99 protein-coding genes and 2 other RNA genes are annotated in these 114067 nt (G+C 64.0%); 58 read left to right on the top strand and 43 right to left on the bottom strand.

Annotated elements, in window-relative coordinates; genetic code table 11:
* Positions 1–14: 14 nt before the first annotated feature.
* From HV823_RS14590 to HV823_RS14575, 4 genes are all read right to left on the bottom strand, one after another.
* The gene (locus HV823_RS14590) at positions 15–791 is read right to left on the bottom strand and encodes a glycoside hydrolase family 25 protein (protein WP_176950456.1); all 777 of its coding nucleotides are present in this window, start codon (positions 789–791) and stop codon (positions 15–17) included.
* A gap of 191 nt (positions 792–982) precedes the next feature.
* Complete coding sequence (locus tag HV823_RS14585; RefSeq protein ID WP_176950455.1) at positions 983–1642, bottom strand: outer membrane protein; 660 nt, start codon at positions 1640–1642, stop codon at positions 983–985.
* A gap of 133 nt (positions 1643–1775) precedes the next feature.
* Positions 1776–2456: a class I SAM-dependent methyltransferase gene (locus tag HV823_RS14580; RefSeq protein ID WP_176950454.1), complete on the bottom strand. Its 681-nt coding sequence runs from the start codon at positions 2454–2456 to the stop codon at positions 1776–1778.
* Positions 2457–3704: a BtaA family protein gene (locus HV823_RS14575; RefSeq protein ID WP_176950453.1), complete on the bottom strand. Its 1248-nt coding sequence runs from the start codon at positions 3702–3704 to the stop codon at positions 2457–2459.
* A 231-nt stretch (positions 3705–3935) separates the two neighbouring features.
* On the opposite strand from HV823_RS14575, the gene HV823_RS14570 reads away from it, so the two are divergent.
* Complete coding sequence (locus HV823_RS14570) at positions 3936–5279, top strand: serine hydrolase domain-containing protein (RefSeq protein ID WP_246301441.1); 1344 nt, start codon at positions 3936–3938, stop codon at positions 5277–5279.
* Between the two features lie 3 nt (positions 5280–5282).
* On the opposite strand, the gene HV823_RS14565 is transcribed toward HV823_RS14570, so the two are convergent.
* From HV823_RS14565 to HV823_RS14550, 4 genes are all read right to left on the bottom strand, one after another.
* A complete protein-coding gene (locus tag HV823_RS14565) occupies positions 5283–6209 on the bottom strand; it encodes a transglycosylase SLT domain-containing protein (protein WP_425487667.1) in 927 nt (308 codons plus the stop codon).
* Positions 6210–6340: 131 nt separating this feature from the next.
* Entirely contained in the window at positions 6341–6976 is a 636-nt protein-coding gene (locus HV823_RS14560) for a LysE family translocator (RefSeq protein WP_176950450.1), read from the bottom strand.
* A gap of 84 nt (positions 6977–7060) precedes the next feature.
* Positions 7061–8275 carry a pyrophosphate--fructose-6-phosphate 1-phosphotransferase gene (locus HV823_RS14555; RefSeq protein WP_176950449.1) on the bottom strand — a complete coding sequence of 405 codons (1215 nt, stop codon included), beginning with the start codon at positions 8273–8275 and terminating at the stop codon, positions 7061–7063.
* Positions 8276–8389: 114 nt separating this feature from the next.
* Positions 8390–9289: a DMT family transporter gene (locus HV823_RS14550; RefSeq protein ID WP_343051865.1), complete on the bottom strand. Its 900-nt coding sequence runs from the start codon at positions 9287–9289 to the stop codon at positions 8390–8392.
* A 225-nt stretch (positions 9290–9514) separates the two neighbouring features.
* On the opposite strand from HV823_RS14550, the gene HV823_RS14545 reads away from it, so the two are divergent.
* The 17 genes from HV823_RS14545 (at position 9515) to murB (ending at position 28193) form a co-directional block, all read left to right on the top strand.
* Positions 9515–10228 (top strand): J domain-containing protein, encoded by a 714-nt coding sequence (locus HV823_RS14545; RefSeq protein ID WP_176950583.1) that lies wholly within the window; start codon positions 9515–9517, stop codon positions 10226–10228.
* Positions 10225–11001 carry an N-acetylmuramoyl-L-alanine amidase gene (locus tag HV823_RS14540; protein WP_176950448.1) on the top strand — a complete coding sequence of 259 codons (777 nt, stop codon included), beginning with the start codon at positions 10225–10227 and terminating at the stop codon, positions 10999–11001. The genes HV823_RS14545 and HV823_RS14540 overlap by 4 nt, the downstream gene beginning before the upstream one ends.
* A gap of 307 nt (positions 11002–11308) precedes the next feature.
* Positions 11309–11833 carry a lytic transglycosylase domain-containing protein gene (locus HV823_RS14535; protein WP_176950447.1) on the top strand — a complete coding sequence of 175 codons (525 nt, stop codon included), beginning with the start codon at positions 11309–11311 and terminating at the stop codon, positions 11831–11833.
* 212 nt (positions 11834–12045) lie between these two features.
* Entirely contained in the window at positions 12046–13239 is a 1194-nt protein-coding gene (locus tag HV823_RS14530; RefSeq protein WP_176950582.1) for an NAD(P)/FAD-dependent oxidoreductase, read from the top strand.
* Positions 13240–13334: 95 nt separating this feature from the next.
* Positions 13335–13732: RNase P RNA component class A (gene rnpB, locus HV823_RS14525), an RNA gene on the top strand.
* Positions 13733–14212: 480 nt separating this feature from the next.
* Complete coding sequence (gene mraZ, locus HV823_RS14520; protein ID WP_176950446.1) at positions 14213–14653, top strand: division/cell wall cluster transcriptional repressor MraZ; 441 nt, start codon at positions 14213–14215, stop codon at positions 14651–14653.
* 14 nt (positions 14654–14667) lie between these two features.
* Positions 14668–15693, top strand: coding sequence for a 16S rRNA (cytosine(1402)-N(4))-methyltransferase RsmH (gene rsmH, locus HV823_RS14515; protein WP_176950445.1), 1026 nt, complete (start codon positions 14668–14670; stop codon positions 15691–15693).
* 3 nt (positions 15694–15696) lie between these two features.
* Complete coding sequence (ftsL, locus tag HV823_RS14510) at positions 15697–16092, top strand: cell division protein FtsL (protein WP_176950444.1); 396 nt, start codon at positions 15697–15699, stop codon at positions 16090–16092.
* Positions 16092–17843 carry a peptidoglycan D,D-transpeptidase FtsI family protein gene (locus HV823_RS14505; protein WP_176950443.1) on the top strand — a complete coding sequence of 584 codons (1752 nt, stop codon included), beginning with the start codon at positions 16092–16094 and terminating at the stop codon, positions 17841–17843. Before ftsL ends, HV823_RS14505 begins: the two co-directional genes overlap by 1 nt.
* Positions 17844–17914: 71 nt before the next feature.
* Positions 17915–19369 carry a UDP-N-acetylmuramoyl-L-alanyl-D-glutamate--2,6-diaminopimelate ligase gene (locus tag HV823_RS14500; RefSeq protein WP_176950442.1) on the top strand — a complete coding sequence of 485 codons (1455 nt, stop codon included), beginning with the start codon at positions 17915–17917 and terminating at the stop codon, positions 19367–19369.
* Positions 19366–20799 carry a UDP-N-acetylmuramoylalanyl-D-glutamyl-2,6-diaminopimelate--D-alanyl-D-alanine ligase gene (locus tag HV823_RS14495; RefSeq protein ID WP_176950441.1) on the top strand — a complete coding sequence of 478 codons (1434 nt, stop codon included), beginning with the start codon at positions 19366–19368 and terminating at the stop codon, positions 20797–20799. The genes HV823_RS14500 and HV823_RS14495 overlap by 4 nt, the downstream gene beginning before the upstream one ends.
* 207 nt (positions 20800–21006) lie before the next feature.
* On the top strand, positions 21007–22107 hold the full coding sequence (gene mraY, locus HV823_RS14490) for a phospho-N-acetylmuramoyl-pentapeptide-transferase (RefSeq protein ID WP_097139654.1): 1101 nt from the start codon (positions 21007–21009) through the stop codon (positions 22105–22107).
* 4 nt (positions 22108–22111) lie between these two features.
* Positions 22112–23515, top strand: coding sequence for a UDP-N-acetylmuramoyl-L-alanine--D-glutamate ligase (gene murD, locus HV823_RS14485; RefSeq protein WP_176950440.1), 1404 nt, complete (start codon positions 22112–22114; stop codon positions 23513–23515).
* An 11-nt stretch (positions 23516–23526) separates the two neighbouring features.
* Positions 23527–24681: a putative lipid II flippase FtsW gene (gene ftsW / locus HV823_RS14480; RefSeq protein WP_176950439.1), complete on the top strand. Its 1155-nt coding sequence runs from the start codon at positions 23527–23529 to the stop codon at positions 24679–24681.
* A gap of 4 nt (positions 24682–24685) precedes the next feature.
* On the top strand, positions 24686–25810 hold the full coding sequence (gene murG / locus HV823_RS14475; protein WP_176950438.1) for an undecaprenyldiphospho-muramoylpentapeptide beta-N-acetylglucosaminyltransferase: 1125 nt from the start codon (positions 24686–24688) through the stop codon (positions 25808–25810).
* A complete protein-coding gene (gene murC, locus HV823_RS14470; protein WP_176950437.1) occupies positions 25807–27222 on the top strand; it encodes a UDP-N-acetylmuramate--L-alanine ligase in 1416 nt (471 codons plus the stop codon). The genes murG and murC overlap by 4 nt, the downstream gene beginning before the upstream one ends.
* Positions 27219–28193: a UDP-N-acetylmuramate dehydrogenase gene (gene murB / locus HV823_RS14465; protein WP_176950436.1), complete on the top strand. Its 975-nt coding sequence runs from the start codon at positions 27219–27221 to the stop codon at positions 28191–28193. Before murC ends, murB begins: the two co-directional genes overlap by 4 nt.
* Positions 28194–28269: 76 nt before the next feature.
* Here the strand turns inward: murB and HV823_RS14460 are convergent, their stop codons facing one another.
* Positions 28270–29574, bottom strand: coding sequence for an MFS transporter (locus HV823_RS14460; protein ID WP_176950435.1), 1305 nt, complete (start codon positions 29572–29574; stop codon positions 28270–28272).
* A gap of 266 nt (positions 29575–29840) precedes the next feature.
* Here HV823_RS14460 and HV823_RS14455 point away from each other — a divergent pair, with 266 nt between their 5' ends.
* The 9 genes from HV823_RS14455 to recN all read left to right on the top strand — a co-directional run bounded on the left by HV823_RS14455 (position 29841) and on the right by recN (position 40966).
* On the top strand, positions 29841–30701 hold the full coding sequence (locus HV823_RS14455; RefSeq protein WP_176950434.1) for a GGDEF domain-containing protein: 861 nt from the start codon (positions 29841–29843) through the stop codon (positions 30699–30701).
* A gap of 203 nt (positions 30702–30904) precedes the next feature.
* Positions 30905–31591 carry an aquaporin Z gene (gene aqpZ / locus HV823_RS14450; protein WP_176950433.1) on the top strand — a complete coding sequence of 229 codons (687 nt, stop codon included), beginning with the start codon at positions 30905–30907 and terminating at the stop codon, positions 31589–31591.
* Positions 31592–31934: 343 nt separating this feature from the next.
* The gene (locus tag HV823_RS14445; RefSeq protein WP_176950432.1) at positions 31935–32858 is read left to right on the top strand and encodes a D-alanine--D-alanine ligase; all 924 of its coding nucleotides are present in this window, start codon (positions 31935–31937) and stop codon (positions 32856–32858) included.
* Entirely contained in the window at positions 32846–33778 is a 933-nt protein-coding gene (locus HV823_RS14440; RefSeq protein WP_176950431.1) for a cell division protein FtsQ/DivIB, read from the top strand. Before HV823_RS14445 ends, HV823_RS14440 begins: the two co-directional genes overlap by 13 nt.
* Positions 33775–35106 (top strand): cell division protein FtsA, encoded by a 1332-nt coding sequence (gene ftsA, locus HV823_RS14435; protein ID WP_176950430.1) that lies wholly within the window; start codon positions 33775–33777, stop codon positions 35104–35106. Before HV823_RS14440 ends, ftsA begins: the two co-directional genes overlap by 4 nt.
* 96 nt (positions 35107–35202) lie before the next feature.
* Positions 35203–36975 (top strand): cell division protein FtsZ, encoded by a 1773-nt coding sequence (ftsZ, locus tag HV823_RS14430; RefSeq protein ID WP_176950429.1) that lies wholly within the window; start codon positions 35203–35205, stop codon positions 36973–36975.
* Between the two features lie 314 nt (positions 36976–37289).
* Positions 37290–38243 (top strand): UDP-3-O-acyl-N-acetylglucosamine deacetylase, encoded by a 954-nt coding sequence (gene lpxC / locus HV823_RS14425; protein WP_176950428.1) that lies wholly within the window; start codon positions 37290–37292, stop codon positions 38241–38243.
* A 167-nt stretch (positions 38244–38410) separates the two neighbouring features.
* The gene (locus HV823_RS14420) at positions 38411–39274 is read left to right on the top strand and encodes an outer membrane protein assembly factor BamD (protein ID WP_176950427.1); all 864 of its coding nucleotides are present in this window, start codon (positions 38411–38413) and stop codon (positions 39272–39274) included.
* 21 nt (positions 39275–39295) lie between these two features.
* The gene (recN, locus tag HV823_RS14415) at positions 39296–40966 is read left to right on the top strand and encodes a DNA repair protein RecN (protein WP_176950426.1); all 1671 of its coding nucleotides are present in this window, start codon (positions 39296–39298) and stop codon (positions 40964–40966) included.
* A gap of 56 nt (positions 40967–41022) precedes the next feature.
* Here the strand turns inward: recN and HV823_RS14410 are convergent, their stop codons facing one another.
* The gene (locus HV823_RS14410) at positions 41023–41748 is read right to left on the bottom strand and encodes a hypothetical protein (protein ID WP_176950425.1); all 726 of its coding nucleotides are present in this window, start codon (positions 41746–41748) and stop codon (positions 41023–41025) included.
* A gap of 197 nt (positions 41749–41945) precedes the next feature.
* Between HV823_RS14410 and ligA the strand changes: the two genes are divergently transcribed.
* On the top strand, positions 41946–44099 hold the full coding sequence (ligA, locus tag HV823_RS14405; protein ID WP_176950424.1) for an NAD-dependent DNA ligase LigA: 2154 nt from the start codon (positions 41946–41948) through the stop codon (positions 44097–44099).
* 127 nt (positions 44100–44226) lie between these two features.
* Here ligA and HV823_RS14400 read toward each other — a convergent pair whose 3' ends face one another.
* A complete protein-coding gene (locus HV823_RS14400; protein WP_176950423.1) occupies positions 44227–44967 on the bottom strand; it encodes a PAS domain-containing protein in 741 nt (246 codons plus the stop codon).
* Positions 44968–45177: 210 nt separating this feature from the next.
* On the bottom strand, positions 45178–47181 hold the full coding sequence (locus HV823_RS14395) for a DEAD/DEAH box helicase (protein ID WP_176950422.1): 2004 nt from the start codon (positions 47179–47181) through the stop codon (positions 45178–45180).
* Between the two features lie 386 nt (positions 47182–47567).
* Between HV823_RS14395 and panC the strand changes: the two genes are divergently transcribed.
* The 4 genes from panC (at position 47568) to HV823_RS14375 (ending at position 50538) form a co-directional block, all read left to right on the top strand.
* Positions 47568–48443, top strand: a complete 876-nt coding sequence (gene panC, locus HV823_RS14390) for a pantoate--beta-alanine ligase (RefSeq protein ID WP_176950421.1) — start codon at positions 47568–47570, stop codon at positions 48441–48443.
* A 2-nt stretch (positions 48444–48445) separates the two neighbouring features.
* The gene (panB, locus tag HV823_RS14385; RefSeq protein ID WP_176950420.1) at positions 48446–49276 is read left to right on the top strand and encodes a 3-methyl-2-oxobutanoate hydroxymethyltransferase; all 831 of its coding nucleotides are present in this window, start codon (positions 48446–48448) and stop codon (positions 49274–49276) included.
* Positions 49277–49508: 232 nt separating this feature from the next.
* Positions 49509–50222 (top strand): AzlC family ABC transporter permease, encoded by a 714-nt coding sequence (locus HV823_RS14380; protein ID WP_176950419.1) that lies wholly within the window; start codon positions 49509–49511, stop codon positions 50220–50222.
* 1 nt (position 50223) lies between these two features.
* Complete coding sequence (locus HV823_RS14375; protein WP_176950418.1) at positions 50224–50538, top strand: AzlD family protein; 315 nt, start codon at positions 50224–50226, stop codon at positions 50536–50538.
* 61 nt (positions 50539–50599) lie between these two features.
* On the opposite strand, the gene HV823_RS14370 is transcribed toward HV823_RS14375, so the two are convergent.
* Positions 50600–52438, bottom strand: a complete 1839-nt coding sequence (locus HV823_RS14370) for an aminopeptidase P family protein (RefSeq protein WP_176950417.1) — start codon at positions 52436–52438, stop codon at positions 50600–50602.
* Positions 52439–52683: 245 nt separating this feature from the next.
* On the opposite strand from HV823_RS14370, the gene HV823_RS26710 reads away from it, so the two are divergent.
* A complete protein-coding gene (locus HV823_RS26710) occupies positions 52684–53748 on the top strand; it encodes a D-alanyl-D-alanine carboxypeptidase family protein (protein WP_246301432.1) in 1065 nt (354 codons plus the stop codon).
* 424 nt (positions 53749–54172) lie between these two features.
* Here the strand turns inward: HV823_RS26710 and HV823_RS14360 are convergent, their stop codons facing one another.
* The 4 genes from HV823_RS14360 to HV823_RS14345 all read right to left on the bottom strand — a co-directional run bounded on the left by HV823_RS14360 (position 54173) and on the right by HV823_RS14345 (position 57216).
* Positions 54173–55051 (bottom strand): 50S ribosomal protein L11 methyltransferase, encoded by an 879-nt coding sequence (locus HV823_RS14360; RefSeq protein ID WP_176950416.1) that lies wholly within the window; start codon positions 55049–55051, stop codon positions 54173–54175.
* A gap of 126 nt (positions 55052–55177) precedes the next feature.
* Positions 55178–56305: an FAD-dependent oxidoreductase gene (locus HV823_RS14355; RefSeq protein ID WP_176950415.1), complete on the bottom strand. Its 1128-nt coding sequence runs from the start codon at positions 56303–56305 to the stop codon at positions 55178–55180.
* 12 nt (positions 56306–56317) lie between these two features.
* Entirely contained in the window at positions 56318–56917 is a 600-nt protein-coding gene (locus HV823_RS14350) for an SCO family protein (RefSeq protein ID WP_176950414.1), read from the bottom strand.
* A gap of 140 nt (positions 56918–57057) precedes the next feature.
* On the bottom strand, positions 57058–57216 hold the full coding sequence (locus tag HV823_RS14345) for a hypothetical protein (protein ID WP_176950413.1): 159 nt from the start codon (positions 57214–57216) through the stop codon (positions 57058–57060).
* A gap of 252 nt (positions 57217–57468) precedes the next feature.
* On the opposite strand from HV823_RS14345, the gene HV823_RS14340 reads away from it, so the two are divergent.
* The 3 genes from HV823_RS14340 (at position 57469) to HV823_RS14330 (ending at position 59365) form a co-directional block, all read left to right on the top strand.
* Positions 57469–57933, top strand: coding sequence for a chemotaxis protein CheW (locus HV823_RS14340; protein WP_176950412.1), 465 nt, complete (start codon positions 57469–57471; stop codon positions 57931–57933).
* 222 nt (positions 57934–58155) lie between these two features.
* Positions 58156–58794 carry a bifunctional nicotinamidase/pyrazinamidase gene (pncA, locus tag HV823_RS14335; RefSeq protein ID WP_176950411.1) on the top strand — a complete coding sequence of 213 codons (639 nt, stop codon included), beginning with the start codon at positions 58156–58158 and terminating at the stop codon, positions 58792–58794.
* Positions 58795–58876: 82 nt separating this feature from the next.
* On the top strand, positions 58877–59365 hold the full coding sequence (locus HV823_RS14330) for a hypothetical protein (protein WP_176950410.1): 489 nt from the start codon (positions 58877–58879) through the stop codon (positions 59363–59365).
* A 75-nt stretch (positions 59366–59440) separates the two neighbouring features.
* Here HV823_RS14330 and HV823_RS14325 read toward each other — a convergent pair whose 3' ends face one another.
* Entirely contained in the window at positions 59441–59932 is a 492-nt protein-coding gene (locus tag HV823_RS14325) for a CreA family protein (protein ID WP_176950409.1), read from the bottom strand.
* Between the two features lie 121 nt (positions 59933–60053).
* Positions 60054–60803, bottom strand: a complete 750-nt coding sequence (locus HV823_RS14320; protein WP_176950408.1) for a copper homeostasis protein CutC — start codon at positions 60801–60803, stop codon at positions 60054–60056.
* A 313-nt stretch (positions 60804–61116) separates the two neighbouring features.
* On the opposite strand from HV823_RS14320, the gene HV823_RS14315 reads away from it, so the two are divergent.
* The 3 genes from HV823_RS14315 to HV823_RS14305 all read left to right on the top strand — a co-directional run bounded on the left by HV823_RS14315 (position 61117) and on the right by HV823_RS14305 (position 64461).
* Positions 61117–62538: an amidase gene (locus tag HV823_RS14315; RefSeq protein WP_176950407.1), complete on the top strand. Its 1422-nt coding sequence runs from the start codon at positions 61117–61119 to the stop codon at positions 62536–62538.
* Between the two features lie 95 nt (positions 62539–62633).
* Positions 62634–62837, top strand: coding sequence for a DUF1059 domain-containing protein (locus HV823_RS14310; protein ID WP_176950406.1), 204 nt, complete (start codon positions 62634–62636; stop codon positions 62835–62837).
* A 433-nt stretch (positions 62838–63270) separates the two neighbouring features.
* Positions 63271–64461: a DUF2778 domain-containing protein gene (locus tag HV823_RS14305; protein ID WP_176950405.1), complete on the top strand. Its 1191-nt coding sequence runs from the start codon at positions 63271–63273 to the stop codon at positions 64459–64461.
* A gap of 220 nt (positions 64462–64681) precedes the next feature.
* On the opposite strand, the gene HV823_RS14300 is transcribed toward HV823_RS14305, so the two are convergent.
* The 5 genes from HV823_RS14300 to HV823_RS14280 all read right to left on the bottom strand — a co-directional run bounded on the left by HV823_RS14300 (position 64682) and on the right by HV823_RS14280 (position 70467).
* Positions 64682–65116 carry a hypothetical protein gene (locus HV823_RS14300; protein ID WP_097139585.1) on the bottom strand — a complete coding sequence of 145 codons (435 nt, stop codon included), beginning with the start codon at positions 65114–65116 and terminating at the stop codon, positions 64682–64684.
* Positions 65117–65506: 390 nt separating this feature from the next.
* The gene (locus tag HV823_RS14295; protein ID WP_176950404.1) at positions 65507–68113 is read right to left on the bottom strand and encodes an ATP-dependent helicase; all 2607 of its coding nucleotides are present in this window, start codon (positions 68111–68113) and stop codon (positions 65507–65509) included.
* A 144-nt stretch (positions 68114–68257) separates the two neighbouring features.
* Positions 68258–68956, bottom strand: a complete 699-nt coding sequence (locus tag HV823_RS14290) for a L,D-transpeptidase (protein WP_176950403.1) — start codon at positions 68954–68956, stop codon at positions 68258–68260.
* Positions 68957–69146: 190 nt separating this feature from the next.
* Positions 69147–69554, bottom strand: coding sequence for a carboxymuconolactone decarboxylase family protein (locus HV823_RS14285; RefSeq protein WP_176950402.1), 408 nt, complete (start codon positions 69552–69554; stop codon positions 69147–69149).
* Between the two features lie 94 nt (positions 69555–69648).
* Positions 69649–70467 (bottom strand): cyclase family protein, encoded by an 819-nt coding sequence (locus tag HV823_RS14280; RefSeq protein ID WP_176950401.1) that lies wholly within the window; start codon positions 70465–70467, stop codon positions 69649–69651.
* Between the two features lie 268 nt (positions 70468–70735).
* Here HV823_RS14280 and HV823_RS14275 point away from each other — a divergent pair, with 268 nt between their 5' ends.
* The 3 genes from HV823_RS14275 (at position 70736) to HV823_RS26705 (ending at position 76978) form a co-directional block, all read left to right on the top strand.
* Positions 70736–71911, top strand: coding sequence for an efflux RND transporter periplasmic adaptor subunit (locus HV823_RS14275; protein ID WP_176950400.1), 1176 nt, complete (start codon positions 70736–70738; stop codon positions 71909–71911).
* Positions 71911–75096 (top strand): efflux RND transporter permease subunit, encoded by a 3186-nt coding sequence (locus tag HV823_RS14270; RefSeq protein ID WP_176950399.1) that lies wholly within the window; start codon positions 71911–71913, stop codon positions 75094–75096. The genes HV823_RS14275 and HV823_RS14270 overlap by 1 nt, the downstream gene beginning before the upstream one ends.
* Positions 75097–75355: 259 nt before the next feature.
* Entirely contained in the window at positions 75356–76978 is a 1623-nt protein-coding gene (locus tag HV823_RS26705) for an MJ1477/TM1410 family putative glycoside hydrolase (protein WP_281374088.1), read from the top strand.
* An 85-nt stretch (positions 76979–77063) separates the two neighbouring features.
* On the opposite strand, the gene HV823_RS14255 is transcribed toward HV823_RS26705, so the two are convergent.
* On the bottom strand, positions 77064–77291 hold the full coding sequence (locus HV823_RS14255; protein WP_176950398.1) for a hypothetical protein: 228 nt from the start codon (positions 77289–77291) through the stop codon (positions 77064–77066).
* Positions 77292–77464: 173 nt separating this feature from the next.
* On the opposite strand from HV823_RS14255, the gene HV823_RS14250 reads away from it, so the two are divergent.
* Together HV823_RS14250 and HV823_RS14245 are read left to right on the top strand one after the other, a co-directional pair.
* A complete protein-coding gene (locus HV823_RS14250; RefSeq protein ID WP_176950397.1) occupies positions 77465–78877 on the top strand; it encodes an FAD-linked oxidase C-terminal domain-containing protein in 1413 nt (470 codons plus the stop codon).
* 148 nt (positions 78878–79025) lie between these two features.
* Positions 79026–82727 carry an AsmA family protein gene (locus tag HV823_RS14245; RefSeq protein WP_425487665.1) on the top strand — a complete coding sequence of 1234 codons (3702 nt, stop codon included), beginning with the start codon at positions 79026–79028 and terminating at the stop codon, positions 82725–82727.
* A 127-nt stretch (positions 82728–82854) separates the two neighbouring features.
* Here HV823_RS14245 and HV823_RS14240 read toward each other — a convergent pair whose 3' ends face one another.
* From HV823_RS14240 to ssrA, 4 genes are all read right to left on the bottom strand, one after another.
* Entirely contained in the window at positions 82855–83085 is a 231-nt protein-coding gene (locus HV823_RS14240; protein ID WP_176950579.1) for a ribbon-helix-helix domain-containing protein, read from the bottom strand.
* Between the two features lie 88 nt (positions 83086–83173).
* A complete protein-coding gene (locus HV823_RS14235; protein WP_176950395.1) occupies positions 83174–83359 on the bottom strand; it encodes a DUF4169 family protein in 186 nt (61 codons plus the stop codon).
* Positions 83360–83373: 14 nt separating this feature from the next.
* Positions 83374–83883, bottom strand: a complete 510-nt coding sequence (locus HV823_RS14230) for an SspB family protein (RefSeq protein WP_176950394.1) — start codon at positions 83881–83883, stop codon at positions 83374–83376.
* A 175-nt stretch (positions 83884–84058) separates the two neighbouring features.
* Positions 84059–84415: a transfer-messenger RNA gene (ssrA, locus tag HV823_RS14225) on the bottom strand.
* 160 nt (positions 84416–84575) lie between these two features.
* Between ssrA and HV823_RS14220 the strand changes: the two genes are divergently transcribed.
* The 8 genes from HV823_RS14220 to HV823_RS14185 all read left to right on the top strand — a co-directional run bounded on the left by HV823_RS14220 (position 84576) and on the right by HV823_RS14185 (position 91318).
* The gene (locus HV823_RS14220; protein WP_176950393.1) at positions 84576–84887 is read left to right on the top strand and encodes a DUF2853 family protein; all 312 of its coding nucleotides are present in this window, start codon (positions 84576–84578) and stop codon (positions 84885–84887) included.
* Between the two features lie 128 nt (positions 84888–85015).
* Positions 85016–85810 carry a thymidylate synthase gene (locus tag HV823_RS14215; protein WP_176950392.1) on the top strand — a complete coding sequence of 265 codons (795 nt, stop codon included), beginning with the start codon at positions 85016–85018 and terminating at the stop codon, positions 85808–85810.
* A 29-nt stretch (positions 85811–85839) separates the two neighbouring features.
* Entirely contained in the window at positions 85840–86427 is a 588-nt protein-coding gene (locus tag HV823_RS14210) for a glutathione S-transferase family protein (RefSeq protein ID WP_176950391.1), read from the top strand.
* 33 nt (positions 86428–86460) lie between these two features.
* Positions 86461–86982, top strand: a complete 522-nt coding sequence (locus HV823_RS14205; protein ID WP_176950390.1) for a dihydrofolate reductase — start codon at positions 86461–86463, stop codon at positions 86980–86982.
* Between the two features lie 167 nt (positions 86983–87149).
* Positions 87150–88271 carry an FtsH protease activity modulator HflK gene (hflK, locus tag HV823_RS14200; RefSeq protein WP_176950389.1) on the top strand — a complete coding sequence of 374 codons (1122 nt, stop codon included), beginning with the start codon at positions 87150–87152 and terminating at the stop codon, positions 88269–88271.
* Positions 88271–89206, top strand: a complete 936-nt coding sequence (gene hflC / locus HV823_RS14195; RefSeq protein WP_176950388.1) for a protease modulator HflC — start codon at positions 88271–88273, stop codon at positions 89204–89206. Before hflK ends, hflC begins: the two co-directional genes overlap by 1 nt.
* Positions 89207–89216: 10 nt before the next feature.
* Positions 89217–89402 (top strand): DUF2065 domain-containing protein, encoded by a 186-nt coding sequence (locus HV823_RS14190; RefSeq protein WP_176950387.1) that lies wholly within the window; start codon positions 89217–89219, stop codon positions 89400–89402.
* Between the two features lie 311 nt (positions 89403–89713).
* On the top strand, positions 89714–91318 hold the full coding sequence (locus tag HV823_RS14185; protein ID WP_176950386.1) for a DegQ family serine endoprotease: 1605 nt from the start codon (positions 89714–89716) through the stop codon (positions 91316–91318).
* An 85-nt stretch (positions 91319–91403) separates the two neighbouring features.
* On the opposite strand, the gene HV823_RS14180 is transcribed toward HV823_RS14185, so the two are convergent.
* Together HV823_RS14180 and serB are read right to left on the bottom strand one after the other, a co-directional pair.
* A complete protein-coding gene (locus HV823_RS14180; RefSeq protein ID WP_176950385.1) occupies positions 91404–92000 on the bottom strand; it encodes a GNAT family N-acetyltransferase in 597 nt (198 codons plus the stop codon).
* Positions 91997–92896: a phosphoserine phosphatase SerB gene (serB, locus tag HV823_RS14175; RefSeq protein WP_176950384.1), complete on the bottom strand. Its 900-nt coding sequence runs from the start codon at positions 92894–92896 to the stop codon at positions 91997–91999. Before serB ends, HV823_RS14180 begins: the two co-directional genes overlap by 4 nt.
* On the opposite strand from serB, the gene miaA reads away from it, so the two are divergent.
* Complete coding sequence (gene miaA / locus HV823_RS14170) at positions 92895–93809, top strand: tRNA (adenosine(37)-N6)-dimethylallyltransferase MiaA (RefSeq protein WP_425487664.1); 915 nt, start codon at positions 92895–92897, stop codon at positions 93807–93809. The two genes, serB and miaA, sit on opposite strands and share 2 nt — an antisense overlap.
* Before the next feature lie 89 nt (positions 93810–93898).
* Here the strand turns inward: miaA and HV823_RS14165 are convergent, their stop codons facing one another.
* A complete protein-coding gene (locus HV823_RS14165; protein ID WP_176950382.1) occupies positions 93899–95980 on the bottom strand; it encodes an ATP-binding protein in 2082 nt (693 codons plus the stop codon).
* A gap of 347 nt (positions 95981–96327) precedes the next feature.
* Here HV823_RS14165 and HV823_RS14160 point away from each other — a divergent pair, with 347 nt between their 5' ends.
* Together HV823_RS14160 and ilvN are read left to right on the top strand one after the other, a co-directional pair.
* A complete protein-coding gene (locus HV823_RS14160) occupies positions 96328–98106 on the top strand; it encodes an acetolactate synthase 3 large subunit (RefSeq protein ID WP_176950381.1) in 1779 nt (592 codons plus the stop codon).
* A gap of 21 nt (positions 98107–98127) precedes the next feature.
* Positions 98128–98700: an acetolactate synthase small subunit gene (gene ilvN, locus HV823_RS14155; protein ID WP_097139528.1), complete on the top strand. Its 573-nt coding sequence runs from the start codon at positions 98128–98130 to the stop codon at positions 98698–98700.
* Between the two features lie 611 nt (positions 98701–99311).
* Here the strand turns inward: ilvN and HV823_RS14150 are convergent.
* From HV823_RS14150 to HV823_RS14135, 4 genes are all read right to left on the bottom strand, one after another.
* Positions 99312–100154, bottom strand: a complete 843-nt coding sequence (locus HV823_RS14150; protein WP_176950380.1) for an aldo/keto reductase — start codon at positions 100152–100154, stop codon at positions 99312–99314.
* A 118-nt stretch (positions 100155–100272) separates the two neighbouring features.
* Positions 100273–101055, bottom strand: coding sequence for an anti-sigma factor family protein (locus HV823_RS14145; RefSeq protein ID WP_176950379.1), 783 nt, complete (start codon positions 101053–101055; stop codon positions 100273–100275).
* Positions 101052–101594, bottom strand: coding sequence for an RNA polymerase sigma factor (locus HV823_RS14140; protein ID WP_176950378.1), 543 nt, complete (start codon positions 101592–101594; stop codon positions 101052–101054). Before HV823_RS14140 ends, HV823_RS14145 begins: the two co-directional genes overlap by 4 nt.
* On the bottom strand, positions 101578–101955 hold the full coding sequence (locus tag HV823_RS14135; RefSeq protein WP_176950377.1) for a COG4315 family predicted lipoprotein: 378 nt from the start codon (positions 101953–101955) through the stop codon (positions 101578–101580). Before HV823_RS14135 ends, HV823_RS14140 begins: the two co-directional genes overlap by 17 nt.
* Positions 101956–102177: 222 nt before the next feature.
* On the opposite strand from HV823_RS14135, the gene ku (HV823_RS14130) reads away from it, so the two are divergent.
* Positions 102178–102981 carry a non-homologous end joining protein Ku gene (gene ku, locus HV823_RS14130; protein ID WP_176950376.1) on the top strand — a complete coding sequence of 268 codons (804 nt, stop codon included), beginning with the start codon at positions 102178–102180 and terminating at the stop codon, positions 102979–102981.
* Between the two features lie 3 nt (positions 102982–102984).
* Here ku (HV823_RS14130) and ligD read toward each other — a convergent pair whose 3' ends face one another.
* The 5 genes from ligD to HV823_RS14105 all read right to left on the bottom strand — a co-directional run bounded on the left by ligD (position 102985) and on the right by HV823_RS14105 (position 109423).
* Positions 102985–105591 carry a DNA ligase D gene (ligD, locus tag HV823_RS14125; protein WP_176950375.1) on the bottom strand — a complete coding sequence of 869 codons (2607 nt, stop codon included), beginning with the start codon at positions 105589–105591 and terminating at the stop codon, positions 102985–102987.
* A gap of 3 nt (positions 105592–105594) precedes the next feature.
* Positions 105595–106458 (bottom strand): non-homologous end joining protein Ku, encoded by an 864-nt coding sequence (gene ku / locus HV823_RS14120; RefSeq protein ID WP_176950374.1) that lies wholly within the window; start codon positions 106456–106458, stop codon positions 105595–105597.
* A 119-nt stretch (positions 106459–106577) separates the two neighbouring features.
* Complete coding sequence (locus HV823_RS14115) at positions 106578–107387, bottom strand: crotonase/enoyl-CoA hydratase family protein (RefSeq protein ID WP_176950373.1); 810 nt, start codon at positions 107385–107387, stop codon at positions 106578–106580.
* Positions 107384–108259 carry a hydroxymethylglutaryl-CoA lyase gene (locus HV823_RS14110; protein WP_176950372.1) on the bottom strand — a complete coding sequence of 292 codons (876 nt, stop codon included), beginning with the start codon at positions 108257–108259 and terminating at the stop codon, positions 107384–107386. The genes HV823_RS14115 and HV823_RS14110 overlap by 4 nt, the downstream gene beginning before the upstream one ends.
* 75 nt (positions 108260–108334) lie before the next feature.
* Positions 108335–109423 (bottom strand): AbrB family transcriptional regulator, encoded by a 1089-nt coding sequence (locus HV823_RS14105; protein ID WP_425487663.1) that lies wholly within the window; start codon positions 109421–109423, stop codon positions 108335–108337.
* A gap of 201 nt (positions 109424–109624) precedes the next feature.
* Between HV823_RS14105 and HV823_RS14100 the strand changes: the two genes are divergently transcribed.
* A complete protein-coding gene (locus HV823_RS14100; protein WP_176950370.1) occupies positions 109625–110752 on the top strand; it encodes an ATP-dependent DNA helicase in 1128 nt (375 codons plus the stop codon).
* Between the two features lie 108 nt (positions 110753–110860).
* Here the strand turns inward: HV823_RS14100 and HV823_RS14095 are convergent, their stop codons facing one another.
* Complete coding sequence (locus tag HV823_RS14095) at positions 110861–111532, bottom strand: MerR family transcriptional regulator (protein ID WP_176950369.1); 672 nt, start codon at positions 111530–111532, stop codon at positions 110861–110863.
* Between the two features lie 214 nt (positions 111533–111746).
* Positions 111747–112874: a hypothetical protein gene (locus tag HV823_RS14090; RefSeq protein ID WP_176950368.1), complete on the bottom strand. Its 1128-nt coding sequence runs from the start codon at positions 112872–112874 to the stop codon at positions 111747–111749.
* 256 nt (positions 112875–113130) lie between these two features.
* On the opposite strand from HV823_RS14090, the gene HV823_RS14085 reads away from it, so the two are divergent.
* Positions 113131–113883 (top strand): pyridoxine 5'-phosphate synthase, encoded by a 753-nt coding sequence (locus HV823_RS14085; RefSeq protein ID WP_176950367.1) that lies wholly within the window; start codon positions 113131–113133, stop codon positions 113881–113883.
* Positions 113884–114067 lie beyond the last annotated feature (184 nt).

The raw sequence follows: 114067 nt of genomic DNA, 5'->3' as shown, positions 1-114067 counted from the left end.
GCAAGTGAAATCGGTCAGCGTGTGTTCTGTGCGAGCCAGGCCGACCAGTTCTTGCTGCTGCCGGCAAAGACGTTGATGTCCGTGTTGCCGTCGATGCCGGGAACGATGCCGGTGCTGGTATATTGCCAGAAGACCCATTTGCGGCCGTAGACGTTTTCGGGATGGTCTGCGACGGCGCGCAGCCACAGGTGATAGTTGCCGAAGTGGCCGGCAATGTTTTCCCGGTGGAAGTCGACCGTCGTGTAGATGATCGGCCGCTTGCCGTAATGCGCCTCGATCCGGTCGAGGAAGCGCTGCATCTGGGCGCGTACCTCCGCCGGCGGCGGCCGCTTGCGGCAGGTGGGCGAAAGCGGGTTCCACTCCGCATCGAGGACGGGCGGAAGTTGCACCGCGGCCTTCGGCACGTTCCGGATGAACCAGTCGGCCTGTTCATCCGGCGTCGAGCAGAAATAGTAGAAGTGGTAGGGGGAGTGGGCGACGCCCGCCGCATTCGCGCCGCGCCAGTATTCGTGGAAGCGCTGGTCGATCCGGTCCTTGCCCTCGGTGGCCTTGATGAACGCGAAGGAGACGCCCGACTTCTTGGCGGTCGGCCAGTCGATATCGCCGTTCCATTTGGAGATGTCGATGCCGTGCACTTCGTGCTTGTGCGGCGTGCGGTAGCCGAAATCCTGCGGATCCTTGTCGCCGAAGCGCGGCTTCAGAGGCTCGGTGGAAACGAGATCATACTCGGTCGTGGAGCACGACGTCGCAAGGAGCGCGATTGGCAGCAATGCCAGAAGGAGCCGACGCATGACTGTCCCGGGTCTGATGACGATGCGCGGATACTGCCCGACCCGCGGGATTCGGTAAAGAGGGGCGTCGCGGTTACGCCGCGAGCCCGAAAGAGCCGCGGCGCAACGAGGGCGATTGGAACCGAAAACGACGGCCTTACAAAAGGCGACTGAGGCCGGCCTGGAGGTCCGCCGGCCGGCCCTCGCAGCGGTCAGAATTTCCAGCCGACGCCGAGCATCAGCGAATTGCTGCTCAGGTCGGTTTTGACCCCGAGCAGATCCTTGTTGCCGTAGTCGGTGTAACGGTATTCAGCCCGCCCGATTAGATTGTCGGTGAAGGCGTGTTCGAGGCCCGCACCGATCGTCCAGCCGTTGAAGGTCTTGCTTTCGCTGTCGCCCGTGTCGCGGTCGCGAAGCTCGGCATTGGTGAAGGCGTAGCCGCCGGTGCCGTAGATGAGGGTGCGGTCGATGGCGTAGCCGACACGGGCGCGCAGCGAGCCGCCCCAATCGGTCTGGAGGTCCATCGGAATGCCGCCGAGATCGAACTTGTCCTCGTTCCAGTCGTACTTCACGTCGCCTTCCACGCCGAGCACCCAGGGACCGGTCTGGTAGTTGTAGCCGGTGTAGCCGCCGAGCGCCCATCCATCGAGGCCGGGGCTGGAGGAAAAGCCCGCGTCCCTGGTTTCCGCATCGGTCCAGCCGTAGCCGGTCATGGCGCCCACGTAGAAGCCGTTCCAGTCGTAGATGCCGGATACTTCCTCGATGACAGGTGCGACCGGAGGCTCTGTCGGCGCGAGGTCGGCCGCGCGTGCCGCACTGCCGGCCGCGGCGGCCGTCAGAAGTGCTGCCGCTCCGATGTAGAATGATCTCATGATTATCTTCCTTCTGCTTCGTTCGCGCCGATACGACCCCGGAGGCATCGACACGCGGTATAACCCCTCAGCGCCCAAGAGGTTTCACAGAAAGGAGAGCAAAATCGGGCCGTGTTTGGCCGAAAATACTGCGTCAGTCAGGCATTTTTGCAATTGCGAGCCAGGCGTAGCCACCATACGGGGTCTCGGCTGCGACGTGTGCTCCCCGCCGCTGTGCCGCTGCCTGCAACACCTCGAAGAGGTCGGGACGCGGGGTGACGTGGAAACGCGTAAGCCAGCCTTGCAGGAGGCGGCGGATGGGTGTGGGCAACCGCTCCTGCTGGCCGAAGTCGACGATATGCAGCGAGCCGCCGGGGGCGAGCGCGTCGAATGCACGCTCGATCGCCTCCTGCCAGGCCGGGATCATCGACAGGGCATAGGAGACGACGACACGGTTAAAACCCGCCTCGCCGAAGTCGGCCGCCGTAAATGACGTGGCGTCGGCGACCGCAAGCCGCGGCCGAGCGCCGCCACGTCTGGCGAAGCGCTTTTCCGCCGTCTCGAGCATCTCGCGGGAGATGTCGAGGCCAAAGAACCAGGCGCCCGGATAACGGTCCATCATGTGGCCGATGTTGCGCCCGGTGCCGCAGCCGACCTCGAGTACCTTCTCGCCCGGCTTGACGTCGAGACCGTCGAGCAGCCTGTCGCGACCAAAGAGATAGTACTTGCGCGTCAGGTCGTAGATGTGGCGCTGGTAGCGATACTGGCGATCCATCAGGCCGGCGTGATCGGTGTCGACCGGCGGCACGGGCAGGGGAAGCGAGGCGCGGTCCATTCAGGGCTTCTTCCGATAGATGTGGAAGGCGCCATAGATCGCCGAGCGATCCCGCATGCCCAGCGCAGACGAGCGCTCGTGCTCGTAGTGCCAGAGATCGAGCAGGTGCTGCGAGACCTTTCCTTCGACGATGCTGGCTTCGGCGGCGGTGCGGAAGATGACCCGGGCCCCCGGCGCCGCGGTGCGGCTGATCTCGGTCCAGAGTGCATTGAGCTGGTCGTCGTTCATCCAGTCCTGCGCATCGAGCAGCACGAAGCGATCGACGGAGGCGGCGGACTTCGATGCAAGCAGCTCGGTGAAGCTCGCGTGGTGGACGTTGACGCGCTCGGCATTGTCGCGGATCGCGGCGTAGTTTTGCGTCAGGAGATAGTCCGGCAGTTGCCCCTCGTACTTGGAGGGATACCGGCGCGCAAAGGCCTGCCAGGCGAAGTAGTTGTCCTTCAGCGGAAAATGGCAGGCAAGCTTTTCCAGCCGCTGTCGCAGGACCGGCGCCAGCGAGTTGTCGTCACTGACACTTGCCAGCTCGTCGAACTGCTGCGGCGGAATGCCGAGACCGTAGAGCGAAGCCTTGCGAGAGGTGATCCAGCGGATCAGCGGACGGTCGAACAGGGGAGCGATGCGGGTGTCGAAGAACTGACGCTGTTCGCGCATGGAGCCGCACTTGACGAACTCGCGCGGGTCCAGCCCGTGCAGCCTGGCAACGATGTGGCCGAGCAGGATGAAGCGGCCGAGCAGACCGGTGCGATAGATGTTGCGGTTGAAGACATCGATGCGGCGGCGGGCGGTCAGGTCGCGGCCGTTCCAATAGTCGCGGGTCTGCGCATCGAGCCGGGGCTCCAGGAAGAGCTGGTAGGCCTCGCGGTTCGAACCCATGTGGTCGCCGCCGAGGAAGCGCACGACGTCGGCATGGGAGGGCATGTGGCGGAAGGCTGCGAGCTTCAGCCGGTTCAGCGCGATGTGGTGCGGGTTGAGGTCGACGACGTCGATGCGTTCGGGGCGACAGGCGAGATAGGCGAGCATGTTGCAGCCGCCGGACCCGATCGTCACCAGGCGATGCCCGGGTGCCAGTTCCATGGCCTCGATGTCGATCGCGGGATCCTCCCAGATCTGGGGGTAGACGAGCCCGGAAAAGAGCAGGCCGAACAGGCGTTCCGACAAGCCGTCTAGCGACAATGCCCGGTGCTGCAAGAGGGCTGACTTCAGTCTTTCGTTCTGTCCGTAACCGGCATTCCTGGCAAGTTCGCTCATGACTCGTCTCGTCCTGTGGGCCTTTGGGGGCAATAGCCGCCTCGCGCTACAGTTTGATGACTGCGGCTGTGCATGGGGGCGCAGCCGAGGGCGCGATGGCCGTGCATGGACGGCTATGTTCACCCTCCCGCGCGGAAGGGGCTTTTCTTGTGCGCCAATTCCTGATTGTCTCTTGACGACAAGGGGAGACGCATGGGCCGAATTCGACGCATCGCCGCCAGAATCCTGTATATGCTATTCATTTTCCTCGCGATCATGGCCAGTTGGCTGATCGTTCGTCCGCCCGAACTTCTAAGCGTCGGCTCCTCCTATGCCGCCAAGATCGTCTGCTCCAACGTCTTCCTCGCGGGGCGCGATGCTGGGGCTGTACTCGATACGGACGTACAGGCGCCGGGCCACCCGCTTCTGCACCTCATGCGGCAGTCGGTCGACCATGGCGAGAAGACGGTGACGGCCTCGCTGCTCGGAATTTTCGCGCCGGGCTACGCGGCCTACCGGGAGGGATTCGGCTGCGCGAGCGTGCCCGACGGCGATTTCATCGCAGCGCATCAGGCAATCTCCGAAGTCGAGGTGCCGAGCGTTTCGCGGCCGGTTCCCGATGCGCCCTGGCCGGAGGGGGACGCCTTCAGCGCCGACGCCCGTCTCGACGCCATTCTCGCAGATCAGGCGCTGCTCGGGCCCGGCGTGCGCGGGGTGGTGGTGGTCCATGGCGGGCATCTGGTGGGCGAGCATTACGGCGAAGGTTTTTCGCCGGACACACCCTTGCTCGGCTGGTCGGTGACGAAGACGGTCAATGCGGCACTGGTCGGCCGGTTGATGCAGGACGGCCGTCTTGCCCCGGACCAGCGCGGCCTTTTCGCCGAATGGAACGGTGATGCGCGCGCCAGAATTTCGATCGCCGATCTGCTGGCCATGCAGAGTGGTCTGGCCTTCAACGAGGAGTATGGCGACGTTACCGACGTGACGCGGATGCTGTTCCTCGAGCCCAACATGTCCCGTTTTGCCGCCTCCTTTCCGCTTGAAGCCAATCCGGGGGAGAAGTTCAGTTATTCAAGTGGCACCGCCTTACTCCTCTCACGCCTCTTCATGAATGCGCTCGGCGACCGCTGGCGGGCGCTCACTTATCCGACGACCGGGCTTTTCGCACCGCTCGGCATGAAGAGTGCCGTGCTGGAGACGGACGAGACGGGGATCTTCGTCGGATCGTCCTATATGTACGCCACCGCGCGGGACTGGGCGCGCTTTGCGCAGTTGCTTCTGAACGACGGCGTGTGGAACGGCACGCGGCTTTTGCCGGAGGGCTTTGTCCGCGCCATGGGCACCCCGTCCTCAGCCTCGGGCGGCGAGTACGGTCAGGCGCAAACCTGGATCGACGGGCCGGGGCGCGAACCGGATTCGAAGTATGGGCTGCCGGAAGACACGTTCTGGATGCTGGGCCATGACGGCCAGTCCATCGCGGTCATTCCGTCGGCGAATATCGCCGTCGTCCGCCTCGGGTTGACGCCGGCAAAGCTCGGCTATCGACCGCAGGAACTGGTCAAGCGGGTCGTCGACGTTCTTGAAAACAAGGATTGAGGCTTACTTCAGGCCGGTCTCTTCGAGCAGGCCCTTGCGCTTTGCGGTGTAGTAATAGCCGCTGGCGTAGAGGCGCACCGCGCCGTCATGCTGGTTATCTGCGACCATCCAGGCGCCACGCAGGTATTTCGCGCCATACTTCAGGTTGGTCTCCGCATCGAACAGGCCATCCGGCGTACCAGTGTAGCCCATGCCCTTGGCGGTATTGTAGCGGATCTGCATCAGGCCGTAGTTGCCGGAATTATAGGCCTTGGGATTGTAGCGGCTTTCGCGCTTTATCACGCGGTGCAGCAGCGCTTCCGGGATCTCGTAGAGTGCGGCGTATTTGGAGATCATCGTGTCGAGCGGGGTGCCGGGCCGTTCGAATTTCTGCGAGGCCGAGGCCATCACGGTGTTGCCCGGGGCGGATGCGAGGGCGGCGGTGCTGAAGGTGGGTTTTGCGATCGGGATGATCTGGTGGGACTCGACCAACTGTTCCAGTCCCTCCGGCGCGCCGGTGTCGAAGCCCGGCTCCATCACGGCCGCCTCGAAGGATGCGGGCATGAACTTCGCCTGGGGCGTGCCCGGCGCCGGAACGGGCACGGCCGCGGCTTGCGGAGCTGCTTCGCCCTGCGGGATCGGCACTGCTTGCGGGGCGGCCGCGGCGATCGCCATCTGGGCGCTGGTGGCGCGCGTGGTCTCCACGACGGCGGACATCGTCTGCGGGGTGCCTGCCGCCACGGGTGCCGAAGGGTCCTCGATCGGAGCGGGGAGCGCGTAGGCGGTCATTTCCGTGCCCGGCTTTGCGAGCGGCATGACCGTCTGCGCCGCGGCGATCTGTTCCGACGGGGTCTCGATCACGCTGGCGCATCCGCCGATTGCGAGAAGGGCCGTTGCGCAGCTCGCAGAGAGAATATGCCTGGTGCGGATCGGAAAACTATGCGTCATCAGTCGCTCTCGTGTTGCCTGAAGGGGCCGGAAACGCGTGTTTCCGACACGGCTGCAAATCAACGGCGCTTCGACCGTGCTTCGTCCATTATCCTATCGTACCTGCTCCGGCAACCCGTCCCCCTTGCTCAAGGCTATGCGGTGGCCCGCCGCAGTCCGGCCGTCAGCACGCCTGCGCCGATGAGAAGCGACCCGCCGATGCGGTTCACGGTGCGCTGGACAGCGGGTTTGCGGATCGTTCCGCGGGCCGCAGACGCCATCAGCGCGTAGGTCGCTGCATTGGCCGTTGCGAGCACGAGGAAGGTGATCTCGAAGATCACCATCTGCGGAACGACAGGCCGCGAGAGGTCCAGGAACTGCGGCAGGAAGGCCACGAAGAAGACGATGCTCTTGGGGTTCAGCGCCGTGACCACGTAGCAGTGGCCAAAGATGCGAAACGGCCTTTCCGGCTTTGCCGCGCCATCCTCCGAACCGGCAAAGCCTGCCACCGGCGCGCGCCAGAGCTTTATCCCAAGCCAGACGAGATAGGCAGCACCAACCCATTTGAGCACGGTGAAAATCTCAGCCGAGGTAACGAGCAGGGCCCCGAGCCCGAGCATCGAGGCCGTCATGGCGGTGAAATCGCCAAGGGCTACGCCGGCGACCGTCGCCGTGGTCGTCCGGCGACCGTGGCCGAGCGCATAGGAGATGACCAGCAGGATGGTCGGACCGGGGATCGCCAACATGACGGCGGAGGCGGCGGCGAAGGCGAGCCAGTGATCGAACGACATGAAATGCTCCCCGGAAACGTTTGTTTCGGGGAGCAAGCCACCGGCGCCGGGCGCCGTCAATAGCAAACCGTCAGCCTGACGGTATCAGACCGTGGCCTTCCATTTCTGGCCGATCGTGTCCATCACCTCGCCGAACCACTTGGCGCTGGTGTCGAAGTGCTTGCCGCCCTTGATGCGCGGGAATTCGATCGTGCGCAGCTTGCCGTTTTGCGCCTCGTCATGGCCGGTCACGCCGGAGACCTTGTTGAGCGCGCTTTCGACGGCGAGGTCGACCATGCTCTGGATCAGGCGCAGGTCGTCGCCGTTGGCGGGGGCGGAGCGGGCGTAGTAGCCCGACTTCTGCACCATGGCGCGTTCGGCGCCAAGCAGCGAGGCAAACTGCTTGGAGAACCAGTTGCCGACATTGATCGTGTCGATCTTCACATGGCCGAAGGCGTCGCGCTTGACCGTTTCGCCGGCGGCCTCGCGCTCGGAGACGATTGCATCGAGGCAGGCGCCTTCCGATACGAACAGCGTCACGAAGCCGTTTGTCTCCATGACCTTCCGGAGCCGTTCGGCTTCCGCCTGCAGATCGAAGGCCAGTTCCGGAAGATAGAGACCGTCGATGCTCTTCAACGCCTTGTCCATCATCAGGCCATCGATATATTCGTTGCCGGCGGTCTTCTGGATGTAGGCGCGCGCGGTCGCAGCCGTGAGCCAGCCGCAGTGACGGCCCATCACCTCGTGAACGACGAGCGTCTTCGGAGCGGCGCTCTGTTCGTTGGAAACGTTGTCGAAGAAGCCTGCACCGACTTCGGCGGCCGTCCAGGCGCCGAGCGACTGGCGGATCGGCACGACATCGTTGTCGACCGTCTTCGGAAGGCCGACAACGGTGAGGTTGTAGCCGTTGGCGCCGAGATAGGCGGCGAGATCGGCCGCGGTCGTATTGGTGTCGTCACCGCCGATCGTGTGAAGGATGGTGATGCCGTCTGCGGCAAGGCGCTCGGCTGCAACGCGCAAGGGGTTTTCGCCTTCCTTGACGAGCCCGCGCTTCACGCAGTCGGCAGCGTTCGTCAGCTTCACGCGGCTGTTGCCGATCGGCGAGCCGCCATAGCGGTGCAGCAGGTGCGCCTTCTCGCGCATGTCCTTCGAGATCGCGATCCGGTCCGCCAGAAGCAGCCCCTGGTAGCCGGAGCGGTAGGCGACGAGTTCGATTTCCGGGGCGATGTCGGTATAGCGTTCGATCAGGCCGCCGACGGCGGATGAAAGGCAGGGCGCAAGGCCTCCTGCGGTAAGCATAGCGACTTTCTGTTTCGTCATATTACCTCCTCGCCGGCCCTTCCGGTCGGTCGGCGGATGTCTAACGCAGAATCCCCGGCAGGGGAATCACGGTTCGAAAATTATCCGCTATCGATGACGAATTGATGCAAAGGGTCAGGCGCGTCCGGCCGCCGGCGCCGCGCGTCCGATCTTCGCCTTGCGCCCGAGCCAGACGACGAAGGCGACGGCGAGCGCAAAGCCGAGCGTCTCGGGGCCGACCGCCTCTCCAAGCACAAGTGCCGAAATTGCGAGCGTGACGAATGTCTGGAAGAGCTGCACCTGTGCCACCCGGGCGATGCCGCCGAGCGCCAGCCCGGCGTTCCAGAAGATGAAGCCGCCGAACATCGACATCAGCCCGAGATAGAGCAGGGCACCGTACTGCATGGGGCCGGGGTCATGAATGCCCGAGCCGGCGGCAAGAACGGTGCCGACCAGCGTCGCCGGCAGGCAGATGACGACCGCCCAGCCGATCACCTCCCAGCCCGGCATGAGGCGGGCGAGCTTGGCGGAGAAGACATAGGAGAGGGAGGCGGACATCGCCGCGAGAAGCAGCCAGAAGTCGCCGGCGCCGAGATGGAAGCCGCTTTCGCGCAGGGAGAAGGCGATGACGAGTGCCGCGCCTGCCACGCCACACAGCCAGAACAGGGGACCGGGACGTTCGCCGTCGACGATTGCGGCGAAGACGGCCGTCAGAAGCGGCAGGATGCCGAGTACGACGCCGCCGTGGCTTGCCGGGATCGTTTGCAGCGCGATGGAGGAGAAAATGGGGAAACCGAAAACGGCGCAGAGGCCGACGCCGGCCAGCGTCGGCAGGTGCGCGCGGGGGAAGGGACGGCGAAGAAGCCAAAGGGCGGTGCCTGCGGCCGCAGCCGCGATAACCGCGCGGGCAAGCGTAATGAAGACCGGTCCGAAGCCCTCGAGCGCAAGGCGGGTCATCGGCAGGGTGCCGCCGAAGATCGTCACCCCCAGAAGGCCCAGCAGCATGCCGGCGGCCTGATTCGACAGAACACGCACCGTTTGATCTCCTCAAAATGCTCGCAGCGGTCCTCCTCTGCTCGCATTCGCGGCGCCGGGCGTCAAATTCAATGGGGTGGCCGTCTCATCAATAATTGGAATGCGTCCACTTGTTGAGGGCCATCAAAATTTCGTTATGCGGCATTTTGCGGGGCGGCTCGACTTGCTTTCGCCGCAGATGTCTGATCAAGATCACCTTATGTTCTCACCCATGGGCCGATCATGATGCCTTCCATCTGGGACCGACTTGTCAGCATGGTCGCTGCGGCCGCCAGCAACGCGCTTTCGAGCGTGGTCGAGGCCGTGCGCACGCTTCTGGAAGGCGACCCGGAGACGCGCCGTCAGGTGGCGTTCTCGGTCGCCATGATCGCGCTGTCGGCGAAGATGGCGAAGGCGGACGGCGTCGTCACCACCGCCGAGGTGGATGCATTCCGCGACGTCTTCAAGTTCCCGGCGGACCAGGCGGCCAATGTCGCCCGTCTCTACAATCTCGCGCGTCAGGACGTCGCCGGTTACGAGGCCTATGCGGAGAAGATGGCGGCCCTGTGCGTGTCCTGCGAGAACAATTGCCCGATCCTCGAAGACATCATCGACGGCCTGTTCCATATCGCCAAGGCCGATGGCCTGATTCACGATAAGGAAATGGCTTTCCTTTCGCGGGTGGCGGAAATCTTCGGCATGGCGGATGGGCGGTTCGAACAGATCACCGCGCGTCACGTACACATCGACGGCCGTGATCCCTACAAGGTGCTCGGCGTTTCCCCGGAGGACGATTTCCCGACAATCCGGAAGCGCTACCGCGTTCTCGCTTCCGAGCATCATCCGGACAGGCTGATGGCGCGGGGCGTGCCGGCCGAGTTCCAGAGGATTGCCAATGACCGCATGGCTGTGCTCAATGCGGCCTATGCGGAAATCGAGAAAGAGCGCCTCGCGGCATGACCGCCTTCACAGCTGATTTTCCCGGTGCGATGGTCACGCCGTCGCCGAACCATGGCGAGCGCGCGGACGGTTGCCGGCCGGACATGATCGTCCTCCACTACACCGGGATGCCGAGTGCGGAGGGGGCGCTCGCCTGGCTTTGCTCCGAACAGAGCGAGGTTTCCAGCCACTACTTCGTTCACGAGGACGGTCGCGTCCTTCAGCTCGTGCCAGAGGCCCGGCGCGCCTGGCACGCTGGCAAGAGCCACTGGAAGGGCGACACTGACATCAATTCGCGCTCGATCGGCATCGAGATCGTCAATGCCGGCCATCCCGGTGGGTTGCCCGATTTCCCGCAAGCGCAGATCGCGGCGGTCGTCGAACTGTGTCGCAATTGCGGCGAAAGGTGGAGGATCGTGCCCGAGAGGATCCTCGGACACAGCGATGTCGCCCCCATCCGCAAGGTCGATCCGGGAGAAAAGTTCCCCTGGGACCGGCTCTTTGCAAGTGGTGTCGGGCACTGGGTCGAGCCTGCCGCCATCGCCGGTGGGCGGTTCTTCCAGCGCGGAGATGCCGGCGCACCCGTCGAGGCCCTGCAGGCGATGCTGTCTCTCTATGGCTATGCCACTGAAATTACTGGTCATTTCGATGAAAGGACGGAAGGGGATGTCGCTGCTTTCCAGCGTCATTTTCGTCCCGCACGGGTCGACGGCATCGCCGATTTCTCGACGATCGACACGTTGCATCGGCTGTTGAAAAGCCTCCCGGATCGGGGCGAATTCGCTCAGGCGTGATCACGATATATTACACTCATTAATACAAGTTTAGTCGTTCGCCACATCCTGACCGGATTGGGAATGTCTTTTCCGCCCTGCCTCCGGTCCCGCCGGCGCAGGTTGCTCCCAAGAACCTCGCAGCGAAGACGGATCGAGGCGCCGGGCATTCGGCGGCGGCAGGTAGGGCCTCCTCCGCGACTGTCTGGGTCCGTGGCCGATGGCGCGGGCCATTCCATGACGATTTATCCCTGCGCGGGGTGCCGGTCGATGGGCCGGTTCCTCAAGGCCAAGCCGTGCGCCCATATGACTGGAGACTTTGATACACATGAGGAATTCGATCGTGGCCGCAGGGGCGGCCTGCATCCTTGCACTTCTCGCACATACCGTATCGGCGAACGCCGGTCCCTTGAAGGAAACCACCGAAAGCCGCCCCCTGAAGACCGCAACCCGCACATCCGGCTATCCGATGATGGGCGCGCCCACCGGCTACTCCACCCTGATCAAGACCTATGCCCGCCAGTACGGTGTGCCCGTCGACCTTGCACACGCCATCGTCCGCGTGGAAAGCAATTTCAATCCCCGGGCGCGCGGCAGCGCCGGTGAAATCGGCCTGATGCAGATCAAGCCGGCGACGGCCCGGATGCTCGGCTACCGCGGTGGCGCCAAGGGGCTCTACGACCCGGAAACGAACATCAAGTGGGGCATGAAGTACCTCTCCATGGCGCACGAACTCGGCGGCGGCACGACCTGCGGCACGATCCTGAAATACAACGCCGGGCATGCCGCAAAGAGAATGAACCCGGTCTCCAAGCGCTATTGCGGCAAGGTGCAGAACCTGCTCGAACTCTAAGTTACGTCGCCTGCTTCCACGCTCCTGGAGCCAAACCCCGGATTCCGCAACGTCCGGGGTTTTTCCTTTTCTGCCGCAATGGTTTCGCCTCGATGCCTTTTCCTCTTCGAGGAATTAATGTCTGCTCGAGGAATTAATGTCTGCGTGCCGGATAGGTTCCCTTTCTGGCGCCGTTGTTTTAAGGCGGAACGACAAGCGTGGGTGGAAAAAGCATGATCGGCCAGTTCGAATTCGCCGTCGTCGGCAAGGGGATGATGGGGGCAGCAGCCGCGAGGCATCTGGCTGCAGCCGGTGCGCGCGTTGCACTGATCGGCCCGGACGAGCCCCATGACCGCAAGCGGCATGGCGGCGTGTTTGCCAGCCACTACGACGAAGGGCGCATCACGCGCACCATCGATCCGGATGCGGACTGGGCGAGGCTCGCCAATCGCTCGATCGCCCGATACCGCGAGATTGAGGCGGAGAGCGGGATTTCCTTCTTCACGGAGGCGGGGTGCCTGATCACCGGACCGCATCCGCAGGGCGGGGGCGGCTACCTCGATGCCGTGGTGGCTGCGCGCGACCGGCTTGGGGCCGATGCGCCGGTGCTGGACCGTGCGGCGGTGGGGGAGCGATTTTCCTGGTGCGCCGTTCCTGAAACGTCGGCAGGCGTGTTCGAGCGCTACGGTGCCGGCTACATCAATCCGCGGGCGCTGGTGGCCGCCGAGACCGCGTGCGCGGAAAGGCGCGGCGCCTCGGTGTTTCGTTCCGAGGTCGTGGCGATCGGCGAGACCGCCGAAGGCGTCGAGATCACCCTTCGCGATGGGGGGACGGTAAAGGCGGGGCGGGTGCTTGTGGCTGTCGGCGGCTTTACGATTGCGCCGGGCCTGCTTCCTCGTGCCCTGGATCTGACGGTCAAGGCGCGCACAGTGCTCTTCGCGGAGGTGGCGGAGCGCGACCTTGAGCGGTTCGGCGACATGCCGAGCTGGATCGACGAGAGCTGGCTGCCGGAGGAGCACTTCTATCTGCTGCCGCCCATCCGCTATCCGGACGGGAAATTCTATATCAAGATCGGCGGAGACCCGAGCGACGTGGTGCTCCATACGGAGAGCGCGGTCAGGGACTGGTTCCGGACGGATGGGGGCAGCGAGGCTGCGGCCCATCTGCGCCGGGTGCTTGCGCGCGCCATTCCCGACTTCTCGCCCGTCTCCCTTTCTTCAGCACCCTGCGTGACCACCTTCACCGCGCACGGCTATCCCTATGCCGGTTTCGTCGCGGGCGAGCGCATTGCCGTGCTGACCGGCGGCTGCGGGGCTGCGGCCAAGAGCTGCGACGAAATCGGCCGGGTCGGGGCCAGTCTTGTGATGCGCGGGCACCTCGACGAGCCGGACTACCGGACCGATTTCGCCGTCCGGTTCCGAACATAGGAAAGCGTACGCGCCGGTGCCGAATGTGGTGACGGGGTATCGCTTCGGCATATTTGCTCTGGTCATAGCGAAAGGGTTTGTCTAAGGAACGCGGGCCAGTTGGCCGGGCAGCCGCCTTCCGCAAGCGCCGAAAGGCCGCGGGGGGAGGAAAGTCCGGGCTCCACGGAAACACGGTGCCGGATAACGTCCGGCGGGGGCGACCCCAGGGAAAGTGCCACAGAGAGCAGACCGCCTTCGCATGCGAGGGTAAGGGTGAAAGGGTGGGGTAAGAGCCCACCGCGGACATGGCGACATGGACGGCACGGCAAACCCCACCGGGAGCAAGACCGAATAGGGATGACGCGAGCGGCGCAAGCCGCTCAGCCCGTTTCCGGGCCGGTCATCCGGGTGGGTTGCAAGAGGCCGGGCGCAAGTCCGGTCCCAGATGAATGGCTGCCACGTTCCGGCCTCGGCCGGAGCCATACAGAACCCGGCTTACAGGCCAACTGGCGATTTCTTTCTCTTCTCTTTCAGCGGGCGATTCGCCCCCACGCGACAGGCATCTGCCAGGCTCGCCTGCAGCTTGCGTCGCTGTGCCAATTTGAAGGCGATAATTCCCCTTTGCCAGTGAACAGGGCCGTTACGGACGGCCGCTGAAAAAGCCGGGAATCCGGCAGAATTTGCAATTGAATCCAGTGGCTTGGGGTGGGGAGGGTAACCTTTCGTTAAACTTAACGGCTTATAAACAATTGATGGTCTCACTCCGGGAATCCGGCCAATTCCCATTGACGCCCATATGGTCCCATGGTATCCCATAATCATACCGCACGAGGGCGAATGATCGCCCATTCATCGCAAAGTCCAGAAGCGTCCCGATTGGGGATGGTGTGGCGTGTTCGCGCTGCGCCCGGGTCGATTTGTGCGTGTGTGTTCTGTGGGGTTTTTCCGGCATTCGGTGAGTTTTCGCCGGTCAGGGAAGCGGCTGTAAGGCGTCATGAACCGGTTCCTGTCGAATGCGACAAACAGGATCGATGCGAAGGGGCGGGTCTCCGTTCCTTCGCTGTTTCGGGCTGTTCTTGCGCAACGCGACATCCGGGAGCTCTACTGCTTCCAGGACTTCGTGTTTCCGGCGATCAGTATCGGCGGTCTCGATCTGCTCGACCGGTTCGAGCGGCAGATTGTCGGCGAGGATCCGTTTTCGCCGGAGGCGAATCAGATGTCGCTCCTCATTCACGGGGGCGGCGTCTTCATGAAGCTCGATTCCGAAGGGCGGCTGATGGTCACGGATTTCATCCGCGACTTCACCGGAATTACGACGGATGTGACCTTCGTCGGTCGGGCGGATCATTTTCAGCTTTGGGCGCCGCAAACGTTCGAGGCAGTGCAGGCGGCGGCCAGGACGGAGCGCAGAACGCGAGGTCTGGGCTCAGGATAGAGTGGAGAGACGGGATGGCGGCGGATGCAGGCGGAGGAAATTCTGAAGCCGATGGCGGATCGGTCCGTCACATCCCGGTTCTTCTTGCCGAGGTGCTCGAGGCGCTGAGGCCTGCGCCCGGCGAGGTCATCCTCGATGGGACATTCGGGGCGGGCGGTTATACGTCGGCGATCCTCGACAGGGGCGCCTCGGTGATCGCGCTGGACCGGGATCCGAACGCGATCGCAGCCGGACAGGCGCTGGTCGATGCGGCCGGCGGACGCCTGACGCTCATTCATTCGCAGTTTTCCGAGCTTGCCCGCCATGTGCCCGAAGGCGGGCTCGACGGCGTCGTGCTTGATATCGGCGTATCCTCGATGCAGCTCGACGAGGCCGAGCGCGGATTCTCTTTCCAGAAGACGGGGCCGCTGGACATGCGGATGTCGAGCGCCGGCGTTTCCGCCGCCGACGTCGTCAACCGCGCCAAGGTCTCCGACCTGATCCGCATCTTCGGCTTTCTCGGCGAGGAGAAGCAGGCCGGCCGCATCGCGCGCGCCATCGAGAAGCGCCGCGCCGATACGCCGTTCGAGACGACCCGTGACCTTGCCGGCCTGATCGAGATCGTCACACCGCGCAAGGCCAAGGACAAGATCCATCCGGCAACCCGGGTCTTCCAGGCGCTGCGCATCTTCGTCAATGACGAGCTGGGCGAGCTCGCACGCGCGCTGTTTGCTGCCGAGCGGGCGCTCAAGCCCGGCGGACGGCTCGTCGTCGTCAGCTTTCATTCGCTGGAAGACCGCATCGTCAAGAAGTTCTTTCTCGACCGATCCGGCAAGTCCTCCGGATCGCGCCATCTGCCCGAACTAATTAAGCGCGACGTAATCTTCGCACCAGTTGGAAAGTCCATGATCGCCGCCAGCGAGGAGGAATGCGCCGTCAATCCCCGCGCGCGCTCGGCCAAGCTGCGGGCCGGCGAGCGGACATCGGCGCCTCCCGGTATGGACGACCTGTCGATTTTCGAACTGCCAGAACTTGCAAGCCTTGAGAAGATTGGAGGCTGATGGATGTTCCGCACCTTTGACGCGATCCTCGTCGTCGTGATGACAACGGCCGCGACCGTGACCTACACGATCAAGCACAAGGCCGAGAACAAGCTTGACGAGGTCCGCAAGCTCGATGCCGAAATCCTGCTGGAAGAGCACACGATCGACCTCCTGCGGGCGGACTGGGCGCTGCTGACGCAGCCAGCCCGCCTCAACAGGCTCGTAAAGGTCTTCGAAAGCGACCTGAAGCTCGTACCGACGGAATCCATCCAACTCGCGCAGCCGGCCGAACTGCCGATGCCGACCGCCGAATTGCCGGCGGTCGAGGAGGATGCCAAGGACGCCGACAAGGTGGCGAAGGCCAAGGGCGCCCCGGAGAACACGGACAAGATCAAGACAGGTTCGGTGGCACGCTGATGTCGTTTCTCTCCCGCATTATGGACGTCAAGAGCAAGGCCCATTTCTCGCATGGCGGCAATGGCCGGCCGGCCGGCGCCACGGCGTCGACGGCCTTCCAGGGGCACCGCAAGCGCAGCGCCTCCCAGGCGCGCAGCCGCGTCGCGGTCATCATGGCCGTCTTCGGGATCGCCTACTGCGTGGTCGGCGGGCGTCTGGTCCAGTATGCGATCACGGCTCCGGAATCGGTGTCGAGCATCGGTCCCGCAGACCACCTGCTTGCCTCACGACCGGATATCGTCGACCGCAACGGCGAAATCCTCGCAACTGACATCCGCACGGTTTCGCTCTATGCCGAGCCGCACAAGATCGTCGATGTCGACGAGGCGCTGGAACAGTTGCGCACCGTATTGCCGGAGCTGGACTCCAAGGCCACCTACAGGAAGCTTACGTCGAAATCGCGCTTCCAGTGGCTGCAGCGCCAGCTGACCCCGAAGCAGCAGAGCCGCATCCTGGCGCTTGGCATCCCCGGCGTCGGCTTCCGTCCGGAAAAGCGCCGCTTCTATCCGAGCGGGCCTGCCTCCGCCCACATCGTCGGCTACGTCAACATCGACAACCGCGGCATTGCGGGCATGGAACGCTACATCGACAACCAGGGACTTGCCGACCTTGCCGCGATCGGCATGACGAGCGACGCGAAGCTGGAGCCGGTACGCCTTTCGATCGACATTCGCGTCCAGTCGATGCTGCACGACGTGCTGACTGAGTCCATGGCGAAGTACCAGGCCGAAGCGGCCGGCGCGGTCGTCCTCGACGTCCATACGGGCGAGGTGCTCGCGATGGGATCGGTACCGAACTACGATCCCAACAATCCGGCCGAGAGCGCGAAGGACGGCTGGCTGAACCGCATGACCGACGGCACCTTCGAAATGGGCTCGACCTTCAAGACCTTCACCACGGCGATGGCGCTCGATTCGGGCAAGGTGAAGCTGACCGACAGCTTCGATGCGCGTTACCCGATCCGCATCGGCGGTTTCACGATCAAGGACTTCCATGGCAAGCACCGCGTCCTGACCGTGCCGGAGATCTTCCAGTACTCGTCCAACATCGGTACCGCCAAGATGGCCGACATCGTCGGCATCCCCGGTCACAAGGAGTTCCTGACGCGGCTCGGCCTTCTCAGCAAGATGCAGACGGAGCTGCCGGAGGTGAAGGCGCCTACGCAGCCGCGCGAATGGAAGAAGATCAATTCGATTACGATCTCCTTCGGTCACGGCGTATCGACGACGCCTTTGCAGACGGCTGTCGCGGGTGCGGCGCTGATGAACGGCGGCAAATACCTTCCGCCGACCTTCCTGCCGCGCAGCCGCGACGAGGCCGACGCCATGGCCCAGGCCGTCGTCAAGCCCAGCACGGGCGAGGACATGAAGTTCCTGCTGCGCTGGAACGCCATGAACGGCTCGGGCAAGCGCGCGCTCGTGCCCGGCTTCAACGTCGGCGGCAAGACCGGGACGGCCGACAAGGTGGTCAACGGCCGCTACGCCAAGAACGGTCTCAATTTCAACGCCTTCCTTTCGGCGTTTCCGATCGATGATCCGCAGTATGTGGTGCTTTCCTTCATCGACGCACCGAAGACCGGCGAGGGCGGCGGACGGACGGCAGGCCTCAACGCGGCCCCCATGGTCGGCGAAATCATCCGCCGCAGCGCCCCACTTCTCGGTGTAAAGCCGAAATTCGGGGAGGACGGGTCTGCCTTGCTCGTGTCTTATTGAGCGCAGAATGAACGGTGCTAGAGCCGATTCGCGAAGAACGGTGGGGCGCCTGAAGAAGAACAGAGCTGGACATGAAGATTTCAGACCTTGCCGGAACCGAAATACCTGACCTGGACGCCGCCGTGGCGGCATTGGAGATCAGCGGCATTTCGGCGGACAGCCGCAAGGTTTGCCCGGGCGACCTCTTCGTGGCCCTGCACGGCACGAAAGCGGACGGCACGGCCTATGTGGCGGATGCGGTGGCGCGCGGCGCGGCCGCGGTCGTGACCGGGCAGGCAGGCGCTGTCGACGCGCCGGTTCCCGTTCTCACGGTCGAAAACCCCCGCCGGTTCCTCGCGCTTGCCGCTGCCCGCTTCTTCGCACGCCAGCCGGAAACCATGGTCGCCGTCACCGGTACCGCAGGCAAGACCTCGGTCGCCTCCTTCACCCGCCAGATCTGGGCCCATGCCGGCCACCCGGCCGCGATGATCGGCACGACCGGCGTGACGGCGCCTGGCCGCGAAGACTACGGTTCGCTGACGACGCCCGATCCCGTTTCCCTGCACAAGCTTCTCGCCGAACTCGCCGATGCCGGCGTCACGCATGCGGCGATGGAGGCTTCCAGCCACGGGCTGGACCAGTCGCGCCTCGACGGCGTTCGCCTTTCGGCAGCCGCCTTCACCAATCTCGGCCGCGACCACATGGACTACCATCCGACGGTCGAACACTACATGGCCGCCAAGATGCGGCTGTTCGATACGCTTCTGCCGAAGGGGGCGCCCGCCGTCATCTTCGCCGACGACGAATGGTCATCGGCCGCGATCGAGGCTGCCAGCAAGGCAGGCCTCGACGTCCGCACCGTCGGCCGCAAGGGCAGCTACCTCGCGCTCAAGCGGGTAGAGCACTTCCGCCACAAGCAGATGGCAGAAGTCCATGTCGGCGACGAGATCTTCGAGATCCATATCCCGCTTGCCGGCGATTTCCAGATCGCCAACGCGCTTGTCGCGGCAGGCCTTGCGATGTCGACCGGCGTTTCGGCAAGGGATGCCATGGCCGCACTCGGCCATCTCGTCGGCGCCTCGGGGAGGCTGGAACTGGTCGGGCATGCGAAGAACGGCGCACTCGCCTATGTCGACTATGCCCACAAGCCGGATGCGCTCGAGAACGTGCTGTCCTCCGTGCGTCCGTTCACCTCCGGCCGCGTCATCGTCGTGTTCGGATGTGGAGGCGACCGCGACAAGGGCAAGCGGCCGATCATGGGCGAGATCGCCACCCGGCTTGCGGACGTGGTCGTCGTCACCGACGACAATCCGCGTTCCGAAGTGCCGGAAGTGATCCGCTCCGAGATCATGGCGGCGGCCAAGGGCGCAACGGAAATCGGCGACCGCGCAGCCGCGATCCGGTCTGCAGTTTCGATGTTGTCAGCGGGTGACACGCTGATCGTCGCCGGCAAGGGGCATGAAGAGGGGCAAACGATCGGCGGCGTGACGCTGCCGTTCTCCGATCACGCGGAACTCCGCAAAGCCCTGGAGGAGCTCGACCGTTGACCCGTTTGTGGACACTTCCGGATCTCGTGGCGGCAACCCATGGCCGCCCTATCGGCAACCTGCCGGCCGGCATCACCGGCATTTCCATCGACAGCCGCTCGATCAGCCCGGGCGAGGCCTTCTTCGCCATCAAGGGCGACCGGGTGGACGGGCATGATTTCGCAAGCCTGGCCCATGCCAACGGGGCCGCTCTCCTCGTCGTGAGCGAGGGCAAATTGCCCGCACTCGGCCGGCTGACCGCGCCGATGCTCGTGGTGCACGACGTACTGCAGGCACTGATCGACCTCGGCTGTGCCGCGCGCGACCGCAGCGGCGCCAAGGTGATCGCCGTCACCGGTTCGGTCGGCAAGACGACCACGAAGGAGATGCTGCGGCACGCGCTTTCGGCCTGCGGGCCGGTGCATGCCTCGGTCGCCTCGTTCAACAACCACTGGGGCGTGCCGCTGACGCTGGCGCGCATGCCGGAGACCACCGCCTACGGCGTCTTCGAAATCGGCATGAACCACGCCGACGAGATCCGGCCGCTGGTGAAGATGGTGCGGCCGCATGTGGCCATCATCACGACGATCGCTGCTGCCCATCTCGGCAATTTCGCCAGCATCGACGAGATCGCGCTGGCAAAAGCGGAGATCTTCGAAGGGCTTGCGCCGGGCGGGCATGCGCTGCTCAACCTCGACAACGCCCAGTTCCCCATTCTGGAGAAAGCCGCGAAAGCAGCCGGTGTCGAGCATATCCACACGTTCGGCGCGGACCCGCAGGCGGAATTCCGCCTGATCGAGTTCGTGGCCGGCGCGCAGCACAACGTGCTTTGGGCATCCATCGGCGGGCAGACGCTGGAGATCCCGATGGGCGCTCCCGGACGTCACATCGCTGAGAATGCGGTGGCGGTCCTCGGTGCGGCGCATGTCGTGGGCGCAGATATAGAGAAGGTCATGCACGCGCTTGCGACGATGCAGCCGGAGAAGGGGCGGGGACGACGCTACCGGCTGTCGATCGGCAACAGTTATTTCACGCTCATCGACGACAGCTACAACGCCAATCCGGCGTCGATGCGGGCGGCGATCTCGCTTCTGCGCGATGCGGTCCCCGGCAAGGACGGGCGACGCATCGCCGTCCTCGGCGACATGCTGGAAATGGGCGAGTTCTCCTCCGATGTGCATGCGGAGCTGGCGGAGCCCCTGGCCGAAGCCGGTATCGAGGACGTCTGGATCGGCGGGCCGGAAATGGCAGCACTTAATGCGGCAATCGGCGACAGTGCGCGGGTGGAATATCGCAGTGACGCCGATGCGATGAGCCAATTTGCTCTTGAAGCGGTGCGTCCGGGTGACGTCCTTGTGGTCAAATCGTCGAAATCGACCGGTTTTAGCCGGATCGTCTCGGCGTTGCTTGACAAGTACGAGGCATTCTCCGACACGGAGCGCGCAGAATGATGCGCCGCGTGACCTCCGGGTGCGCGGCGTTTTGATGAATGGCATTGGCGCATGGCGGCGGGCGATTTTCTGCCCCGGTGCCTGCGCGAGGGGATAGCCAGGGCACGTCGCTCTTGCGCTTCCAATTTCGACACTTGTGCGGGGACGTTGCGATGGGCGGTATTCGTCCGGCTGCGCCCCTGCAGAACCTTTGGGGATAATTCCAGAATGCTGCTTTGGCTTGTCGAACTGGCGAAAGAAATCCAGATCTTCAACCTCTTTCGCTACATCACGTTCCGCACGGGCGCAGCGCTGTTTACTTCCGCGGCCATCGTCTTCCTGTTCGGGCCGGCCATCATCGCATCCCTGCGCGTGCGCCAGGGCAAGGGCCAGCCGATCCGCGCGGACGGGCCGCAGACGCATTTCAAGAAAGCCGGCACGCCGACCATGGGCGGGATCATGATTCTCGCCGGCATCGTCGGCAGCTCGCTTCTGTGGGCGGATCTTTCGAACATCTACGTCGTGGCGACGCTGCTCGTGACCCTCGGCTTCGGCGCCATCGGTTTCTACGACGACTACCTGAAGGTGACGAAGCAGACCGACAAGGGCTTTTCCGGAAAGGCGCGGCTCGGGCTGGAATTCATTATCGCCGGTATTGCGACCTACTTCATGATGCGGGCCGCCATCGCCGCCGGCCCTGATGGATCGACGCTCGGCTCGTCGGTCGCGTTCCCGTTCGCCAAGGACCTTCTGCTCAATCTCGGGCTGTTCTTCGTCTTCTTCGGCGGATTCGTCATCGTCGCGGCGGGCAATGCCGTGAACCTGACGGACGGCCTCGACGGGCTTGCCACGGTCCCGGTCATGATTTCGGCCGCATCGTTCGGTGTGATCGCCTACCTCGCCGGCAATGCCGTCTTTGCAAACTACCTGCAGATCCATTTCATCCCCGGTACGGGTGAACTGGCCGTCATCCTCGGTGCGGTGATTGGTGCCGGCCTCGGCTTCCTCTGGTTCAACGCGCCGCCGGCCGCAATCTTCATGGGCGATACCGGTTCGCTGGCGCTTGGCGGCCTGATCGGCACGGTCGCCGTCGCCACCAAGCATGAGATCGTCATGGCCATCATCGGCGGCCTGTTCGTGATGGAAACGCTGTCCGTCATCATCCAGGTCGGCTCGTTCAAGCTGACCGGCAAGCGCGTCTTCCTGATGGCGCCGATCCACCATCACTTCGAGAAGAAGGGCTGGACGGAGAGCCAGGTGGTGATCCGCTTCTGGATCATCGCGGTCATCCTCGCGCTCGTCGGTCTCTCGACCCTGAAACTGCGGTGATCCGATGATCCCGGTCACGACGCTCAAGGACAGAAACGTTGCGCTCTTCGGTCTCGGAGGCTCCGGCCTTGCGACGGCACAGGCGCTCGTGGAGGGCGGCGCGAAGGTCATAGCCTGGGACGACAATCCCGATAGTGTAGCCAAGGCCGCGTCGGCTGGCATCGTCACGGGGGATCTTCGCAAGCTCGACTGGAGCGGCATTGCGGCCTTCGTTCTGTCGCCCGGCGTGCCGCTGACCCATCCCAAGCCGCACTGGAGCGTCGATCTGGCGCGCGCGGCCGGCGTCGAGATCATCGGCGACGTCGAGCTGTTCGTCCGCGAGCGGCGCGCGCATGCGCCCGATTGCCCCTTCATCGCGATTACCGGCACCAACGGCAAGTCGACCACGACGGCACTGATCGCGCATATCCTCAAGGCGAGCGGCCTGGATACTCAACTGGGCGGCAATATCGGCACGGCCGTGCTGACGCTCGATCCGCCGAAGGCGGGCCGCTTCTACGTGGTCGAGTGCTCCTCCTACCAGATCGACCTGGCCCCGACGATCGATCCGACCGCCGGTATCCTGCTGAACCTGACGCCGGACCATCTCGACCGGCACGGGACGATGCAGCACTACGCCGACATCAAGGAACGCCTGGTCGCCGGCAGCGACACGGCAATCGTCGCCGTCGACGACAGCTTCACCACCATGATCGCCGATCGGGTCGAACGCGCCGGCACGAAGGTCGTGCGCATTTCACGCCGCCAGCCTGTCGCGGAAGGGCTTTATGCCGAGGGTACGCATATTCGCCTTGCGCACGGCGGCGGTACCCGCGAACTGGTCGATCTGTCGCCGATCCAGACCCTGCGTGGCAGCCACAACGCCCAGAACGCGGCAGCCGCGATTGCGGCGTGCCTGGCGGTCGGCGTCAGCGAGGAGCATATCCGCGCGGGGCTAACGTCGTTTCCCGGCCTCAAGCATCGCATGCAGCCGGTCGGCCGCAAAAACCAGGTCGTCTTCGTCAACGACAGCAAGGCGACCAATGCGGAGGCGGCCGCGCCTGCGCTTTCGAGCTACGAGCGTATCTACTGGATCGCGGGCGGACTTCCGAAGGAGGGCGGGATCGCCAGCCTTAGCGGCTTCTTTCCGAAGATCGCCAAGGCCTATCTGATCGGCGAGGCCGCCGCGGCGTTCGCCGCCACCCTCGGCGCGAGCGTACCTTACGAAATTTCCGGCACGCTGGAGCGGGCCGTGGGGCATGCCGCTTCGGATGCGGAGAGGGACGGAGCCGGTCCGGTCGCCGTTCTGCTCTCCCCGGCTTGCGCAAGCTTCGATCAGTACAAGAACTTCGAGGTCAGAGGTGATGCCTTCGTCGGCCATGTAGCAGCGCTTCCGGGCGTGACCATGCTGATAGAGACCAACGGTTAGGGGGATGTGCCATGGTTAGTCGTGCCGAGCGTGGTCCGGTAGCCGACTGGTTCTGGACAATAGACAGGTTCTTTCTCGCCGCCTTCATCCTCCTGATGGGGATCGGCTTCATGCTGTCGTTTGCGGCAAGCCCCGCGGTGGCCGAGCGCCTGAACCTCGACAGCTTCCACTTCGTCAAGCGCCATGCCTTGTTCCTGGTGCCGGCGATCGCGACGATGGTGGCGATCTCGTTCCTGTCTCCCCGGCAAGTGCGGCGAACGGCGGCTATCCTGCTGATCTTGTCGCTGGCCGCCATGGTGCTGGCGCTGTTCTTCGGCATCGAGGTCAAGGGTGCGCGGCGCTGGCTCTCGATCGGCAGCCTGTCGATCCAGCCGTCGGAGTTCATGAAGCCCGCCTTCGTCGTGATCTGCGCCTGGCTCTTCTCCGAACATGCCCGGCAGCCGGAAATCCCCGGCAACCTTTTCGCCATCCTGCTCTACGGCATCGTGGCGGCACTGCTGGTCGCCCAGCCCGACCTTGGCCAGACGATCCTCGTCACCGCCGTCTGGGGCGGGATGTTCTTCATGGCCGGCATGCCCTGGATCTGGATCATCCTGCTCGGCAGCGTGGCGCTCGGCGGATTCGCCGTCGCCTACTACATGTTCGACCACGTGGCCGGCCGTGTGGACCGCTTCCTCACCGGCGAGGGCGACACGTTCCAGGTCGATACCGCACGGGAGGCGATCATCCGCGGTGACTGGTTCGGCAAGGGGCCGGGCGAGGGCGTGGTGAAGCGCATCATCCCCGACAGCCACACCGACTTCATCTTCTCCGTCGCGGCGGAGGAATTCGGCATCATCTTCTGCATGATCATCGTGGCGGTGTTCGCATTCGTCGTCCTGCGCGGGTTGAACCACGCTTTCAAGGAACGCAACGACTTCACCCGATTCGCCGTCGCCGGACTGGTACTCCTGATCGGCACCCAGTCGATGATCAATGTCGGCGTGAACCTTGAACTGCTGCCGGCGAAGGGCATGACGCTGCCGCTGATCTCCTACGGCGGTTCGTCGATGACGGCGATCTGCGTCACGGCCGGCTTCATCCTGGCACTGACCCGACACCGGCCGGAAAAGCGCGCCACCGAGCGCAGCCTGTTCCGTTCGGGCATGGTCGCGCCTGCGGAGTAACGGAATGGCAAAAGGCATCATCCTTCTCGCCGCCGGGGGTACCGGCGGCCATCTGTTTCCGGCCGAAGCCCTTGCGCACGAGCTCAAGGCGAACGGCTGGTCCGTGCATCTCGTGACCGACAGCCGGGCGGAGCGCTTCGCCGGCAAGTTCCCGGCAGACGAAATTCACGTCGTGCCATCGGCGACGATAGGTTCGAAAAACCCGGTCAAGGTTGCCTCGTCGCTCTGGACGCTTTGGAAGGGGCTTCGCGCTGCCCGGCGGCTGATGTCGCGGCTTCACCCGAGTGCGGTCGTCGGCTTCGGCGGCTATCCGACGCTGCCGCCGCTCCTTGCTGCAACCGGCATGGGCATTCCGTCGATGATCCACGAGCAGAACGCGGTGATGGGGCGCGCCAACAAGGCGCTTGCCGCCCGCGTGCAGGCGATCGCCGGCGGCTTTCTGCCGGAGGGGCAAGGCCCCTATGCTGCAAAGACGGTGGTGACCGGAAATCCTGTGCGGCCCGCCGTCATCGCCGCCGCAACCGTGCCTTATGCCCCCCCCGAGGCGGGCGGCGAGTTCCGGCTCGTCGTGTTCGGCGGCAGCCAGGGAGCACAATTCTTCTCCAATGCCGTTCCGCAGGCGATCTGCCGCCTGCACGAAGGCAAGCGTGCCCGCCTGCACCTGACCCAGCAGGCGCGTCCGGAAGACAGGGAAGGGGTGGAGGCGATCTACGGCAAGCTCGGGATAGCTGCCGAGGTGTCGCCGTTCTTCACCGACATGGCCGATCGTCTTGCCAAGGCGCATCTCGTCGTCTGCCGCTCGGGAGCTTCGACGGTCTCGGAGATCTCCGTGATCGGCCGTCCGGCCATTCTCGTTCCCTATCCCTATGCGCTGGATCACGACCAGGCAGCCAATGCCGCAGCCCTTGCCGCCACCGGCGGCGCAAAGGTGATCGCGCAGTCCGAGCTTTCCCCGGAGAAACTCTCGACCATCATCGCGGAAGCGATGAAGAACCCCGATCGGCTGGCGGAGATGGCGTCCAGCGCCCGAAAGGCAGGAAAGCCGGACGCCGCGCGCTTGCTCGCGGGGATGGTAGAGGCTATTGCGAGCGGCAAGACGATCGAAGAATTCAAGGGAGAACGGCCATGAAGATGCCGAAGAGCATAGGGCTCGTTCATTTCATCGGGATCGGCGGGATCGGCATGAGCGGCATCGCCGAGGTGCTGCACAATCTCGGCCATCGCGTCCAGGGCTCCGACCAGTCCGATAGCGCCAACGTGCAGAGGCTGCGCGACAAGGGCATCGAGGTCTTCGTCGGCCACAAGGCGGAGAACCTTGGCGATGCCGAAGTCGTCGTCGTCTCGACCGCTATCAAGAAGAACAATCCGGAACTGATCGCCGCCCGCGAGAAGCTTCTGCCGGTCGTGCGCCGCGCGGAGATGCTGGCGGAGCTGATGCGTTTCCGCAACGCGATCGCCATTGGCGGCACCCACGGCAAGACGACGACCACATCCATGGTCGCAGCCTTGCTCGATGCCGGCGGCCTGGATCCGACCGTGATCAACGGCGGCATCATCAACGCCTACGGCACGAACGCCCGCATGGGCGAGGGCGAATGGATGGTGGTGGAGGCGGACGAGTCTGACGGAACCTTCCTGAAGCTTCCCGCCGACGTCGCCGTCGTGACGAACATCGACCCAGAGCACCTGGACCACTACGGAAGTTTCGACGCGGTTCGTGCCGCCTTCCGCCAGTTTGTCGAGAACGTTCCCTTCTACGGCTTCGGGGTGATGTGCCTCGACCATCCGGAAGTCCAGGCCATGGTCAGCCGTATCGAGGACCGGAAGGTCATCACCTACGGCGAGAACCCGCAGGCCGACGTCCGCTTCGGCAATGTGCGCATGGACGGCGCGACCTCGGTCTTCGACGTGGAGATCCGCAGGCGCCGCACCGGCCAGGTGATCGAGCTTAAGGGGCTGCGCCTGCCGATGCCCGGCCGCCACAATGTGTCGAACGCGACGGCTGCGATCGCCGTGGCGCAACGGCTCGGCATGTCGCCCGAGGACATCGCCCGCGGCCTCGCTTCCTTCGGCGGGGTGAAGCGGCGCTTCACGCTGACGGGCACCTGGAACGGGGTGAGCGTCTACGACGACTACGGCCACCATCCAGTCGAGATCAAGGCGGTGCTGCGTGCCGCTCGCGAGGCATGCCAGGGGCGAATCATCGCCGTGCATCAGCCGCATCGCTACACGCGCGTGCACAGCCTGTTCGAGGAATTTGCCGGCTGCTTCAACGACGCTGACACGATTTTGATCGCGCCGATTTATGCCGCGGGAGAAGAACCGATCGAGGGGATTTCCGCAGAAACGCTGGTTTCTCGGATCAAGTCGGGTGGTCATCGCGATGCCCGGTTCCTGGAAGGGCCGGAGAAGCTCGCCTCCACCATTGGCGCCATTGCTAATCCGGGCGACTTTGTGGTTCTCTTGGGGGCAGGCAGCATCACCTATTGGGCGGCGGCGCTGCCGAACGAATTGGACGGCATTTCAGGAAAGACGGCATGAAGCAGGTGGATGGCGGGAAATTGCTGGCGTCTCTGGGCGACGGCATCAAGGAAGTGCGCGGCAGGCTGACGCCGGATGCGCCGATGGACCGCGTCACCTGGTTCCGTGCCGGCGGGCTGGCGGAACTGATGTTCCAGCCGCACGACACGGATGATCTGGTGACCTTCCTGAAGCTCGTGCCGGAAGAGGTTCCGGTCATGGTCGTCGGCGTCGGTTCGAACCTGCTCGTGCGTGACGGGGGCATCCGCGGCGTCGTCGTGCGCCTGTCCGCCAAGGGGTTCGGCGATCTCGAACTGATGGGCGACAACAGGATCAAGGCCGGCGCGATCTGCCCGGACAAGAACATCGCCGCGATGGCGCTCGACAACAGCATCGCCGGCTTCGAGTTTTACTACGGTATCCCCGGCTCGATCGGCGGCGCGCTGCGCATGAATGCCGGCGCGAATGGCGGCGAGACGAAGGACCTTGTCGCCGAGGTGCATGCGGTCGATCGCAAGGGCAATACCTATGTGCTTTCGAACGCCGACATGGGCTATAGCTACCGCCACTCGAAGGCGCCGAACGGGCTGATCTTCACCCACGCCGTCTTCCAGGGGCATGCCGGCGACAGGGGCGAAATTCGCGAAAAGATGGACGCCGTGCGCCAGCACCGCGAAACGGTGCAGCCGATCCGCGAGAAGACCGGCGGCTCCACGTTCAAGAATCCGGACGGGCATTCGGCCTGGAAGCTGATCGACGAGGCCGGCTGCCGCGGGCTGATGATCGGCGGGGCGCAGATGTCGCCCATGCACTGCAACTTCATGATCAACACAGGGCAGGCGACGGGCTACGAGTTGGAATATCTCGGCGAGACGGTTCGCAGCCGCGTGCTGGAACATTCCGGTGTCATGCTGCAATGGGAGATCAAGCGCGTCGGCAATTTCATGCCCGGCTACGAGATCAAGGAATTCCTCGGCCGCGCCACGGCCTGAGTTGTCTCTGACTTGATCGCAAAAGAAAACGCCGCGGCAATGCCGCGGCGTTTCTCGTTGCAGGAGGCGAAGAGGGTCAGACCTCTTCCTTGCCCGAAAGCAGGATGCAGGCGAGTGTGATCACGGCGGCGATGCCGAGGTAGTAGCCGACATAGGTCATGCCGTAGTTGGCCTGCAGATAGGTCGCAATGTAGGGCGCAAGCGATGCGCCGAAAATGCCGGCGAAGTTGAACGTGATCGACGATCCCGTGTAGCGCACCTTCGTAGGGAAGGGGGCCGCCAGCGCCGTGCCGATGAGGCCGTAGGTCATGCCCATCAGCGCCATGCCGACGATCACGAAGACAAAGATGCCGCTTTCGCCACTCGTCATCAGGCCAGGCAGGAAGAACGAGAAGATGCCGATCAGGACGGTGGTCGCGATCAGGACTTCGCGGCGGCCGAGCTTTTCGGCCAGCTTACCGGCGATCGGGATGAAGATACCGAAGAGCACCGAACCGAGAAGCTGGATTTCCAGTGCCTCGACGAAGGGAATCTGCAGCACCTTGACGTTGTAGGAAAGCAGATAGGCCGAGCCGATGTAGAACAGCACGAAGGTCGCGAGCGCCACGAAGGTGCCGAGCACCAGGCTGCGCTTGTGGTTGCGGAAGAGCTCCACGACGGGAACTTCCACGCGTTCCTTCTTGTCGATGGCCTTCTGGAACGCCGGGGTCTCGGTGATCGACAGGCGAACCCAGAGGCCGACGGCGATCAGCGCGATCGAGGCGATGAACGGCACGCGCCATCCCCAGGCGAGCAGCGATTCCTGCGACATGAAATGAAGCAGGACCCAGAATACGCCGGAAGACAGGAACAGGCCGACGGGGGCGCCGAGTTGCGGGAACATGCCATACCAGCTGCGCTTGCCCGGAGGGGCATTTTCCGTGGCGAGCAACACCGCGCCGCCCCATTCGCCGCCGAGACCGAAGCCCTGGCCGAACCGGCACAGCGCCAGAAGCAGCGGTGCGAGCACGCCGATGGTTTCATAGGACGGCAGCAGGCCGATGACGACGGTGGAAATGCCCATGGTCAGGAGAGCTGCCACGAGCGTCGTCTTTCTGCCGATGCGGTCGCCATAGTGGCCGAACACGATTGCGCCGAGCGGACGGGCGAAGAAGGCAATCGAGAAGGTCGCGAAGGAGGCGAGCAGCGCCGTGGTCGGATCGTTGTTCGGGAAGAACAGCGTCGGGAAGACCAGCACGGCGGCGGTGGCGTATACGTAGAAATCAAAGAATTCGATGGTCGTACCGACCAGGCTTGCAAAAAGGACACGCGCCGGGGAATTGATGGCGGAGGTAGTCGAATGCGTAGCGGTCGGTGACACCGTCGATGAAGTGTCACTCATTGTACTCTTGCCTTGTTGTGGATGTTACGACGCCCTCTTGGGATGGGCGTTCCGGCGTGCTTTAAGGCATGCGGCTGAATTGCGAAACAACAAAAGTGCGCAAGCGGACACACCAAGATAATTTTTACGACATTCGGCAATGTGTCGCGACATTTTCAACCGGACCCTGCAATTGTTTCGATTTATGCGTGCAAGAATTCATGCGCTAAACCGCCCAAATTATTAACGACAGGCAACTAACGTGCGCCCGCCATCTGGAGGCTGAGATGAGCGAACGGGTGAAATCGTGGGTGAACCGGCAGCTGTCGCTCGGGGAGTTTTCCTCGCGCGGGCAGGTCGCGCGCCGTTCCGCCGCGATGGCGTTGCGCATCACCGTTCTGGCCTATGGCATGAACGTGTCGGCGCATCTTTTCTTGTCTGCGGCCGGACTGCTGCCTTACGATCTTTTCGATGCGCTCGTCATCGCGACGGTGCTGACGCCGTTCGTCGCGCTGACGGTTGCTTTCACCGCCTACTATGTCGTCGGGCTTGCGGTCTACGAGCTGTCGGTTTCGCATGCCGAGTTCGAGCGGTTGAGCAAGACCGACTCGCTGTCGGGCCTCCTCAACCGCCGCGCGTTTCTCAAGGCATGCGAGACGGCCGTTTCGCCCGTCGCCCTGGTCATTCTCGATGTCGATCGCTTCAAGTCGATCAACGACAGCCTGGGGCATGCAGCCGGCGACGATGTCATCGTTGCGATTGCCGCACAGCTCGAAGATCGGTCCGGCGGCGGGCATATCGTTTCGCGCATTGGCGGCGAGGAGTTTGCGGTGCTCGTCTGCGGGCTGTCGCCCGAGGAAACAATGGGTTTCGTCGAGGCGCTGCGCCAGGCCGTCGGCGACAGACCGATTGCTGCGGGTGAAGCCTCCGTCTCCGTCACGATATCCGCCGGCATTGCGGACTGGCTGCCCGGACGAAGCTTCGATGAGATCTTTTCCCATGCCGACCGGGCACTTTATCTCGCCAAGGTGGCAGGTCGCGACCGGGTTGTGCATGAGCGGGAAATTGCGAATGTGGGGCGGGTGGTCCGCTTCAACAACGATCCGACTGCGGAAGCGATCCGCAGTGCGATGGGCATTCACGCTTAGCGCACCTGATCGACGCGACCTGCGACTTGAACTCTCTCGCTCTGAACCTTGACCGGAATCGATTTCCGCGTGATTCCTAAGCGGCGGTTTTCGCGAAATGCAGAGGCCGGACCGGGGGGTATGTTTCAGGAAGGGCGTTTGCATAGCTTCAACAGCGGTTTGCTCCTACGATGTGCAGGGCTGCCGCAGGCGGGGGAATCTATATGCTCAAGAGACTTTCTGCTGAATTTCTTGGTACTTTCTGGCTTGTTTTTGGTGGTTGCGGCAGCGCCGTCCTCGCCGCTGCGTTCCCTGATGTCGGGATAGGCCTGCTGGGCGTATCTCTTGCTTTCGGTCTGACCGTGTTGACGATGGCCTATGCCGTCGGGGGCATATCAGGCGGCCATTTCAATCCTGCCGTTTCCGTCGGCCTGACGGTTGCCGGCAAGTTCCCTGCCTCCAGTCTGGTGCAATATATCATCGCGCAGGTGGCGGGCGCGATAGTCGCCGCGCTGGTGCTCTATTTCATCGCCACCGGCAAGCCCGGCTTCGAACTCGGCGGCTTTGCATCCAACGGCTACGGCGCACATTCGCCGGGCGGCTATTCCGTCACTTCGGCCTTCCTGATCGAGGTGGTGATGACGTTCATGTTCATCTTCATCATCCTCGGCGCAACACATGGGCGTGTTCCGGTCGGTTTCGCTCCGATCACCATCGGGCTGGCGCTGACGCTCATCCATCTGGTCTCCATCCCGGTGACCAACACCTCCGTCAATCCGGCGCGTTCCACCGGCGTGGCGCTGATCGTGGGGGATTGGGCGATCGCGCAGCTCTGGCTGTTCTGGCTCGCGCCGATCATCGGCGGGGCGCTAGGCGCGCTCGCATGGAAGGCGGTCGGCGAGGACGACTGAGTTCCCCGCGCGGCCTCGAAAACGGGTGCGGGTAGTCCTGCGCTTACGAACCAATGGAACATCCCGCTTCGGCCTGCCGGAGCGGGATGTTTCGTTTCATGCTTCATCCGCAAAACTTGCATTCCGGCCAACTCTCTGATTCCAAGGCAGGAATCGGATGAGCGTCTTGATTCGGCATGCCCGCGTTAACCCGTTCGCTCCATCCGGTTAACGAAAGTAAACGGTTCATTAACCATAATGTCGTTGTAGTGACACCAGAGCGGCAATTCGAGTCGCTGCGCAGGTTTGCGTCAGGCCCGCGCAAGCGACTCCAGCCACTGTGTATGAGAGTCCGGGGGTCTAGATGAGCAAGCATGTCGCGGTGCTGATGGGTGGGTTTTCCTCCGAAAGGCCTGTCAGCCTTTCGTCGGGCAATGCCTGTGCGGATGCGCTCGAGGCTCGTGGATACCGCGTGACCCGTGTCGATGTCGGCTACGACGTCGCCACCGTGCTTTCGGAGCTTAAGCCGGACGCCGCCTTCAACGCGCTTCATGGCCCGTTCGGCGAGGACGGGAAGATCCAGGGCATTCTGGAATATCTGCAGATCCCCTATACCCATTCCGGCGTTCTCGCCTCGGCGCTCGCCATGGACAAGGCGCAGGCGAAGATTGTCGCCAAGGCCGCGGGGATACCGGTTGCGGAGGCGCGACTGATGAACCGTTTCGACATCACGTCGAGCCATCCGATGAAGCCGCCCTATGTCGTCAAGCCGGTTCGTGAGGGGTCCAGCTTCGGCGTGGTGATCGTGAAGGAAGATCAGCCGCATCCCCCGCAGGTGATCACGTCCGACGAGTGGCGCTACGGCGATCAGGTCATGGTGGAGCGCTACGTCTATGGCCGCGAACTCACCTGCGGCGTGATGGGGGATGTCGCTCTCGGGGTGACTGAAGTGGTGCCGCAGGGGCACGGTTTTTACGATTATGATGCAAAATACGTTAAAGGTGGCTCGCGCCACGTTCTTCCTGCGCAAATTTCACCAAATATTTACCAAAAAATACAAACACTCGCACTCAAGGCGCATCAGGCGATCGGGTGCCGCGGCGTCAGCAGATCGGACTTTCGATATGATGACCGCTTCTCCGAAAATGGCGAGATCGTGTGGCTGGAAATCAATACGCAGCCCGGCATGACTCCGACGTCCCTGGTGCCCGAGATGGCCGATCACGCCGGCCATTCCTTTGGCGAATTCTTGAGTTGGATGGTGGAGGACGCGTCTTGTTTGCGTTGACCGGCAAAAAAAGAAGCAGGGTACGTCAGTCGGACGCTGCAGGTCTGGTCGAGGCTGAATCCGGTCGGGTGCTGCCGCGCCCGCTGCGCCGCATCGTGCGTTTTGCCGTCAGTCTCGCCGTTGGCCGCGTGGCTATTCCGCGCCACGCCGGCACGGTTGCTGCCGTATCGTTCCTGGCCGCTACCGGCTTCTACGGCATGTCGATCGGCGGCCATACGCAGGATTTCGCCCAGTCGACCACGACGGCGGCGGGATTTGCCATCGACGACGTCCAGGTTTCCGGCGCCCGCGAGACGTCCGAGATCGACATCCTCGAGCAGCTTGGCCTCGACGGCACGACCTCGCTCGTTGCCCTCGATATCGAGGAGGCGCGACAGAAGCTCGCAAAGCTGCCCTGGGTCGAGCAGGTTTCGGTTCGCAAGGTCTATCCCGGCACCATCGAGATTGCGCTGAAGGAACGCACCGCGTTTGCGATCTGGCAGCACGGCAACGATCTGTCGCTCATCGAGAAGAACGGCAGCGTGATCGCGCCGCTGCGCGACAACAAGTTCTCGGCATTGCCGCTATTCGTCGGTCGGGATGCGGAGGCCGCGGCTGCCGATTTCGAAAAGCAGTTCGACAACTGGCCGGAGATCAAGACGCGCGTCAGGGCCTATGTCCGGGTTGCCGGCCGCCGCTGGGATCTGCGCCTCGACAACGGCGTGATCGTCATGCTGCCGGAAATGAACGTGCCGCGTGCGATGGAGCAGCTCTTCCGGCTGCAGGCGGAGCAGGGGGTCCTCGAGCGCGATATCGCAGCCGTCGACCTCAGGCTCGAAGATCGCACGACGATTCGCCTGACCGAGGGCGCGCTGGAGCGCCGCAAGGTCGTCCTCGATCAGCGCAAAAAGGAACTCAAGAAGGTAACCGATCGCTCATGAGTATCTTCGGCTCCTCCCATTTCGGTCTGCCTCGTTTGAAGCCGCTCAATTCGAAGCGGTCTCATGTCGTTTCGGTGCTCGACATCGGCTCGACCAAGGTCGTCTGCATGATCGGCAAACTGACGCCGCGTCCGGAAAGCGAAATCCTTCCGGGTCGCACGCACTCGATCGAGATCATCGGCATCGGCCATCATCGCTCCCGCGGCGTCAAGAACGGCGTGATCGCCGACCTCGACGCGGCCGAAAGCGTCGTGCGGCTGGCGGTTGACGCGGCCGAACGCATGGCGGGGCTGACGATCGACAGCCTGATTGTCAACGTCTCCGCCGGCCGGCTGCAGAGCGACATCTATACCGGCACGATCGATCTCGGCGGCCAGGAAGTTGAAGCGGCCGACCTTCGCAAGGTGCTGGCCGCCGCCGGGCAGCGCTCGATCCGCCAGGACCGGGCGATCCTGCATTCGCTTCCGACCGGTTACTCGCTGGACGGCGAGCGGGGCATCCGCGACCCGCTGTCGATGTACGGTGATGTCCTCGGTGTCGACATGCATGTGCTGACGGCCGAGCGCACGGCGCTGAAGAACCTCGAGCTGTGCGTCAACCGTGCCCATCTCTCGGTCGAGGGCATGGTCGCGACACCCTATGCCAGCGGCCTGTCGGCGCTTGTCGACGATGAAGTGGAACTCGGCTGCGCCTGCATCGACATGGGCGGCGGCACCACGGCGATCTCCGTCTTTGCCGAAGGCAAGCTCGTTCATGCCGACGCGGTCGCGCTCGGCGGCCATCACGTCACCACCGACATCGCCCGCGGCCTCTCCACCCGGATCGAGGATGCAGAGCGTCTCAAGGTCGTGCATGGCTCGGCGCTGCCGAACGCATCCGACGAAAGCGACATCGTCGCCGTCCCGCCGATCGGCGAAGACGATCGCGACCAGCCGACCCACGTGCCGCGCGCGCTGCTTTCGCGCATCGTCTGCGCCCGCATCGAGGAAACGCTGGAGCTGATCCGCGACCGGATCCAGCGCTCCGGCTTCTCGCCGATCGTCGGAAAGCGAATCGTGCTGACCGGTGGTGCCAGCCAGCTCACGGGACTGCCGGAAGCCGCGCGCCGGATCCTCGCGCGCAACGTTCGCGTCGGGCGGCCGCTCGGCGTCTCGGGCCTACCTGCCGCGGCCAAGGGTGCGGCGTTTTCCACGGCGGTCGGCCTGATGATCTATCCGCAGGTGGCGGAGCTGGAAACGCATTCGACGCAGGGCGGCATGCTTGCGTCGCTTGCAGGAGGAAACGGCCGGATCGCCCGGATGGGGCAGTGGCTGAAGGAAAGTTTCTGACGGGTTTGCCGCCAGGTGAGTGCGTAGGCGGATACGGATTTAGACAAATTGGCCGGTGTGGCGACGCGGGCCGGAACAGACAAAGGAACAAATGCAATGACGATCAAGCTGCAGAAGCCGGACATCACTGAGCTGAAGCCCCGCATCACCGTCTTCGGTGTCGGCGGCGGCGGCGGCAACGCTGTCAACAACATGATCACGGCCGGTCTCCAGGGCGTCGACTTCGTCGTCGCCAACACGGATGCCCAGGCGCTGACGATGACCAAGGCCGAGCGCATCATCCAGATGGGCGCCCAGGTCACCGAAGGTCTCGGCGCCGGCTCGCAGCCCGAAGTCGGCCGCGCGGCCGCCGAGGAGTGCATCGACGAGATCATCGATCACCTGCACGGCACACACATGTGCTTCGTCACCGCCGGCATGGGCGGCGGCACGGGCACGGGTGCAGCTCCGATCGTCGCACAGGCGGCCCGCAACAAGGGCATCCTGACCGTCGGCGTCGTCACCAAGCCGTTCCACTTCGAGGGCGGCCGCCGCATGCGGCTCGCCGAGCAGGGCATCCAGGAACTGCAGAAGTCGGTCGACACGCTGATCGTGATCCCGAACCAGAACCTCTTCAGGATCGCCAACGACAAGACCACCTTTGCCGACGCCTTTGCGATGGCCGATCAGGTGCTCTATTCGGGCGTCGCCTGCATCACCGACCTGATGGTCAAGGAAGGCCTGATCAACCTCGACTTCGCCGACGTCCGCTCGGTGATGCGCGAAATGGGTCGCGCGATGATGGGCACCGGTGAGGCATCCGGCGAAGGTCGCGCGATGGCCGCAGCCGAGGCCGCCATTGCCAACCCGCTGCTCGACGAGACCTCGATGAAGGGTGCGCAGGGCCTGCTGATCTCGATCACCGGCGGCCGCGACCTCACCCTGTTCGAAGTGGACGAGGCTGCGACCCGCATCCGCGAGGAAGTCGATCCGGACGCCAACATCATCCTCGGCGCCACCTTCGACGAGGAACTGGAAGGCCTGATCCGCGTCTCCGTCGTTGCCACCGGCATCGACCGCGCCGCCGCTGAAGTCGCCGGCAAGTCTGCCGACTTTCGCCCGGTGAACAAGCCGCTGGTCCGTCCGTCTGCCGCCGTTCCGCCGCAGCCGCAGGTCTCCCAGCCGGTCGCTCAGGCTCCGGCCCCTGTCATGACGCAGCCGGCAGCGCCGCAGGCTGTCGCCCCGCAGCCGGTCAAGGCCGCCGATCCGATCGCCGAGACGATCCGGGCCGCCGAGCTGGGCCTGGAGCGCGAGCTCTCCCTGCCGGAAGCAAGGCCCGCTCCGGTCCAGCACGAAGAGTTCCGTCCGCAGAGCCGCCTCTTTGCTGCCGCTCCGGCAGCGGAAGCCCCGGTTGCTGCCCGTCCGGCACCGGCACCGCAGGCCCAGTATCAGCAGCCGCAGTACCAGCAACCGCAGTATCAGCAGCCCGCGCCCGTCGCCCAGCGCGCCGAGCCGGCCGCTCCGATCATCCGCGAAGAGCCGGTAGCGACGCGCATGCCGAAGATCGAGGACTTCCCCCCGGTCGTTCAGGCAGAGATGGAGCGCCGCGTGCAGCCGCCGGTGCAGGCACAGCCGGAAGAGCGTGGCCCGATGGGTCTCCTGAAGCGCATCACCAACTCGCTCTCGCGCCGGGACGAGGAAGAGCATCACGCCGCCGCCGAGCCGGCAGCGCCGGCACCGCAGCGCCGTACGCTTTCTCCGGAAGCGAGTGTCTATGCACCGCGCCGCGGGCAGCTCGACGACCACGGCCGCGTCAATCCGCAGCCGCGCGCGCTGAGCGAGGACGACCAGCTGGAGATTCCTGCCTTCCTGCGCCGCCAGTCGAACTAATAAGTGTAACATGGTGTCATTTTGGGGCCCGGATCACTGATCCGGGCCCGAATTTTTGTGAGTTATTTCAATTTGTTATGTGGAGTCTGTGGGGCGTAACAAAGCGAAAGAAACAGTGATTTGTGTCGGAAGGGGCGCGCAACTACATTCCGGCCAGAAACGAGGCCATGGCATTGATTCATGGGCGGTTTTCCAGGCCCTGCCAAGGTTTCGGTAGTGCAGCCCGCGTTGCCTGATGTTGGCGGTTGAGAGGCGCACGAAAACGATAGTGACGGCCGGCGTGCAGCGCCGGTTTAAAGATAAGGCGAATTAGAATGTCCATCAGCTTGCTGGGTTTTCAGACGACGATCTCTAGCCCGGTCACGATTTCGGGGACCGGCGTCCATTCGGGCGCCATGGTTTCGATCACGTTTCATCCGTCCGAGGCCGACACCGGCATCGTATTCCAGCGCGTTCACGACAACGGCAACGTAAACGAATACCGCGCTGTTTCCTCGCAGGTGGGCAATACCGATCTTTGCACCGTGCTCGGCTTTTCGCCCGAGAAGTCGATCGCGACGATCGAGCATGTCATGGCAGCACTTTATGCGCTGTCGCTCGATAACGTCCTCATCGAGGTCAGCGGTGCGGAAATGCCGATCATGGATGGCAGCTCTGCGCCCTTCATCGAGGCGATCGATCAGGTCGGCCTGCGCCCGCTCGCCGTCAAGCGCCGCTATATTCGCGTCGTCAAGCCGGTGCGCGTCGAATCGGGATCGTCCTGGGCCGAATTCTCCCCGCATGACGGCACGCGCTTCGAAGTCGAGATCGATTTCGACTGCCCGCTGATCGGCCGCCAGGCCTGGAAGGGCGAGCTGACGCCTGCCACGTTCCGCTCCGAGCTTTCCCGCGCCCGTACCTTCGGGTTCATGCGCGACGTCGAGCGCCTTTGGGCAGCCGGCTACGCGCTCGGCTCGTCGCTCGAAAACTCCGTCGTCATTTCCGATGACAACACGGTCATCAACGTCGAGGGGCTGCGCTATGGCGACGAGTTCGCCCGCCACAAGACGCTCGACGCCGTCGGTGACCTGGCGCTGGCCGGTGCGCAGTTCATCGGCTGCTACCGCTCCTATCGCGGCGGGCACAAGATGAACGCGCTCGCGCTGAAGGCGCTGCTGAATGATCGCACCGCCTACGAGGTCGTCGAGGCTTCCGCTCCCCGCGCACGGGCCGGCAAGCGTGAACTCATCGCGGTCAACGCGCCGGAATTCGCTCCCTGGTCGGCCTGACTTGCGAAGCGGGGGATATCCCCGCATCGCGATGGTTTCACACAATCTTTGCCATAAAATTGCGTTAATGCGCCTGCATGGCGTTGCGGTCTCCGCAAGTTTGGGGCTAGAACGCGGTAATTGAACGGCGCTCGAACAGGGCGCCGTGCTGATATTGGGATTGTCAGATGAAATTTGCAGGGATTGTGGATGCTAAGCGTTGGACGCGGATTATCTGCGTCGCTCTCCTGTCGACAGCGCCGCTGGCGCTGACAGCATGCCAAAGCGATCCCGATATCGACATCACCAAGCTGACGCCAGAGACCGAGTCCCCGGAAGTGCTCTATAACCAGGGCCTTGCCAACCTGAATGCCGGCAAGGTGACCGAGGCTTCGCGCAAGTTCGCGGCGATCGACCGGCAGCACCCGTTCTCCGAATATGCGCGCAAGGCGCTGGTGATGAACGCCTTCGTCAGCTATCGACAGGGCGCGACCGAGGAGGCGATTACCGCCGGCACGCGTTACCTGAACCTCTATCCCGAATCGGAAGACGCTGCCTACGCGCAGTACATCGTCGGCCTGGCCTATGCCAAGCAGATCCCGAGCGTGACGCAGGACCAGCGCGCGGCGGCGAAGACGATCGAGGCGATGCAGAACGTCGTCAACAAGTATCCGGACTCCGAATATGTCGAGGACGCGCAGACGAAGATCCGTTTCGCACGCGACCAGCTGGCCGGCAAGGAGATGCAGGTCGGGCGCTACTATCTCGAGCGCAAGGAATATCTGGCGGCCATTACGCGCTTCCGGACCGTCGTCGAGCAGTATCCGTCCACCAACCAGATCGAAGAAGCGCTCGCGCGTCTGGTCGAAGCCTATTATGCGATGGGTATTTCCACCGAAGCGCAGACCGCCGCCGCCGTCCTCGGTCACAACTATCCGGACAGCCAGTGGTATGCCGACTCCTACAAGCTTCTGCAGTCCAAGGGCCTGGAGCCGCGGGAGAATGCGGGTTCCTGGATTTCGCGCGCCGGCAAGCAGCTGATCGGCGCCTGAGCTAAAGAGATACGAAACCGGATGCTGGCACAGCTTTCGATCCGCGATATCGTCCTGATCGAACGGCTTGACCTTGGCTTCGACGCGGGCCTGTCGGTGCTGACCGGCGAGACCGGTGCTGGAAAATCCATTCTTCTCGACAGTCTTTCGCTGGCGCTCGGCGGGCGTGGCGACGGTTCGCTCGTTCGCCACGGGCTCGACAAGGGGCAGGTGACGGCGGTGTTCGACGTGCCGCTGGAGCATGCGGCGCGTGCCTTGCTGCGCGATAACGGCATCGACGACGATGGCGATCTGATCTTCCGTCGCGTGCAGTCCGCCGACGGCCGCACCAAGGCCTATGTCAACGACCAGCCGGTTTCGGTGCAGCTGATGCGCCAGGCGGGACAGCGGCTGGTGGAAATACACGGCCAGCACGACGACCGGGCGCTGATCGACACCGATGCCCACCGGCTGCTACTGGACGCCTTCGGCGGCCTGGGGCCGGCGGCCGGCGAAGTGACGGTCCTCTATCAGCGCTGGCGCGAAGCCGAGCGTGCGCTTCGCCGGCACCGGGAAAAGGTGGCGGCTGCGGCGCGCGAGGCGGACTATCTGCGCTCCTCGGTGGAAGAGCTGGAAAAGCTCTCGCCACAGGACGGCGAGGAGGAGGTTCTGGCCGAAGAGCGGACGCGCATGATGAAGGCCGAGCGGATCGCCGGCGACATCAGCGAGGCGAGCGACTTCCTCAACGGCAACGCATCGCCCGTGCCGGTGATTGCCTCGATGGTGCGGCGGCTGGAGCGCAAGGCCCAGGAAGCGCCGGGGCTGCTCGAAGAGACGGTGGAATTGCTTGGCCGTGCGGTGGACCAGCTTTCCGACGCGCAGATGGCGGTCGAGGCGGCACTGCGCAAGACCGAGTTCGATCCGAAGCTCCTGGAGCGGACGGAAGAGCGGCTGTTTGCGCTGCGCGCGGCCTCGCGCAAGTATTCCGTGCCGGTCTCGGGACTACCGGCGCTGGCGGCGCGGATGATCGGCGATCTCGCCGATCTCGATGCCGGCGAGGAGAAGCTCGTCCATCTCGAACAGGGCATGAAGGACATGCGTGCGGCCTATGACGCCGCAGCACGCGCGCTTTCGGAGCGTCGCCATCATGCCGGCGAGGCGCTGGCCGCCGCCGTCATGGCGGAGCTTCCCGCGTTGAAGCTCGAGCGCGCACGCTTCATGGTCAACATCACCACCGATCCAGAGGGCGTGGCGGAGGAGGGGATCGATACTGTCGAATTCCACGTCCAGACCAATCCCGGCACGCGTCCCGGCCCGATCATGAAGGTCGCCTCCGGGGGCGAGCTTTCGCGCTTCCTGCTGGCGCTGAAGGTGGCGCTCGCCGATCGCGGTTCCGCACCCACGCTGGTCTTCGACGAAATCGATACGGGCGTGGGCGGGGCGGTAGCGGACGCGATCGGCCAGCGGCTGAAGCGCCTGTCTTCCACGGTTCAGGTCCTTTCGGTCACGCACGCGCCGCAGGTGGCCGCGCGCGCGGCGACGCATCTGCTCATCTCCAAGGGGCCGGTCGCCGGCAGTGAGGCGATCGCGACCCGCGTCGCGCGCATGGACGAGGACGCCCGCACCGAGGAGATCGCCCGCATGCTGGCCGGCGCATCGGTGACGGAAGAGGCGAGGGCGGCGGCTGCCAGATTGCTGTCCGGCGGCGTCTGAGGCGTTTCTTCCGCGGCGCGCTTGCCGGGCTGAGCGAAGCTCGAAGTTGTCTGCCGTTAAAGCGTCAGGGCCGTGGACGCAGACAGGGTTGAGCCTGCGGCGTTCCCAGCTGTGCCCTCAAGCAGCGAAAGCGCGGCGTCGATGCCTGCCGATCCGTCCTGAAAACCTGCCGTCGTCTTGTTCTGTCGCTCCATGTCCTCTTCCGCCTCGCGCATCATCGCCTTGATCCGGGCGGCGAGGCTCTTGAACTCGTCGGCAATGTTGCGGTCGGACCCGGCGGCCCGCGTCCTGTCTCGCGCAAGATCGGCGGTCTCGCCATATCCGAGCGGCGGTCGGCCGTCCTGACGATCGTCTGCGCTGGCTCCCTCGCGCGCTTGCGCGAACGCTCCGTCCGTTTCCACGGTTCCTGATTGTGATGCTCCGTCGGTCGCGACCGTATCCGCGACCGTCCCTGCTGCTGCGACCTGAGCGCCAGCCTGCATGGCGGCTCCGTCTGCGTGCTGGCGAATGGCCGCACCGAGTTCCTTGCCGAGTTGCGCCAGGCGCCGTGCGATCACCTCCGGCGGAAAGCCGAACTGGATCAACATGCGCAGTTCTTCCTTAATCCGCTCGAGCTTTTCCTCGGCGGCGGCCTCGCGGTCCTGTTGCGTCTGCTGGGACGTGCGCTTCAGCGTCGACAGGGCCTCGCGCGCCTGCTGGAGCGCTGTGTCTTCCTGCTCTGAAGCCGGGGCGCTGCGCCGATAGAGGAGGCTGCCCGCACCGATCGAAGAAACCGAGGTCATGTCCTTGTCTCCAGACGCATCAAGATGATGCCACCTGATCTATGGTGCGGAGTTCGCGCGAAGCTGGTGCACCGTCGCGGGCGTTCTTGCTGGTTGCCGCCGGTTGTTGCGCTCGGACCCGGTGTGCACAGGGCGGATACGATCTTTCCTTTCATGCCAGTTGCTCTAAAACATCACGCGGAATCGCGGAGTGAGCCATGGCAAACGAAAAAATCCCGGTCGAAGCGTTGAGCGAGGAGCAGGCGGCAGCCGAGCTGGCCTTTCTGGCAGCGGAGGTCGCGCGGCATGACGAGCTCTATCACGGCAAGGACGAGCCGGAGATTTCGGATGCCGACTACGACGCGCTGAAGCGCCGCAACGACGCGATCGAGGCGCGGTTCCCCGCGCTGGTGCGCGATGACAGCCCCTCGCGCCGCGTCGGTGCGGCGCCGCTTGCGACCTTCGCGCCAATCGTCCACGCCCGGCCGATGCTGTCGCTCGATAACACCTTTTCCGACGAGGACGTGCGCGACTTCATCGCCTCGGTCTATCGCTTCCTCGGCCGGTTGCCGGACGATTCGATCGCCTTTACCGCCGAACCGAAGATCGACGGCCTGTCGATGTCGATCCGCTACGAAAACGGGCGACTGGTCAACGCGGCGACGCGCGGCGACGGCACGACGGGCGAAAACGTGACGGCCAACATCCTCACCATCGCCGAGATCCCCAAACGGCTTCCCGCCGGGGCTCCTGCGATCGCGGAAGTGCGTGGCGAGGTCTACATGGCCAAGAGCGACTTCCAGGCCCTGAACGCGCAGATGGCGGCCGAAGGCAAGCAGACCTATGTCAACCCGCGCAATACGGCTGCGGGTTCGCTGCGCCAGCTCGACCCGACGGTAACGGCAAGCCGGAAGCTGCGCTTCTTCGCCTATGCCTGGGGCGAAATGAGCGAAATGCCCGCCGATACCCAGTTCGGCATGGTGCAGGCGCTGAAATCGTGGGGCTTTCCGGTCAATCCGCTGATGAAGCGGCTTTACAACGTAGATGCGATCATCGCCCACTATCGCGAGATCGGCCTTGAGCGACCGGACCTCGACTACGACATCGACGGCGTCGTCTACAAGGTCGACCAGCTCGACCTGCAGGCGCGGCTGGGCTTCCGCTCGCGCAGCCCCCGCTGGGCCACCGCCCACAAGTTTCCCGCCGAACAGGCGCTGACGACCCTGACGGCGATCGACATCCAGGTCGGCCGGACGGGTGCGCTGACGCCGGTTGCGCGCCTGGAGCCGGTGACGGTCGGCGGTGTGGTCGTGACCAATGCGACGCTGCACAACGAGGACTATATTCGCGGTCTAGGCAACAGCGGCGAGCCGATCCGCGAGGGGCGCGACATCCGCGTCGGCGATGTCGTCGTCGTCCAGCGTGCGGGCGACGTCATCCCGCAGATCGTCGATATCGTGCCGGAGAAGCGGCCGGCAGAGGCCGTTCCCTACGCGTTCCCGAAGACGTGTCCGGTTTGCGGCAGCCATGCGGTGCGCGACATTCACGAGAAGACAGGCAAGGTAGATGCGGTGCGCCGCTGCACCGGCGGCTTCGTCTGCCGCGCGCAGGCGGTCGAGCACCTGAAACACTTCGTTTCGCGCAACGCCTACGACATCGAGGGGCTGGGATCGAAGCAGATCGACTTCTTCTTCGAGGCAGACGACCCGGCGCTGTCGATCCGCACCGCTCCAGACATCTTCACGCTGGAGAGGCGGCAGGAAGCCTCCCTGACGAAGCTGGAGAACATCGACGGTTTCGGCCGGGTGAGCGTGCGAAAGCTCTTCGAGGCGATCAATGCGCGCCGCACGGTCGCGCTCAATCGCTTCATCTATGCCCTTGGCATTCGCCATGTCGGCGAGACGACGGCCAAGCTCCTGGCGCGGGCCTATGGCACCTATGCGGCGTTCGAGGCCGGGATGAAGGAGGCGGCGCCCCTCAGCGGCGACGCCTGGAATGACCTTAACAACATCGATGGCATCGGCGAGGTCGTCGCCCGCGCCATCGTCGAGTTCTACAAGGAACCGCGGAACCTGGACGTGATCGAGCGCCTGCTGGCGGAAGTCACGCCGGAGGTGGCGGAGATGCCGGTGGCAAGCGACAGCCCGGTGGCGGGCAAGACCGTCGTCTTCACCGGCTCATTGGAAAAGATGACGCGCGACGAGGCCAAGGCGATGGCCGAACGTCTGGGCGCCAAGGTCTCCGGGTCGGTGTCGAAGAAGACGGATCTGGTGGTCGCAGGGCCGGGTGCCGGCTCCAAGCTCGACAAGGCGCGCGAGTTCGGCGTCGAGGTGATCGACGAGGACGCCTGGCTGGAACGGGTCAAGGCCTGAAATGGGGCTCTGATACAGGCTGTCGTCTCCGCTCCCACACGCCTTGGAGAAGAGCGACGGCAGCCGTCACCTGCTGGCGTCCTGCGCTGCTGAGAGTGATCAGCTTAGCCGCGCCAATGATCGGGCGTCAGTTGTCGCGACGGCGGCGGTCTGGACCTTCATGGATGACGACAAGTGCGCCGATCAGCGTCTTTTCGTCTGCGTAACAGGGCGTCAGCCTGCGGCGGATCACGATGATCTTGCCATCGGTTTCACGGGCATTGGTGTCTTCCACAACCTCGCCGGCAAAGCACCGGTCCAGATTGCGCTTGATACGGCCGTTGAAGCTGTCCACGCCGACGATCTCGCGGACGTGGCGGCCGACGAGTTCGTGCGGCTTTCGCTTCAGCCGTTCCGCGTCGCTGGCATTGGCATAAAGGTAGCGATAGTCGGTGGTGACGACGGCGACGCGCTCGGGGAGGGTGTCGAGCTGGCCGACGTCGAGAACGCCGTTCCTGACGGGTGCAGACAAGGCGGGCAGGCCCTTCTGGTCCACGGGGCGGGTGCGAACGGTGATGTAGCGCCTGAGCAGCAGTTCAATCAGGTCCGCATTGTTGCGCACGCTGGAGGCGTCGTCGGCCTGCTCGCGCAGGAGCTTCAGCAGGGCGGTGAACTGCGCCTGCTGCTCGGCGGCATCCAGCGTCTGGTGATCGATGAGCGCGGAGAGGGCGGAAGTCAGTTCCCGGTCGAGGCGGCGCACCGTCGGCAGGTTGTCGTCGGCGATCGCGTCGTACAGACGCCGGTAGCGATCCCAGAACTCCTCCGTCAGGCGCTCCATCGCGCCTGATGCAACGCTGTTCTCGCCCGGATTTCGTTCCACGTCTGCCATTCAGCCCGCCAACAGGTGCCTCACGCACCCATCCTGATTCGGCAATCCTTGTCGCCTTGCCGCGACAATAGGATCGTTCCGCTCGCGGGTGAAGCGAAATCCCGCCGAAATGGCGCGGAAAGCGGGAAATTCCGGGCATTTGGTCAGCCAGTGTGCAAATGCCCGGGGGATGCTGAGGGCATGTTCGGGGCAGGGGAAGGCAGGCGGCGATCAGCCGCCGGACTTGCGCGGCTTCTTCTTTCCCGGCGAATGGCCTGCGCCATGCTGGCCGCCCGTCCCCTTGTCGTTGTGGAACTTGTCCTTGTAGGGCTTGCCTTTAGCGCCCTTGTTGCCGTCGCCGGTCTTGGCCGGGCGCTCGTCACGGAAGGGGGCATTGGATGAGCGCTTCTCGGCAGAGGGGGCCGCGTCCCATTTCTTGCGGGGCGGCTTTGCTTCGAAATCGCGATCGTCGGAGCGCTTCTTGTCGGCGTGACGCGGCTTGCCGGTATCGCGGTCTCCGCCGAAATCGCGGTTCTTGCGGAAGGCGCGGTCTGGCTTTTCGCCTGCAGGCATGGCACGCGAGCGTGCCGGCATGTCCGGCACTCCCTCCAGAGCCGTCACGCGGATGCCCTTTTCGATCAGGTGCTTTGGCCCGATCCTTCCCAGGAAATCCTCGGCGATGTGCTCGGCAAGCTCGACATAGGTCTCCTCGGGCTGCATGCGGATCGCGCCGATCTCGTCGCGGGTGATGTTTCCGGCGCGGCAAAGCATGGGAATGAGCCAGCGCGGCTCGGCATTCTGCTTGCGGCCGACCGACAGCGAGAACCACTTTCCGGGACCGAAAGCCGCGCGCGGCGCACGTTCGGTGCGTTCGCCGGCCTCGCCCTGCGGGCGTTCGCGCGCGGGGCGGCGCTGGGTCAGGTCGACCTCCCGCAGCTCTTCCGGGGCGGAGCGGCCGCCACGATAGAGGCGGGTGAAGGCCGCGGCCAGCTGCCGGGGCTCGAAGGCCGAAAGCAGCGTCTCGACGAAGGCTACCTCGTCTTCGGCGACGGAATCGGCGAGGATCGGGTCGGCAAGCAGTCGTTCCTCGTCGCGGCGCAGGATTTCCTCGGCGGAAGGAGCCTGAGCCCATTCGGCCTTGATCTTCCCCGTCTGCAGCAGCCGCTCGGCGCGGCGCATTGCGGGAAGGGGAACGATCAGCGCGCTGACGCCCTTGCGGCCGGCGCGTCCGGTGCGGCCGCTGCGGTGGAGCAGCGTGTCCGGGTTCGTGGGGAGGTCGGCGTGGATGACCAGTTCCAGATTGGGCAGGTCGATGCCGCGGGCGGCGACGTCGGTGGCGATGCAGACGCGGGCACGTCCGTCGCGCATCGCCTGCAGCGCATGCATGCGCTCGTTCTGCGACAGTTCGCCGGAAAGGGCCACGACCGCAAAGCCGCGGTTGTTCAGCCGCGCCGTCAGGTGGTTGACGGCGGCGCGTGTGGAGCAGAAGACGATCGCCGTCGGCGCCTCGTAGAAGCGCAGCACGTTGACGATCGCGTTCTCGCGATCGTTCGGGGTGACAGCGAGCGCGCGGTAGGCGATGTCGCCGTGCTGGCCGCGCTCGGCCGCAGTCGTCACGCGAACGGCGTCGCGCTGGTAGCTGCGGGCGAGTTCTTCGATCGCGCGCGGGACCGTTGCGGAAAACATCAGGGTGCGGCGGTCTTCGGGGGCAGCATCGAGTATGAACTCGAGATCCTCGCGGAAGCCGAGGTCGAGCATCTCGTCCGCCTCGTCGAGCACCACCGCCTTCAGTTGCGAAAGGTCGAGGGCGCCGCGATCGATGTGGTCGCGCAGCCGTCCGGGCGTGCCGACGACGATCTGGGCGCCGCGTTCCAGGGCCCGCCGCTCGTTGCGGATATCCATGCCGCCGACGCAGGATGCGATGACGGCACCGGTCTCGCCGTAAAGCCATTCCAGCTCGCGCTTCACCTGCAGGGCGAGTTCGCGCGTGGGCGCGATGGCGAGCGCCAGCGGCGCGCCGGCGCGGCCGAACCGGTCCTCGCCGCCGAGCAGCGTCGACGCGAAGGCTAGGCCGAATGCCACGGTCTTGCCGGAGCCGGTCTGGGCGGAGACGAGCAGGTCCGCTCCTTCCAGCGCCGGGTCGGAGACGGCCTTCTGCACCGGCGTCAGCGTGGTGTAGCCGCGTTTTGCCAACGCGCTTGCCATAGCCGGAGCGAGGCCTTCGTATTCGGTCATCGGATGTCTTTCGGATGTCTTGAGCTTGGCCGCGCGACGGGACGGGCACTGGTATGCGCCAGCATCTCCGCCGGCGCCGGTTTGGTGCGTTCCTACTGGCAAGCCGGGAAAAAGTACAGGCACAATATCGCATAGGCGATCTCCGCGCTGAGAATGAGCGGGTGTCGCGTTGGCGATTGTGTTTTTGCGTTGCACAAGATAGAAAGCGCCGCTGCCTCGCAATGCAAGACTGCAGCGGGTAGCCGCATCCTTGGGAGGGGGTGTGGAGGTGCTGCCGCAGATGCCGGAAACGGCATTGCAGCGGATGCGCCACAGATAAAAAGTGCCGCCGCATCTGCCGGTCTCTTCGGACGTCGGGCGCGGCAAGGGATTGGAGGATCCGCCCTATGCAGACCTTTACGACAATTGCGAGCCTTCGCGCCGCCCTTGCGCCGTTGCGCGCGCGCGGCAAGTCGATCGGGCTGGTGCCGACGATGGGATACCTGCACGTCGGCCACATGGAACTGGTGCGCCGTGCGCGCGAAGCCAACGAGGTGGTCGTCGCCTCGATCTTCGTCAATCCGCTGCAATTCGGTGCCAGCGAGGATTTGTCACGCTATCCGCGCGACCTGGCGCGCGACCAGAAGATGCTGGAGGACGCCGGTGTCGATTTCCTGTTCGCTCCCGGGGTGGAGGATATGTATCCGCGCCCGATGGAAACGGTCGTTGACGTACCGACGCTGGGCTCGCAGCTCGAAGGCTCGGTGCGGCCGGGGCATTTCTCCGGTGTCTGCACGGTCGTGAGCAAGCTCTTCAACATCGTCGGGCCGGATCGCGCCTATTTCGGCGAGAAGGACTACCAGCAACTCGCCATCATCCGCCGCATGGTCGAGGATCTGGCGCAGCCAGTCGAGGTCGTGGGAGTTTCGACGGTGCGCGAGGCAGATGGGCTCGCCTGTTCCTCGCGCAACGTCTATCTCGATGCCCGGCAGCGTGCTGCCGCGGTCATCGTGCCGCGCGCACTGGACGAAGCGGCGCGGATCATCGCCGAGGGCGAAACGGATCCGGCCAGAGTTGAGGCCGCCGTTCGCGATTTCATCGCCGCCGAGCCGCTCGCCGAGCCCGAAGTCGTGGCGCTTCGCCATCCCGAAACGCTGGCGGAAATCGCAGATATCGGCGATAGGCCGGTGCTCTTGTTGCTTTTCGTGCGCATAGGGAGCACCAAATTGCTCGACAACCGCGTTATCGCACCGAAAAAGCAGACAATAGCAAAGGTAGCCTGATCATGAGCGTACATGTAGCCAAGCGGCGCCTCGCTCCGGCCGATATCAAGGCCCTGAAGGGCGAGCGCCCGATCGTCAGCCTGACGGCCTATACGACGCCGATCGCCAAGCTTCTGGATCCGCACGTGGACTTCATGCTCGTCGGCGATTCGCTCGGCATGGTGGTCTACGGCCTCGATTCGACTGTCGGCGTCACGCTGGAAATGATGATCGCGCACGGGCAGGCGGTGATGCGCGGCTCCGAACGGGCCTGCGTCGTTGTCGACCTGCCGTTCGGCTCCTACCAGGAATCGAAGGAACAGGCCTTCAAGAGCGCGGCACGCGTCCTGAAGGAAACGGGATGCAGCGCGGTCAAGCTCGAAGGCGGGGCGGAAATGGCCGAGACGGTCGATTTCCTCACCCAGCGCGGCATTCCCGTCCTTGGCCATGTCGGCCTCATGCCGCAACTGATCAATACCACCGGTGGTTACCGCTCGCTCGGTCGCAGCGACAAGGAGGCGGAGAAGATCCGTCGTGACGCCAAGGCAATCGACGATGCGGGCGCTTTCGCGATCGTGATCGAGGGAACGGTGGAGCCGGTCGCCCGGGAGATCACGGGCACGTTGAGCGTTCCCACCATCGGCATCGGTGCTTCTCCGGCCTGCGATGGCCAGGTCCTGGTTGTGGACGATGCGCTCGGCATCTTCACGGATTTCAAGCCGCGCTTCGTCAAGCGTTTCGCCGATCTGGCACCGCAGATCAGCGCTGCCGTTGAGGCTTACGCCGAAGAGGTCAAGGCGCGCACTTTTCCCGGCCAGGAACACACTTTCCAGGTGAAGACCAAGCCGGCCTGAGAAAACCATGATCCGAGGCCTGCTCGACGCCGGATCATGGTTCAATAAAAGCGATCGATTCATCAGCCATATTCAATTGCGCTGAGTGTTCCGGCCGACTAAGCGTGTCCTGATCGGAAGTTCCGCCCGCGACACACTGCTCGCTGCTTTCGCCATGTCTTCTCCGGGGCCGGTTCCCGCTTTCGCCAGGCATGTCTACGTGCGGAGCTTCTGCATGCAGGAGACGGACTTCGTGAACAAACGTGAATTCTTCGAGGGCGTTCGCCAGGGAACGCCGGTGTGCATTTCCGCTGCGCCCTTCGGTGCCCTCTTCGGGGCAGTCGCCGTCGCCAACGGCCAGACGATTGCCGAAGCACTCTTGATGAGCATGACGCTTTTTGCGGGCGCCAGCCAACTCGTCGGCATCGAGCTATTCGGCCAGAAGATCGCCGCCTGGGTCATCGTGCTTTCGATCTTCGCGGTAAATTTCCGCCATATCCTCTATTCCGCGGCGATGGCGCCGTTCGTGCGGCATTTCTCGGCCAGCGAGAAGTTCGTCACGTTTTTCCTGCTGACGGATCCGCAGTTCGCCGAAACCGTCAGGCGCGGCGAAGCGAGGGGAAAGGTGAGCTTTTCCTGGTATCTCGGGTTCGGTCTGGTGATCTACGTGCCCTGGCAGGTCATGACGGTGCTGGGCGCCACGTTCGGCAAACTGATCGGCGATCCCAAGCTGATCGGCATCGACGTGCTCCTGCCGATCTACTTCATGGCCATTGTGCTCGGCTTCCGCAAGCGTGCGAACTTCCTTCCCGTCGTTGCCATCAGCGGCGCAGTGTCGGTGATCGCCTTCCATACCGTCGGCTCGCCCTGGCACGTCAGCATCGGTGCAGTCGCTGGAATGCTGCTTGCGGCAATGCTGCCGGTGAAGCGGAACCCGAAACTGCACGAAGCCGGGCAGGAGGTCTAGAATGGACGGGTTCTTCCATGCCGACATGGTGGCCGTCATCCTGGCCGGCGCAGTGGCGACCTTCCTGACACGCATCGGCGGCTACCTGCTGGTCATGCGGATGAAATCGATTCCGCCGCGGCTGGAGGCTGCATTGAACGCGGTGCCGGCGGCGGTGCTGACGACGCTCGTCGCTCCAGCATTCTTCACCGGCGGGCCCGACGTTCAGGTGGCGATGGCGGCGGCGCTGATTGCGAGCCTGCGATTGTCCAGCCTGCCGATGCTGGCGGTGGGATGGTGCGCCGTCATGTTCATGCGCTACGTGTTTACCGGCTGAAATCAGGCCGCGGCATTGGATCGTCGCGGCCCGTTTGTCGTGGTTCAACTCATTGGTTGGATTAGCCGTGGCTGAAGGGCGATGTGGCGAACACCAACCACTCGCGAACGCCTGCGTCCTCGATCAGCGGCAGCAGCGCCTCGCGCGTCAGTGCGTGATAGGCGTCGAGCCAGTGCAGTTCCTCGCGCGTCAGGAGTTCCGTGACGACGAGGCGCTTGTCGATCGGGCAGAAGGTCAGCGTCTCGAAACCCAGCATGTCGGTGTCGCCACCTTCGATCGGCGCAGCGGGAAGGACGTGGATGAGGTTCTCGATGCGGATGCCGAAACTGCCGGGGCGGTAGTAGCCGGGTTCGTTCGAGAGGATCATGCCGGGCAAAAGCTCCTGTGTCGACAGGCGCGCGATGCGTTGCGGGCCTTCGTGCACGGACAGATAGGAGCCGACGCCGTGGCCGGTGCCGTGCGCATAGTCGGCGCCTGCCTTCCAAAGCGCGATGCGGGCAAGCGGATCGAGGTCACAGCCGCGCGCGCCCTTCGGAAAACGGGCGGTGCTGATGGCGATCATGCCCTTGAGCACGAGAGTGAAGAAGCGCTTGTGCTCGTCGGGAACGCTTCCGATCGCGACAGTGCGGGTGATGTCGGTGGTGCCGTTGATGTACTGCGCGCCGGAATCGATCAGGAACATCGTCCCGTCTTCCAACTTCGCGTCCGTATCCGTGGTCACGCGGTAGTGCATGATCGCGGCATGGGCGCCGGCGCCGGCGATCGTGTCGAAGGAGATGTCCTTCAACGGATTCTGCATCCGTTCGCCGACATTCGCCCGGCAGGCTTCCAGCTTCTTGGTGACCTCGATCTCGGACAGGGTGCCGGGCGTGGTCGAATCGAGCCAGGCCAGGAACTCGACGATGGCCGCGCCGTCCTGAAGATGCGCCTTGGCGGAGCCGGCCAGCTCGACCTCGTTCTTGCAGGCGCGCGGCAGGCGGGCGGGGTCGGCCGCCTCGATGACGGTGCCGCCAGCAGAGCGGATCGCCTCGCCCAGCGCAAACGGTGCCTGATCGGGATCGAGCAGGACGCGCTTGCCCTGGCGCGCGAGCCCTTCCATGCGTCCGCCGAAAGCGGACGGGGTCAGCAGGTCGGCCATTTGCGTGAGGTAGGCTTCTTCCTCGATGCCGGTCTTGCGCTTGTCGATGAAAAGTTCGGCCATACCGTTGGCATGCAGGATGGCGCGTGCGAGCGGGTGAGGGGTGTGCGGCACGTCGCTGCCGCGAATGTTGAAGAGCCAGGCGATCGTCGAGGGGTCGGTGACGGCAAGCGCATCCGCGCCGCCTTCGGAGACCTTCGCCGCCATTTCGGCAAGCTTGTCCTTCGCGAGCTTGCCGGAAAATTCGATCGGCTGGATGCGGACGCGCCCGAGCGGTTCGGCGGGGCGGTCGGTCCAGATCCGGTCCAGCGGATTGTCCGCCAGCAGGACGAGCTTGCCGTTCAGGCTGTCGAGCGCCTTTTCGAGCCTGCGCACCTCGGCGCCGGTATGCAGCCAGGGGTCAATCCCCAGCCGGAAGCCCTTCGGCGCATACTTCGGGATCCACAGATGTGGTGGCTCGCCGACGAGATCCCCGCCCTTGAAGACGCTGCCGTCGACCTGTTCGGCCAGTTGGGTCACGTAGCGCCCGTCGACGAAGACGATCGCCTCGCCGCGCATCACGAGCGCAATGCCGGCAGAGCCGGTGAAACCGGTCAGCCATGCCAGCCGTTCCGCGCTCTTCGGCACGTATTCGCCCTGAAACTCGTCAGCGCGGGGCACCAGAAAACCGTCGATGCGGAGGTCGTCGAAGGTGGCGCGCAACGCATCGGCGCGCTCGCGGCCGAACTGCGGGGTGGAGGTGACGTCGAAACTCTGGAACATGGCTGCTTTCCGGATGAGACTGGATTCGGAGCGGACTCTAGTGCAACTGCCGGCCAAGGGGAATTGAGCGAGCCGAGAAGGATGGTAATAAGCGACAGGAGTGCTCAAAGCTACATGTTGGCGGTCCGCTTCGTGTCGCGGAACAGCCATTGCGGTCGCCTGTGAACTATCGTCGCGGCAGCAAGTGCTTGTGCTTCGGCGGCGCATCGTGTCATTTGGGCGTCCTTCCCTCTGGAGACTGGCACATGATCACGAACAATATGGCCGGACGACCATGGAAAAGATTGGTGTTCATCGCATCCCTTTTCACATGGGTCACATCGGCACCGGCAAACGCCACGCCTGTGCTTGTCGTGGATGCCGACAATCATCAGGTGCTTTATCAGGAGGATGCCGGGGTGCCCTGGTATCCGGCCTCTACGACTAAACTGATGACGGCGCTCGTCGTCTTTGAAGCGCTTCGATCCGGTGAGGTGACGTTGACGACGCCCGTTACCATGACGCGCAACGCGATGAAGCAGGCGTTTCTGGAATCCGGCCTGACCTTCGGGCGGACGATGACACTGGAAGACGCGCTTTTTGCCATGATCGCCGCATCGGCGAATGACGTCGCCGTCGCCCTTGCGGAAGCCGTGGCCCCGGACGAGGCTTCTTTCGTCCGGCGGATGAACGAAGCGGCGGCGCGCCTCGGGCTGACAGGCACCCATTTTTCCAATCCGAACGGACTGTTTGACCGGAACAATTATACGACTGCCCGCGATCTCGCGATCCTTGGCATGGAAGTGGACCGGGTGTTCCCCGAATACCGGCGGTTCTTCATGGCCTCCGCGGTCACGATCGACGGCAAGGAGGTCAAGTCCAACAACCTGCTGCTGACCCGCTTCAGCGGCACTATCGGAATGAAGACCGGGTTCCTGTGCGCATCAGGGCGGAACATCGTCGGGCTGGCCACACGAAATGGCAGGCGCGTGATGGTGGTCGTGCTGGGCGCGACCACGGAACGGGAACGAAACGAACGGTCTGCGCAATATCTGACGCAAGCCTTTGACGGCCGCCTGCCGTCTACCGATGCGGGACTGGTCGACAATCTGCAAAACCGGACCGATGTCGCGCCGCAGGATATGCGCATTCGCCTCTGCACCGACCAGAGTGCGGCCTATGAGGCCAGCCGAGACGCGCTTTATCCGATGGGCCTGCCGGGGCACGAAACCTATTTGCAGGATCAGATCCCCGGACAGGTCCATGCGATCAGTACCTGGGCGAACGACAATGCGGCGGACGTGCCGCGCCCCAGCCCGCGCCCCTCATGACGCCGGCAGCGAGCCTGTGCTGTTCGCCGTGAGAATTCAGATCTTCTCGTAACGTGAGGCTCGAAGTTTCACTATGCGTCATCTGCATGGCTCCCATGCTCAAAAAGCGCTGTGATGAATTTTCGGCTGGGGTATAAAGCGCGCATCGAAGCGAACGCGAAGCGCGTTTGAAACGAAAATAATCGAAAGTTTCGCCGCAAGGCGATCTTGCTAGGTGTTCCGATCAGGCGCTTGCCCGGTCACTCCTCCTCCCTCCTCCGGGTAGGCGTTCGGAACACGTAGGGTCCGCTTGAGCACTCCTCCTCCCAGCTCGCGGGCAGGTCGGGAAACCGGCCCATAGGCGGTGCCTCTGGCACCGCCTTTTCTTTCAAGGCCTCCCGACCGCAACCCTGCGCGGTCGGGAGGCTTTTCTTTTCCCGGGTCCCTACGGTCTGTCGAGATGGATGGTCACCCAGCCGTTGCGCCAGATCGTGCGCACATGGCGCAGGCCCGCGCCGTTATAGGCGGCGATCACCTTCCAGCGCTGGTTTGCGAGGATGCCGGAGAGCACCACCTGGCCGCCCGGTGCCAGGTGCGCGACGAGCTGCGGCGCCATGCGCATCAGCGGGCGAGCGAGGATGTTGGCGATGATGAGGTCGAACGGGCCATGGCGGCGGAAGGCGGTGTGGTGGAAGCCGGGGGCCGTCTCGAGCGTCAGGCCGGTCGCAATGCCATTCTTGCGGACGTTCTCGCGGGCGACCTTTGTGGCGATCGGGTCGATGTCGGTCGCCAGCACCGGAATGGCCGCCAGCTTGCGGACCGCGATTGCCAGCACGCCGCTGCCGGTACCGAGGTCGAGGGCAGAGCGGATCTTTCGCGCGCGCATGACGCTTTCGATCACCTCCAGGCAGCCGGCGGTGGTGCCGTGGTGGCCCGTGCCGAAGGCCTGGCCGGCATCGATCTCGATTGCGATCTCTCCAGCCCGCGCCTTTCCGCGGTCATGCGAGCCGTGGACGATGAAACGTCCGGCGTGCACCGGCTGCAGGCCTTCCAGCGATTTGGCGATCCAGTCGACATCGGGAATGACTTCACGCTGGATTTCCGCCTCGGGAAACGCCGGCCGGAGGAGGTTGGCGAAACGCTCCCGCATGTCCTCTTCCTCGTCCATCATCAGGTAGAGCGAGGCTTCCCAGATGTCGCGCTTCTCGTCGATTTCCATGGTTGCGATCGCGTATCCCTCGTCCTCGAAGGCATCGGTCATCAGGGAGAGAATTGCGTCGGCGTTCTTCTCTGTCGTGGAAATGAAGAGGCGGATTTCGCTCACGGTCGGCTGTTCCTGATTGGCGGGGCTGGCCCGGCGCCTGAAAGATGAGGGCTGCGACATGCGGAGCATCCGGCAGCGCCATGGTCGGCGGCCACGTAGCATGTCCCGCAGCAAGGCGCAAAGAAATCAGGCTGCGGCGAGCCAGGGCGGATGCGGCGTGTCCATTCCGGCGATGCCCTTGAGCAACGCGTCTTCGGCAAAGGGCAGGTGGGACAGAAGCGGCAGCAGGCGGTTGCGCAGCGTCAGCGAGGAGGGCCGGTCCATGGTGGCGATCGCCGTCAGCATTCGCGTCTGGCGCAGCACGCGGCGTACTGCGGGGAGCCGAAGCCTCGGATACTCCTCCTCGCGTCCCTCGGCAATCAGCCAGGCCAGCCAGCAGGCATCCTCGATCCCCAGGTTCATGCCGCGCGCGCCGATCGGCGAATGGATGTGGGCGGCGTCGCCGGCCAGATAGACGCGTCCCTTCGCCATCTCCGGGACATGGCGGAAACTGATCTTGAACTGCGAACGCCAGGTCTGGGCCGCGGGTGTCGCCGGATGGATGATCCGCTCTTCGAAATCGGAATGCGTCGAGATGTAGCGCAGGAGGTTGGTGCGGACCGGGATGCAGGCAAGGACGCCGGGATTGGTGAAGTCGACGCGCGCATGGCTGGCGTCGACGGGCGCATCATAGGCGTAGTCGGCCAGAAAGAATTCGTTCTCCAGCGCGTTTCCCGGAAAGGAGAGCCCGCAGGACCGGCGAACGAGCGAATGCGCGCCATCCGCGCCTATCAGGATCGACGGCTTGACGGTTTCGCCGCTGTCGTCGTCGCGGTGTACCGTCACCTCCGGCGCATCGGTGCCTCCGTTGACGGAAATGACGGCCGTGCGCCATTCCGGCTCGATGCCGAGCACCCGGAGCCGCGCCAGCAACAGGCGTTCCGTCACCCCCTGCGGCAGGATGCTGAGCGCCGGATACTCGCCGCGATACCGGCTCGTCCTGACCGTCAGAAGCGGGGTGCCGAGCGAGGAAAGACGCAGGCCTTCGATCTGCAGGGCCCGGGCCTGGATGTCGGCGGTCACGCCCGATTGGGCCAGCAGCGTCAAGGTTCTGGCATTGATGCCGAGCGCGCGGCTTTCTTCTTCCGCCACCGGCCCGTCGTTTTCGCTGACGATGCGCAGTTTCAGGCCGCGGCGCGCCAGTTCGAGCGCAAGCGCAAGGCCCACAGGTCCCGCGCCGGCGATGAGGATCGAAGTGTCGGCGCGTGAAACCATGATCGGAGATCCCTATCCCTTGATGAGGTTCTCCAGCTTTTGTACGGCAACATCCGGGTTCTCGCCATAGGCGATCGTGCCCCGGAAACGGCCGTCGCGGTCGAGGAGGAAGACGGAGGCGGTGTGATCCATCGTGTATTCTCCGTCCGGCTGTTTCTCGTCGACCGGCACCTTGCGCGCATAGACGCGGAAGCCCTTGACCATGTCCATCACCTTGTCGGCAGGGCCGGAGATGCCGGTGATCCTCTTGGAAACGTTGGAAACATAGTTCTGGACGATTTCAGGGGTGTCGCGTTCCGGATCGACGGTGATGAAGTAGGCCTGCATCTTCGTGCCGTCGGGATCGGTTTTCGAAAGCCATCCGTCTAGCTCGAAAAGGGTGGTCGGGCACACTTCGGGGCAATGCGTGAAGCCGAAGAACAGCGCGGTCGGCTTGCCGGCAAAGGCCTTCTCGGTGATCGGGCTTCCATCCTGCGCAACGAGGGTGAAGGGAACGCCGAACGGTCCCTCGGCAAGTTTTTCATCCGCCCGGTTCAGTTCCAGCGTCAACCAGCCGAGCAGGCCGGCGAGGAGGGCGATAGCGATCCAAAGGGCAATGCGTATGGTTTTCATGGAACGATCCGACATCGGTGACTGCTGGTCCGCGGCTGCGGCCGGCTCCTGTGCTGTCTTTAGTGGCTTGCCGGAGGAGGCGCAAATGTGCCGATCGCCGCATCTCGATTATCGCGAGAATGTGATTGCGCCGCGGGAGCTTAGAAGCACCAGGCGAGGCCGCTTTCGGCCATCGAAAGCAGGATCGCCGAGCCGTGACCGATCCAGCCCGCGAAGGCGATGGCGAGGATTGCGGTCGCAAGCGTTGCCGCAAGGGCCACGGCCAGCGTGAAACTAAGGGACGGGCGGTTCTGTGTCATGCGGGTATCCTAGCGCAACATTTCGTTTGGCGGAATGGTTGCGCTGCTCACAGCGCTCGGCGGACGATTCCAGCGGTTCGGGTGTGCCGGACCGGAGAGTTGGCGGTCTATTTTTAGCGCTTCCTTAATCTATCCTTGCGAATCTCTGAGCGCGTATGGGCCGTGATGGCCTCTCGGGCATGAGGTCCCGTGGCTGTCGAGCCACACGCGCATTTGCGATCCTGCCTCCGAAGTCTGGGAAGAAGCTGAACCATGTCGAATGCCATCAAGCAATCCGGTGCCTATCTCGAAATCGTCTCGTTTCATCTCGGAGACCAGGAGTTCTGCATCGACATCATGGCGATTCGTGAAATCCGCGGATGGGCGCCGGTGACGCCGATGCCGCACACGCCGCCCTACGTGCTCGGGCTGATCAACCTGCGCGGCGCCGTCATCCCCGTAATCGACATGGCCTGCCGTCTCGGCATGAAGCAGACCGAGCCGTCGGAGCGCTCCGCCATCATCGTCACCGACATTGCCGGCAAGCTCGTCGGCCTGCTGGTGGAACAGGTCTCGGACATGATGACCATCAAGAGCGAAGACCTGCAGCCGGCACCCGAGATCATTCCGGAAGCGCAGCGCGCCTTCTGCCGCGGCATCGTCGCCCTGGAAAAGACCATGGTCTGCTTCCTCAACCTCGACACGGTCATCGCCGACGAGCTGGCACAGGCTGCCTGATACGGGCCGCCTGACACGGGCCACCTGACACGGGCCACCTGACACGGGCCGCCTGAGCGACTTCGATCCCCGACGCGTTTCGCAGCCCCGGCCGACCCGCCGGGGTTTTGCATTCCCGGCCAATATGTTCGCAGCATCGGTTCATCAAGTTCTTGATTTCTCATGACGGAATGTTCCATTCTCGCCGCACCGGGATCTTTCCCGGGTGACGGGAGTACCATCATGAAGTGCCTGCTGCTCATCGATCTCCAGAACGGTTTCTGCCCCGGCGGCAATCTTGCCGTGCCCGGGGGAGATGAGGTTATCCCGATCGCCAACCGGCTGATGGAAGAGGGCGGCTATGATCTGGTGGTCGCCTCGCAGGACTGGCACCCTGCCGGCCACGGCAGCTTCGCCTCCAGCCATCCCGGCAGGCAGCCTTTCGAGATGGGAGAACTGAAGGGGCAGCCGCAGGTGCTGTGGCCTGACCATTGCGTCGAGCACACGGACGACGCCGCACTGCATCCCAAGCTCGACCTGAAGAAGATCGACTACATCCAGAAGAAGGGCATGGATCGGCTTGTCGACAGCTATTCGGCCTTTCGCGACAACGACCGTTCCGCCCATACCGGGCTTGCCGATTATCTGAAGGAGCGCGACGTCACCGAACTCGACATCGGCGGGCTTGCGACCGATTATTGCGTCCAGGCCTCGGCGATCGATGCGGTGGAAATGCTTCCGGGCGTGCGGGTCCGTTTCGTCGAGGATCTGAGCCGCGGCATCGACCCGGCCACGATCGCCGTGGCGGAAAGGGCCATGGCGGAGGCGGGTGTTGCGACCGTCCGCGCGTCGCAGATCCTGGCTGAAGCGCGGGGCGCCTGAACGCTACAGGCGGAACAATCTGCAAAGACCGGCATTTTCCCCTTCGAATGCGCGCGACAACAGCGCCCGAAGGGAGAAAAAGATGAAACCGTTTGCAGCTCTTTCGTCCATTCTGCTTGCCAGTGCCATTGCCGTTCCCGCCTATTCGGCGACCCTGATCGATGGCAAGAAGGTGCCGGTGCCGACCCCACGCCCGGTGGAAATGGCCCAGGTGTCGCCTGACACGATGAAGCCGGCGGCACCTGTCCCGGCGCAGCCATCCGACAGCCAGTCCACGGACATGATGAGCACGGGCTCCATCACGCCCAGCGTATCGGGCATCGGTGACTTCCGGGCCGTCGATGTGACCAAGATCGCCGTTCAGCGCGTGGATGAAATCGCCGACGAGGACATGCGTCAGCAATACCGGATGATGGGCGACGACAAGGCCGACGAAGTTCAAAAGCTGCAGTCGGATGTGCGCTCCAACCCGGACCTCGTCGCAGCGCTGGAAGCGCAGCAGGTCAAGGTCGAGCACATCCTGTCAGTCCAACAGAACGGCGACGGCAGCGTGACCTTCATCGTCATGTAAGCAGGTATCGACATCTAAGCGGGAGGTACGCAGCCTTTCGGGAGGAGGGGCCGCAATGGGTCTAGCTTCGGCCGCCTATTGCGGCTTTCCGCTTGTCCACGTGGCGTTGCTTTCAAACAGCGGCACCGTGGAGATCGACATCTTCGCCGAACCCTCGGTCAGTTCGCGGGAGTGGGCGAGATAAATCAGGGTGTCGTTCTTGCGGTCGTAGATCCGCGTCACCACAAGCTTCTTCCAGACCAACGACAGGCTGGACTTGAAAACTTCCTCCCCGCCTTTCGAAAGATCGATGTCGCCGATCGTGACCGGGCCGGTCTGCCGGCAGGCAATGGCGTTGTTGGAGGGATCTTCAAACCAGTTGCCGTTCTTCAGCCGGTCCAGAACGCCGCGGTCGAAATAGGTGATGTGGCAGGTGACGCCTGTCACCTTCGGATCGCTCACCGCATCGACCATGATGTCGTTGCCCATCCAGTCAACGCCAACCTCCCCGACCGTATCGGCCGCAGCGGACGTGGCGAGAAGGGCAAGGCCCGCTGCGAATGCGAAGCGAAGGCGGGAGGCAGTCATGAGCAGGTCTCCGGTTAAGCTATCAGCCTGTTTTCTTTTCTTCAGGTAGGATCGGCGAGACGGTTTGCAATGCGCGCGGAGTGGTGTGCCGTCTGATTACCGCGGTTGCCGCGCAGGTCGACTACGCGCCCTTCGCAGCGGCGATCGTCGCACGGACGGCTTCGGGATCGGTAACGGTCAGTTCATACTCGCGGTCTTTCTCGGTGCCGCCCATGCCGACATGCGGATTTCTGAACGTCATGCCGCTCTGCACGGACCTGAGGGCGGCGAAATGCAGCTCCTTCAGCCCGGTCGCGTCGCGGACGGTCTTGATGTTGTCCGCGTCCAGCGCACCACAGCCCATTATGACGATGCGGTCGCCAGCCTGCTCCACCGTTCGCCGCAGGATCGCGATCCCCTCCAGTGCGGTATCGCGCTGGCCGGAGGTCAACACCCGGTCGACGCCGCAGCGGATCAGCGCTTCCAGCGCCTCGCCGGCATCTTCTGTCATGTCGAAGGCGCGGTGGCAGGTGACCGACATGGGACGGGCGGCGGCAACGAGCGCTTTCGTCCTCACCTCGTCGATGCGGCCGTCCGGCGTCAGGCAGCCGATGACGACGCCCGCCACGCCTTCGGAACGCAGGGCTTCGATGTCGGCGCGCATGGTATCGAATTCGGCATCGGAGTAGAGGAAGTCGCCACCACGGGGGCGAATGATGACGTGGACGGGGATGTGTGCCGCCTTCACGGCTGCGCGAATGGTGGCAGGGCTCGGCGTCAGGCCGCCCTCCATGAGGCTCGCGCAAAGCTCGACGCGATCGGCACCGGCCGCCTGTGCGGCCAGAAAACCGTCGATGCCTTCTACGCAGAGTTCGATAAGCGGTGCCGTCATGAAAAGCCCTTCCCGGTGATTCTCCCGGCACGTTAGGGCGGCGTGCCCGGGCCGGCAAGCATCGCTCTGCATGGGCGGCGGTAAACGCGCCTTGTAGGATGAGCGTGGCGATCTCCGGGACGATAGGTTCAGGCAATGGGTTCCGAGGGAACGACGAGTTTCTGCGGACAACCTTGTGGGACGGCGCGCCCGGTTGGCCGTCCTTGGATCTTTTCTTTCATGCAGTGATTTCGAACCCCTGCCGCATGCGCTAGCTTGCCTCGCCGGCCGGCCTTCGGTCGGCAAAGAGAGACTAGCAGGGGACGAGCGCCGAATGGATGACATCACGAGCCTTTCCGCAACGACGCTTTCGCGTGCCATCCATTCCCGCCACGTCAGTTGCCGGGCTGTGATGGAAGCCTATCTCGCCCGGATCGAGGCGCTGAACCCGAAGGTGAACGCGATCGTCAGCCTTCGCGATACGGCGCCGCTTCTTTCTGAAGCGGATGCGGCGGACCGGGCGCTGTCTGCGGGACAGACCCGCGGCTGGCTGCACGGGATTCCCTTTGCGGTGAAGGACCTGTCCGAGGCGAAGGGCCTGCGCTGCACCTACGGATCACGCAGCTACCGCGACTACGTGCCGGACTTCGACGACATCCACGTGGAGCGGATCCGTGCAGCAGGCGCAATCGTCATCGGCAAGACCAATGCGCCCGAGATGGGGCTTGGGTCGCACACCTATAACGGCGTTTTCGGCGCGACGCGGAATCCCTACGACCTCGGCCGAAGTGCCGGCGGCTCTTCGGGAGGTGCCGGGGCTGCGCTTGCGACGCGGATGGTCGCCGTTGCCGACGGCAGTGACATGATGGGTTCGCTGCGCAACCCGGCCGCCTTCAACAATGTCGTCGGCTTTCGTCCGAGTTTCGGCCGGGTGCCGTCGCTGGGAAGCGAGCTCTATCTCGGCCAGCATGCGGTCAACGGGCCAATGGGGCGCTGCGTTGCTGACGTGGCGGCGCTGCTTTCGATCCAGGCCGGATACGATGCGCGTGATCCGCTATCTCTCCCGGATGAGGCGTTGCGGCTCGAGGCGCGGAAGGACTGGTCCGGCGTCCGGATCGGCTGGCTTGGCGACTATGGCGGGCATCTGCCATTCGAGCCGGGCGTTCTGGAACTCTGCCGCGACGCAATGACCGTCTTTTCCTCGCTCGGCGCTTCGGTCAGCGACGTGACTGCCCGTTTCGAGATGGAACGCCTCTGGTGGGGGTGGCGCACCTATCGTCATTTTCTCGTCGCGGGCGGACAGGCCGCGGACTACACCGATGGGGACAAGCGGGCGGAGATGAAGCCGGAGATGATCTGGGAGATCGAGAACGGACGGGCGCTGTCCGCCGCCGACGTCCTTGCCGCTTCCGCGATCCGCAGCGACTGGTATCGGCATGTCCTCGAACTGTTCGAGACGAACGATTTTCTGGTTCTTCCGGCAGCGCAGGTCTTTCCGTTCGACGTCGACCTCGACTGGCCGAAGGAGATCGCGGGTCGATCGATGGATACCTATCACCGCTGGATGGAGGTGGTCATCGGGCCGACGATGGCGGGGCTGCCGGTCGCGGCCATGCCGGCCGGGTTCGGCACGGCCGGGCTTCCTGCCGGCATCCAGATCATCGGCCGTCCGCGTGCCGATATGGCCGTGCTGCAACTGGCGGCGGCCTATGAGGCCCGCACCGACTGGCTGCAGCGCATGCCGGCGGTTGCCTGAACCGGGGCGGACCGCGCTTTGTGATTTGTCGCGGTCGTAGCTGCGGCGTATCTTTCTCCGCCCGGCCTGTGCCGGGGCGCAATCGGGAGGAAGCCATGGGCCGCAGATACATAGACTGCCGGGAGTTTCCGAGCGAAATGAAGTGCACGATCGCCATATCCGCCGACACCGAAGAAGAGCTGGTCGATGCGGCAGTCCTGCACGCCGTCACCGTGCATGGCCATGATGACACGCCTGCATTCCGGGCGGAAATCCGACACGCCATCCATGACGGCATGCCGCCGCTGAAAGTTGCCTGACCCTTTGCGGTAGCGCGCCAGGATTGTCTCAGCATCCCGTCGTCGCCCTGTGTGGCGCCGACGGAGGCGGGTGCTTGTCGGCCAGAGACCGCCATCGGAGACATCGGCTGGCAAAAAACTTTCCGCGTTAACCGTCGCCGATAGCGGTCGTATCAAAAAAAATTCTGCGCCGATTTAAGCCGTCCGACCCTGTTGAAATCGTTCGGTGTTTCGCCGTCCGGATTATGCCCGGCGGAGCGTTGGCGCGTGTTTTGTCAAGCCGCGTAAACCAATTGCTTACCATAGTTTGACATCAATTTGGTCATTGTTTCGACCAGCATGCATGGCACGGGGCGCCCGGAAATCGGCGCTTTGACGCCTTCGTGTCGGTCCCGACGGCAATCCGTTCGATTGGCGCCGGATCGAGTAACGCGTACCATGGGTAGCGAGTACTATGGCGTCAGTCGTTGTCGCGTGCAGTAAAATTTCGCCCAGCTTCGGCGGGCTTTTCTTCCTCAGAAAACCGCGCGGCATCGCTCTTGCCGCGATTGGAGCCTGCCTCTCGGTTGCGGCCGGAGCCTGGATCGTCGCGGCGCTAGCGACCGTTCAGACGATGACGCCGGCGGCGGGCAAGCAGGGACGTCTGCAGGCTTCGCTCGATCTGCCGACCGTGGCGCGTGCGCTGCCGGTGGAGCGGAACATTCGCGTCCGCAAGTTCGCCCGCCTGTCGAAGACGCCGGCCGACCAGTTGTGGCCCGCAGGGCTGACGGTGGCGGTGATCAAGGACCATTACGACAAGCGCCAGGCGCAAACGGTCGCCCGGATCGAGCGCGAGACGGAAAAGACGGCGAAGGCTTATGCGGTCGCGGCTGCATCGCGGACGAAGGCCGGGACAATCGCCGAGGCAAATGCGAGCGTCCAGCCGACGCTGGTGTCTGCACTGGTCGATCCCGACGTTACCCGCGCCTCCGTTTCCGGCAAGCCCTTCAGCCTCGTGATGGCGGAAGAAGCGCGCGATGCCGTGGCGGCCCTTCCCGATACGATCCCGCTGCCGGAGGCGCGTCCGAAGGCGCTTGCGAAGATCGTCGAGGAGAAGCCGAAAAACCCGCGTGCCAAGCCGGCTGCCCGCGAACTTGCCTATGCGAGCCCGGCCCAGGTCGACAGCGACGACGAGATGCGCGAGACCAAGCCCGGTCTGTTCGGCGGACAGCGTAAACGGTCGCGCGGCCGCACGGCCTATTACGATATTTCCGCGGGCGTCGTGCACCTGCCTAACGGCGAACGGCTGGAGGCGCATTCGGGCATCGGCAAAATGCGCGACAATCCGAAATACGTTCACATGAAGATGCGGGGCTCCACGCCTCCCGGAACGTTCAAGCTGACCATGCGCGAGAGGCTCTTTCACGGTGTCGAAGCGCTGCGCATGACCCCTGTCAACGGCGTGCATCCACATGGACGCACCGGGCTTTTGACCCATTCCTACCTGCTCGGCCGCAATGGCAATTCGCACGGCTGCGTTGCCTTCAAGAACTATCCGCGCTTCCTCGCCGCCTTCAAGCGTGGGGAGATCGATACGCTGGTGGTCGTCCCGAGCATGTCTTCCGGAAAGACGCGGCTCGCCTCGCTGTTCGGTGGAAAAGGCTGAGGCGCGAGGAAGTAACGACAACCCGCGATCCCGCGCGCGGCGGTCCCATGCCGGCAACCGTCGCCCCTGCGAGGCTCATCGGACGACCCCGTGCCGCATGCGCCATACGATCAGGGCCATCAGTAAAAGGGCGCCGCACTTGAGTGCGACGCGGACGCGGCCATATCTCTGATCGACGCATGCTCCTGCCTTCGGATCGGTCCCGATTCAAAGGCTTGCGCTATGCCATGAACAACCGGCGCAAAATCGCGAAGAAGCCGGGAGGCTTCGGCGCGAGAACGGCACGAATCTGGGCCGCGGCGGTGCCGGCACTGACAGCCGAACCGTAGTGGCAGTAGCAGATGACCTCGTGCAATTCGTCGTCCGACAGCTCGAAGAACCGGCGAGCCTCGCCATACGTATCATCAGCCAGCCCAGCCGACCGCAGCACCGGATCGGCGAATGCCACCGAAATCGGCGAGCCGTCGCCGCGCATGTTGGCGCGAACGCTTGGCGACTGATGTTCCGTCTGACGCAAGGTCGAAAGATGCCAGTGCGGATTCTTCTCCAGGAGTTCCGCCCAGCGTTCCAGGCGCTCCGTGCGCGTCATGGTCTGAGCTGGAAAGGACTCGACTTCCGCAACAAGCCGCAGTTGTTCGACTGTTTGATGCTTCATCTTGGACTCCCATGTAGAGGATGGTTGTTCCGCCCCCGATGCTCATGCAGCCCCACTCAGATAGCGTGAACCCATTGGCCGCGGATGTCCAATCACGATAGGAGAACGCCGGTTCTTTCGGCGATTGCAGGCGAGGGCGGGTTCGGTCGTAGGACCAACGTCCGGCCATGGGCCCCGTATTCGGCTTACGCGTGGGAACGCGATGGTTATGCCTTGCGCTTGGGGCGGCTCCCGCCGGGGCCCGCTACATCTTCATGATACCCGACATGCTGCAACGAGGCTACGGCCTGCGGACCGATGCGGCCGGTCACCGGACCTTGATCCGATGCGCGGGAACCCGGAAGATCCCGCGACATCGCTGATGGAGCCTGCGCCGGCGAGAGCGGGGAATCACACCGGCTGGACGAAGCCGTCCAGCACGCGCTTCTGCCCGGCGCGGTCGAAGTCGATGGTCAGCTTGTTGCCCTCGATCGCCGCGATGTTGCCGTTGCCGAACTTCAGGTGGAAAACCCGATCGCCGACCGAGAAGCGCGAAGGCTCCGTGGTGGTGGACTTGGCGACGAGCTCGCCCTCGATGGTACGGGCGCGCGGGCCGCTCTCGCCATAGCCGATGCGCTCGATCGCATGGCCGGAGCGGTTGCCCCAGTTGTCGCGGGTGGCGTCCGTCCTGTTCGCCTGTGCGCGGCGCCAGCCGGGGGTAGAATAGGCATTCTGGAAGGGCTCCTGCTTGTCGAAGCGCGACTGGCCGTAGCCGCCCCGCCCGTAGCCGCCATAGGACTGCTCCGTCTCTGCGACTTCGACATGGGCTTCCGGCAGTTCGTCGAGGAAGCGCGAGGGAATGGTCGATTGCCAGAGGCCATGGATGCGACGGTTGGAGACGAACCAGATGTGGCAGTTGCGCTTGGCGCGGGTGATGCCGACATAGGCGAGCCGCCGCTCTTCCTCCAGTCCGGCACGGCCGCCCTCGTCGAGCGCGCGCTGGTGCGGGAACAGCCCTTCCTCCCAGCCGGGAAGGAACACGGTCTGGAATTCCAGCCCCTTGGCGGAATGCAGCGTCATGATCGAGACGGCGTCGAGATCCTCGTTCTGCTCGGCATCCATCACCAGCGAGACATGTTCGAGGAAGCCGCGCAGGCTTTCGAACTGCTCCATCGACCGGATCAATTCCTTCAGGTTTTCCAGACGACCCGGGGCCTCGGCGGACTTGTCGTTCTGCCACATCGCGGTATAGCCGCTCTCGTCGAGGATCTGTTCGGCGAGCTCGGTATGGGGAAGCGTTTCCAGCAGCGTCGACCAGCGCTTGAAGTCGGCCACGACGTCGAAGAGCGCCTTGCGGGCCTTCGGCTTCAGCTCATCCGTCTCGATGATGTCGCCGGCCGCCGCCAGCATGGGAATCTCGCGGGCGCGGGCATAGTCGTGCAGGTTGCGAACGGTGGTGTCGCCGAGGCCGCGCTTGGGCGTGTTGACGATACGCTCGAAGGCGAGGTCGTCGGCCGGCTGGCACACCAGGCGGAAATAGGCCATGGCATCGCGGATCTCGAGACGCTCGTAGAAGCGCGGGCCGCCGATGACGCGGTAGTTGAGGCCGAGCGTGACGAAGCGGTCTTCGAACTCGCGCATCTGGAAGGAGGCGCGCACGAGGATCGCCATGTCGTTGAGATTGTGGCGTTTGCCGTTGCGGTCCGGCCGCTGGAGGCTTTCGATCGCTTCGCCGATCGCTCGCGCCTCCTCCTCGCTATCCCAGGCGGCATGAACGACGACCTTTCCGTCCTCCGGATCGTGGCGGTCGGTGAAAAGCGTCTTGCCCAGCCGGTCCTCGTTATGGGCGATCAGGTGGCCCGCAGCGCCGAGGATGTGGGCGGTGGAGCGGTAGTTGCGCTCAAGCTTGATCACCTTGGCGCCGGGAAAATCCTTCTCGAAGCGCAGGATGTTGTCCACCTCCGCCCCGCGCCAGCCATAGATCGACTGGTCGTCGTCGCCGACGCAGCAGATGTTGATCTGCTGCTTTTGGCTTGCGCTCACGGCCGCATCGCGCCTGCCGGCGCTGGCCTGCGCGGACGCGGGCGAAACGTCGCCCGGCCAGCTGCCGCTGGCTTGTTCGCCATCGCCATTGGCTGCGCGGGCGCTGGGTGAGCGTTGCGCCAGGAGCCTGAGCCACATGTACTGGGCGGTGTTGGTGTCCTGGTACTCGTCGACCAGGATGTAGCGGAACTTCTGGTGATACTCGCGCAGGATGTCGGGATGGGTGCGCAGGATGCGGATCGGATGCAGCAGCAGGTCGCCGAAGTCGCAGGCGTTCAGCGTCTTCAGGCGGTTCTGGTAGGCTGTGTAGAGTTCGCGGCCCTTGCCGTTGGCAAAGGCGCGGGCGTCGCCCTCGGGGATCTGCGCGGGGTCCAGCCCCTTGTTCTTCCAGGTGTCGATCATGCCGGCGAACTGCTTGGCCGGCCAGCGCTTGTCGTCCAGCCCCTCGGCCTGGATGATCTGCTTGATCAGGCGGACGACGTCGTCGGTGTCGAGGATGGTGAAATCAGACCGCAGACCCGCGAGTTCGGCATGGCGGCGCAGCAGCTTGACGCCGATCGAGTGGAACGTGCCGAGCCAGGGCATGCCCTCGACGGCGCCGCCGACCAAAAGGCCGATGCGCTCCTTCATCTCGCGCGCGGCCTTGTTGGTGAAGGTCACGGCGAGGATCTGCGAGGGGAAGGCGCGGCCGGTGGCGAGGATATGGGCGATACGGGTCGTCAGCACCCGGGTCTTGCCCGTGCCGGCGCCGGCGAGCACGAGGACCGGCCCGTCCAGCGTCTCGACCGCCTCGCGCTGCTCGGGATTCAGCCCAGAGAGATAGTCGGGCACACGGTGCTGGTCGCGGGCAGCCATGGCGCGCGCGGCAATGCCGCCGCCAGCCGGGCTGCCGGTCTTTTGGTTCGGGGCAGGAGGCTTCCGCAACGCCGGATCGTCGTCGTCGAAGAAGGGAATATCGTCATAACCGCTCATCATGCGGCTCAATGTAGTGATTCGGGGGCGAAAGGCCAGTTACGCGTTCTTCTTTTATTCCGCGCATGTCGTCCATGCGGGTGCGGAATGGTGCCGCCCGCGTCTCGTCCGGACGCGGGCAGGCTACTGGCGCCGTTACTGGCGCGGTTACTGGCGAACGACGATCCGCGCGTGGTAGGGCACGCGATTGTAGAGGTCGATGACGTCCTGGTTCATCAGGCGGACGCAACCGGAAGAGACGGCCTTGCCGATGGAGCGCCATTCGGGGTTGCCGTGCAGGCGATACAGCGTGTCCTGCCCGTTCTGGAAGATATAGAGCGCGCGGGCGCCGAGCGGGTTTTTGAGGCCCGGTGCCATGCCGCCGTTCTCGATCGAATATTTTACGAGTTCCGGCTGGCGCGCGACCATCTCGTTCGGCGGCTTCCAGCGGGGCCAGGGCTGACGCCAGTGGATCGTGCCTTCGCCTTCCCAGGAAAAGCCGTCGCGGCCGATGCCGACACCGTAGCGCATGGCGGTGCCGCCCGGCTCGACGACGTAGAGGAAGCGGCTCGGCGTATCGACGACGACCGTACCAGCGGGTTCGCCCGTCGGATCGGCGACCCGTTGGCGGTAATATTTAGGATCGATCTGCTGGTAGGGGATAGCCGGGATCGTGAAGCCGCCATCCTCGACGGGACCGTACATGACGTCCAGCTCCGCAGCGGTCGGCGGCACGATTGGCCGCCGCGGCGCCACGGGGAGGGGAGCTCTGCCCCCGGCGGGACCGGTGGTGGTGCAACTGGCAAGTATGGCGGATGCGGCAGCGAGAACGAAGGCTCTGCGTGACGTCAGGAATTCGGCGGACATTTCAGGAAGTGTCTTTCGGGTGAAATTGCACGTGTGAACAATGCCTAGCGGCGTTCTCCGCGCCATGACAATACGGCGGGCCCATCACATCTCCGTCATAGGGCGACGGAGACCGGCACCGATGCAAAGGCGCAACAAAGCCGCCCGCTCGGTTGCTTCAGGCAGATCAATAGCATGCGCGACGCCTTGATCAATTGCGGTCGGCGTCGAAGGCGGCGTCCACCGGCAGCTGCAGAGCCGTCGCGAGTTGGTTGGTCTTGCCGGCCAACGAAATGATGGCGAGAAGTTCCGCATGCTGCGACGGGCTCATGCCCTTGGCCTTTGCCGCTGCCGTGTGCGAGTGGACGCAGTAGCTGCAGCCGTTCGTCACCGAGACCGCGATATAGAGCATCTCCTTTACCAGCGGGTCCAGCGTCGACGGCGTCGCCATGACGGCCTTCACCTCCCGCCAGGTGCTTTCCAGCAGGGCCGGGTCGAAGGCGAGGTAAAGCCACATGTTGTTGATGAAATCGGACTTGCGCGTCGCCCGGATGTCGTCGAACACCGCCTTTACGCGGGGATCCGCCTCGAGATCGGCTGCCGGTCTGATCGTGCTCATGGGCTCGTGCTCCTTTCATGCCTGATGTGATACCGGTCATGCCTGATGCGATACCGGCGGCGGCGGGGGGCCGACGCCGGTGCGCCTTCTTGCGTTAGACCAGCGCCAGAACGCGTGCGGGGCCGCCCGTGCCGCCGCGCACCTTCGGCGCGCCGACCACGAGCGTGGCGCCCTTCGCCGGCAGCTTGTCCAGGTTTGCTACCGCTTCAAGGCCCCACCGGCCTGCGGGCAGCCAGGTGTTGTGGGTCGCAAAGTCCGGCGAAATTCCATGGTCGAGGGACAGTGTGTCGACCGCGATGCCGGCGGCTTTGGTTTCCAGCAGGGCCTGGACGGCCTCGACGTGGAAGCCGGGGAAATGCATCTTGCCCTCGGCATCCGCATTGCGGAACTTGTCTGTGCCGAGATGGGCCGACCAGCCGGAATTCAGGGCGACGCAGGCATTGTCGGGAATTTCGCCGTTCGCGGCGATCCAAGCCTTGATGTCTTCAGGTGTCAGCTGGGCATCGGGATCGGCTGCAGCCTTCTCCCTGATATCGATGACGGCCAGAGGCACCACGAGGTTTTCGACCGGAATTTCCGCGACCGACAGCCCGTCGGCCGAGAAGTGCAGAGGGGCATCCATGTGCGTGCCGGTATGCTCGCTGTAGCGCAGTTCGAACAGGTTGAACGTATGCTCCTTGAAATTGAATTTCTGCTCGCGGAAGAACTGCTGCGGGCCGAAGAACGTGGGAAACTCCTCGTAGAGTTCGTGGGTCAGGTCGGTTACGCTCGCAGGCGCTGCCGCGATCGCCGGGCTGAGCGCGCCGGTGCCCACTGCGGCGGCCGTCACCGCTCCCGCGGCGGCGGCTCTAAAGAGGCCGCGGCGCGAGAGCATGTTGGTCTTTATCGATTCGATGACGCATGCGTTGCACATTCAAATTCCCCTTCCATCAATATATTTTAACTGTCTAATAAATAGGCGGATACTGGCCGCCGGGAGGAACGCTAGCAACAAGCCGGCGCATGGTCCAGACGCCGGCATTCCAGCCATTGCGGAGGGTGGAGAACGGATTTTCCAGCAATTCTTACAATTACGTAATGTTGGTATTCTTTCATTGCCGGTTCAGGGCCAAAACACGATACTTGGTCCGATCGGCGAACCGCTCTGGAAGCGGACAGCCAAGTTATGTCCGGAGTCCTGAATGCGCATTTGGAAGCAACTGCTGGTCAGCCTTGCCGTGGTCGGCGTTGGCGTTCTCGTCTGGGGCCGTCTCGCCCCGGGGGCCGCCGACACGTTGAAGGCAGCGGGAATTCCGGCTGGCCTGGTTGCCTGGGTTGCGCCCGCAGACAGCACGGCAGAGAAGGGCGGCGCTGCCCGTCGGCAGAGTGGCGGTTTCGGTGGCCCGATGCTGGTTGTGACGAAGCCGGTGGCTTTTGCGGTGGTAAACGACCGCCTGAACGCGATCGGCGATGGCGAAGCGATCCGCAGCGTCGTTGCGACGCCGTACTCGACGGGGAACCTGACGGACGTGTTCGTCAAGTCGGGCGACAAGGTGACATCGGGGCAGGTGATCGCGCGGCTGGACAATGACGAGCAGCGGATCGCAGCCGATCAGGCCCGGCTGACGCGCGACCGTGCGGCCGACAAGGTAGAGCGCTACGAAAACCTGAAGCGGGCAGCGGCCGTAACTGACGTGGCAATCCAGGATGCCCGCGACGAACTGAAGGCGGCGGAACTGGCGCTGCAGAAGGCCGAGCTCGACCTTAGCCGCCGCGATATCAATGCGCCCTATGACGGTGTCGTCGGCATCATCTCCGTCAATCCCGGAGACTATGTTACAACCTCCAGCGAAATCGCGCGGGTGGACGATCGTTCGGAAATCCTGGTCGATTTCTGGGTGCCGGAGCGCTTCGTCAACAAGATCCGCGTGGGTGGCCCGGTTTCGGCGACCGCAATTGCCCGGCCGGGCGAGGTGTTCACCGGTTCGGTGGAGGCCGTGGACAACCGTATCGACCAGGCGAGCCGTACGCTGCGCGTCCGTGCAAAAATCGACAATCCGGAAGACGTCCTGCGCGCCGGCATGTCGTTCTCGGTATCGATGCAGTTTGCGGGCGATCGCTACCCGAGCGTCGATCCGCTGGCGCTGCAGTGGAGCGCCGAAGGCTCCTATGTCTGGCACATCGTCGGTGAAAAGGCGGAGAAGGTTCCGGTCCTCATCATCCAGCGCAATCCCGACAAGGTTCTCGTCGATGCCAAGCTTGCCGAGAACGACATGGTCGTTACCGAGGGGCTGCAGCGCCTGCGTGACGGCAGCGATGTCAAGGTCATGGGGGCCACTGCAGCACCCGCCCAGCCCGCCGTAGCGGAGGGCACGTGATGGGCAACGGCGGGGCGGATAACCACAGCCAGACCGGGCAGACCGGATTTACCGCACTTTTCGTTCGCCGGCCGATCTTTGCGCTCGTTGTCAACACGCTGATCGTTGTTGCCGGCCTTGCCGCCTTCAACGGCGTCGAAATTCGCGAGCTTCCCTCGGTTGATCAGCCCGTGATCAGCGTCTCGACCGAGTTCGAGGGGGCTTCACCCGAAACGGTGGACCGCGAACTGACCGATGTGATCGAGGGTGCGGTGTCGCGGGTACAGGGCATCAAGGACATCTCGGCGACATCCTCGTTCGGCCAAAGCCGCGTGACGCTTCAATTCAGCGATACCACCGATGTCAGCCAGGCGGCGAACGACGTTCGTGACGCGCTTGGGCGCGTGGCCAACCAGATACCCGATGGCGCAGAGGAGCCGCGCGTCGTCAAGGCGGATGCGGACAGCCAGCCGATCATGCGGCTGGCTTTGACTTCCGACCGGCTGTCGATGGAAGACCTGACGCTATTGGCGGAAAACGAGGTCACCGACAGGCTGGCTGCGGTCGAGGGCGTCGCCGATGTGAACGTTTACGGCGAACAGGAGAAGGTGTTCCGCGTCGACATCGACCAGGCCAAGCTTGCAAGCCGCGGACTGACGATCGCCGACCTCAGCACGGCGCTGCAGACCGCTTCCTTCGACGTGCCGGCCGGATCCTTGACCAGTGTGAACCAGGATCTCACGGTCCGCGCGACGGCGGATCTCGCAACGCCCGAGGATTTCGAGAACCTGCTGCTGCAGAACCGCGTGCGGCTGGGTGACATCGCCACGATCACGCTCGGACCGGACGACGGCACCACGGCATTGCGATCGAACGGCCGGCCGGGAATCGGCCTTGGCATCGTCCGTCAGGCGCAATCCAACACGCTCGATATTTCGCAAGGCGTCCGCGCGACCGTCGAGCAGCTCAAGGGCATCCTGCCTGAGGGTACGGAACTGCGCGTGACGAGCGACGACGCCGTGTTCATCCAGGGCGCGCTGCATGAGGTCGAGATCGCGCTGGCGGTCGCCGTCATCATCGTCACGCTGGTGATCTATCTGTTCCTGCTCGACTGGCGCGCAACGCTGATCCCGACCATCAGCATGCCGATCGCGCTGATCGGCACGCTGGCGGCGATCTATCTCGCCGGCTTTTCGATCAACATCCTTACCCTGCTTGCGATCGTGCTTGCGACCGGCCTCGTCGTGGACGACGCGATCGTCGTGCTGGAGAACATCGTGCGGCGGCGGGCCGAGGGGCTGGGGCCGCGCGCAGCAGCCGTGCTCGGTACGCTTGAGGTTTTCTTCGCCGTCATCGCGACGACGGCTACGCTGTGTGCGGTCTTCGTGCCGCTGTCCTTCCTTCCGGGGCAGACGGGGCGGCTTTTCCGCGAATTCGGCTTCGTGCTGGCATTCTCACTCATCCTTTCGGGTTTTGTGGCGCTGACCCTTTGCCCCATGCTCGCCTCGCGCATGCTGACAAAGGAATCGGCCGAGCACGGGCACGGCGGCATCCTCGGGCGCATCGGAACTTTCGCCTCCGGATTCTATCGCAGAACGCTGCGGGCCTGCCTGAATGCTCCTCTCGTCGTCTACGTGGTCGCCCTGCTGTTCACCGCCTTCGGTGCGGGAGCATTCCTGACGCTGAAATCGGAACTGACGCCGAACGAGGACCGTTCGCTGGTGATGATGCGCATCAACGCGCCGCAGGGCGTCTCGCTGGAATACACGCAGGAGCAGATGCGGCTGATCGAGGAGAAGCTGAAGCCGCTCTATGACAGCGGCGAGATCGTCAACATTTACTCAATCTCCGGTCAGGGCGGTTCGGCCAATAGCGGCTTCATGGTGCTGACCCTTGCGCCTTGGGAGGAACGCGAGCGCACGCAGCAGCAGATCGTGACCGATATCAATGCCGCCACCGCCGACGTGCCGTCGGTTCGCGCCTTTGCGATCCAGCCGAACAGCCTCGGCATTCGCGGCGCCGGGAGCGGCCTGCAGGTCGCCCTGATCGGCAACAACTACCAGAAGCTTGGCGACGCGGCGGCCGAACTGGTGCGCAAGATCGAGGACAGCGGCCGGTTCGAGAACGTGCGGCTGAACTACGAGGCGAACCAGGCGCAGCTATCCGTTACCATCGACCGCGAACGCGCATCCGATCTCGGCATCGATATCAACGGGCTTTCCTCCGCGCTGAAGGCGGTGATCGACGGCTCCAGCGTCGTCGACGTCTATGTCGAGGGGCAGGCCTATCCGGTGCTCATCTCGTCCACCACCAATCCCGTCAACGATCCGACCGACCTTGAAAACATCTTCCTGAAGACGAAGGACGGCAAGATCGTGCCGATGTCGTCGATCGCCACGCTCAAGGAGCAGGCGGTGGCGCCGCAGCTTGCGCGCGACCAGCAGCTTCGTTCCGTGTCGCTGTCGGCCGGGCTGAAGGATGGTCTTGCGCTCGGCGAAGCGCTGAAAATGGTGCAGCAGATGGCCGAGCCGCTGTTGCCGGAAGGCTCGCGGCTGCTTCCCATGGCTGAGGCGGCGACGCTCGGCGAAAACGCCAACGGTCTCATGATCACCTTCGGCTTTGCGATCGTCATCATCTTCCTGGTCCTCGCGGCGCAGTTCGAAAGCTTCGTCAGCGCCGTGATCATCATGACGACGGTGCCGCTGGGGCTCGCCTGCGCCGTGTTCGCCATGATCCTGACCGGGACGTCGCTGAACATCTACAGCCAGATCGGGCTGGTGCTGCTCGTCGGCATCATGGCCAAGAACGGCATCCTGATCGTGGAGTTCGCCAATCAGTTGCGCGACCGCGGCCAGGATGTGCGAAGCGCCATCGAGAACGCCTCCAATACCCGCCTGCGGCCGGTGATGATGACCATGATCGCCACCGTCGTCGGCGCGCTGCCGCTGGTTCTGGCGAGCGGGGCGGGCGCCGAGGCGCGCATCTCGCTCGGCTGGGTGCTCGTCGGTGGCCTCGGTCTTGCCGCCGTCGTGACGCTCTACCTGACGCCTGTGGCCTATCTCACCATCGCGCGCTTCACCAAGCCGCATGCGGACGAGGAGCACAGGCTGCAGGGGGAAATGGAAGCCGCTGCCAGAATGAAGCTGAAGCCGGTCGAAGTGGAAGACCGAAGCCTGGCGCCGCCACCGGCGCAGGCGGCGGAGTGATCGGGCATTCCAATCTTGCATTCCTGAATGAAGCTTTCGAGGCGCTGCCGATAAACAACGGCAGCGCCTTTCGTGTTTCGTTGCACAAATTTCATCGAGCACCGCTACCACGCGTTAGGATTAAGACCGTATGCAAGGCCTTGTGACGACTGTCTTTCTGCCGCCAACAGGACGCTCAGACTTGTGGGGTGGCTGCTCGCATCGATGGTCGCGCAGGTGAAGACTGGCCATTTCGGGCCGTTCAGCAAGGGGCACCGGGATGGTGAAATTCAAGACTTCGACTGGTTCGGTGACCGTCCAGAACTGGGGCTATGCCCTGCAGGGGCTCAACGGCAAACCCGCCAGTGCCGATCTGCTTGCATCGGCCACGCATGATCTTCTGGTGATCGATTCGTCGCGGGACGGTACCAATGGCGGCCGCTTTTTCCACGACGAGATCGCCCGCATGAAGGACGGTATGGGCGGGCGTTCCGTCGTCGTCTCCTACATCTCCATCGGCGAGGCCTCGGATTATCGCGACTACTGGCATAAGAACTGGACGGTCGGCGGCGAGGCGCCCGGCAAGCTCACCGGCAAGGCGCCGGACTGGCTCGGGCCGCTCAATCCCGATTGGCCAGAATCGCGCAAGGTTCGCTACTGGGACAAGGACTGGCAAAAGATCATCTTCAACGACAAGAAGACCGGGGATCTCGACGCCATCGTCAAGGCAGGCTTCGACGCTGCCTATCTCGATATCGTCGACGGCTACTATTTCTGGGGCGCGGAAGTCTCGGCCAAGGACAGGGAGGCGGGCGATCCGAAGAACGTCAAGCAGGCAGCCCAGCGGATGGTCGATTTCATCGTCGCGCTGACCGATCATGCACGCGAGACCAATCCGGACTTCTTCGTCATCCCGCAGAACGGCGCCTGGATCATCAACGACCTCGGCTCCGACACCGCGCGGAAGAAGGCCTATCTGGACGCCATCGGCGCCATCGCGGTGGAGGACGTCTACTATGGCGGCGATGCCGACGAGAACAATCCCCTCAATCCGGACGAGGAGACGATCGAGGTCCTCAAACGGGACTTCCTGGACAACGGCAAGCCGGTGTTTGCAGTCGACTATATCGACGGCAGCAAGCGCGTCGCCCAGTTCGACAAGCTGGCGTTGAAAGACGGCTTCATCCCGTTCGCAGCACCCGAGCGCGATCTCGATCGCCTCGTCGGCACCTATGACGGCAGCCCGGCCTATATCCGCCCGACCGCCAAGGCGGATACGCTGCGCGGTTCCAATCTCTCTGACCGGATCGACGGATGGGCGGGCGACGACAGCATCTACGGACGCGGCGGCGATGACACATTGCTGGGCGGCCGCGGCAACGATCGGCTGAGCGGCGGCAGCGGCGAGGACCGGCTTCATGGCGGTTCCGGCAGGGACGTGCTTCTCGGCGGTACCGGCGATGACCGGCTCTACGGACAGGCGGGCAACGACAGGCTTTCCGGCGGTGCCGGCAACGACAGGCTTTCGGGCGGCGACGGCAACGACCGGCTGAGCGGCGGAGCGGGAAAGGATGTCCTGACCGGCGGATCGGGCAGCGACCAGTTCGTTTTCGACACTCGGCCTGGCAAGGCCAATGTCGATACCATCAGGGACTTCGACGTTTCCGAAGACCGGATTCTTCTCGATCACGACATCTTCGCGAAGCTGAAAGTTGGCGCGCTCTCGGCTTCGGCCTTCGTCATCGGTGCAAAGGCGACGGATGCCACGGACCGGATCGTCTACGACAGCAAGTCCGGCGCGCTTTCCTACGATGCCGATGGCTCCGGAAAGGTTGCGGCAGCGCAGTTTGCCAAGATCGGTACGGGGCTCGACCTGACGGCGGCCGACTTTCTGGTGTTCTGACGGGCGTTCTTGCGGAACGAAGCCGTCAACCCGTTCGCCGGCGCGAAGTCGCGCCGGAGGTGAGGCTTGTTGCGACGGAACAGCGTCAGTTGCTCGTCGCCGGCTGCGTACCCTCGACGGGTTTCGGCTGGATTGCAGTGCCCGTCGATGGTGCTGCGGTACCGCTGGTCGATCCGGTCTGCTCGGTCGACACAGGTGGTGTCGTCGTCGTGGTTGCCAATGTCGGGCGCTCGCCGGTTATGCGATAGCCCACGGTGAGGATCGCCAGAAGGATAACGACTGCAACGATCGTCCAGATGCTGCGCTGGCTCATGGCTTGCGCTCCTTTCCATCCGTGACTGCAATTATCCGCCATGAAGCTGTATATTACAAATGGTTTGCAGACCGCGCGCCCGCGGGGGTTACGGCGGCGCGCATGGCAAACTTGCTCTGGACAGGCGTGCTGCGGTTTTCCATAAGTCCGCCGACGCAGAGGGAGAGACGATAGTGGCGCTTTCGGACATCAGGGCAGGGGCACGCAACGAAGAGGCGATCGCGACCGCCATCTCCGCCTTCAGGCAGATTTTCGCGGACCGATTCCAGACCGGCGAAGCAATCCGCGCCCAGCACGCCCACACGATGACCTATATCCCGGCACAACTGCCGGACGGCGTGCTGTTCGCCGAGAACGCCGATGATGTGAAGGCGGCGGTACGGCTCTGTGCCGAGTACCGAGTGCCGATCATCCCGTTTGGGACCGGGTCCTCGCTCGAGGGGCAGATCAATGCACCGTTCGGCGGAATCTCGATCGATTTCAGCCGGATGAACCGGGTCGTCGAGGTCAATGCCGAGGACCTCGATTGCACCGTCGAGCCTGGCATCACGCGCGAGGAGCTGAACGCCTATCTGCGCGATACCGGGCTGTTCTTTCCGATCGATCCCGGCGCGAACGCCTCGATCGGCGGCATGGCCTCGACGCGCGCATCCGGCACGAATGCGGTGCGCTACGGCACGATGAAGGACAACGTTCTGGCGGTGACGGTCGTGACGGCAAAGGGCGAGGAGATCCGCACCGCGCGGCGCGCCCGCAAGTCGTCGGCCGGATACGATCTGACCCGTCTCTATGTCGGTTCGGAAGGCACGCTCGGCGTTCTTACCTCGATCACATTGCGCCTTCAGGGCATTCCGGAAGTGATCGCCGGCGGAATCTGCGGGTTCCCGACGCTGAAGGACGCCTGCAACGCGGTCATCGCGACGATCCAGCTCGGCATACCCGTGGCCCGCATCGAACTGCTCAATACGCTGCAGATCAAGGCTTGCAACGCCTATTCAGGCCTGACGCTGCCGGAGCAGCCGACCCTTTTCGTCGAGTTTCACGGCAGCCAGGAGAGCGTGGCGCTGCAATCCCGCCAGTTCGGCGAGGTTGCTTCGGAATGCGAAGGCGGCGACTTTCAATGGACCGCGGATGCGGAGGAACGCGCGCGGCTATGGAAGGCGCGCCACGATGTCTACTGGGCGGCCAAAGGGCTCCGGCCGGGGGCGGCCGTTCTTGCGACGGACGTCTGCGTGCCGATCTCGCGCCTTGCCGACTGCGTCGCGGCGACAGAGACCGACATCGAGGAGCACGGGTTGCTGGCGCCGATCGTCGGCCATGCGGGTGACGGCAACTTCCATGTCAGCGTCGTGTTCGACGACAAGGACAGCGCCGAGATCGAGAAGGTGGAAGCGTTCGTGGCCCGGCTCAACACCCGCGCGCTCTCGATGGACGGCACCTGCACCGGCGAGCACGGCATAGGGCAGGGCAAGCAGTCCTTCCTGCCGCGGGAACTGGGCGAAGCCGTGGACGTGATGCGGCAGGTGAAACGGGCGCTGGACCCGGACAACATCCTCAATCCCGGAAAGATTTTTCGCCCGGAGTGAGACACGGCGGCTGCCATCTGCTTATAGTCGTTGAAGATGTTGTCGGCAGGAAGATCATTGCGAATGCGCGAAGGACGTGCGTTGGGCCGGATTCTGGCGGCAGACGATTGAAGTAGATGTCGGGATTGACGGCGTGCTCTCACGAGTGATGTTGGCGGTAGGTGGTCTGGTGGTTCTGGCGCTGTTTGCAGCGCTGCTTGCCCCGTACTTCATCGACTGGACCGGTTTCCGGCAGGATTTCGAGCGCGAGGCAAGCCGCATAGTCGGCCGCAAGGTGGTCGTCCACGGAACTGTCGATGCCCGCCTCATTCCCTTCCCCTCCGTTACGCTGCACGACGTACGCGTCGGCGAGGAGGAGGAGGGGGCGGAGCCGATCGTCACCATAGACCGCTTTTCCATGGACGCGGAGCTGGCGCCGTTTCTCAGTGGCGAGGCGCTGATCTTCGACATGCGCATCGACGGGCCGAAGGTGCGCCTGACGCTGCTTTCCGACGGCACGCTGGACTGGGCGCGCGGCCGCCGCTCCGATATCCCGGCCAAGACCGTGGTTCTGGAAAACGTCTCGGTAACCGGCGGCGAGATCGAGTTCGTCGACGAGCAGGCCGGGCGCACGCGCCGCCTTGCCGACCTCAACGCACAGATGTCTGCACGTTCGCTGACCGGTCCGTGGCGCATCGACGGGCGGGGGACGCTCGACGGTAATCCCGGTGCGTTTCAGGTTTCCACCGGCCAGCTCGACGAGCGTGGCACGCTGAAAGTGAAGACGCGGATCGTTCCCGACCAGATCGCCTTTAGCGCCGATCTCGACGGCGATCTGAAGGTCGTCGACTTCAAGCCGCAATATGGCGGTACCTTCGTGCTGTCGGAGAAGCGGCCGGCGAACGAGAACCCGCAGCCGAATGCGCTCCGGATCAACGGCGATTTCGAGCTTTCGAACGAGCGCGTGCGGGTGCCCAAATACGAGCTGGCGGCAGGCGACCCCTCCGATCCCTATATCGTCACCGGGGAAGCGACGCTCGATACCGGCAAGAGCCCCGAATTCCTGCTGATCGCCGACGGCCAGCAGATCGACGTCAGCCGGATCGGGCGCAACGGCGAACAGGGCAAGACCGGCCGCAATGCCGAAGTTTCCGCGCGCCAACGGCTCAACAATCTTCTCTCCATCCTTGCAGATATTCCAATTCCGCAGGTGCCGGGACGCGCCAGCCTCAAATTGCCGGCGATCGTCATCGGGGACACGACCGTGCGCGAAGTGCTCCTGGACGTCGAGCCGGACGGCGACGGCTGGAAGGTTGCGCGCGGCACGGCGCAGTTTCCCGGCCGAACCGCAGTCGATGCCAAGGGAAGGCTGACGCTGAAAGGCCATCGTGCCTTCAACGGCGATCTGCTCGTCGCATCGAACCAGCCTTCCGGCCTTGCCGCTTGGCTGGCGGGCTCGGTGGACCCGGAAATTCGCCGCCTGCGCAGCGCCGGCTTTGCCGCCGAGGTGGAACTGACCGACGAGTTGCAGCGCTTCGAAAAGCTGGAGATCGCCGCCGGCGGTGCGTCGCTGACGGGGCGGATCGAACGCGAATCGCGCGCCGGCGAGGCGCCGACGCTGTCTGTTGAACTGGCCGGCAACAGCGTCGAGATCGAGACGCTTCGCGCGCTGACCGGGCTGATCGCCGGCGAGGCTTCCGCCGATACGCTCTTGCGCCACTCGATCGCCGTTGCGCTGAAAGCGGACCGTTTCACCGCCTTCGGGGAAGAGGCGGAAGGGGTCGATGCCAAGCTGTCGTTGAGGAACGGCGAGCTCGATGTCAACAGGCTCGACGTCGCTTCGCTCGCGGGGGCTGCGGTTTCCGTCCGGGGGCAGATCGGCGGCACGCTTGCCACGCCCTCGGCGGGGCTTGACCTGATGTTGCGCGCCGGGCAGATGCGTCCCGTGCTTGAGCTGCTGTCGCGGCACCTTCCGTCTTATCCGGTGCTTGCGCGCCTCGTCACCGGCGCCGGCTACTATGACGATGCGGACCTCAAGGTCACGCTGGCCCTGCCGGGTGACCGGAGCGGCCCGCTGGGGCTGATTGTTGCCGGGACGGCCAATGGCGGAAGCGTGGATGCGCGCATTTCGGCTGCGAATTTCGGCGATTTTTTGGACGGGGCCAACATCGAGGGCCAGGCGACGCTCGCCAATCCGCGCACCGTCGTGCTTGCCGGGCAACTCGGTCTGCAGCCTCTGCCCTTCGATGGCGAGGCCGACGGGGTGGTGGCCGTCAAGTTCTCGCAGCCGAAGACCGGCCCCGGCGATCTCTCATTCGCCTTTACGGCCGGCAGTACCTCGATTGCAATCGACGGCAACGCCGAACTTTCCGCCGAACGCTTCCTTCAAGGCAATCTTGCGATCTCGGTCGAGTCTGCCGACCTTGAGCCCTACCTGCTGATGAACGATATCGTGCTGCCGCAGACCGGCGCCGGGCTTCCGGTGGCGCTCAGGGCGCGGGCTGCGATTGGCGGGGATGCCATCCAGCTGACGGATATCGGCGGCACGGTCGACCGCAACGGCGTTTCCGGTAAACTGCGCATCGACCGGACGGCAGCAATGCCGAAGGCGACGGGTGCGCTCGCCTTCGATACGCTGGATCTTGCCTGGCTTGCGGAGGGGATCCTCGGGCCGATCGAGAGCGCGGACGGCAACGGGTTCAGCGCGGAGGCCGTGGCAAGCCCCGCACGCGAGAACGCCGAGGTGAACGTCCAATTGACGGCGGCCCGGTTCTGGACGGGCTTTTACGGGCCGGTCGAGAATTTTGCGGCAAAGCTCGCCTGGACGGGGGGAGACATCGCGCTGGACGACGTCGGCGGCGACTGGCTGGGCGGAAAGCTCGGCGGCCGCTTCAAGCTTTCGAATGCCGGTACGACCGGCCTCCTGGAAACGCGCCTGACGCTGTCGGGCGCCGATGTATCGCAGATGGTCTGGTCAGCCGCGGGCATTCCTGTGGCGGAAGGCCGCGGCGACGTCACCCTTGCGCTCGACGCTTCCGGCGAGAGCGCGGCGTCGATGATCGCGGCCGCCAGCGGTTCGGGTGAGGTGCGTCTCAACGGATTGAAACTGCGCGGCCTGCGAAGCGACGGCTTCGGGGCGATCCTGGCTGCGGCGGATGCGACGGAAGGGGACATCACCGAAAGCCGTTCCGAGGCGATTGCGCGTGAAGAGACGCTCGGCGGCGACGTGCTGCTCGGCGCCGTGAACATTCCCTTCACGATCGCCTCCGGCAAGCTTCGCGCCGATGCGGTGACGGGTACGGACGGTGCTGCGACCTTCAGCGGCGCCGTCGAAATCAATCTGGCCGACCGAATGCTCGCGGGGCAGTTGGGGATGCGGCTGCGCGCCGGCGAGGAAGCCATGGCCGGCGGCGAGCCCGAGGTGACGCTCTTCTTCGACGGACCGATCGCAGCGCCCAGGATGCGCCTCGATGCCCAGCCGCTCGGCAACTACCTGTCGCTGCGGCGGTTCGAGCGGGAGCGGCGACGTGTGGAGATCCTGCAGGCGAGCGTTCTCGAAAAGCAGCGCCTGCGCCGCGAGGCGGCTCTCTACCGGTCCCGCGCGCAGGAACGTGCCGCGATCGCGGAAGCGGCAAGGCTTCGCGCAGCCGAAGAGGAACGCAAACGCGCCGAGGCGCGCAGGCGCGCAGAGCAGATCAGGGCCGAGCAGGCGGCCCGCGCCGAGGCTGAACGCCGTGCGGCCGAGCAGCAGCGTCCGGTGCAGCCCGGCGACGGATTCCGCGTCGATCCGAGCGAGGGCGTCATTCGCGAGCCCCTGCCGCCTATCAACGGCAACAATCTCAATTTCGATGCGCTTCCAGGCGTGAACTGAACAGACTGGCCGCCGTTTCGGCACGCTCTGTCTCGCGCGAAAATGGCTCGTGGAAGAGGGAGCCGCGCTGTCTACACTACGGCCCGGCGATAGGCATGCAGCCCCGCAACAGCCATTGTCCTCGCGCCTATTCGGTCCCGAGTTCGTGCAGGCGCGCCTTCAGCGCTTCGAGGACGTGGACGCGCAGGGCGGAAGAGAGGTTGCTCTCAGGCGGTCGGGCGTCGTCGATCTCTGTCAGCAGAGCCGCAAGGGCGATGCCGCGACTGGCGGCGATCGTCTTCAGTTCCTGCCAGAAGGGTTCTTCCAGCGAGAAGCTGGTGCGGTGGCCGTGGAGTGTAGCGGAGTGCTTGCGGATCAACGCCTCGTGCTCGCAATCCGATTCAGGCTGCTTGCGTTCCGAATCAAAATCTTCCCGCAAGTGCATGAAATTTCTTGTTTGAGGGCGGTCATTCCGGCTTGTCGATCCGGCCCTGGTCCAGCGTCTTTTCCGCCTTGTCGTTCAGGGCGCGGGTGAGGTTCTTCTCGGCCTTCGTGCGGCCGAAGGAAATACGGTTCTGTTCGGCCTGCCGCTCCTTCTCGGAGCGGGCCTTCTGCTTGCGGAACTGGCGGAGATTGACGACGTCGCCGCTCATGCCGCCCCCTTTCCTCAGTTCTTCTTGCGGAACGAGTCGAGCGAGACGACCGAGCCGCCCGGCTTCTTGTCGTCGTCCCCGCCGGTCTTCGCCGTTTCGTCCTCGGTCTTGTCGAGCGGATAGGCGGTGATCTCGGCAGCCGGGGCTTCCTCTTCCTCTTCGTCGACCGCGACGTCGAATTCGAGTTCGAAGCTGACGGAGGGGTCGTAGAAGCCGCGGATGGCGTTGAAGGGTATCACCAGCTTTTCAGGCGTATCGGAGAAGGAAAGGCCGATCTCGAACAGGCTTTCGGTGACCTTGAGCTCCCAGAACTGGTGCTGGATGACGATGGTCATCTGTTCGGGATACTTGGACTTCAGGTGCTGGGAAATCCGCACGCCGGGGGCACCGGTCAGAAAGGTGATGAAGAAATGATGGTCGCCCGGAAGATGGCCCGTTGCCGCCACTTCGCTCAGAACTTTGCGGATGACGCTACGGAGCGCGTCCTGAGCCAGTATGTCATAGCGGATGTGGTCTTGCGCCATCAGAGCCCGTCTTTCTTGTCGTTTCGCATGCTTTGCCGCCTTTTGCCGAAATCGGCGGCCGACGTCAAATGCGATCGGCCTCACCGGCCCGTTCACTACCTGTCGAAAACTCGCAGACGAATGCGACGCGAGTCATCCATTCGACAGCTATAAACCATTTCGAAAGAGGGGAGAAGGTGAAGGCTTCTGTTGCCAGGTGCCTTCGGACCCCGCCTTACAGTGCTACCCGCAAGGACTTGATTTGAAGTGTCGCACCGCGATTAAGCAGCGAGACGTGCTTCAGCATAGTTGTCGTTTGCAACTATAAGTTTAGCCCGATAACGGTGGTACAATGCCGAGCAAAAAGTCGATCTTTACGCCCTTGTCGATCCTATTTCGCCCCCATCAAAAGCCGATCGCGCAGATCGGTTTTTGGTGGAGGCGCCGGGTACCGCCCCCGGGTCCAATGGGTTTATTACACCGCCCGTTTATTGCCATAGCTGCACAAGGCAGCACTCGACATATAAGAGCTTCCGACGCCCAAGAAAAGGTCCTTGTGACAATTCTTTAGCCATTCCGACGAGCCTCCCGGAGAGTGCTACTCCACCAGTGGGCCTCTTTGCGCTTGACTTGCCATTTTTGCGTGAAAAACTGCCGGCATCGGCAAGAGGCGCCGATCCGGTCCCTGGCCCGGCAACTGAAGAGGAGACAGCATGACAGACTATCTCGCAGACGTCCGCAAATACGACAGCGGTGCGGATGAAGCCGTCGTCAAGAAGATCGTAAGCCACCTCGGCATTGCGCTGCGCAACCGCGACTCCGCGCTCGTCTCCTGCTCGGATCCGGAGGAACTGGATCGGGTCAAGGAAAAGTGGTGCGGCAAGAAGCTGGGCATTACCGGCGAGGCGGCCGAGAAGGCTGTGGAGAAGGTCTGCGCCACCATGGCCGACGACCGCTCGAAGTCACGCGTGACATTCTACTATCTTACCGCCAAGGAACTGGACAAGCTCAGCGCGCTCGCCTGAGGGCCGCGCGCATCGCCCGCCGGTCTGCCGCCGGCGGGCCTAAAAGAACTGGAAACTTCCTTTTCCGCATTGGTCGGACGCCGGCCTCGCCCTAGATTAGAAGCAATATCAGAATCGGCGGCCGACACATGAAGCAGTATCTCGACCTTCTCAGCCACGTGATTACCAACGGTACCGACCGTTCGGACCGGACGGGCACGGGCACGCGCTCGGTCTTCGGCTACCAGATGCGCTTTGATCTTTCCGAGGGCTTTCCGGTTCTGACGACGAAGAAGCTGCATCTGCGCTCGATCATTCACGAACTGCTCTGGTTCCTGAAGGGCGACACGAACATCGCCTACCTGCGCGAAAACGGCGTCACCATCTGGGACGAGTGGGCGGACGAGAACGGTGATCTCGGTCCGGTCTACGGCTACCAGTGGAGGTCCTGGCCGGCGCCGGACGGGCGACACATCGACCAGATCGCCGGCCTGGTGGAAGCGATCCGCAAGAACCCCCATTCGCGCCGTCATATCGTGTCGGCATGGAATCCGGCTCTGGTGGACGAGATGGCGCTGCCGCCGTGCCACTGCCTCTTCCAGTTCTACGTCAGCGACGGCCGGCTCTCCTGCCAGCTCTACCAGCGTTCTGCCGACATCTTCCTCGGCGTGCCCTTCAATATCGCCTCCTATGCGCTTCTGACGATGATGGTGGCGCAGGTCACAGACCTGATCCCCGGCGATTTCGTTCACACGCTTGGCGACGCCCATATCTATTCGAACCACTTCGAGCAGGCGGAACAGCAGCTTGGGCGCAAGCCGAAGCCATTGCCGTTCATGAAGATCAATCCGGAGGTGAAGGATCTCTTCGGCTTCCGCTACGAAGACTTCGAGCTTGTCGGCTATGAGGCCGATGCAAGCATCAAGGCGCCGATTGCCGTCTAGCGGCAGACGGGCCGGCAGAGGAGGAAGCCATGCTGACGCTCGTTCACGCGCCGCGATCGCGGTCGTTTCGCATGCTCTGGCTTTTGGAGGAACTCGGCGCGGACTATGACATACGCAAGGTGGGCATTCGGCGCGCCGACGGTTCAGGTGGGCCGGATGCGAACAATCCGCACCCGCATGCCCAGGTCCCGGCGCTGCTGCATGACGGCGTCCTGGTGACGGAGACGACGGCGATCGCACTCTACCTGACCGACCTTTTCCCCGGCTGCGAGATGGGACGGGACATCGGTACTTTGGAGCGCGGCCCTTATCTTTCCTGGCTGTCCTACTACGCCGGCGTCGGCGAGCCCTCGGCGGTTGCGCAGATGACCGGCTGGACTTCGACGAACGCGGAGGCCGCGCGGACCTACAAGGCGATGTCGGAGCGCTTCATCGCGACCTTGACGCAGCATCCCTACCTGCTCGGCGAGCGGCCGTGTTCGGTCGACGTCATTCTGGCGAGTTCGCTGATGTGGTTTCGCGCCATCCTGCCCGAAAGCGCTGCGATCGACGCCTATGTCGCCCGCATGGCGGCAAGGCCCGCACTGGCCCGCGCGCAGGCGCGCGACGACGCGTAGAATGCGGCTGGCGCAGCGAAAAGAGGGATGGACATGAGTGAACCCAAGATCGTTCTGGTGGTGGCGGCGGCGCTGAACGGCGTGATCGGGCGTGACGGCGATCTGCCCTGGCGGCTGCCGTCGGACCTGAAACGCTTCAAGCAGGTGACGATCGGCAAGCCCGTGGTCATGGGGCGCAGGACGTACCAGTCGATCGGCAAGCCGCTACCGGGCCGGCCGAACATCGTCGTTACCCGCGACACCGCCTTTCGCCCGGACGGGGTGATCGTCGCCCGGTCGCTGGACGAGGCGCTCGTCTATGCTCGCCGCGAGGCGCAGGCGCTCGGCGTCGACGAAATCTGCATCATCGGTGGTGGCGACATCTATCGGCAGACGATCGCAACCGCCGATGTCGTGTACCTCACCCAGGTTCAGGCGGAGGTGGAAGGGGATACCCGCTTCCCCGATATTGATCCCGCAGTCTTCGAGATTGCCCAGGAAGAGGAAATCCCGCAGGGCGAGAAGGACAGTCACGGCATGCATTTTCTGACCTATGTCAGGCGGTCCGACGGCTGATTTGCCCCTCTAAGGGCCTGTTCACGAACTATTTTGCCGCATTTGCCCGGAAGTTAGACCCGCTCCGTTGAAAGCGGCATGGGGGATACATATAACGGGTTCACATCGTGTGCCCGGGGGAGACTTCGCGTGCATGAGAGCGGGAGTATCCAGAGAAAGAGGTATTGATGCCCTGGAGCAATCAAAACGGCGGCGGCGGCCCTTGGGGGGGCGGCGGCGGCGGCAACAATCAGGGACCATGGGGGCAGGGACCGAACCGCCCGCGCGGCGGCGGTAGCGGCAGCGGTGGTCCGCCGGATCTCGAAGAGATCATCCGGCGTGGACAGAACCAGCTGAAAAACGTGGTTCCCGGTGGCTTCAACGGCGGCATCTTCGTCATCGCGGCGCTTCTGATCGGCGTCTTCTGGCTGATGAACTCGATCTATACCGTCCAGCCGGACGAACGCGGCGTGGAGCTGCGCTTCGGCAAGCCGAAGGACGAGATCTCGATGCCCGGCCTGCACTTCCATTTCTGGCCGTTCGAGACTGTGGAGATGGTGACGATCACCGAGCAGCAGCAGAACATCGGCCGCCGCGGTGCGGCCGTAAATGCCGAAGACAGCGGGTTGATGCTTTCGGGCGACCAGAACATCGTGAACGTGCAGTTCTCGGTGCTCTATTCGATCACCGATCCGCGCGCCTATCTGTTCAACCTGGAAAACCCGTCCGCCACCCTGCAGCAGGTCTCCGAAAGCGCGATGCGCGAGGTCGTGGGCCGGCGCCCGGCGCAGGACATCTTCCGCGACAACCGTCAGGCTATCGCCGAAGCGGTCAAGGCCACGATCCAGTCGACGATGGATGAATACGGTTCGGGTATCTCGATCAATACGGTTGCGATCGAAGATGCGGCCCCGCCGCGCGAAGTCGCCGACGCGTTCGACGAAGTGCAGCGTGCCGAGCAGGACGAGGACCGCTTCGTCGAAGAGGCGAACCAGTACTCCAACCAGAAGCTCGGTCTCGCCCGCGGTCAGGCCGCACAGATCCGCGAAGAAGCCGCCGCCTACAAGAACCGCGTCGTCAACGAGGCGGAAGGTGAGGCGCAGCGCTTCATTTCGATCTACGATCAGTACAAGCTCGCGCCCGACGTGACCCGTCAGCGCATGTTCCTTGAAACCATGGAGGGCGTCCTGAAGGGCTCCAAGACCGTCGTCATCGACGAAAAGCAGGGCGGACAGGGCGTCGTTCCCTTCCTGCCGCTCAATGAGCTCGGCAGGACCACGCCGGCCCAGCAGCAGGGAGGCACGCAATAATGGGTAACCGTTTGCCTGCCATCCTCATCGGCCTCGCCGTCGTGCTTTTCCTCGCCTATTCGTCGATCTTCGTCGTGAATGCCCGCCAGCAGGCGGTCGTCGTCCGCTTCGGTGAGATCCAGTCGGTCAAGACGGAGCCGGGCCTGTACTTCAAGCTGCCGTTCGCCTTCATGGATGCGGACCGGGTGCAGTTCGTGTCCGATCAGGCGCTTCGCTTCGACCTGGACAACATCCGCGTGCAGGTTTCGGGCGGCAAGTTCTATGAGGTCGATGCCTTCGTCGTCTACCACATCAGCGACGCCCGCCGCTTCCGGGAGGCCGTTTCGGCCGACCGCGATGCGGCCGAGGCACGGCTGCGCACCCGACTCGATGCAGCACTTCGCCGCGTCTACGGTCTGCGCGGTTTCGAGGCGGCCCTTTCGGACGAGCGTGCGTCGATGATGCGCGAGGTCCGCAACGAGCTGGCTCAGGACGCCCAGAACCTCGGGCTGACGATCACCGACGTGCGCATCCGCCGCACCGACCTGACGCAGGAAGTCTCGCAGCAGACCTTCGAGCGCATGAAGGCCGAGCGTCTTGCCGAAGCCGAGCTCATCCGCGCCCGCGGTAACGAGCGCGGCCAGACCCGCCGGGCCGTCGCCGACCGCCAGGTCGTCGAGATCGTGGCGGAAGCACAGCGCGAGTCGGAGATCATCCGCGGTCAGGGCGATGCCGAACGCAACCGTGTCTTCGGCGAGGCGTTTGAACGCGATCCGGCGTTCTTCGCCTTCTATCGTTCGATGGAGGCCTATCGTCAGAGTCTCGGTGTCAGCGACACGACGCTGGTACTGTCGCCGGATTCGGAATTCTTCCGCTATTTCGGCAACCTCAACGGCCCGTCGCAGCCCGGTGCCGCGGCTCCGGCCGCACCGACAGCGCCCGCACCGGCAAACTGAGGCCGGTGCTATGGCGGATCTCCTGACGGGATTCGCGTTCTTTCTGGTTATCGAGGGGCTGGCGTACGCGCTGGCCCCTTCGTTTTTGAAGCGCCTGGCGGCGGTTCTTCCCGCCGTTCCCGAGGCGCATCTGAGGATCGCCGGCCTCCTCGCCATTGCCAGCGGCGTCGGGTTGGTCTGGTTGGTTCGCGGGTGAAGAAGCATCGTACGGATCTCGCTCACGATGCGCAGGGGCCAATCGGGTGAAGCGAGCACCCTTCATGCGCTGCTGAAGCGCTCGCGAGTTCCAGGCCGCCGTCCGGGTTTCACGCTTGCGCTGTCGATGATTTGATGAACGGCCGTGGAACGAACGATATAAGGTGTCATCTGCTGCTGGCCTCCTGCCGGCGAATCACCGAGATGTCACAGGCGAAGGCCTGCGCGACGCGGCCAGCATTCCGGCTATCCGCATTTCCGCCTCATCCGTGGCGAAGATGACGACCAGGACAAAGCGAAAGGACAGTGCAGATGGCATCGAGCAGCAGGTCACGACAGATGGGCACGCGGGTGCTGGCGACGGCTCTTTCGGCACTGCTCGCAAGCACAGGGATGCTGCCCGCAACCGCTCGTGCGCAAGCTCAGATCCAGCCTCCAGATCAGGCCCAGGTGCAGGCTCAAGTCCAGCCGCAAAAGCTGGCGCAGCAGCCGCAAACGCCGCTGCAGTCGCCGCTCCAGGTTCCGCAGGGGCCGCAGTCCGTGGCCGACCTGGCCGAACGCCTTCTCGGTGCCGTGGTAAATATCTCGACCTCCCAGAACGTGAAGTCCGACGACGATGCGCCGGCGCCGCAGGTGCCGGAAGGCTCGCCCTTCCAGGACTTCTTCGACGAGTTCTTCAAGGGCGAGGAAGGCGAGGGCGGAAGCCCGCGCACCGTCAATTCGCTCGGCTCCGGTTTCGTCATCGATCCGACCGGCTTCATCGTCACCAACAACCACGTGATTGAGGGCGCCGACGACATCGAGGCGAACTTCGCCGACGGTTCCAAGCTCAAGGCGAAGCTCGTCGGCGTGGACAGCAAGACGGATCTGGCGCTGCTGAAGGTCGAGCCCAAGAGCCCGCTCGTCGCCGTGCCGTTCGGCGATTCCCGCCAGATGCGCATCGGCGACTGGGTAATGGCGATCGGTAATCCGTTCGGGCTTGGCGGCTCGGTGTCGGTCGGCATCATCTCCGCGCGGGGGCGCAACATCAATGCCGGGCCCTACGACAACTTCATCCAGACGGACGCGGCCATCAACCGCGGCAATTCCGGCGGCCCGCTGTTCAATATGAAGGGTGAGGTTATAGGCATCAACACGGCCATCATCTCGCCGTCCGGCGGTTCGATCGGCATCGGCTTTTCCGTGCCGACGGAACTCGCCGAGAACGTCATCATGCAGCTTAGGGAATTCGGGGAGACGCGGCGCGGCTGGCTCGGCGTACGCATCCAGCCGGTTACGGACGACATCGCCGAGAGCCTCGGAATGGCGACCGCGAAGGGCGCGCTGGTCGCCGGCGTCATCAAGGACGGACCGGTTGACAACGGCGTGATCAAGACCGGTGACGTGATCGTCCGCTTCGACGGCAAGGAGGTCGACGAGATGCGCGACCTGCCGCGCGTCGTGGCCGAAAGCCCCGTCGGAAAGGCCGTGGATGTCGTAGTCATCCGCGACGGCAAGGAGGTCAACGTCAAGGTGACGCTCGGCCGCCTCGAGGACGGAGAAAAGCTTGCGGAGAACGAGGCCCAGTCGGACGAGGACAAGGGCAGCGACAAGTCTCAAGCCGAACCCGGGAAGCCTGCGCCGGTGATCCTCGGCATGACGCTTGGCGCGCTGGATGAGGCGGCTCGCAAGACCTATTCGATCGTCGATACCGTCAAGGGTGTCGTCGTCACCGCCGTGGACGAGACGTCGGCAGCGGCCGAGCGACGGATCCAGGCAGGCGACGTGATCGTGGAGATCGGTCAGGAAGCCGTGTCGAGCCCGGAGGACGTGTCCAAGCGTATCGCGGAGCTGAAATCCCAGGACCGCCGGAACGCGCTTCTGATGATCGCCGACAAGACGGGCGCGTTGCGCTTCGTTACCGTTCGGATCGAATAGATAGTCTTTCAAATCAACGGATTGCAGGCGAGGGCGGTGAAGGTGATTCACTGCCCTCGCATTTTGATTCAACGTCGGACTTCGCTCAATGCGCCTGCGAGACCATGCTTGCCGGTCGCCTCGTCTGCCATTCCGATCGGGTAATGGCATAGAGCGCGTGGCGGATCAGGTGCGGATGGCTGTCGGGCACGCGCGGATGATCGAAGTCGCGCCCGGGATCGCGCCGCATGCCGATCCGTGTCATGACGGATGTCGAGCGCGCATTGTCGGGGACGGCGAAGGAGACGATCTCCTCCAGCCCGCATCTTTCGAAGCCGTGCGCAAGGAGCGCCGAGGCCGCCTCGGTGACATAACCGTGGCCCCAGTGGGACCGGGCCAGCCGCCAGCCGATCTCGACGGTGCCGTCCGGCAGGAACGGGGCGAGGTCGGTGCGGGCAAGGCCGCAAAAGCCGATGGGCCGGCCGCAGCCACGAAGCGCGATGGCGAAGAAGCCGAAACCGGTATCGCCGATCATGGCGCGGAGGCGATCGAACAATTCGTCGGACTGCGCGCGCGACCGGCGAAAGGGAAAGTAGCGCATCACCTCGGGATCGGAGTTGATCTCGTGAAAGAGATCGCGGTCGCCTTCGATCCAGTTGCGGACCGTCAGCCGGCCCGTCCGGGTGATGACGCCGGTCGTCATGTCTGCGCCGGTATGGCGAAGTCCGACCTGCGGTATCCCTGGATATAGAGGAGTGCCGTCAGGTCGCCGTGATCGATGCGCATCCTGGCCTCGGCCGCCACGGCAGGCTTTGCGTGCAGGGCGACGCCGGCTCCCGAAAGGTGCAGCATGCCGAGGTCGTTGGCGCCGTCGCCGACCGCCATCGCTTCTTCGACCGAGATGCCGAGCCGATCGGAAATGTCCTGAAGCGCGTCAACCTTCGCCTGCTTGCCGAGAATGGGTTCGGCAACTTCGCCGGTGAGCAGCCCGCCGTTCTCCAGCAGGATGTTGGCCCGGTTCTCGTGGAAGCCGAGGCGGGCGGCGATCTTGCCGGTGAAGACGGTGAAGCCGCCGGATACCAGCGCGGTATAGTGGCCGCGGGCCTTCATCGTCGCGATGAGTTCCGGGCCGCCGGGGGTCAGGGTGATGCGCTTGGCGATCACCTCGTCGACGACGGTGATCGGCAGCCCCTTCAACAGGGCCACGCGTTCACGCAGAGCCGGCTCGAAGGCGATCTCGCCGTTCATCGCGCGGGCGGTGATCTCCGAAACGCGCTCCTTCAGGCCGACTTCGGCGGCGAGTTCGTCGATGCATTCCTGCCCGATCATGGTCGAATCCATGTCGGCGATCAGAAGCTTCTTGCGACGCGTTTCAGCCTCCTGGATAACGAGGTCGAGGGGCGCTGTGCCGATGATGGCTGCGATCGCGTCGCGCGCAGTGGCCGCTTCGGTGCCCTCGCGCAGTGCGATGTCGCAGGCAACCCCGTCGGCCAGCCAGTAAAGGCCGGAAGCGTTGACCGCATCCGCGGCCCGCTCGCCGATCTGGGATGCGAGCACCGGATTTGACGGATTGGCGATAAGCGTGGCAACGAGAGCCATGATGAGAATTCCTGAAGGTGACATGGACGCGATCCTGATAACCGGCCCGACGGCAAGCGGCAAGTCCGCGCTGGCCGTAAGGTTGGCGCAGGCGCATGGCGGGGTTGTCGTCAATGCCGACAGCATGCAGGTGTACGACACGCTGAACGTGCTGACGGCGCGCCCGCAGCCGGACGAGATGGGCGGTATCGAACATCTGCTCTACGGCCATATGCCGGCAGGGCAGGCCTTTTCGAGCGGAGAGTGGCTGCGGCAGGCGGCGGACGTCGTCGCGGACCTGCGCCGCAGGTCGAAGCTTCCCGTTTTCGTCGGGGGGACGGGCCTTTATTTCAAGGCGCTGACGGGCGGCCTTTCTGACATGCCGGCAGTGCCGGACGCCCTGCGCCGGAAATGGCGCGCGCGCCTTGCAGAGGAAGGTGCACAGGCCCTGCATGCCGAGCTTGGGCTGCGCGATCCGCAATCGGCCGAGGCCATTCGTGCCAGTGACGGGCAGCGCATCCTGCGCGCGCTGGAAATTCTGGAGGTCAGCGGCCGCTCCATTCGCGACCTGCAAGCCGCCACCGCTCCGGCGGTGATCGAACCGACCCGCGCGCTTAAGATCGTCGTGCTGCCGGAGCGCGCGCTGCTGCACGAGCGCATCGACCGACGCTTTGCGGCCATGCTTCAATCCGGCGCCGTGGACGAGGTTCGTGCGCTTTTGGCGCTGGGCCTTCCACCGGAGATGCCGGTGATGAAGGCGATCGGCGTGCCGCAGATCGCAAGTCTCCTTGCCGGCGCAATAAGCGAGGCCGAAGTCATCGAACGGGGTGCTGCGGCGACGCGGCAATATGCCAAGCGGCAAATGACCTGGTTCCGCAACCAGATGGATGAGAACTGGCTGCGCTGGGACGCGGCGTCACCGTTGCCCTTCTAATAGTGAGCGGGGGCCGCATGTGAGTGGTGCACGGCGAGGCGCCACTCTAAGGCGGCGCTCGATGGCGTGCGAAATCGTTCCGGGTCGTGCTACTTGCGAACGAGGCTACTGAGGGGCTTCTTCAGCAGCTGTTCGCGGATTGAGCCTTCGCGACGGTTCTCGCCGGCCTCGCCGAATGCGGGCCGCGCTGGCCTGCTGGCCTGGGAAGGGCCCGCGTCGTAACCGGCATTCAACTCCCGCCGCAGCGCGTCGAAACGGTCGTGCGCCGAGAGCGGCGAAGGGCCTGCCGGGACACCCGGCAGCATGTCCGGGCGATAGGGCTGGATGTCCGGTTCACTCATCGGGGGCTCGCCATTTGGCGAAACGGGCTGCTCGAAGCGCTGCGTTTCCTGATAGCCGTCCAATCGGTCCAGCCGCGATGGCGCGGGGTCGGCGAAGTTTCCGCGCATCGGCGAGACTTCGTTCTCTGCGGCGAGCACGGAACTCTGGAAGGACGAGATGTCCGGCCCGGAGACCGAGCGCATGCGCCCGACGATAGAGCGCAGATCGACCGTATCGGGCGTATCCTCGCTGGCCTTGACGACGACGCCGTTCGCCTTCGGCAGGCGGCTCTCCGAGACACGAGAGAACTTCATCCGCATCGGCACGGCAACCGCCTCGCCGAATGCGATCGCCTCGCCGTTGCCGATCGAGGAGATGAAGCTCGTCGTGGACGAGGACGAATTCGGGATGGCGGAGCGGATGATCTCCTGGTCCTGGTCGTTGGCAAGCCGCATGGCGAAGACGGTGGAGCACTGCGACAGGATCGTCGGGTCGAGTTCGCCCGGGCGCTGGGTGATGACGCCGAGCGACACGCCGTATTTGCGGCCTTCCTTGGCGATGCGGGCGATTGCCTGCCGGGTCGGCAGGAAGCCGGCACTGGCGTCGGCGGGCACGTAGCGGTGCGCCTCCTCGCAAACGACCAGCATGTGTACACCGCCATTGCTCCACAGGCCGATTTCGAAGGCCATGCGGCAGAGGACGGATGCGACGGAGTTGACCACCTCGGAGGGGATGCCGGCGAGCTGGAACGTGGTGATCGGCCGGCCGTTGCCGGGGATGCGGAAGATTCGCGCGACGGTGTCCAGGATCGTATCGGTGATCGTGTTCGAGGAGAACATGAAGTGATAGCGCGGGTCGTTGATCGCCGACATGATCTTGACCTTCAGCGAGCGAAGGTGCGGCTTTTCTGTCCGCCCCTCGAGCCGGCCGATGCGCTCATCGATTAGCGCCAGCAGGTCGGCGATGCGGAAGGGAACCGGCGTGTCGGCCGTGATCGAGCTCTTTTCGTTGTTGCGGCGCATCAGCCCGGCTTCGCCGGAGCCGCGAAATGCCTTCTTGGCTTCCGGAATGAGGTCGCGCAGCACGTCCATCTCCTCGGGGACGGCCGGCCGGCCGCGGAACACGACCTCGGCGAACTCCTCCAGCTTGAACAGCCAGAACGGCAGGTCGAGCGTGTCCGTCTCGATGACGACCGCGTGGTCGGGGAAGGCGGCTGCGAATTCGTTGTGCGGGTCGAGGATCAGCACGCGCAGCTTCGGATCGGACTGGATCGCCTTGTGCAGGAGCAGCGTGACTGCGGTCGACTTGCCGACGCCGGTCGTGCCCACGATCGCGAAGTGCTTGGACAGCATCGAGGGCACGTGAATGGTGGCGTCCAGCGTCTCGTCCTGCGTCAGCTTGCCGATCACGCAGACGTCACTCATGCCGGTGTCGTAGACCTTGGCGAGGTCGGAGGCGCGGATACGGTGCGCGATCGCGCCGAGATAGGGATAGGCCGAGATGCCGGCGGAAAACTCCTCGCGTCCCTCCGGTCCCATGTGGACCTCGCCGAGAAGCTCGACTTCGACATGAAAGAGGGTGTCGCCGCTCGACGACCAGCTCTGCTGGTCGGTCGCCATGGAATAGACGAGCGCCACGATGCGGTTGTCGCCGACGGAGATGGAGATCAGGCGGCCGACGGACCACAGCTCGGTCAGCGAGGTCTGGCCTTCCTCAGCCACCGCACTGATGGTTGCCCGCGAGCCGCTGCAGGCGACGACGCGTCCCAAGAGACGGTTCCCAGGTGTATCGTCGTCTCGCCGATCCTGTTCGCCGGCCGCCAACGAACGATGAAAATCAGTGTTACGCAACGCCGGCACTCCTTGCCCTTTTGAGGCGAGAATAACAGCGCTCGCTTAACAATGCGTATCCTGGTCGTAGGCCGTACCAGCTTGAACCATTACCGGTTGTCATGCGGTTGTGCCGAAACGAAGCATTCGACGGCGGTTGACGATCACCGCTTTAGCGATTATCAATCCGCCTCATGATTTCGAAGATCGCGAAGATTCTTGTGGTGGGAAGGCGCATGGGCAAGGTGGTGTGACCACCGGGCGAAAGCACCCATGCGCGGTAAGCAGGCTCCGAAAGGGGCCTTTTTTTATGCCCACGATTTCGCTAATCACACTTTCAAACCATGGAAACGAACGGAAACATTCCGATGAGTGGAACTGAGAACCAGATGACGGGCGCCGAAATCGTCCTGCAGGCACTGAAGGACAATGGCGTCGAGCACATCTTCGGCTATCCGGGCGGCGCCGTCCTGCCGATCTACGACGAGATCTTCCAGCAGGACGAGATCCAGCACATCCTCGTGCGCCACGAGCAGGGGGCAGGACATGCCGCCGAAGGCTATGCGCGCTCTACCGGCAAGGTCGGCGTCATGCTGGTGACCTCCGGCCCCGGCGCGACCAACGCCGTCACGCCGCTGCAGGACGCGCTGATGGACTCGATCCCGCTCGTCTGCCTCAGCGGCCAGGTCCCGACCTCGCTGATCGGTTCGGACGCGTTCCAGGAATGCGACACCGTCGGCATCACCCGCCCCTGCACCAAGCACAACTGGCTGGTCAAGGACGTCAACCAGCTGGCGCGCACCATCCACGAGGCCTTCCGTGTCGCCCAGAGCGGGCGTCCCGGCCCGGTCGTCGTCGATATTCCAAAGGACATCCAGTTCGCCACCGGCACCTATGTCCCGCCGTCGATGGTTTCCTCGCAGCACGTCTACGAGCCGAAGGTCCAGGGCGACCTCGACCGGATCCGCGAGGCTGTAGCCCTGATGCAGGGCGCCCGCAAGCCGGTCATCTATTCCGGCGGCGGCGTCGTCAACTCGGGACCCGAGGCTTCGCATCTGCTGCGCGAACTGGTCGAACTGACCGGCTTCCCGATCACGTCGACGCTGATGGGGCTCGGCGCCTATCCCGCGTCCGGCAAGAACTGGCTCGGCATGCTGGGCATGCACGGCACCTACGAGGCGAACATGGCGATGCATGACTGCGACGTCATGGTCTGCATCGGCGCGCGCTTCGATGACCGCATTACCGGCCGCCTGAACGCGTTTTCGCCCAATTCGAAGAAGATCCACATCGATATCGACCCGTCCTCGATCAACAAGAACGTCCGCGTCGACATTCCGATCCTGGGCGACGTCGGCCGCGTCCTCGAAGACATGGTCCGGCTGTGGCGCGCATCCGCCAAGACCGTCGGCAAGGAACACCTCGCCGACTGGTGGACCTCGATCAGCAAGTGGCGTGCGCGCAACTCGCTGGCCTACAAGGCCAACGACGACGTCATCATGCCGCAATACGCAATCCAGCGGCTGTACGAGCTGACCAAGCATCGCGACACCTACATCACCACCGAAGTCGGACAGCACCAGATGTGGGCGGCGCAGTTCTTCGGCTTCGAGCAGCCGAACCGCTGGATGACCTCGGGCGGGCTCGGCACGATGGGCTATGGCCTGCCGGCCGCTCTCGGCGTGCAGATCGCCCATCCCGACGCGCTCGTCATCGACATCGCCGGCGACGCCTCCATCCAGATGTGCATCCAGGAGATGTCCGCTGCGATCCAGTACGAGGCGCCGATCAAGATCTTCATCCTCAACAACCAGTACATGGGGATGGTGCGCCAGTGGCAGCAGCTCTTGCACGGCAACCGGCTGTCGCATTCATACACCGAGGCGATGCCGGACTTCGTCAAGCTCGCCGAAGCGTATGGCGCCGTCGGCCTGCGCTGCGACAAGCCTGCGGATCTCGATGGCGCGATCCAGGAAATGATCGCGGTGAAGAAGCCGGTGATCTTCGATTGCCGTGTCGCCAACCTGGCGAACTGCTTCCCGATGATCCCGTCCGGCAAGGCGCACAACGAGATGCTGTTGCCCGACGAGGCGACGGACGAGGCGGTCGCGAACGCGATCGACGCCAAGGGTCGCCAGCTGGTCTGATATACGGGAGGAAATAAGTCCATGAACGCACATCTTCAGCCGACCGGTTCGGCCTATTTCATCGCTCCCGAGACGCAGGTTTCGGAAAGCCACACGCTATCGGTCCTCGTCGACAACGAGCCGGGCGTCCTTGCCCGCGTCATCGGCCTGTTTTCGGGCCGCGGCTACAACATCGAAAGCCTGACCGTTTCGGAGACGGAGCATCAGGCGCACCTGTCGCGTATCACCATCGTCACGCGCGGCACCCCGCACGTACTCGAGCAGATCAAGGCGCAGCTGGAGCGCATCGTGCCGGTGCACCGGGTCGTCGACCTGACCGTCCGCGCCAAGGACCTCGGCCATGAACGGCCGCTGGAGCGCGAGCTGGCGCTGGTCAAGGTGTCGGGAACCGGCGACCACCGGGTCGAGGCGCTGCGGCTCGCCGACGCCTTCCGCGCATCCGTGATCGACGCCAACACCGAGCACTTCGTCTTCGAGATCACCGGCAAGGTGTCGAAGATCGACCAGTTCATCGCCATCATGAAGCCGCTCGGCCTGATCGAGGTCTGCCGCACCGGCATCGCCGCGATGAACCGCGGCCCGCAGGGGATGTGAGCCAAATTACGATTCAGCCGCTGCCGGCTAAATTTTGCGCTGGTCTGCCCGACTCTTCTCGGGCGGACCGTTGAGCTCAGTTGACGTTACCTTTTTCGGGAATTTTGTTTTCGGCTTTGTCTCGAATTGAATTGCGAGACTTCCGTAAAATTCGTTTTGTTGCCACTCCAATCCTCTGGGACGCTCTCCCTTGTAGAAGCGGACTGGCTGTGAACGGTATATCTCCGTAAAGGCTTGGGAATTTTCAAAGAAACAATCGAAGTCCCTGCATGATATCCGAACGGTTTTCGATGTTTTTTGCCTTGATCCTCTTTTCTCCAATATTGTGATAGTTACTCCCAGATCATCGTTGCGATAAATCTCGCAAGTTTCAGCCTCTCTGCATCGCCTCTCCAATTGATGATTTCGTCCATCAGCGAAAATGATGCCAAGGCGGATTGTCGATGACCGATTTTCTGCAGCCGTGGCTGTCGACGGATGTCCGAGGTATGCGGCGGCAACGCCAGCCAACAACAAACGACAAGAAGCTCGAAACAACATTGCTACCGCTTCACTCTGTGGGTGGAGCTCTCGAGTGTGTGCAACTTTATGGCGTTTTTCCGAAGTAGGCCCTAAATCATTTCCAGCGGTTGCTTGTGTCTGGGCGGCGGGAAGGCGGCGTCTAGGGCGGCCATGTCGTTGGAGGTGAGGATCAGATCGGCGGCCTTGCGGTTTTCGGCGACGCGTTCGGGCGAGCCGGACTTGGGGATGACGATGACGTGCGGGCGTGAAAGCAGGAAGGCCAGCGCCACCTGCGCGGCGCTGGCGCCGTGGTTTGCGGCGATGCGGGCAAGTGCGGGATGGCGCACGAGGCGGCCTTCGTCGAGCGGCGAGTAGGCCATGGTGGCGATCCCGCGTTGGTCGGACCAGGGCAAAAGGTCGAATTCGATGCCGCGACGGGCGGGATTATAGAGGACCTGGTTCGCCGCGACATGATCTCCGCCCGCGACCGACGACAATTCCTCCATGTCGTCGACGTCGAAATTGGAGACGCCCCAGCCGCCGATCTTGCCCGCCGCCCTCAGCTCCTCGAACGCTGCGACCGTCTCGGAAAGGGGATGGCGGCCGCGCCAGTGCAGGAGGTAGAGATCGATCCGGTCCGTGCCGAGCCGCTTAAGGCTCGCCTCGCAGGCGGCGACCGTGCCGCGCCGGCTGGCGTTCGACGGAAGAACCTTGCTGACGATGAACACGCTGTCACGGCGTCCCTCGACGGCGCGGCCGACGACCTCCTCCGCCCCGCCGTCCGCATACATTTCGGCCGTATCGATCAGCGTCATGCCGAGGTCGATCCCGGCCTGCAACGCGCGGATCTCGCCTTGCGCTGCCGCACCGCTTTCGCCCATGTGCCAGGTCCCTTGGCCAAGCGCAGGGACCCTGCGGCCGCCCGGCAGGGTTATGTCTCGAATGCCGACCATGTTTGCGTCCTTAAGCGATGACTCGTCTTGTCGAGGGGCACTATGCCAAGTTTTCACCGTTGCTTCCACGCGTTTGCCGACGAGACATTGCCGATGCCGAGGTCGGAGGGGAGCAGTCTCACGCTTCCTCCATCTGCCGGTAGCATTCGTCGGCGACGGCACGAAGATCGTTCGCCGGGATCTCGCCGGTCACTGCGTAGCCGATCGCGCCGTCGATCCAGTAGAAGGTGCGTATGGGGCCGTCCGTGTCGAGACGGAAGCTCGTTTCGCGGTTTTCCGCGTTGCGTCCGACTATCATCGTCAGCCGCTGGCCGCCGGCGTTCTGGTACATCAGCAGCGCACCCGGTCTGCCGCCGACCGGCAGCAGCCTGCCGCCGACGAGGCTGTAGCCGAGGGCGGAAAGATCCGGCAGGCGCAAGCGATAGTCCAGCCGCTTGCCAAGCCAGGCGGCAAGATGCTCCTGCTGGTCGGCGCCGACCTCGACGGGATGGCGCACCTCGCTGGTGTAGACGAGGAAGGCGGAGCGCGCCTCCTGCGCGAGGGAGGTGGTGGACGCCCCGGACGGCGGGGCAATCGTCTCCATGGTCAGCCGACCGCTGCCGAAGCCAGCGGCAAAGATCAGCAGTGCGGCAGCGGCGGCAATTGCGGGGCGGGTGAACCGCGACCCGACCAGGGGACGATTGCGTCTTAGCATTTCGGCGTCGCTGCCGCGGGAGACGAAGTCGCCGGCAAATACCTCCCTTATGCGTTCGTTCTGGCTCGACCAGCTCGCCACGCGTTCGGCATCCTGCGGGTTCGTCTCCAGCCAGGCTTCGACCTCTGCGCGCCGGCCTTCATCCAGCAGGCCGTCGACAAAGGCATGCAGGTCGTTTTCGCCGATTGTGCCGGTCGCTTGCGTCATTTCGATCTCCTGAGGGGGACGATGTTGTCCTGTGCCAGCCGGGTGGCGAGCTGGTGTCGCGCGCGTGACAGGCGGGACATGACGGTGCCGATCGGAACGCGCATCATGTCCGCGGTTTCCTGGTAGGAATAGCCTTCGACCACCACCAGCATCAGCGTCGTGCGGTATTCGGGCGTCAGCGTCTCGAGCGCCGCCCGGATACGGGCCCGCTCCAGCGGGTCGCCTGTGTCATCAGCAAGCGCGACCTGCTCGGCGTCCTCGATGACCGTCGTCGGGCGCCGCATCATCGCCCGATACCGGTTGCGGAACAGGTTGGTCATGATGGTGAAGGCCCAACTGCGGAGGTTGGCGCCGCGCCATTGGGCGCGGCGCGCGAGCGCCGCTTCGACGCAGTCCTGAAGCAGGTCCTCGCCGTCGGCATCGGTGCGCGTCAGGCTGCGCGAGTAGCGCCGCAAGCCCGGCACGAGAGCCAGGAGAGCCTCCTCGAACGAGGCGGCAGCGCCGCCGTCCTCAGGGCCATCGTCAGGGCCGTGCGACATTCCAGACGCCTTTCACCCCGTCGCCGGTCGCATCGCCCTGCTTGTTGTCCTTGATCCAGAAATAGAGCGGCATGCCGTCCTTCGCCCACTGCATCTGGCCGTCCTTGCGCTTGACCAGCGTATAGGTACCTTCGGCCTTGGCGCCGGCTGCGGCCATGTAGGGCGGCCAGTTGTTCGCGCACTGGTCGTAGCACATGGACATGTCCTTCATGTCGTTCTTGTAGGTATAGAGCGTCATGCCGTTCTCGCCGGCAAGGACTTCGCCCTTGTCGGTCTTGACGGTCTTTATGGGAGCGGCCGCAACGGCGGCGACAACGCTTGCGAGGACGAAGGCGGCTGAAGCGAGGAGCAGTTTTCTCATGGCGCTTGTTCCTGTGCCCGGTGGTTGGATCCCGCAAAAGCGGGTGCAGCCGTGAGACACCGGGGTCGATGATAATATTCCCGCTCCGGTCGTGGAAGCGCGCTTGTCGGATGCCCGCTGCGGGCGCAAGATGTCCGCCCGGCAGTTCCATCGGGAACCAACAGGGCGGAACCAAGAGGCGCGAGGCGCGTTTTTTGACGATGATTCGCGAGGGGTGCAGCCATGGCGCCACGCATTTTCTGGAAGGGCTATCTGAAGCTTTCGCTCGTCACCTGTCCGGTGGCGATGACACCGGCGACGAGCGCGGACGAGAAGGTCCGGTTCCATACGCTCAATCGCGCGACGAAGAACCGGGTGGTCAGCCGCTATGTCGATTCCGAAACCGGCAAGGCGGTGGACGAGGACGACGAGGCTAAGGGATACGAGCGCGGCGAGGGCGATTTCGTCGTTCTCGAAGATGAGGAACTGGACGCGGTCGCGCTCGAGAGCACGCGGACGATCGACATCGAAAAGTTCGTCAGCCGCGACAGCATCGACTGGATCTGGTTCGACAAGCCGCACTACCTGACGCCCAACGACCCCGTCGGAGAGGAGGCCTTCAGCGTCATTCGCGACGCGATGAAGGCCGCCGACATGGTGGGAATATCACGCCTCGTCATGTATCGGCGCGAGCGCGCGGTGCTGCTCGAGCCCCGCGAGAAGGGCATCGTGCTGTGGACGCTTCGCTATGGCGAGGAGGTCCGTCCGGCCGATGCCTATTTCGAGGGGATCGGCAAGGTGAAGCTGGAACCGTCGATGATGAAGCTCGCAGAGACGTTCATCGCCGAAAATATCCGCAAATGGTCCCCGGACGTAGCCGACGATCCCGTTCAGGAGAAGCTTCTGGAGATCATCGCGGCGAAGAAGAAGGGGCGAAAGAAACCGGCGAAGGAAAAGGCCGAGGTGCCGGCGCCGTCCTCCAACGTCATCAACATCATGGATGCACTTCGCAAGAGCGTGGCGGCGGCCAAAAAAAACAAGAAGTGAGCCTCAGGCCGCGTCCCCCCGCCGCTGGCGCTTGACCGGGAGCGGGACTGCATCGCTGCGGAAATCCGCCCACGGGTCGGAGGCGAGCTTTGCCAGCCGGGTCGGCGCATTCGAAACGGTGAAGTGCGCAGGGCCGATGGCGGGATCGAGCTCTTCCCAGCCGAGCGGCATGGAGACCGGGGCGCCCGGTCGGGCACGCGTGGAATAGGGCGCCACTGCCGTCTGCCCGCGCTGGTTTCTGAGGTAGTCGATCAGGATCTTGCCATGCCGCTTCGCCTTGGCGATGGTGGAGACGTACTTTCCGGGGCTGTCCGCCGCCATCTGGTCGGCCAGTTCCTTGGTGAAGGTCTTCAATTGCGGCCACTCCGCCGAGCGCTTCAGCGGGGCAACGACATGCAGCCCCTTGCCGCCCGATGTCTTGACATAGGCGCGCAGGCCCATGTCCTGCAGCCGATCCCGGGTTTCCTCCGCAGCGGCAATGACGGTTGCCCAGCCGACGTCCGGGCCCGGATCGAGGTCCATGATCAGCGTATCGGGCTTCTCCCAGTCGCTCACGGTTGATCCCCAGGGGTGGATTTCGAGCGAGGCCGCCTGCACCAGCCCGATCAGCCCGTCGAAATCCTTGATGGCGATATAGGGCGCCTCGCCGGGCTCCTTCGGATCCTCGACAAGCTGGATGGCCGCGTTGATGCCTTTCCATGCGTGTTTCTGGAAAAACTGCTGGCCGTCGATCCCGTCGGGGCAACGCAGAAGCGCCAGCGGGCGATCTACGACGTATGGCTCCATGAACGGCCACACCTCGGCGTAGTAGTCGGCAAGCCCGCCCTTGGTGACGCCCTCCTTTGGCCAGTAGATGCGGTCCGGATGCGTCAGCTGGACCTTCGAGGCCGGTCTCGATGCGGGTTTCGGCATCGTCTTCTCCTTGTTCCTGCTGCGGCCCTTTGCGCCAGTATCGGCGGCCTTGCTCTGCTCGCGGACGATTTCGCTTGCCGGCTTGTCCTCGCGCAGGCCGCGGAACGAGGCGTGGCGAAGGTGGCCGTCGGCGGTCCAGGCACGGAACTCGACTTCGGCCACAAGCTCGGGGCGGACGAAACGCAGGCCGCGGGCCTCATCGCTCGTGAGGCGCGCAGCGAAGGGGCTGGATTCGATCCTGATCCGCTCCAGCCGCCGCGCAAGCTCGGCGGCGACCGTATGGCTGAAGCCCGTCCCGACCCGGCCGACATGCTGCAGTTCTCCGGCCTCGTAGACCCCGAGGGCGAGCGAACCCACCGCCTTGCGCGATGTCGTCGACGGCACCCAGCCGGCGATGACGAACTCCTGCGCATGGGTGCACTTGGCCTTCTGCCAGCTTTTGCCGCGGCCGGAGCGGTAGCGATCGCCGGCGATCTTCGAGACGATCCCTTCCAGCCCGAGGCGACAGGCCTGCGCCAGAAGCAGGGCGCCGTCCTCCTCGAAATGGGCGCTGTAGCGCAACAGGCCGGTCTCCGTGGCAATGACCGTATGGAGCAGTTCCTTGCGGCGGACGAGGGGGAGGGCGGTCAGGTTGTAGCCGTCGAGATGGAGAAGGTCGAAGGCGTGGTAGACGAAACGGTTCGTCCGGCCCTCGCTCAGGTCGGCCTGAAGTGCTGAGAAATCGGAGATGCCGGACTGCCCCTCGACGATCAGTTCGCCGTCGATCAGTGCGCTGCCGACCGGCAGTTCCTGGAAGGCGGACAGGATAGTCTTGCCGAACTTCGCCGACCAGTCGAGCCCGCCGCGGGTCAGAAGCTTGACCTTGCCGGCCTCGATGCGCGCCTGCAGCCGGTAACCGTCGAACTTGATCTCGTGAAGCCAACGTGCTCCCGCAGGCGGATTTTGCGTCAGCGAGGCGAGGGCCGGTTCGACGAAGGTCGGCAGTCGCGCCTTGACCGCACCCTCTTCCTTGGACGGGTCGGCCGGTGCGGGCGACTTGGGCTCGGCCTCGGCCTCGGCCGGATCGGTCTTCGCCTTCGGCTTGCGGGCGGTCTTCCGGGTGATCTTTCCGGTTTTCGACGACCAGCCCGGCTCCTCGCCGGCGACGTCCGCGATCTCCCGCCCTGTCTTTACCGATTCCGGGCGCTCCTCAAGAATGTCGGGCGCATCTTCCGGCCGGGCGTATTCGTCCTCTCCCTTGATCAACAGCCAGTTGTCCGCCCTCTCGCCGGGCTTGCCCTGCATTCGCACCAGATGCCACAGGCCGTTCAGCTTTTCGCCATGCAGCTCGAATTCGAGATGACCCTTGTTGTAGCCCTTGTGCGGATCTTCGAGCGGTTCCCACGTGCCTCTGTCCCATACGATGACGGTGCCGCCGCCATACTCGCCCTTGGGGATCGTCCCTTCGAAGCCGCCATATTCCAGCGGATGGTCCTCGACATGGACGGCAAGGCGCTTTTCGCCGGGCACCAGGCTCGGCCCGCGGGTGACGGCCCAGCTTTTCAGGACGCCGTCCATCTCGAGCCGGAAATCGTAGTGAAGACGGCGCGCGTCATGTTTCTGCACGACGAAGCTGTTGCCCTGCGCCTTTGCCGTCCGGCCCTTTGGCTCGGGGGTCTTTTGGAAGTCGCGCTTGCGATGGTAGGTCTCCAGCGCCATCGATCAGCCGGCCTTGCGGTGTCCGGCCGCGGATTTCGCCGATTTGGACTGCGCCTTCGCCGTGCGCCGGGGTGCGGGTTTTTCTCCCGCGCCCGATGCGGCGGCGCTCTGGCGCAACGCCTCCATCAGGTCGGTAACGTTCGCGCGCTTCGGTTCCTTCCTGCGCTCGATCGTCCGGCCTTCGATCTTTGCCTTCACGAGTTCGGCGACCGCTTCCTCATACCTGTCGTGGAAAGCTGCGGGATCATAGGTGCCCGCCTTGGTCATGATGATGTGGCGAGCGAGATCCAGCATCTCGCCCTTGATCTCCATGTCGGGGATGTCGGCAAAGGCCTCTTTCGCCGAGCGGATCTCGTAGTTGAAGGTCAGCGTCGTCGCGATCAGGCCGTCGCCTTCGGCGCGGATGAGGAGGGAGCGGACGCGGCGAAACAGGACGGCCTGGCCGAGCGCTGCCGAATGCGACTTGCGCAGCGCGTCGCGCAGCAGGACATAGGCTTCGTCCGCCATGCGATCGCCCGGGGCCAGATAGTAGGGCTTGTCGAAATAGACGTCGTCGACATCTGAGAGGTTGACGAAAGAGCCGACCTCCAGCGTCTTGTCGCTTTCCGGCACGGCGGCAGCCACTTCCTCCGGTTCGAGGACGATGTAGTCATCCTTGCCGATCTCGTAGCCCTTCACCTGGTCCTCGCGGACGACCGGCTTGCCGGTGACACCGTCGACGAACTCCCGGCGAACGCGATTTCCCGTGTCCCGGTTGATCGTATGGAAGGCGATGCGCTCGGAGGTGGACGCAGCCGTATAAAGCGAGACCGGGCAAACGACCTCGCCGAATTTCAGGAAGCCTTTCCATTGCGCGCGCGGTGCCATCTGCGATGTCCTCGATGCTGCATCGGAACTGAACGCCTGCCACTCCGGTTTGTTCCGCCACTATACGCCGGTTGCGAACGACTTTACATTGACCTTTGATACCGCTGTTGCGGTAGGGTCTAACGCGTCTCGGTCTTCCACGCCGGAGGCCGCTTCTGCAGGAAGGCGGATATGCCTTCGGTCGCTTCCGGCGTCTCCCAGGTATCTGCCAGCCGTATCAGCGTGTCTTCGATGATCGCGGCGTCGAGCTGAGCGCTTATGGCATGAACCAAAGCCTTGGCGGCTGCGACGGCGGCGGGGGCGGTGGCAAAATAGGGCGCAATCTCCGCTTCGATCGCGTCGTCCAGCATTTCTGCATTGACCACGGCGTTGAGCAGGCCGGCGGTGCGCGCTTCGGTCGCGTCGAAGATACGCGCGGAGGTGAAGTAGCGCATGGCGTTTGCCGCCCCGATCCTGGCAATCACATAGGGGCTTATGGTGGCCGGGATCAGGCCCAGACGGGTTTCGGTGAGGCCGAAGCGGGCATCGGATACCGCGATTGCGGCGTCGCATATGCTGATGAGGCCGACGCCGCCGCCATAGGCCTGACCGTTGACCCGGGCGATCAACGGCTTCGGCAGATCCCTCAGCGCCTTCAGCATCAGGGCGAGCTTGCGGGATTGCGATATGCGCTCTGTTCGATCCGCCTCCACCTGCGCCTTCATCCAGTTGAGATCGCCGCCGGCGCAGAAGCTCGCGCCCGCGCCGGTCAGAATGACCACGCGGATGGAAGGATCGTTCGCGAGGGCGGCGGCAGCCTGCGTGAGTTCGGCGATCATTTCGGCCGACAATGCATTGTGCTGTGCGGCGCGCGAGAGCGTCAGCGTGGCAACCCCGCGACTATCCGTGGAGAATGTGATGGACTGGAATGCGGTGGTTGGGGATGTCATCGGCTCTGTTCCTCTCCGGGTGCCGCAACGAGCGCGCGGGCGAAGTCCGCAGCCTCGGAAAGCTGCAGCAAATCGAGCCCTGTCGAATAGCCGAGGTCCTCCAGAAGGGCGGCGACGGCCCGCGTGTCCACATTGCCTTTGGCGCCCGGCGCATAGGGGCAGCCGCCGAGACCGCCCGCGGAGGCGTCGAAGACGCGAAGGCCCATGTCGAGACTGACACGGATGTTGTCGAGCGCCCGGCCGCTTGTATCGTGATAGTGACCGGCAAGCTGGCCCGGAGGTGCAACGGCGAGGACGGCGGACAGCATGGCGGCGATTTCCAGCGGGCGGCCGCTGCCGATCGTGTCGCCCAGGCTCACCTCGTGGCAACCGAGCGCCAGCAGCCTTTGCGCCACGTCGGCGACGGCTCCCGGCGGTGTCGGACCGTCATAGGGGCAGGCGACGACACAGCTGACATAGCCGCGCAGCGCGATGCCGTCTGCCAGTGCCTGTTCGGCGACCGGCTTCAGCCGCTCCAGGCTTTCGGCGATCGAGCAGTTGATATTGGCGCGCGAGAACCCTTCGGAGGCGGAGACGAAGATCGCAACCTCGTCGGCGCCGGCGGTCCTGGCCGCCTCGTAGCCCTTCAGGTTCGGCACAAGCGCGGCATAGCGAACGCCAGGCCGTCTTTTGATGTTCGCCATGACCTCCGCCCCATCGGCCAGTTGGGGTACCCATTTCGGGCTGACGAAGCTCGTCGCCTCGATGCGCCGGAAGCCGCAGGCCGACAGGCGGTCGATCAGTGCGACCTTTTCGGCGGCCGGAATGATGCGCTTTTCGTTCTGCAGGCCGTCGCGCGCGGCCATTTCGACGATCTCGACGAAATCCACCATCGCCCTTCCTCCCGGGACGTCATGGTAGCGGTCATTCCTGTCTTGGCAACACTTGCGGCCACAAGGGTCCGGATCTCAAGCCCTGTCGGCGACGAAACGGGCGATGACAGGGCCGATCAGCGTGATGATGACCAGCCGGGCCGTCTGCAACGCCATCACGAAGGAGAGGTCCACGTTGCTCGATGCGGCAATGACGGCAATCGAATCAAGACCCCCGGGGCTCGTTGCCAGGTAGGCGGTCATCGGGTCGATGCCGAGCCATGCGACGAGGGCGAATGCCAGCAGCCCGGAAAAGGAAAGCAGCACGATGATCGAGATGACGGTGGGCGCGAAGGCGCGGCGCGCGTGGCGCAGGATCGACCGGGTGAAACCCAGTCCGATATTCCAGCCGAGGAGGCCGAACGCGATTGCCAGCAGCCATTGCGGCAGTTCGAAGTGAACCGTTCCGGTCATCGTCAGCGCCGAGCCGACGGCAAACGGGGTGAGAAAGGATCCCGCGGGAATCCGCAGCCAGCGGCCGATGAGCCCGAACACGATGCCAATGCTCAGCGTCAGTGCGACGTTGCCGGCGTCAAACGGCGCAAACAGCGAGCGCTCGTCGGCGCCGACCGCCTGATGGCCGCCGAAATGGGCAATCAGGGTGGCAAGGGTCGCGACGAACACGACGCGCAGATACTGCATGAAGGCGACCAGACGCACGTCGGCACCATAGGCGCCCGCCATCAGCAGCATGGTCGAGGCGGCGCCGGCCGAGGAGCCCCAAATGGCGGTCGTCCCAGGCAGGATCTGCATCCGGGTGATGACCCAGCCACAAAACGTGCTCATGGCGATGACGGAAAGGACGATCAGCAGGAACAGCGGCCAGCGCGAAAGAAAGGTGCTGACCAGGCTCGGCGAGACCATGCCGGCAATCATCATCGCGAGCACGACCTGAACGCCGAAAAAGAAGATGCGGGGAAGCCGGATCGTTCCGCCGTTCACGCCGACGATCACGGCGGCAACCATCGGGCCCATCATCAGTCCCGCGGGAATGCCGGCGAACTCAAGCGCTGCTGCAAGCGGAAGCGACAGCGCAGCCAGCAGAAGCCATTGGGCATAGGGCTTCAGGCCACCGAGACCAGTTCCCGCGTTGTCTGGGTCGGATTTGGGATGCTTGGCGTTCAAAGGCAATTTCCGCTGCGCTGAGCCGGGACAGGTCGCCGCCTTGATATTGTGTCCAAATGACATTTTCCATTGCGAAATCCTGCCCGCGCCGGAAAATCGTGCTTGCAGCGTTCGGCAGGGATCGGGTGCGAGCAGGACGGGAAGCGGTGGATGCATGCGGTTTTCCTTGCGTCGGAAAGACGAATCCTGCCAAGTCGCCCCATGGAATTCGCACCACAACAAGACGAGGCCCTCAAGGCCGTTTCGCGCTGGCTGAAGGAAGGGCGTTCGCCGCTCTTCCGGCTTTTCGGTTATGCCGGCACGGGGAAGACCACGCTCGCGCGCCATTTCGCCGAGCATGTCGACGGTGACGTGCTGTTTGCGGCCTTCACCGGCAAGGCCGCGCAGGTGCTGCGCTCCAAGGGCGCCAGCAATGCCCGCACCATCCATTCCCTGATCTACCGGCCGCGCGGCGAGGAAGAGGTCTCCGACGAAGAGACCGGCAAGACGTCGATCGCGCCGATGTTCTCGATCAATCGCCAGAGCCCCGTCGCCAAGGCGGCGCTGATCATCGTCGACGAATGCTCGATGGTGGACGAGGCGCTCGGCAAGGACCTGATGAGCTTCGGCACGCCCATTCTCGTCCTCGGCGATCCCGGACAGTTGCCGCCGGTGACGGGCGGCGGCTACTTCACCAGCCAGGAGCCGGATTACCTTCTGACCGATATCCACCGGCAGGCGCGCGACAATCCGATCATCCAGCTCGCCATGCATGTGCGCGAAGGCAAGGAGATCCTGTATGGCGACTGGGGTACGGCGAAGGTGATCCCGAAGGGCGAGGTGACGCAGTCGCTCGTGCTGGAGGCCGACCAGGTGCTTGTCGGCACGAACAAGACCCGGCGTCGCTACAACATGCGCCTGCGGGAATTGAAGGGTTTTTCGACCGGCTATCCGCAATCGGGCGACAAGCTCGTCTGCCTGCGCAACGATCCGGCGAAAGGCCTGTTGAACGGCTCTCTATGGCAGGTGATGACCTCGTCCAAAGAGACGGTGAAGCCGGGCATCAACCTGATGATCCGTCCCGAGGACGACGACATGGACAGGGGGGCGGCGAAGATCAAGCTTCTGAAGGCCGCTTTCGAGAACGTCGAGGAGGAAATTCCCTGGTCGACGCGCAAGCGATATGACGAGTTCGACTACGGCTATGCCCTGACCGTTCACAAGGCGCAGGGCTCGCAGTGGAACGACGTCGTGCTGTTCGACGAAAGCTGGGCGTTTCGCGATACGCGTGAGCGCTGGCTCTACACCGCAATCACGCGGGCGGCAGAAACACTGACGATCGTGCGCTGACCGCAGCCGGAAAGCTGCGCTGCCGGACCGGATCGGAATCCGCAAAGGCCGGACAGCAGCCCTGGAGACATGCGTCCGCGCGTGTTTCGGCTGCAGGTGCCGGTAATTTCAGTGGCCGATGATCCCGAGCAGGACAGCCTTGGCCACCGCCTGGAACCGGTTGTTGCTGCTGAACTTTCGGATGATTTCTTTCTCCATCGACTGCACCTGGCCGGGATCAACGTCCAGTGCGCGGGCAATTCGCGTCGTCGGATAGCCCTCGGCCATCAGCGTCAGGCAGCGCAACTCCTCATCGGACAGGGCTTCCGGCCGAGTATTGTCGTTCATCTCGATTTCCGGGCCGCCATTGAATTCGAGCAGTTCGCCGATCTGCTGCATCTGGCGCCGGATCGTCGATTGCTGGGCGGCCAGTTCGCGCTTGCGCGAGATCATTGCGCCGCGGAAGATCGCATCGGCCTCATCCTGGTCGGCCGCCTGGCAGAGGGCATCGAGCAATTCCTGGATGGCGGCTACCGGCATTCCGGTTTCGCGGCAGGTGTTGACGACCGCCATTTGCTGGATTTCACGCGGGCCGTAGACGCGCATGGGGCCGACGCGGTCTGCGGTCAGTAGCCCTTTTTCCTCATAGAAGTGCAAGGTGCGGTGAGTGACGCCGAAGGCATTTGCCATGTCGGCGATCGCCAGCCGGCCTTGCGGGAGGTTTTCGGGCAAAGGTGCGGCCGGCAGGAAGCGGATCGAACGTGCGCCGGATTCGGTCGTCTTCACGGTTTCACCGATCATTGGAAAGGCCACCTACACGATTTCCCAGCATCAGCACTTTTCCCTTCATGTCGCAGCCCAACCCGCATCCGTCGTTATGGGTGAGGCAGGGCCGTCTCATCTTTGCAGAATACGAAGAGCGCCACTGCTGCTTCGGATGCAGGGGAGGTTAGCGGCGGCGTGCGGTCTTTGATACCCCCATATCTAGGGGGGAAGGGCGATTTGCGCTGTACCTTCAACGATCGGGCCGGTCGGCCATGGCATTTTCGGAAGCGGGGTCTGGCACCGGCGGAACGCCCGCAGCCGCCACCTTCTGATGCTCCCGAAGGCAGGCATTCCGCCCGGATTCGGCCGCCTGCAGGCAGATCATCGTGCTGCTCGAAAGACCGTTGCTACCGGCATGAATGTACAGTCGGCCATTGGCGGAGAGCGCCCGTGTGGCGAATCTGAACGCATGGTAGGCGCTGGCCGAATCATCGAGTTCGCCCGCCGGGAAATGATCCGCATAGACCGTGACGTTGCTCTGCTCATGAATGAGGCGTGCGTAGATTTCACCACCGTCACGCGTCGTTTCGATGCGTATGCGATAGGCCAGGGGTGTTTCCTTCCCCTCAGATCGGCCTTCGACGAGGCGAACCGTCTTGTAGTATCGCGCCGCCCGCTCGATCGCTTCCGCCAATTGTCGGCACGCGTCGGTACCGGGCCAGCAGCGCTCTATGCGGATGCTCGGAAGCTCGGCGCCCTTGTCCAGTTCCGCGCGTGCGTTCTCGACATACACGCGCGCATTTTCGATCGAGTTTGCGGAAAGTTCCGAATACGAAACCGGCGCCAGCACCAACAGCGGCAAAAGCGTCAATAGCGCGAGGTGCGAGGAGATCGGCGCGGGCTTCCAGCAGCGATAGGATAGAGTGCGCCGTTCCTCCCGCGGTCTGAAGGGCATCACGGGCGCAGAAGGTGAATCAGACGGCAACGCCGCAGTCGATGCATTGCGGCCTACGGTTGCATCCTGGACGTCGGCATGGCGCCATTCGTATACCGGGGCATAGCTGCCGACCGGGATGCGTATGCGCAAGGGCACATCGGCGCCCTCGGTTTCATAGTACTGATCAAGAAGCTTGCGCAGCTTGCCCGCCTGGACACGAACGATCGGATCGCTGCCGGCATCGAAGCCTTCCGGTCGAGCGAAGACATCCACCCCGATGGTATAGCCCTTCAGTTGTTGAGCCTTGCCGGCAAGCTCGCATTCGACCACATAGGAGAGGAACGCGCGCAGCCGGCCAGAGCGAGAAAAGGTCTTGCTCTCCAGAATATCACCGACGCTGGCCCGCACGAGAAGCGGGGAAAGTGCGCGATGACTGTTCATAAAACTCCCGCAGTCATGCCGATGACCGATACTCCGTCCATTCGATTCGTGGTCTGGCGCGGCCTTTGCGCGTCGGCTGGAGCGTAGCGAAGATTCTTGCGTTTCGGCAAGTCTCGGCGCCGATTACCCACGGTTCTCCCAATGCCGGCCCTCATTCCCTCTGATTGTATCGCGTCGGTCGCTCGCACTTGATGGTGATTGAATGCGCGATGGCGACAGGCTAGAGCTTGGTCAGGCCAATAGGGAAGAGACTGCCATGCCTGCGAAACTGTCGGTGAACCTGAATGCGATCGCGATGCTGCGCAACCGGCGCGACCTGCCGTGGCCGAGCGTGACCGGTCTCGGCCGGATTGCGCTGGAGGCAGGGGCAAGCGGGCTTACCGTGCATCCGCGCCCCGACCAGCGCCATATCCGCTTTTCGGACCTGGGGCCGATCCGGACACTGATCGACGGTTCGTTTCCCGACGCCGAATTCAACATGGAGGGCTATCCGGAAGAGGGCTTCCTGCGGCTCGTCGAAGAGCATCGCCCGGAGCAGGTGACGCTCGTGCCGGATGATCCGGCGCAGGCGACTTCCGACCACGGCTGGGACTTTTGCAAGGAGCACAAGTTGCTCGAGGTGGTTGTCGGGCGCCTCAAGGCGCTGGGCCTCAGGGTTTCGCTTTTCGCCGACGGCACGCCGGATCGCGCGGCGTTGACGATCGCACGCGAGGTCGGCGCTGATCGGATCGAGCTCTATACCGGCCCTTACGGCGGCTGTTTCGACGATCCGGTGCGTGCTGCGGAACTTGCGGAGGAGTTGGGCCGTACCGCGGATATCGCGGCCGACCTCGGGCTCGCCGTCAATGCCGGCCACGATCTGACCGTGGCCAACCTTCCCGCACTGGCCGCACGCATTCCGGCACTTGCCGAAGTCTCGATCGGCCACGGCCTGACCGCCGACGCGCTGGAATACGGGATGGCCGAGACGGTCCGCCGCTTTCGCCGGGCCTGCGGCGAAGCGGTCTGAAGCAAATCTGCTTAGAGGGAAAGCCCGCTTCGGCGCTGGATCTGCCATGAAATCGTCCGTCCGGTTGCGTCAGGCAAATCCCTGAGTCGGGAGCACGGACTTGGGGGAGGGGGGCTGGTGGCGAGGCCGCCAAGGCGGCCTCGCCGGCGGATGGCTTCAAGCCGTAAGCGCTTTCGCATTCTGT

This window comes from Mycoplana rhizolycopersici, assembly GCF_013378445.1.
GTDB lineage: Bacteria > Pseudomonadota > Alphaproteobacteria > Rhizobiales > Rhizobiaceae > Mycoplana > Mycoplana rhizolycopersici.
Note: the sequence above shows the minus strand (reverse complement) of the source record. Positions and strands in the feature narration are given on the sequence as shown.

What these genes read in the sequence shown, in the direction of transcription:
- HV823_RS14590 (WP_176950456.1), bottom strand. Translation starts at nt 791, where the DNA reads ATGCGTCGGCTCCTTCTGGCATTGCTGCCAATCGCGCTCCTTGCGACG.
- HV823_RS14585 (WP_176950455.1), bottom strand. Translation starts at nt 1,642, where the DNA reads ATGAGATCATTCTACATCGGAGCGGCAGCACTTCTGACGGCCGCCGCG.
- HV823_RS14580 (WP_176950454.1), bottom strand. Translation starts at nt 2,456, where the DNA reads ATGGACCGCGCCTCGCTTCCCCTGCCCGTGCCGCCGGTCGACACCGAT.
- HV823_RS14575 (WP_176950453.1), bottom strand. Translation starts at nt 3,704, where the DNA reads ATGAGCGAACTTGCCAGGAATGCCGGTTACGGACAGAACGAAAGACTG.
- HV823_RS14570 (WP_246301441.1), top strand. Translation starts at nt 3,936, where the DNA reads ATGCTATTCATTTTCCTCGCGATCATGGCCAGTTGGCTGATCGTTCGT.
- HV823_RS14560 (WP_176950450.1), bottom strand. Translation starts at nt 6,976, where the DNA reads ATGTCGTTCGATCACTGGCTCGCCTTCGCCGCCGCCTCCGCCGTCATG.
- HV823_RS14555 (WP_176950449.1), bottom strand. Translation starts at nt 8,275, where the DNA reads ATGACGAAACAGAAAGTCGCTATGCTTACCGCAGGAGGCCTTGCGCCC.
- HV823_RS14545 (WP_176950583.1), top strand. Translation starts at nt 9,515, where the DNA reads ATGCCTTCCATCTGGGACCGACTTGTCAGCATGGTCGCTGCGGCCGCC.
- HV823_RS14540 (WP_176950448.1), top strand. Translation starts at nt 10,225, where the DNA reads ATGACCGCCTTCACAGCTGATTTTCCCGGTGCGATGGTCACGCCGTCG.
- HV823_RS14535 (WP_176950447.1), top strand. Translation starts at nt 11,309, where the DNA reads ATGAGGAATTCGATCGTGGCCGCAGGGGCGGCCTGCATCCTTGCACTT.
- HV823_RS14530 (WP_176950582.1), top strand. Translation starts at nt 12,046, where the DNA reads ATGATCGGCCAGTTCGAATTCGCCGTCGTCGGCAAGGGGATGATGGGG.
- mraZ (WP_176950446.1), top strand. Translation starts at nt 14,213, where the DNA reads ATGAACCGGTTCCTGTCGAATGCGACAAACAGGATCGATGCGAAGGGG.
- rsmH (WP_176950445.1), top strand. Translation starts at nt 14,668, where the DNA reads ATGGCGGCGGATGCAGGCGGAGGAAATTCTGAAGCCGATGGCGGATCG.
- ftsL (WP_176950444.1), top strand. Translation starts at nt 15,697, where the DNA reads ATGTTCCGCACCTTTGACGCGATCCTCGTCGTCGTGATGACAACGGCC.
- HV823_RS14505 (WP_176950443.1), top strand. Translation starts at nt 16,092, where the DNA reads ATGTCGTTTCTCTCCCGCATTATGGACGTCAAGAGCAAGGCCCATTTC.
- HV823_RS14500 (WP_176950442.1), top strand. Translation starts at nt 17,915, where the DNA reads ATGAAGATTTCAGACCTTGCCGGAACCGAAATACCTGACCTGGACGCC.
- mraY (WP_097139654.1), top strand. Translation starts at nt 21,007, where the DNA reads ATGCTGCTTTGGCTTGTCGAACTGGCGAAAGAAATCCAGATCTTCAAC.
- murD (WP_176950440.1), top strand. Translation starts at nt 22,112, where the DNA reads ATGATCCCGGTCACGACGCTCAAGGACAGAAACGTTGCGCTCTTCGGT.
- ftsW (WP_176950439.1), top strand. Translation starts at nt 23,527, where the DNA reads ATGGTTAGTCGTGCCGAGCGTGGTCCGGTAGCCGACTGGTTCTGGACA.
- murG (WP_176950438.1), top strand. Translation starts at nt 24,686, where the DNA reads ATGGCAAAAGGCATCATCCTTCTCGCCGCCGGGGGTACCGGCGGCCAT.
- murC (WP_176950437.1), top strand. Translation starts at nt 25,807, where the DNA reads ATGAAGATGCCGAAGAGCATAGGGCTCGTTCATTTCATCGGGATCGGC.
- murB (WP_176950436.1), top strand. Translation starts at nt 27,219, where the DNA reads ATGAAGCAGGTGGATGGCGGGAAATTGCTGGCGTCTCTGGGCGACGGC.
- HV823_RS14460 (WP_176950435.1), bottom strand. Translation starts at nt 29,574, where the DNA reads ATGAGTGACACTTCATCGACGGTGTCACCGACCGCTACGCATTCGACT.
- HV823_RS14455 (WP_176950434.1), top strand. Translation starts at nt 29,841, where the DNA reads ATGAGCGAACGGGTGAAATCGTGGGTGAACCGGCAGCTGTCGCTCGGG.
- aqpZ (WP_176950433.1), top strand. Translation starts at nt 30,905, where the DNA reads ATGCTCAAGAGACTTTCTGCTGAATTTCTTGGTACTTTCTGGCTTGTT.
- HV823_RS14445 (WP_176950432.1), top strand. Translation starts at nt 31,935, where the DNA reads ATGAGCAAGCATGTCGCGGTGCTGATGGGTGGGTTTTCCTCCGAAAGG.
- ftsA (WP_176950430.1), top strand. Translation starts at nt 33,775, where the DNA reads ATGAGTATCTTCGGCTCCTCCCATTTCGGTCTGCCTCGTTTGAAGCCG.
- ftsZ (WP_176950429.1), top strand. Translation starts at nt 35,203, where the DNA reads ATGACGATCAAGCTGCAGAAGCCGGACATCACTGAGCTGAAGCCCCGC.
- lpxC (WP_176950428.1), top strand. Translation starts at nt 37,290, where the DNA reads ATGTCCATCAGCTTGCTGGGTTTTCAGACGACGATCTCTAGCCCGGTC.
- HV823_RS14420 (WP_176950427.1), top strand. Translation starts at nt 38,411, where the DNA reads ATGAAATTTGCAGGGATTGTGGATGCTAAGCGTTGGACGCGGATTATC.
- recN (WP_176950426.1), top strand. Translation starts at nt 39,296, where the DNA reads ATGCTGGCACAGCTTTCGATCCGCGATATCGTCCTGATCGAACGGCTT.
- HV823_RS14410 (WP_176950425.1), bottom strand. Translation starts at nt 41,748, where the DNA reads ATGACCTCGGTTTCTTCGATCGGTGCGGGCAGCCTCCTCTATCGGCGC.
- ligA (WP_176950424.1), top strand. Translation starts at nt 41,946, where the DNA reads ATGGCAAACGAAAAAATCCCGGTCGAAGCGTTGAGCGAGGAGCAGGCG.
- HV823_RS14400 (WP_176950423.1), bottom strand. Translation starts at nt 44,967, where the DNA reads ATGGCAGACGTGGAACGAAATCCGGGCGAGAACAGCGTTGCATCAGGC.
- HV823_RS14395 (WP_176950422.1), bottom strand. Translation starts at nt 47,181, where the DNA reads ATGACCGAATACGAAGGCCTCGCTCCGGCTATGGCAAGCGCGTTGGCA.
- panC (WP_176950421.1), top strand. Translation starts at nt 47,568, where the DNA reads ATGCAGACCTTTACGACAATTGCGAGCCTTCGCGCCGCCCTTGCGCCG.
- panB (WP_176950420.1), top strand. Translation starts at nt 48,446, where the DNA reads ATGAGCGTACATGTAGCCAAGCGGCGCCTCGCTCCGGCCGATATCAAG.
- HV823_RS14375 (WP_176950418.1), top strand. Translation starts at nt 50,224, where the DNA reads ATGGACGGGTTCTTCCATGCCGACATGGTGGCCGTCATCCTGGCCGGC.
- HV823_RS14370 (WP_176950417.1), bottom strand. Translation starts at nt 52,438, where the DNA reads ATGTTCCAGAGTTTCGACGTCACCTCCACCCCGCAGTTCGGCCGCGAG.
- HV823_RS26710 (WP_246301432.1), top strand. Translation starts at nt 52,684, where the DNA reads ATGATCACGAACAATATGGCCGGACGACCATGGAAAAGATTGGTGTTC.
- HV823_RS14355 (WP_176950415.1), bottom strand. Translation starts at nt 56,305, where the DNA reads ATGGTTTCACGCGCCGACACTTCGATCCTCATCGCCGGCGCGGGACCT.
- HV823_RS14350 (WP_176950414.1), bottom strand. Translation starts at nt 56,917, where the DNA reads ATGAAAACCATACGCATTGCCCTTTGGATCGCTATCGCCCTCCTCGCC.
- HV823_RS14345 (WP_176950413.1), bottom strand. Translation starts at nt 57,216, where the DNA reads ATGACACAGAACCGCCCGTCCCTTAGTTTCACGCTGGCCGTGGCCCTT.
- HV823_RS14340 (WP_176950412.1), top strand. Translation starts at nt 57,469, where the DNA reads ATGTCGAATGCCATCAAGCAATCCGGTGCCTATCTCGAAATCGTCTCG.
- pncA (WP_176950411.1), top strand. Translation starts at nt 58,156, where the DNA reads ATGAAGTGCCTGCTGCTCATCGATCTCCAGAACGGTTTCTGCCCCGGC.
- HV823_RS14330 (WP_176950410.1), top strand. Translation starts at nt 58,877, where the DNA reads ATGAAACCGTTTGCAGCTCTTTCGTCCATTCTGCTTGCCAGTGCCATT.
- HV823_RS14325 (WP_176950409.1), bottom strand. Translation starts at nt 59,932, where the DNA reads ATGACTGCCTCCCGCCTTCGCTTCGCATTCGCAGCGGGCCTTGCCCTT.
- HV823_RS14320 (WP_176950408.1), bottom strand. Translation starts at nt 60,803, where the DNA reads ATGACGGCACCGCTTATCGAACTCTGCGTAGAAGGCATCGACGGTTTT.
- HV823_RS14315 (WP_176950407.1), top strand. Translation starts at nt 61,117, where the DNA reads ATGGATGACATCACGAGCCTTTCCGCAACGACGCTTTCGCGTGCCATC.
- HV823_RS14310 (WP_176950406.1), top strand. Translation starts at nt 62,634, where the DNA reads ATGGGCCGCAGATACATAGACTGCCGGGAGTTTCCGAGCGAAATGAAG.
- HV823_RS14305 (WP_176950405.1), top strand. Translation starts at nt 63,271, where the DNA reads ATGGCGTCAGTCGTTGTCGCGTGCAGTAAAATTTCGCCCAGCTTCGGC.
- HV823_RS14300 (WP_097139585.1), bottom strand. Translation starts at nt 65,116, where the DNA reads ATGAAGCATCAAACAGTCGAACAACTGCGGCTTGTTGCGGAAGTCGAG.
- HV823_RS14295 (WP_176950404.1), bottom strand. Translation starts at nt 68,113, where the DNA reads ATGATGAGCGGTTATGACGATATTCCCTTCTTCGACGACGACGATCCG.
- HV823_RS14290 (WP_176950403.1), bottom strand. Translation starts at nt 68,956, where the DNA reads ATGTCCGCCGAATTCCTGACGTCACGCAGAGCCTTCGTTCTCGCTGCC.
- HV823_RS14285 (WP_176950402.1), bottom strand. Translation starts at nt 69,554, where the DNA reads ATGAGCACGATCAGACCGGCAGCCGATCTCGAGGCGGATCCCCGCGTA.
- HV823_RS14280 (WP_176950401.1), bottom strand. Translation starts at nt 70,467, where the DNA reads ATGTGCAACGCATGCGTCATCGAATCGATAAAGACCAACATGCTCTCG.
- HV823_RS14275 (WP_176950400.1), top strand. Translation starts at nt 70,736, where the DNA reads ATGCGCATTTGGAAGCAACTGCTGGTCAGCCTTGCCGTGGTCGGCGTT.
- HV823_RS14270 (WP_176950399.1), top strand. Translation starts at nt 71,911, where the DNA reads ATGGGCAACGGCGGGGCGGATAACCACAGCCAGACCGGGCAGACCGGA.
- HV823_RS26705 (WP_281374088.1), top strand. Translation starts at nt 75,356, where the DNA reads ATGGTGAAATTCAAGACTTCGACTGGTTCGGTGACCGTCCAGAACTGG.
- HV823_RS14255 (WP_176950398.1), bottom strand. Translation starts at nt 77,291, where the DNA reads ATGAGCCAGCGCAGCATCTGGACGATCGTTGCAGTCGTTATCCTTCTG.
- HV823_RS14245 (WP_425487665.1), top strand. Translation starts at nt 79,026, where the DNA reads ATGTTGGCGGTAGGTGGTCTGGTGGTTCTGGCGCTGTTTGCAGCGCTG.
- HV823_RS14235 (WP_176950395.1), bottom strand. Translation starts at nt 83,359, where the DNA reads ATGAGCGGCGACGTCGTCAATCTCCGCCAGTTCCGCAAGCAGAAGGCC.
- HV823_RS14230 (WP_176950394.1), bottom strand. Translation starts at nt 83,883, where the DNA reads ATGGCGCAAGACCACATCCGCTATGACATACTGGCTCAGGACGCGCTC.
- HV823_RS14220 (WP_176950393.1), top strand. Translation starts at nt 84,576, where the DNA reads ATGACAGACTATCTCGCAGACGTCCGCAAATACGACAGCGGTGCGGAT.
- HV823_RS14215 (WP_176950392.1), top strand. Translation starts at nt 85,016, where the DNA reads ATGAAGCAGTATCTCGACCTTCTCAGCCACGTGATTACCAACGGTACC.
- HV823_RS14210 (WP_176950391.1), top strand. Translation starts at nt 85,840, where the DNA reads ATGCTGACGCTCGTTCACGCGCCGCGATCGCGGTCGTTTCGCATGCTC.
- HV823_RS14205 (WP_176950390.1), top strand. Translation starts at nt 86,461, where the DNA reads ATGAGTGAACCCAAGATCGTTCTGGTGGTGGCGGCGGCGCTGAACGGC.
- hflK (WP_176950389.1), top strand. Translation starts at nt 87,150, where the DNA reads ATGCCCTGGAGCAATCAAAACGGCGGCGGCGGCCCTTGGGGGGGCGGC.
- hflC (WP_176950388.1), top strand. Translation starts at nt 88,271, where the DNA reads ATGGGTAACCGTTTGCCTGCCATCCTCATCGGCCTCGCCGTCGTGCTT.
- HV823_RS14190 (WP_176950387.1), top strand. Translation starts at nt 89,217, where the DNA reads ATGGCGGATCTCCTGACGGGATTCGCGTTCTTTCTGGTTATCGAGGGG.
- HV823_RS14185 (WP_176950386.1), top strand. Translation starts at nt 89,714, where the DNA reads ATGGCATCGAGCAGCAGGTCACGACAGATGGGCACGCGGGTGCTGGCG.
- HV823_RS14180 (WP_176950385.1), bottom strand. Translation starts at nt 92,000, where the DNA reads ATGACGACCGGCGTCATCACCCGGACGGGCCGGCTGACGGTCCGCAAC.
- miaA (WP_425487664.1), top strand. Translation starts at nt 92,895, where the DNA reads ATGATGAGAATTCCTGAAGGTGACATGGACGCGATCCTGATAACCGGC.
- serB (WP_176950384.1), bottom strand. Translation starts at nt 92,896, where the DNA reads ATGGCTCTCGTTGCCACGCTTATCGCCAATCCGTCAAATCCGGTGCTC.
- HV823_RS14160 (WP_176950381.1), top strand. Translation starts at nt 96,328, where the DNA reads ATGAGTGGAACTGAGAACCAGATGACGGGCGCCGAAATCGTCCTGCAG.
- ilvN (WP_097139528.1), top strand. Translation starts at nt 98,128, where the DNA reads ATGAACGCACATCTTCAGCCGACCGGTTCGGCCTATTTCATCGCTCCC.
- HV823_RS14150 (WP_176950380.1), bottom strand. Translation starts at nt 100,154, where the DNA reads ATGGTCGGCATTCGAGACATAACCCTGCCGGGCGGCCGCAGGGTCCCT.
- HV823_RS14145 (WP_176950379.1), bottom strand. Translation starts at nt 101,055, where the DNA reads ATGACGCAAGCGACCGGCACAATCGGCGAAAACGACCTGCATGCCTTT.
- HV823_RS14140 (WP_176950378.1), bottom strand. Translation starts at nt 101,594, where the DNA reads ATGTCGCACGGCCCTGACGATGGCCCTGAGGACGGCGGCGCTGCCGCC.
- HV823_RS14135 (WP_176950377.1), bottom strand. Translation starts at nt 101,955, where the DNA reads ATGAGAAAACTGCTCCTCGCTTCAGCCGCCTTCGTCCTCGCAAGCGTT.
- ku (WP_176950376.1), top strand. Translation starts at nt 102,178, where the DNA reads ATGGCGCCACGCATTTTCTGGAAGGGCTATCTGAAGCTTTCGCTCGTC.
- ligD (WP_176950375.1), bottom strand. Translation starts at nt 105,591, where the DNA reads ATGGCGCTGGAGACCTACCATCGCAAGCGCGACTTCCAAAAGACCCCC.
- ku (WP_176950374.1), bottom strand. Translation starts at nt 106,458, where the DNA reads ATGGCACCGCGCGCGCAATGGAAAGGCTTCCTGAAATTCGGCGAGGTC.
- HV823_RS14115 (WP_176950373.1), bottom strand. Translation starts at nt 107,387, where the DNA reads ATGACATCCCCAACCACCGCATTCCAGTCCATCACATTCTCCACGGAT.
- HV823_RS14110 (WP_176950372.1), bottom strand. Translation starts at nt 108,259, where the DNA reads ATGGTGGATTTCGTCGAGATCGTCGAAATGGCCGCGCGCGACGGCCTG.
- HV823_RS14100 (WP_176950370.1), top strand. Translation starts at nt 109,625, where the DNA reads ATGGAATTCGCACCACAACAAGACGAGGCCCTCAAGGCCGTTTCGCGC.
- HV823_RS14095 (WP_176950369.1), bottom strand. Translation starts at nt 111,532, where the DNA reads ATGATCGGTGAAACCGTGAAGACGACCGAATCCGGCGCACGTTCGATC.
- HV823_RS14090 (WP_176950368.1), bottom strand. Translation starts at nt 112,874, where the DNA reads ATGAACAGTCATCGCGCACTTTCCCCGCTTCTCGTGCGGGCCAGCGTC.
- HV823_RS14085 (WP_176950367.1), top strand. Translation starts at nt 113,131, where the DNA reads ATGCCTGCGAAACTGTCGGTGAACCTGAATGCGATCGCGATGCTGCGC.